This window comes from Sphingomonas rubra (assembly GCF_900115745.1).
Lineage (GTDB): Bacteria > Pseudomonadota > Alphaproteobacteria > Sphingomonadales > Sphingomonadaceae > Sphingomonas > Sphingomonas rubra.
In genome coordinates, this window is sequence record NZ_FOXP01000004.1 from 2501 (window position 1) to 117843 (window position 115343).

Consider the following 115343-nt stretch of genomic DNA (forward strand, 5'->3'; position numbering starts at 1 on the left):
CTTTGACATTGTGAATGGGTTCTTAAAATCGATGCCGTGAGGTATCGGCTTTGAGCGAAGCGGCGGCTCCGGCAACGGGGTTCGCGCAGCGACGAGCAAGGCTGGTTCACTCATTAAATAATCTGGCTGAGATTAATCATCCCGCACCCGCGTCGAGCTAGCGCTCGACACGACCAGTACTGATTCTTGCCGAGTCCGGTGCTGATGTTGGTGGTGTGGGCTCTCAAGCGTGAGGTAAGGGCAATTCGTGGATGCCTTGGCGCATACAGGCGATGAAGGACGTGGCACGCTGCGATAAGCTGCGGTGAGGTGTGAGCAACCTTTGACCCGCAGATTTCCGAATGGGGAAACCCACCTATCCGTTTAACCAGCTGAGCCGTTCGGTGGCACGCGCAAGCGTGTTGCCGAGAGGATCAACTGGTTAGGCGGGAACAGGTATCTTGGGACTGAATACATAGGTTTCGAGAAGCGAACCCGGTGAACTGAAACATCTCAGTAGCTGGAGGAAAAGACATCAACCGAGATTCCGTTAGTAGTGGCGAGCGAACGCGGACCAGGCCAGTGCCTGATGGTGAATTAGCAGAAGCCTCTGGAAAGTGGCGCCATAGCGGGTGACAGCCCCGTATGCGAAAATGAAACATCAGGACTCGAGTAGGGCGGAACACGTGTAATTCTGTCTGAACATGGGGGGACCACCCTCCAAGCCTAAATACTCGTATGCGACCGATAGCGAACTAGTACCGTGAGGGAAAGGTGAAAAGCACCCCGATGAGGGGAGTGAAACAGTACCTGAAACGGATTGCCTACAAGCAGTTGGAGGGTTCTTTGAGGCCTGACAGCGTACCTCTTGCATAATGGGTCTGTGACTTAATGTATCGAGCAAGCTTAAGCCGTTAGGTGTAGGCGCAGCGAAAGCGAGTCTGAATAGGGCGCCCATAGTTCGATGTATTAGACCCGAAACCCGGCGATCTAGGCATGACCAGGATGAAGGTGCGGTAACACGCACTGGAGGTCCGAACCGATTAACGTTGAAAAGTTACCGGATGAGTTGTGTTTAGGGGTGAAAGGCCAATCAAGCCGGGAAATAGCTGGTTCTCCGCGAAAACTATTGAGGTAGTGCCTCGGATGGACACCCTAGGGGGTAGAGCACTGGATGGATGCGGGGGTCGCGAGATCTACCAACTCTAACCAAACTCCGAATACCTAGGAGTGATATCCGGGAGACAGACGGCGGGTGCTAAGGTCCGTCGTCAAAAGGGAAACAGCCCTGACCTACAGCTAAGGTCCCCAAGTCACGTCTAAGTGGGAAAGCATGTGGAAATCCCAAAACAACCAGGAGGTTGGCTTAGAAGCAGCCATCCTTTAAAGAAAGCGTAACAGCTCACTGGTCTAAACAAGGGTTTCTGCGGCGAAGATGTAACGGGGCTCAAGACGTGCACCGAAGCTTAGGGTGTGGATTTATCCACGCGGTAGCGGAGCGTTCCGTAGGCCTGCGAAGCGATCTGGTAATGGGTCGTGGAGGTATCGGAAGTGCGAATGCAGACATGAGTAGCGATAAAGAGGGTGAGATGCCCTCTCGCCGAAAGACCAAGGGTTCCTGCGCAAGGCTAATCCGCGCAGGGTGAGCCGGCCCCTAAGACGAGCCCGAAGGGGGTAGTCGATGGGAACCACGTTAATATTCGTGGGCCTGGTGGTGTGTGACGGATCTCGTGTGTTGTTCAGCCTTATTGGATTGGCTGGGCTTCGAAGAGGTTCCAGGAAATAGCCCCACCGTATAGACCGTACCCGAAACCGACACAGGTGGTCAGGTAGAGTATACCAAGGCGCTTGAGAGAAGTGTCCTGAAGGAACTCGGCAAATTGCCTCCGTACCTTCGGAAGAAGGAGGCCCTCACTAAGCGCAAGCTTTATGAGGGGGCACAGGCCAGGGGGTAGCGACTGTTTAGCAAAAACACAGGGCTCTGCTAAGTCGGCTTCAAGACGACGTATAGGGCCTGACGCCTGCCCGGTGCCTGAAGGTTAAGTGGAGGGGTGCAAGCTCTGAAATGAAGCCCAGGTAAACGGCGGCCGTAACTATAACGGTCCTAAGGTAGCGAAATTCCTTGTCGGGTAAGTTCCGACCTGCACGAATGGCGTAACGACTTCCCCACTGTCTCCAGGACATGCTCAGCGAAATTGAATTCCCCGTGAAGATGCGGGGTACCCGCGGTTAGACGGAAAGACCCCGTGCACCTTTACTGCAGCTTCAGAGTGGCATTAGGAAGGAACTGTGTAGCATAGGTGGGAGGCTTTGAAGCATTGGCGCCAGCTGATGTGGAGCCGTAGGTGAAATACCACCCTGTTGTTTTCTGATGTCTAACTTCGCACCGTGAAACCGGTGCAAGGACCCTCTGTGGCGGGTAGTTTGACTGGGGCGGTCGCCTCCTAAAGAGTAACGGAGGCGCGCGATGGTGGGCTCAGGCCGGTTGGAAACCGGCTGCAAGAGTGCAATGGCATAAGCCCGCCTGACTGCGAGACTGACAAGTCGAGCAGAGACGAAAGTCGGTCATAGTGATCCGGTGGTCCCTCGTGGAAGGGCCATCGCTCAACGGATAAAAGGTACGCCGGGGATAACAGGCTGATAACCCCCAAGAGCTCATATCGACGGGGTTGTTTGGCACCTCGATGTCGGCTCATCACATCCTGGGGCTGGAGCAGGTCCCAAGGGTTTGGCTGTTCGCCAATTAAAGTGGTACGTGAGCTGGGTTCAGAACGTCGCGAGACAGTTTGGTCCCTATCTGCCGTGGGCGTCGAAATTTGAGAGGAGTTGACCCTAGTACGAGAGGACCGGGTTGAACGTACCTCTGGTGTACCTGTCGTCGTGCCAACGGCGCAGCAGGGTAGCTATGTACGGACGGGATAACCGCTGAAAGCATCTAAGCGGGAAGCCTCCCTCGAGATAAGATTTCTCAGAGCGGTCGAAGACCACGACCTTGATAGATCGGATGTGGAAGCGCGGTAACGCGTGAAGCTAACCGATACTAATCGCTCTATTCGCGCTTGAGAGTGCCACACCACCAACATCAGCACCGGACACAAACCGGACTGGGTGGGATGATGACCTCCAACCAGATTATACAACACCGTGCACGGCATCGATTTGAACCAGCCCCCGAGGGAACGCTCCTCGCCACCCGTGGCGACCGGCATCCCCCCTCAGGGCTCTCATGAAGTACCACTTCATGAGAATATCTCACGCGCTCCATTGCCTGGTGGCTATAGCGTCGGTGTCCCACCCGATCCCATCCCGAACTCGGCCGTGAAACCCGACTGCGCCAATGGTACTATCGCTCAAGCGATGGAAGAGTAGGTCGTCGCCAGGCATTGCAGCCCGTGAGAGAACAAGAACCCATTCACATTCCCCCGACAAACCGTCGGGAACTGGGGCAACATGCCCCCGTCGCGGGGTGGAGCAGCCCGGTAGCTCGTCAGGCTCATAACCTGAAGGTCACAGGTTCAAATCCTGTCCCCGCAACCAAATAACACATCAGCTCAGATAGCCCTCTGGCGTCGGCTTCCGGCCTCGTGCTGACGCCGCAATGATCGCCGCATGGCGATCAACTCAACGACCATCTGGGAGTCTCTCTCGCCGTGTCACTCGCGGGGCTCCTGTCGTAGTCGATAGTCCCGCAAAGCTGCTGCGTTAGCTCATCCTCTCGACGATGCGGCCGGCGCAATCGGTGAGAATGATCGAGGCGAGCGGCGCGGCTTTTGTCTTACGGGACACGGGTGCCAGCCTCATGCCGGCCGCGATCGCGTGGGGCGTTGGAGAGGCGCTTCGGACAAGGAGAGGTCCCTCCGTCGAAATCGGCCCGGCGGAGCGGCAGGCCACGAGGCGTCCCCCGGTGGTAGCGAGGGCGGCGAGGGCGGTCGGCTCGTGGAAACAGCGTCTTCTTGGCTCGTTCTGACGCCGGATCAACGGTAGAAGCGACGATGAGCGACGAAGCAGGCGAGAACATCATCGACGCGCGCGATGCGGCGGAGAGCGCGGGGCTGGTCTATATCGACGACCAAGGGGCCGGCATCACCCGTCGCAAGAGCGGCAAGGGCTGGAGCTACCGCGACCCGAGCGGGGCGAGGATCACCGACAAGGCGGTGATCGAGCGCATCAACAAGATCGGCATTCCGCCCGCCTACACCGATGTCTGGATCTGCGCGGACGAGCGCGGCCATATCCAGGCGACCGGCCGCGATGCCAAGGGACGCAAGCAGTACCGCTATCACGAACGTTTCCGGGAGGTGCGCGACAGCACAAAATACGAGCATATGCTGACCTTCGCCGAGGTGTTGCCCGGCATTCGCGAGCGTATCGACGCCGACATGCGCCGTCGTGGCCTGCCGCGCGAGAAGGTGCTGGCGACGGTCGTCCGCCTGCTGGAGACGACGATGATCCGCGTGGGCAATGCCGATTACGCCAAGCAGAACCGGAGCTATGGCTTGACCACCCTCAACGACCGGCACGTCGAGGTGGATGGCGGTGAGTTGAAGTTCCGTTTCAAGGGGAAGAGTGGCAAGCAGTGGAACCTGAAGCTGGCCGATCGCCGGGTGGCGAAGATCGTCAAGCAGAGCCAGGATTTGCCCGGCCAGCACCTGTTCCAGTATCTGGACGACGAGGGCGAGCAGCGCGAGGTCACGTCGAGCGACGTCAACGCCTATCTGCGCGAGATCAGCGGCAGCGCGATCACGGCCAAGGATTTTCGCACCTGGACCGGCACCGTACTCGCCGCCCTGGCGCTGGCCGAGTTCGAGAAGTTCGACAGCGAGGCCGCCGCGAAGAGGAATGTCCGCGCCGCCATCGAGAAGGTGTCGGCCAAGCTCGGCAACACGCCGGCCGTGTGCCGCCGCTGCTACGTGCACCCGGAGGTGATCGACAGCTACATGTCGGAGACGCTGGTGCTGGAGATCGAGCAGGAGGTCGAGCGCGAGCTGCGCGACAATGTGGCAGGACTACGGCCCGAGGAGGCGCTGGTGCTCGCCTTTTTGCAGCGGCGCCTGTCCGACAAGCTGGCCGCTTGATGCGGCTCCACCTCCGCGCCGGCCGACGACGGGGTCCGGCGTGTATGATGTGCCCGGAGCATGTCGATGCGGGGTGACCCGTCGGGGCGCGGAACGGTACGGGTCATCGTCGGCCGGCTGTTCGCGACGGTCGCGTGCGTCCTGGCGGTCGCGACGCTGGTCAGTTTGATCCCGTCCAATTCCTGGTGGATACGCGCGCTCGACTTCCCCCGGCTGCTGATCCTGGTGGCGATCGGGGTGACGGCGATCGGCGTTGCCGTCACGATGATCGGCCGATGGGCCTGGATCGTCATCGCGGTACTGGCATTCGCCGCGGGGCTGCAGGCGTGGCGGATCTATCCTTATTATTGGTTCGCGCCGGTCGAGGTCGCCCGTGCCGACCGGGTTGCTCCGGACGACCGCGCGTCGTGCTTCTCCGTGCTGGGGCTGAACGTCTACCAGCACAATCGCGACTACACGCCCACGCGCCGCCTGATCGACCGGATGAAGCCCGACATCCTGCTGCTGATGGAAACCGACCAACGCTGGGTCAGCGCGCTCGCGCCGTCGCTGGTGCGCTATCGTACACGGGTCGTGCGGCCGCTCGGCAACACCTATGGCTTGGTGTTCGCGACCAACCTGCCCGTCCGCTCGGCAGGAACGCGCAACATCACCGACCGGGATACGCCGACGCTCTACGCGCGGCTGTCGGCCCGCGACGGCAGGCCGTTCGACTATGTCGGCCTGCACCCCCGCCCGCCATTGCCGGGGCAGGATACCGACCTGCGTGATCGCAAGATCGAGCACGCCGCGCTCGCCGTCGCCGATCATGACGTACCCAGGATGGCGATGGGCGACTTCAACGACGTCGCATGGTCGCGCACCACGCAGCTGTTCAAGCAGGTCGGCGGCTTCCTCGATCCGCGCATCGGACGCGGGAGCTTTCCGAGCTTTCCGGCCGACTACGTCTCGCTCGGCTGGCCGCTCGACCAGCTGTTCCTGTCGCCCGGCTTCACCTTCCGGGACCTGCGCATCCTGCCGGACGTGCATTCCGACCACCGGCCGCTCGCCGCGACGGTTTGCCTGGCCGGTGACCGCGCTCGCGCGCGGAATGGCTCGCCCGACGATCTCGATGCGCAGGCCCGTGCCGCGGCACGATCGATGTCGGAACGCTAGGACGGATCGACATTCGGCATTTTTCCACCCCGGTTAAGGCCGGGGTCCAGTCGGGAAGGTCGTGGAAGAGGTGCGACGACCGATCGTTCGCGTCTCCCAGCTGGGCCCCGGCCTTCGCCGGGGTGACGAGCGCTGAATGTCGATCCGCCCTGGGCGATGCTGTTCAACGCGTTCGACGTCGTTCCCACAATGGCACTCGTGTCGCGTTGGACGCCGCCTCCATCATGCCGGGCGAGGTGATCTGCCAGCCGGCGCTGGTGCCGCGGCCCACCACGATCACGTCGACCTCGTCCATCGTCGTTCTCGCTCGGCGGGGGCGACGGCGCGATCAGCGGGGAGAGCGGGTCGCCTGCATCCGGACCCAGTCGGCGGTCTCGTCCGGCCGGGTGACGGGAATCATGTGACCGCCATCGATCAGCGTCAGCGCTGCCGCGGGCAGCGCCTCGGCGAGCCGGCGGCCGTGGAGTTCGGGGTCGAGCACCCGATCCTCGCGACCGTAGAGGATGGCGACGGGCAGCCGCAGCTCGCCGTAGCGCGCAACCATGCCGGGCAGGTCGTCGTTGGCGGCGACCAGATCGGCGGCGGCGGCCTGGAAGTTGCCGGGCCGCGCGACCAGTGCGCCGCCGCCGCGGGTCGCGAAGTCGGCGGGCACCGGCTCGGGCGCGAACGCGGCTTCCGCCCCCTTCTGCCCGGCGAGCATCGCGGCAGGGGTGGCGAGCGTCCAGGCGACCGCCTTGCGGGCCAGCGGCGAGGCGATGGCGAGCCGCTCGAATGCACCGGGCACGGTGTCGACCGGCTGGGTGAGCGGCGCGATCAAGGCGAGGCCGCCGACCGCCGCCGGATGGTCGAGCGCGAGCGCGAGCGCCACCGCGCCGCCGAGCGAATGGCCGACGACGAGCGGCCGCTCCAGCCCCAGTGTCTGGGCGAAGCGCGCGATCTGCGCCGCCTGCGCGCGGACGTTCGCCGCCTCGCCCGCTACCGAATAGCCCGAGCCCGGCCGGTCGATCAGGATGACGCGGTGGTCGGCGGCGAGCCGGTCGAGCAGCGCGTAGCTGAAGTTGCGCATCTGCCCGGCCAGACCGTGGATCATCAGGATGGTCGGTCCTTCGCCGCGCTCCAGATAGTGCATGCGGCGGCCGTCGACGTCGACGAAGCGGCCGTCGACGGGCACCATCCGCTCGATCCGCCGCTCGGTCAGCTTGGCGAACAGCGCCAGACCGGCGACGGTGGCGACCGCCGCCGCCGCGGCGACCGTGCCGATGGGAAGCGACGAGCGGGGGGCCGGCGTGGCGGTGGCCGCGGGGGAGGGGCCGGGGACGGTTCCGTTCCGCTCGGCGAAGTGCATCACGCCGTCCTCCAGCTTGCCGAACTTGAGCGCGGCGAGATCCAGCGCGTAATTCTGGTGGACGCGCCACGGCGCCTTCGACCCCTGATGCGGCAGGATGGCGTTGGCGCGCTGGACGTAGCCGGAGGTGAACCCCAGCATCGGCTCGGGCGTGACCGAGGGATCGTCGCGGCGCGGCGTGCACGACGCGTAGCCGTGCGCGTCCATGTGGCGGATCAGGCGACAGGCGTAGCGCGCCGACAGGTCGCACTTCAGCGTCCAAGATGCGTTGGTATAGCCGAAGGCGAGCGCCAGATTGGGCACGTCGCTCAACATCATGCCCTTGTAGATCAGCCGGTCGGCAGGATTTACGACCGTGCCGTCGACCGTCAGCTCGATACCGCCCATCAGCCGCATGACGAGGCCGGTCGCGGTGACGACGATGTCGGCGGCCAGCTCCCGGCCCGACTCCAGTGCGATGCCGCTTGCCGTGAAGCGGTCGATCCGGTCGGTGACAATCGCCGCCTTGCCGGCGCGCATCGCCCCGAACAGGTCGGCGTCGGGGATGAGGCAGATGCGCTGGTCCCAGGGGGCGTAGCGCGGCTCGAAGTCGCGTTCGATCTCGTAATTGTCGGGCAGTTGCGCGCGCACGCCCTTCAGGATCAGCGCCTTCATCCTGTCCGGCCGCTTGCGCGCATAGGCGTAGGTGGCGATGCCGAGCCCGACGCTCTTCCACTTGGCCGCCGTGCCCGCGAGCTTGCGGGGCAGGACGCGGTGGGCGACGCTGGCGAACCCGTCCCGCGACGGGCGCGAGACGATGTAGGTGGGCGAGCGCTGGAGCATCGTCACGTGCGCGGCCCGGTCGGCGAGGGAGGGCACCAGCGTGACGGCGGTGGCGCCGCTGCCGATCACGACGACGCGCTTGCCCGTCCAGTCGAGCTGCTCGGGCCAGTGCTGCGGGTGGACGATGTCGCCGGCGAAGTCCTCGACACCCTTGAACGCCGGGGTGAAGCCCGCGGCATAGTCGTAATAGCCGCTGGCCATGTAGAGGAAGGCGCAGGTGATCCGGCTCGCGGCCCCGTCGCGCTCGATCTCGACGGTCCAGGTCGCGTCGGCGGAGGACCAGGCGGCGCGGACCACGCGCGTGCCGAAGCGGATGTGCGCGTCGATGCCGAATTCGCGCGCGGTGTCGGCGATATAGTCGCGGATCGCTTCGCCCCCGGCGATCGCCCGGTCGCTCGGCCAGGGGCGGAAAGGGAAGCCCAGCGTGTACATGTCCGAATCCGAGCGGATGCCGGGATAGCGGAACAGGTCCCACGTGCCGCCGATCGCGTCGCGCGCCTCCAGGATCGCGTAGCGCTTGCCCGCGCACTCGGTCTGGAGCCGGTAGGCGGCATCGATGCCCGACAGGCCGGCACCGACGATCAGAACATCGAAATGCTCGGGCGGCGGGGTGTCGGTTGCCATGGCGGACTGCTCCGATAAGGTCGGGATCGACGAGGAATATCTGGAAACAAGGCTTATCACTTGGGCTCGACACCGGCAAGCGGACAGGGGCGGCGCTACGCGGGCGCGTCCGCGGTCGAGCGCCGCGGCGAACGACGCGAGCGGCTGATCCGCGCGGCGATCGCGCTCTACGGGGAGCGTGGCTACCGCCAGACCACGGTGACCGCCGTCTGCCGCGCGGCCGGCCTCACGCCCCGCTACTTCTACGAGGCGTTCGCCGGCAGCGAGGCATTGCTGCTCGCCACGCTCCAGGAAGTGTCAGATTACGTGGCGCAGCACGTCGCCGCCGCGGTCGTCGGCGTCGACGGCACGCCGGACGAGCGGTTACGCGCGCTGCTCGCCGCTTATTATCGCCTGCTGCGCGACGATCCGGCGAGCGCGCGCGTGTTCCTGTCGGAAGTGTCGGGCATCGACGAGGCGGTCGACGCGCTGTTCACCCGCTCGACGGTCGCGTTCGCGGACCTGATCGCGCGCACGTTGGACCCGGCACATGTCGATGGTGCGACCGCGCCGCTCGCGCGCGCCGGCGCGATGCACGGGCTGCTCGCGATCGCGCGCCATTGGGTGGGTGAGGGCTGTGCCGAACCGGTCGATATCCTCATCAAGGCAGCGGTGCCGTTGTGCTGGATGCTCGTCGATACCGACACCGGGTATCGTGTCGCCTCCGGGTCGTCGGGTGGAATCAATGAAGGCGGATCATGATCGCGACGGCGGCACGTTCGGGGCGGGATCCTGCGCGCTGCCGCTCGGCGCGCCGCCCGACTGGCCGGGCATGCCGACGAGATACTGCACGATGGCATCGACGTCCGCCGCGCGAACGGGTGCCTTGTAGACCTCGCGCATCTTGGTGACCGTCGCGCGCCACTGTTCCGCGGACAGCCTGGGCTGGTCTAGGGCCATGCTGGCCGAGTGGCAGGCCGTGCAGTTCGCGTTGACGAGATCGGATCGGGGGCCTTCGGGAAAAATCGCCTCGTCCGCGGGAAGCTCGATCGCCGTCGATGTGAGGCGGACGCCTCTCGCCCCGACGCTGCTGGCGGGAACGCCCGTGGCGGAAGGCGCGCGGGGTGGCGGGGACGGTCGGTCGTGCGGAGCGCCGACGAGCACGAGGACGATCGCCGTCAGCGCGATCACGCCGCCCGCCAGCAGACCGGTCGATGGAGCCCTCACGTCCGATCTCCTCAAGCAGCGACGACGTGCGTCGTCTCGATGTTGCCGCGCATATAGCCGCCCGGGTTCCAGATCGGCGTCGCCGGCTGTGCCACTCCCCGCGTGTTCCAGCACCTGGTCATGATGGCGTTGGTTCCGCGTCTCAGCGGCACGCGGCCGTCCCAGCGGCGGAAGCCGTAGCGCCCTTCGTCCGGACCCAGAGCGGTTCGATACCAAGTTCGGCCGCCGTCGGACGACACGTCGACCTTGGCCATCCCGCAGTCGCCTCCCATCGCGATCCCGCCGACCGGAATGCTCGGTTCCCAGGCGACCACCTGCCCATCGGGCAGGCTGGTCATCCAGCTCCGCGGGATCATGCGGTTGATGGGAATGGTCGGGAAGTCCTTGGAGCCGGGGGCGACGTTCGCGCGCGGCGTCGCCGGGATCTTGTAGGCTTTCGCCATCCAATAGTGATCGTCCGCGTGCGGCAGCACTTGAATCGAGTTCAGCGCCTTGATCCAGTAGGTCGAGTACCAGCCGGGCACGACCAGTCGGATGGGGAAGCCGTTCAGCATGGGCAATTGCTCGCCGTTCATGCCGAACGCGATCATCACCTCGCCGTCGCGCGCGTGATCGATGTCGAGGGACTTGGCGAAGTCCGGCCCGTCCGGCGTCAGCGGTCGATCGAGCGCGCCGAATCGCACCTGGACGGCGCCCGCCTTGACGCCCGCGAGATCGAGGATGTCGCGCAGCCGTACGCCGAGCCACTTGGCGTTGCCCATGGCGCCGTGCCCCCATTGCGCACCCGCGACCCGCGGCTGGAAGAGGCCTCGGCTGTTTCCCGAGCATTGATTGACGGCCGGGATCTCGACGCGCGGCAGCCGGAGCAGCTGCGCCAGGCCGATCGACAGCGGGCGGGTGACGTGGCCGCCCACCCTTAATCGGAAGGTCTCGACATCCACGGCGGTGGGTATGTCGGCCCAGTGCCAGCGCACGAAGAACCGGTCGTTGGGCGTGAAGATGGAGCGGTCGAAGACCTCCATCGGCGTCTCCAGCAGCGGAGGGCGGGTCCGCTGGAGGATCATGCTGCCCTTGCCGGGAAAGGCGCTGGTCAACGTCCGCTCCGCATTGCCGCCGGGCAGATGCAGGTCGACGGTCCGCTGGGCGATCGCGGGAACCGCGGCGCCGACCGCGCCCAGCACGCCTGCGGCCAGCAGCCGCCGGCGACTGGTCTCCGCCGCCATTCGGGCGTCAAGCATATTCATCTGGAGCTCCGATCCATGACAGAGGGAAAGGAGAGGGTTCCCGGTCGGATGGCGAGTGGCCGTTCACCCTCGGAATAGCAGCAGCGCGGCGGCGAGCGAGAGACCCAGCGCGACGAGCGACGCCACGGCGATCACCACCAGCGGCTTGACGCCGGTGCCCAGCAGCGCGGTCATCGGCGCACGAATCCCCGTGGCGGCCACGGCGCATGCGAGGAACGCCGTCGCGACCGTTTGCGCGGAGCGGCCGACCACGGGCGGCACGGGCAGTACCGAGTTGAGCGCGGCGACGACGAAGAACCCGGTGACGAACCAGGGCACCGACAGCTTCGCCCTTTTGCCGCCGTCCGACGGGAAGAACGCGGCGATCAGCGCCAGCACGGGGGCGAGCAGCGCGACGCGCGTCAGCTTGACGATGGTGGCGACCTGCCCCGCATCGTCGGAGAAGGAGTAGCCCGCGCCGATCGCCTGCGCGACGTCGTGGATCGACGCGCCGAGCATGAAGCCGGCCTGCCGGCTGGAGAGGCCGACCCCGTGTGCGATGAGGGGATAGAAGAACATGGCGGTCGCGCTCGCGGCCGAGATCCCTACCAGGACGAGCGCCAGCTGCGCCTGGTTCGCGCGCCGTTCGCCTAGCGTGGTCGCCAGCGCCAGCGCCGCCGACGCGCCGCAGATCGCCACCGCGCCCCCCGCCAACGTGCCGAAGGCGGAGGACAGCCCTGCCGCGCGGGCGACCAGCACGCCGGTGCCGAGCGTCGCCAGCAGGATCAGCACGACCGCCAGCAGCGTCAGCGGACCGAGGCCGACGATCTGCCCGAGCGTGACGCGCGCCCCGACCAGCACGATGCCCCACCGGAGCAGTGTTCTGGAGGCGAAGCCGAGCCCCGCCGCCATCCTGGCGTCGCCGCTCAGGAAATTGAGCGCCAGGCCGATCAGCAGCGCCATCAGGGTCAGCGGTGCGCCGTAATGGTCCGCGACGAAGCCCGCCGCCATGGTGGCGAGCGCCGCGACGATGAGGCCGGGAAGCACGTCCGTCCAGCGCTGCCCGGGCTCCGGCTCGAGGTCGTTGAAGAGGTCGGCGGCGCGAGGGGCCTCCATCGGCCGGTTCATCGCGCCGCCTCCGCCAGCGCCGCGAACAGCGCCGCGTGATCGCTGCCGTCGCGCCAGAACACCGGCGGCTCGCCGAGCGGGGCGGCCACCTCGACCGTGCGACCACCCTCGTGGCGCCCGCCCGACCAGAGATGGACCCAGGTCGCCCCCGCCGGCAGATAGGCCGACCAGCGCTCCGCGTCCGCCTCGATCACCGGCGCGACGATCAGGTCGCGGCCATAGCCGAACTGCGTCTCCACGCCCCAGCAGGCGGGATCGTCCTCCCAGTCGAGCATCAACGGGCGCTGGAGCGGAAGGCCGGTCGCCGCGGCCTCCTCGCACAATTCTTTCACATAGGGCGCCAGTGCGGCGTGGACGCGGGTCATGCGGGCGAAATGGGCGAGCACGACCGGGTCGCCGTCCAGCTGCAGGTTCTCGTCGGGGCGGTTGCCCTCGTGGCTGCGCATCACCGGCGAGAAGGCGCTCAGCTCGCTCCAGCGCATCAGCAGCTCGGGCGTGCGGACGTTTCCGTAGAGGCTCGTATAGCCACCCAGATCGCTGTGATGATAGGCGTTGCCGAGCATGCCGGAGGACAGCGCCGCCCGGATCACCGTGCCGATGCCGTCGTGGCGCGAGAAGTCGACGCACTGGTCGCCCGCCCAGAGCAGCGGGCAGTGACGACCGACGCCGGTGAAGCCCGCGCGCATGAAGAACAGCGCATCGCCCGTGCGGCCCCGCGACTCGATCGCGCGGGCGTTCACCTCCGCCCAGATCGTCGGCCAGGCGTTGTGGGCGAGCATGCCGTCGGTGCCGTCGTGGAGACGCACGTCCGTCGGCAGATACTCGCCGAAATCGGCCATCCAGCCGGACAGGCCGTAGTCGAGCATCTCGCGCCCGATCACCCGGTCGGCGAACCAGTCGGCGGCCTCCGGATTGGTGAAATCGACGATGCCGCAATCGAACTCGCCGAAATCGACCAGATAGGGCCGATCCTCGTCGAGGCGCAACGCGAGGTAGCCGGCATCCGCCGCCTCGACGAACAGAGAGCCGTCGACTGCCAGATAGGGATTCACATAGCCGAGAAAGCGGATACCGCGATCGTCGAGTTCGGCGATGCGCCGCCGCAGACCGGGATAGCGCGCCTCGTTCGCCTTCCAGTCCCAGAACAGCCGCTTGCCGAAGCTGGTGACCCGCAGTCCCACCCAGTCCTCGCACCATAGGCCGGTGATCGCCGCGCCCGCCGCGATCATCGTCTCCAGGCGAGAGAAGCTGTCCGCGCCCTGCTTCAACCCGACGATCGCGCCCTCGTACGCCCAGCCGGGCAGTCGGGGCTGTCGGCCGAACCGCGTGGAAAGCTGCTCCACCAGGCCGGCGAACCGCGCGGCCGCGAAGAGTTCGACCCGCGCAGGGATCTCCCAGCACTCGATCTCGTGGTGCGCCGGATCACGAAAGTCGAAGCAGCTGTAGGCGGTGGTGTCGAGGTGGAGCGCGTAGTGGCGCGACGAGACGTAGGTGGGCTGCGGATAGTTGGTGTTCCAGTAATCGCCGCCGGACCGGCCGTCGCGGTCGCTCTGAAACGTCATCAGCGTCGACTTGTCGCGGCCGACGCCCGGTTCCGAGGTCCACATGGGAAAGCGCCGGCCAGCCATGTCGAAATAGGACATCTGTTCGCCGCCGCCCCACAGCCGCTCGCCGGCCTCGGTGACGCAGCGCAGCCAGAAACGGTTGAGGTCGGGATCGAGCCGTTCCACGGCGAAGCCGGTGTCGTCGACCACGATACGCAGCAGCGCCGGGGTCGACGACGACGCGGCAAGGGTCACGGTCTCGCGGTCGATGCTCGCGTGAACGAGCGGGATCCTCGCGGACAGCCGGTCCGAGAGGAAATAATTGCCCCGGTACATGTCGACGTCGGCGTCGCCCGCGCCGACGAACAGCGCGGGCGCGTCCGAGCGGTGCCGGAGCAGCAGCGTGTCGCCGGCGAGCAGATCGAAGCCGTCGCCGTCCGGAACGAGCCGGACGGCGGTCATGCCGTCGCCTGTTCGCGGTAATCGCGGATCGCCGCGGCGGCGACCTGGCGACCGACCATCGCCAGCTGGTCGGCGACGGCAGGATCGGCGCAGCCGCCCTCCGCGTCGAATTTGCACTGCGCGCTGTTGATCGCCGCGGCGAACGGCGTCGGCCAGCCGCGCAACGAGTGGATGATCGAGCGCAGCGCCGCGACGGTGGACCCGGTCGCCTGCCAGCCATAGGCGGTGGCAATCACGCCGACCGGCACGTCGGTGAGGTAGACGCGGTCGTCACGCGCCGTCTCCTCGAGCAGATCGATGGCGTTCTTGACGAGGCCCGAGATGCTGCCGTGATAGCCGGGACTGGCGATGATGATGCCGGATGCCTGCCGCACCGTGTCCACGAGCGCGGTCTCGCCTTCCATGCGATCGACGCCGGGCGTGTAGAGGGGCAGGGCGGCGAGGTCCTCGCCACCGAACAACTTGGTGTCGACGCCGTGCTCCGCGGCCGAGCGCAGGGCCATTTCGAGCGCGCGTTGCGTGGACGATCCGCCGAGGGTGGTGCCGCCGATGCCGACCACGAGTGGTCGGCGCGCGTTGTTGCCGTTCATGCTGCTCTCCTCTGCCGGTCGCCGCTTCTGTCGTCGGCCACCATGGCGCACGTCAGTCGATGGTCAGCGGCCCGTGCTGTAGCTTGGGCAACACGTGGCGGGCGAACAAATCCGCCTCGACCGCGTGCGGGTATCCGGACAGGATGAAGGCATCGATCCCCATCTCCCGATACATCTCGATCTTGGCCAGCACCTGATCGGGGTCGCCGACGATCGCGGCGCCGCAGCCCGACCTCGCCCGGCCGACGCCCGTCCAGAGGTTCTCCTCGGCATAACCGTCGTCGGTGGCGTTCTCCCGCAACGCCGCCTGGGCGGCGACGCCGGTGGAAGTGGTGTCCAGCGACTTGTTGCGGATCGCCTCGCCCTGGGCCGCGTCGAGCTTGGACAGCAGCCGGTCGGCGGCGGCCCGAGCCTCCGCCTCGGTGTCGCGGACGACGACGTGCGCGCGGTATCCGAACTTCAGCGTGCGGCCGTGCTTCGCGGCGCGCGCGGTCATGTCGTCCATGATCTCGCGCACGACCTCCCTCTTGTCGGGCCACATCAGGTAGACGTCGCACCCTTGGGCGGCCGCCTCCCGCGCGTCCGGCGACAGGCCACCGAAATAGAGCGGCGGGCACTTGCCGGAGACCGTCGTCACGGCGGGCGGGTCGAGCTTCAGCTGCCAGAACTCGCCCTGATGGTCGAGCGGCTGGCCGTTCAGCATCGTCCTCAGGATCTGCATCGCCTCCAGCGTGCGGGCGTAGCGGGGCGCGGAGGCCAGCTTCTCGCCGGGCATGTCGGAGGAGATGATGTTGACGGTGAGCCGGCCGCCCAGGATGCGGTCGATGGTCGCGATCTGGCGTGCCAGCTGCGGTGGCCAGCTCTCGCCGATGCGCACCGCCATCAGCAGCCGGATGCGGCGGACCATGGTCGCGATCGCGGCGGCGAAGGCAGTGGTGTCAATGCCCAGCGCGTAGCCGGAGGGCAGCAGGATATTGTCGAAGCCGCCGGTCTCGGCCTGCAGGACGATGTCGCGGCAATGCTCCCAGCTGGATTTCAGCTTGGGATCGGGGACGCCCAGGAACTCGTAATCGTCGTCGCAGAGCGCGGAGAACCAGCTAATCTCGCAGGCGTCGGTCATGGCAGCTTCTCTCCAAGGCTGGCCTCGAGGACGGCGTACCATTCGGCACGGGTCCAGCGCGGCGTATAGGCGTCCGGTATCTTCGCGACCCTGCACGGATTCTGGGTGCCGACGATCGGGATCGGCCGGGCGGGATGGGCCATGATCCAGCTATAGGCGATGGCGGAGCGGTCGACGCCGGCTTCCTCGGCCTTGGCGTCGAACAGTGCCACCACCGTTCGCGAACGCTCGTCCTGCGGGTCCGCCAGTCGCCCACCGCCGAGCGGCGACCAGGCGAGGACGGCCATCCGGCGCTCCATCGCCTGGTCGAACAGGCCGTCGAACAACGGGGCGGTCGCCAGCGCGGAGAACTCCGGCTGGATGCTGACGATCGGCACGGTCAGGAAGGCCGCGAGCGCGGCGGTCTGCGCGGGCGTGTGGTTCGACACGCCGATCGCGACGATCTTGCCGGCGGCCCGGGCGTCATCCAGCGCACGCGCCACCTCTTGCGGATGGGTGAGCAGGTCGGGCCGGTGGATATGGTAGAGGTCGATGCGCTCGCAGCCGAGGCGACCGAGCGAGGCGTCGATCGCCTCGGCGAGGTAGGTGGCGCTCGAGTCGTAGGGCACGCCCATGCTGATGCCGCCCTTGGTCGCGAGCACCATGCGGTCGCGCAAGGCCGGCGACTCGGCGAACACCCGGCCGAGCAGCGCCTCCGCCGCGCCGAACGGTTCGCCATTGTCCGGCCCATAGATGTCGGCGGTGTCGAGCAGCGTGACGCCGGCATCCAGCGCCGCCTCGACCAACATGCGCGCCGCGGACACGTCCTCGCCCGCGAAGCGCCACATGCCCCAGGCGATGGAGCTGACGGTGAGGCCGGTGTCGCCGAGGGCGACGGAGCGATCGGGTGATTTCAAATAAGACACCGTTGTCTTATGCTGCCGGTTCGGCATAAAGGAAAGAGCGAAAAGACGGCGCCCGATCGTCTGCGAACGCCGCCGGCAGCATGACCAGCCTCGCTGGTCATGGCTCGCGGTGTGAAGAAATCGTCGTGATACAGGGCCTTGGCGGTTCAGGAGAGAAGATGATGAAGGCGAGAACGTTGCGAATCGCGATGCTACTGGGAGCCGCCACATCGGCGCTGTCGATCTGCACGACCGCGTCGGCGCAGAACGCGATCCCACCGCTCAGCCCCGCTCCCCAGACCCAGCCGAACGGTCCGCCCGCACCCGGCGTGGCGGCGGAGCAGCCCGCCAGGGTCGAGCCCGATACCGCCGGCGACGTGGAGCCGGGCGAGATCGTCGTCACCGCGCAGAAGCGCAGTGAGCGGCTGCAGGACGTGCCGATCGCCGTCTCCGTCATCAGCGGCCAGGCGCTGGCCGCCAGCGGCAAGCCCGGTCTCGAAGGCGCGGTCACCCTTGTCCCCGCACTCAACTTCCAGAAGTCGGGTACGACGCTCAACCAGTCGCTGTTCCTGCGCGGCGTCGGCACCACGACTTTCTCGATCGCCGGCGAGCCGTCCGTCTCCACCGTCCTCGACGGCGTCGTCTTCGCGCGCTCGGGCGAGGCGTTCGGCGACCTGGTCGATATCGAGCGCCTGGAGGTGCTGCGCGGACCGCAGGGCACACTGTTCGGCAAGAACGCGTCGGCGGGCGTGGTCAACATCGTCTCCGTCCAGCCGACGGAGGAACTCGGCGGCTATGTCGAGGGTGGCTATTTCACCAACGGCGACGAGAGGCGCATCCGCGGCGCGCTCAACATTCCCGTCAGCGAGAATCTGCTGACCCGCTTCACCGGATTTTACGGTAAGTACGAAGGCAATATCCGCAACGTGGCGACCGGCGGTCGCGTCAACGGCTACGAGCATTACGGCGCGCGCGCTCAGCTGAAGTGGACGCCGAGCGCCAGCACCACGATCGCGCTGATCGGCGACTATCACCGCAACGACGACAATTGCTGCGCGGAGGTGATCGGCACGGGACCGCTGAACGCCGCTGGCGTCGCGATCACCAGCCCCGCCTTCGCCGTGCTGCCGACGCCCCGCGGCGACGAGACGCGGCAGGTCAACCAGAATCTGGTCACCCGCACCAAGGAGGAGGGCTACGGCGTGTCGCTGCAGCTCGACACGGAACTGGGCACGCAGACGGTCACCAGCATCACCGCCTATCGCGACTATCGCAACACCGAGATCCGCGACGGCGACTTCCTGCCGAGCGCCTATGTCGGCTTCAACCAGCTGCACGACACCGGTCCGCAGACCGGCCATACGTTCAGCCAGGAACTGCGCCTGACCTCGCCGGCGCAGCAGTTCCTCGCCTACGTGCTCGGCATCTACTATTCGCGCGCGGAGTCGGAGCGGATCTACTCGCGCGCCGACGTCGTCTGCAACGGGGCGACGACACCGACGACGCTGATCCCCTGCGGCACGGCCGGGGCGCCCGCCACGACGACGCCGTTCGGCCGGGCGGACTTCGGCTCGGTCTTCAAGAACATCGCCGCCTTCGGGCAGGCGACGGCCAACTTCACCGATCGCTTCCGCTTCATCGGTGGCCTGCGCTGGACGGCGGACCAGCTGAACGTTTTCCACAGCCGCACGACCACGCTGGCGGGGCCCGGCATCCAACCGAGCTTTCCGACGACGCCCAGCGGCACCGGCACGCCGGCGACCGTGTTCCGCGGCAAGACGACCAACACCAACGTATCGGGCAAGGCGGCGCTGCAGTTCGACGTCACCCGCAACGTCACCGCCTATGGCGGCTATACGCGCGGGTACAAGGGACCGGCATTCAACGTCTTCTTCAACCTGACCGCGACCGGCACCAACGCGATCGCGCCGGAGACGTCGGACAGCTACGAGATCGGCCTGAAGAACACGCTGTTCGGCGGGCGCCTGGTCATCAACCTGGATGCCTTCTACGCCGAGTACGACAATTTCCAGGCGAACAACCCCGACCTGGTGGCGGGCGTCGTCGTCACCCGCTTCACCAATGCAGGCAAAGTGTCGACGCGCGGCGGCGAAGCGGACATTGTCTTCCAACCGGTGGACGACCTGTCGCTGTCGGGCGGCATCGCCTATACGGACGCGCGCGTTGACCGTTTCAACCAGGCGCCGGGTGCGCCGATCACGGCCGTGATCCCGGCGGGCACCTCGCTGCCGTTCGCGCCCAAGTGGAAGGGGTCGCTCGGCGCCGATTACCGCTGGCGCACGGGCGGCGCGGTCGACCTGTTCCTGGGCGCACAGGGCAATTACCAGTCCAAGCAGCTCGCCCTCTTCTCGCCAGACGCAGTGCAGCGGCGCCTGGGGACGATCGACTCTTACGGGCTGGTCAACGTCTCGGCCGGTGTCGGCGATGCGAACGATCGTTTCCGCCTGACGGCACAGGTTCGCAACCTGTTCGACCAGAGCTTCGCGGCCGCGATCCAGAACGGCGGTCCGTCGGGCTCCTACCGGTACCAGATCCCGCGCGACGCCGACCGCTATTACGGCATCACCGGCCGCATCAACTTCTGAGAGGAACGGACCACGGAAAAGGCGGTCCCGGAGCGATCCGGGGCCGCCTTTTGCTGTTCGGTCACCCTCGTGACATTTCGGTGCGGGTCAGTGGCCAACCGGAACGACGCGAGGGGTGCCCGGCTCGGCGAGGGTCAGGCGCGGGACGAGCAGCTGCACGAGGAGGAGCGCCACGAGGTAGGAGCCGCCGCACAGGAGCAGCAGGGGGGCATAGCCGTAGCCGTTGTCCAGCGAGAAGCCGGCCCCCTCGATCATCGCCATCCCGGTGAGATTGCCGGCAAAGGCGCCGATCCCGATCGCGGTGCCGATCATGCTGGCGGGGAAGATGTCCGCCGTCATCCCGAACACGTTGGTCGAGAAGCCCTGATGCGCGAACAGCCCGAGCCCGAGCAGTGCCGCCGCGACCCACGCATCGCCGGTCAGCAGCACCGTCGGCACCGGCAGGATCAGCAGCGCGTAGACGAGCATCGACCCCTTGCGCGCTCGATCGATGTCCACGCCGCGGGACATCAGCCATGTCGGCAGGATGCCGCCGCTCAGCGAGCCGAGCGCGGCAAGGGCGTAGATGAAGGCGATGGGCAGGCCGAGCTCGCCCTGCGACAGGCCGAACATGCGGTGGAACAGGTCGGGCATGAAGAACAGCAGGAACCACCAGCACTGGTCGCTGAGCGCCTTGGCCGCGACCACCGCCCATTGCCGACGATCGCGGAGCAGGGACGTCCAAGGGACCGCGCCCGCCTCAGCGACGCCGGCGACCTTGTCGACACGGCCCGTCCTGGGCGTGACGATGAGCCATGCGACCACCCAGACGAACCCCAATCCCCCGGTGATGAGGAACGCCGCCCGCCACCCCAGCCACAGCGCGAGGGCAGGGACGGTGAGCGGTGCCACCACGGCGCCGAAGTTCGAGGCCATGTTGCCGATGCCGAGCATCAGCGAGCGCTGTTCGGGGGGGAAGTAGGTGCCCGCGGTCTTCACCTGCGCGGGCGTGCCGATCGACTCGGCCGCGCCCAGCAGCGCGCGAACGCCGATAAAGCCCGCCACCGACGACACGAAGGCGTGCGCCATGCCGGCGATGCTCCACGCAGCCACGCCGATCGCGAAGCCGCGCCGCAGCCCCATGCGGTCGATGAACCAGCCGGTGCCGAGGAACGAGACCGCCGCGCAGAACTGGAACGCCGAGGCCATATGGCTGTAATCGCGATCGCTCCAGCCGTACTCGCCCTGCAGCATCGGCTTGAGCAGCGCGATGACCTGCCGGTCGACGTAGTTGAGCATGATCGCGGTGAATGCCAGCGCAACGATCGCCCAGCGCCTGGCGCCGACATGCTGTTCGATGTCCTCTCTCCCCTTCATATAGGACAACGGTGTCAGCATGCGCGAGCGGCGTCAAGCGGCGGCCGGCACGACGGTCGACTCCCTGACCACGAGTTCATAGGCCAGCTCGCGCTGGCAGGCCGCCTGGCCCGTCAGCAGCAGATCGGCGGCGTCTGCGGCGAGGTCGCGTACGGGCTGACGAACGGTCGTCAGCGGCGGCCATACCACTTCGGCCAAGGGCGTGTCGTCGAACCCGGCGACCGAGAGCTGGTGCGGCACCACGATCCCACGTCGATGCGCGGCGGCCAGCGCCCCCGCGGCCATGTCGTCGCTGGAGGCGAAGATCGCGCTGGGCGGCTCCGCCATGTCGAGCAGCGCCTCCGCCGCTGTTCGGCCGGACACGAAGTCGAACGCGCCCTGGCGGATATAGTCGAGATCGACATCCAGGCCGCCCGCGGCGAGCGCTCGCAAATGTCCGGAGAGCCGCTGCCCGGAGGCCGCGTAGCTCCGCTCGCCGACGATGAAGCCGATGCGCGCGTGACCGAGGCCGATGAGGTGCGTCGTCATGTCGAAGGCGGCCTGCTCGTTGTCGATCGACGTCGACGACACGTTCTCGATCGGTCCGCCGGGTTGCAGCCGCACGAAGGGAATGCGTCGGCGTTCGAGCTCCTCCAGCACCCGCCGGTCGTCGCAGGCCGGTGGCGCCAGCACCAGACCATCGGGATGCGCCTGGTCGACCAGGGCGAGGATGTCTTCGAGCAGCGTGGGTGAGCCGCGGTCGTACGGCTGCGCGATCATGCGCACACCGTCCTGCTCGCACCGCCGGCGGACGCCCGCCTGGACCTCGTACACGTACCACGGATTGGGGTTGTCGCAGATCAGCGCGATCTGGTGCGACCGATGCCCTTTCAGTGCGCGTGCCGCCTGGCTCGGTTGAAAGCCGATCTCGCTCATCACCGCCAGGACGCGGCGGCGCGTATCCTGGCCGACATATTGTTCGTTGTTGATGACGCGCGACACCGTCTTGATCGAGACCGCGGCGAGGCGCGACACGTCGCGGATGGTGGGGCGGCTTCCGGGCGGGGGGGTTCTGGCATCCGACATCGGCCCCGTCCTACGCAGCGCGGCGGGTCGAAGGAATAGCAGCGTCGCCCGACGGGTCCGTCAGCTGCCATCAGCGAAGCGGCGCCCGGTCACATCAGCGGTTGCCGCTCAACGTCCGTCGTACGGCGTCGTGCCAGCCGGCCGCGAGTCGGTCGCGGGTTTCCGCCGCCATCGACGGCTCGAAGCAGCGCTCCCGCGACCAGAGCCGCTCCAGCTCGTCCAGTCCGGACCAGACCCCCGTCGCCAGCCCCGCGTGGAACGCCGCGCCGCGCGCGGTGGTCTCCAGGTCGGCCGGCCGCTCCACCGGCGCGTCGATCATGTCGGCGAGGAAGCGGCACAGCCAGTCGTTCGCCGCCATGCCGCCGTCGACGCGGAGCATCGCCAATCGGCCGCTGCCGTCCTCGGCCATCGCCCGGATCAGGTCCATCGTCTGGAACGCGACGGATTCGAGCGCCGCCCGCGCCAGATGCGCGGCCCCCGCGCCCAGCGTCAGGCCGAAGATCGCGCCGCGCGCCTCGGCATCCCAGTGCGGTGCGCCCAGCCCCGCGAACGCCGGCACCATATAGACGCCGTGGCTGTCGGGCACGCGCGTCGCGAGATCGTCGGTCTGGCTCGCATGGGTGATGACGCCGATGCCGTCGCGAAGCCACTTCACCGCGGCGCCCGCGACGAAGATCGATCCTTCCAGCGCGTAGGTCGTCCGTCCGTCAATGCGGTAGGCGGGTGTGGTCAGCAGGCGATTGGCCGAGGTCGCGGCCTGGTCGCCGGTGTTGAGCAGGATGAAGCAGCCCGTGCCGTAGGTCGATTTCGCGGTTCCCGGCGCGAAGCAGGCTTGGCCGAACAGCGCCGCCTGCTGGTCGCCCGCCATGCCGGCGACCGGGATCGCCGCGCCGAACAGATCCGCCGCGGTCGTGCCGTAGACGTGGGCGTTGTCGTGGACCGACGGCAGCATCGCTTCCGGCACGCGCAGCAATCGGCACAATTCGGCATCCCAGCAGTGGCGGTGGATGTCGAACAGCATCGTGCGCGACGCGTTGGTCACGTCGGTGGCGTGGACCGCGCCCCCCGTCAGCCGCCAGAGCAGAAAGCTGTCGATGGTGCCGAACGCCAGTTCGCCACGCTCCGCCCGCGCCCGTGCGCCTGAGACGTTGTCCAACATCCACGCGATCTTGGTGGCGGAGAAATACGGGTCGACCAGCAGTCCGGTGCGTTCCCGGACCAGATCCTCGACACCGTCCGTGCGCAGCTCGTGGCAGCGGTCGGCGGTGCGGCGGTCCTGCCACACGATCGCGCGATGGATCGGCAGCCCGGACGCCCGGTCCCACACCACCGCCGTCTCGCGCTGGTTGGTGATGCCGATCCCGGCCACGTCGGCGGCGGCGATCCCGCTCGCTTCCAGGGCCTCCCTCGCGGTCGCGAGCACGTCGCGCCAGATGTCCTCCGGGTCGTGCTCCACGCGACCCGGTTCGGGATAGTGCTGCTGGAACTCCCTTTGCGCGATCGCGACGCGGCGCGCCTCGCCGTCAAAGACGATGCTGCGCGTCGACGTGGTGCCCTGGTCGATCACCAGGATGTGCGTCCGCGCCAAAGAACCTCTCCATCATTCTATGTTCGAACGAATGCTCATTGAGTTTCGCCCGAAGGTCAAGCATTTCGTTTATCCGCCGGGCATGGTATGTCGGCCCCCGGACCGACGGAGGCGTGTGCGATGGATCATTGGCCGGATGGGACGATCGACATGCTCGTCGTCGGCGGCGGTATCAACGGCGCCGGGATCGCGCGCGATGCGGCCGGTCGCGGCCTGTCGGTGCTGCTGGTCGAGCAGGACGATCTCGCCAGCCATACCTCGTCGGCCTCCACCAAGCTGATCCACGGTGGCCTGCGCTACCTGGAATATGGCGAGTTCCGGCTGGTGCGCGAGGCGCTGATCGAGCGCGAGCGGCTGTGGGGCATGGCGCCGCACATCATCTGGCCGCTCCGCTTTGTGTTGCCGCAAACGCAGTCGCCGCGCCCCGCCTGGATGGTCCGCCTGGGCCTGTTCCTCTACGACCACCTGGGCGGACGAGAGCGGTTGCCGGGCACCGAGACGGTCTCGCTCGCCGGTACGCCGTGGGGAAACGGCCTGAAGGCGGATGGGGGCAGGGCATTCGTATACTCGGACTGCTGGGTCGAGGACAGCCGGCTGGTCGCGCTCAACGCCGTCGACGCCGCCGAGCGCGGCGCGATCATCAAGACGCGCACCCGGCTCGTCGCGGCGGACCGTGACGCCGATGGCTGGAGAGCGACGCTCGAGACGGGCGACGGACGTCGCGAGGTGAGGGCGCGGGCGGTGGTCAACGCGGCGGGACCATGGGTCGCCGACGTGCTCGGCCGAGCCGGCGGCGGGCGGACCGACCGCGGCGTGCGGCTGGTCAAGGGCAGCCACATCGTCGTGCCGCGGCTCTACGACGGCGATCACGCCCTCATGCTTCAGAACCCCGACCGGCGAATCGTCTTCGCCATCCCGTACGAGGGTGACTATACGCTGGTCGGCACCACCGACGAGGCGTGGGACGACGCGCCGGGCCGCGCCACGATCGGCGAGGCGGAGACCGACTACATCCTCGCCACGATCGCGCGCTACTTCGAGCGGACGGTGACGCGCGCCGACGTAGCCTGGAGCTTCTCGGGCATCCGACCGCTCTACGACGACAAGGCGGCCAGCGCCTCGGCGGTGACGCGCGACTATGTGCTCGACCTCGACGCCGGGGAGGGCCGCGCGCCGATGCTGAGCGTGTTCGGTGGCAAGATCACCACCTACCGCAAGCTCGCCGAGCACGCGCTGCGCGACCTGGCGCCGCTCTTGCTCAGCGCCGGGCCCGCATGGACCGCGGGCGCGCCGCTGCCCGGCGGAGACATGCCGGATGCCGATTTCGAGCGCTTCCTCGCCGACCTGACGGTGCGCTACCCCCGCTTGCCAGAACCGCTGCTCCGGCGACTGGCGCGGGCATATGGCACGCGCGTGACGATGATTCTGGGGACGGCATCGACGACCGGCGATCTCGGCGAGGACCTCGGCGGTGGGCTGCACGTGGCCGAGGTAGACCATCTCGTCCGCCACGAGTTCGCGCGCAGTGCTGAGGACGTGCTCTGGCGGCGGAGCAAGCTCGGCCTCCACGTGCCGCCGGGCACCGCGGCGCGGGTGGACGAACATGTGGCCAAGCGCTTGGCCCGCGCCGCGTGAGCGGCAACGCGACCGACGTCGCCGCTGCGCGGCACGCGCGGATCGTGGAACTCGCGCGGGCGGGCGGCACCGTCTCCGTGGAGGCGCTCGCGCAGGCACTCGACGTCACCCCGCAAACGATCCGCAAGGACCTGACGTTGCTGGAACGCCGCTCGCTTCTCGCGCGTGTCCACGGCGGAGCGGTGGCGACTTCTGGCACCGCGAACCTCGCTTATGCCGAGCGGCGCGACCTGGCCGTTGCAGCGAAGCAGGAGATTGGCGCCGCAGCCGCCGATCTCGTGCCGGACGGGGCCAGCCTGTTCATCAACATCGGCACCACCGCCGAAGCGATCGCGCGCCATCTGGTTGAGCGGCGCAGGCTGATGGTCATCACCAACAACCTCAACGTGGTGGACATCCTGGCGGAACGGCCCGGCATCGAGGTCATCGCCGCCGGCGGGCGCGTCCGCCCGGACGATCGGGCAGTGGTGGGATCGATCGCCATGGACTTCATCAGGGGCTTCAAAGTCGATTTCGCCCTGATCGGCGCGTCGGCGATCGAGCCGGATGGCGACTTTCTCGACTTCGACGTCGACGAGGTCCACGTCTCCCGCACCATCATCCGCAACGCCCGCAATGTCATCCTGGCGATGGACTCGTCGAAGGCGGAGCGCGCGGCACCGGTGCGCATCGGCTCGCTCGCTGATATCGACTGGCTGGTTACCGATCGCGCCTCGAGTAGGTTGCAGGAGGCCTGCCGTTTCTCGCAGGTTGAACTTATTGTAACACGTAAGATCGCGTCTTGATGTTTATCGTTGTGCGAGCACTATTTTCCCAGAAATTAATAGCGTGTGGGGGCAGTTGTTTAGCGACAGCGGCATATGACGCCGGCACGCGACCACTGCCGCCTCCTACTTAATCGACGACAAGGTTGGTCTTGGGCCCTCCGGAGCCGTGGGCAGACCGAACGTTGCGCGGCGCTTCCTCCACTTGGCTACCTTCTTCTGGTTGCCGCCCGTAGCGCTTTATTAGCGCCCTCTGGTTATCTTGCTGTGCTGTATCGCTCGGCGGACTGCTTCGGTCTTTCAGGCGCTTTCATGGCTACCTGATCCATGGCGATCCTTCTATTCGTTCCGGGAACTGATGCACCATCAGGGCCCGGATCAAACATCTACAACGGCACTCCAGAATGTCTTGTTGTCTCACAATTGCCTCGGATTGATCCCTGCGGGGCGGGGGAGCCGGGCTACCAGTTCATGAGGAGTACCACGGTGCGGGTTGATCCCCGCGGGTGCGGGGGAGCCTTGAGCGGGACGGCGCCGGCCGAGCGACCGGTGGGTTGATCCCCGCGGGTGCGGGGAAGCCAGACGGGCGCGAGGTCGATCGAGGCGCATATCGGGTTGATCCCCGCGGGTGCGGGGGAGCCGCGCGCGACCGAGCGGACGGCATCACGATCGAGGGTTGATCCCCGCGGGTGCGGGGGAGCCATCCGCTGGCAGCGGTTCGCCATGTCGGTGAAGGGTTGATCCCCGCGGGTGCGGGGGAGCCAAACCCAGGGAAATACGGGCACCTCAAGCGTGCGGTTGATCCCCGCGGGTGCGGGGGAGCCCGAGGTGCGCGATCCCTGCCCCGATCTGATCAGGGTTGATCCCCGCGGGTGCGGGGGAGCCGCGTCTTCAACCAGCTCATGCTGGACGAGGTCGGGTTGATCCCCGCGGGTGCGGGGGAGCCGGTCACCGACGCCAACCCGTTGCCGAAACAGGGGGTTGATCCCCGCGGGTGCGGGGGAGCCTCGGGCCCGAACGGGCTTTTCGGGTCGGCGCTGGGTTGATCCCCGCGGGTGCGGGGGAGCCTAGAGGCGCTCGTCTTCCGCGGTGACAACGCCGGGTTGATCCCCGCGGGTGCGGGGGAGCCTCTGGTGCGATCGGCAGCCATAGGTCCGCCTGGGGTTGATCCCCGCGGGTGCGGGGGAGCCAATCCGGTGAAGGCCCCGCCCCCGCCGGCGAAGGGTTGATCCCCGCGGGTGCGGGGGAGCCCCGATGCTGTGGCTGATCGCGACGGTGAACGGGGGTTGATCCCCGCGGGTGCGGGGGAGCCCTTGGCGTCTTGACGAACGGCGAAGCGCCGAAGGGTTGATCCCCGCGGGTGCGGGGGAGCCGGCTCGTTGTCGTTGACCACCTCGCCGGTGTCGGGTTGATCCCCGCGGGTGCGGGGGAGCCACGTTAGGCCCAGTCCGCCGAGAACCTGGCCCGGGTTGATCCCCGCGGGTGCGGGGGAGCCCCACGCTGGCGGGCACCGGGCAGCGCATCCGCGGGTTGATCCCCGCGGGTGCGGGGGAGCCCCCGGCAGCGGATGGTAGCGCTTCTGGACGGCGGGTTGATCCCCGCGGGTGCGGGGGAGCCGCGAAGGACCGCACCGACCAAGTCACCGCGCAGGGTTGATCCCCGCGGGTGCGGGGGAGCCGAGAAGTCAGACACTTGGATGCCTTTCGGGAGGGGTTGATCCCTGCGGGTGCGGGGGAGCCTCTGCCGTTTAGAGTCCTGATTATACTAACAATGTCAAAGAACGTCGTGCAACCCCGAAGTCAGCCTCGCTGCTCCGGCGAATGCCGGGCGGGCAGGGCCCGGCGGACGAGTAGGACGCTCTCGTGCGCGATCACGTCCTTGGGCGGCTCGCCCAGCACCGACAGGCCGAGGCCCCCGGCGGAGGCGGGTTCGGCCCAGCACATCACGATGCTGCCCCGGCGTAATCGGCCGTGCCATTCCTCCACCACCGTCCAGATCCGGCCGCGCACGCCCGCGCTCATGCGGGGTTGCGCGGGCGTCGCGACCGTTGGTATAGGCGCGGACGCGTTTGACGGCGGTGCCTTCCGTCTTGTCGCCCTTGCGCCCCAGGCGATTGGGGCTGGCATCGGAGCCGACCCACAGCCCGATCTCGATCGGCCAGTCGCCGAGCAGCGGGCGGCCGGTGTCGCCACGATAGGCATCGCCGGTGCGCAGCAGCTCGAGCGCGCAGACCAGCCCGGCCGCGCGCCCGAGCTGGTCGAGGGTCAGCAGCCGCAACGTGTAGCGCATGACCACCGCGACGCCGGCGCCCAGCAACCCGTCCGCGCCCAGCCGGCGAAGCGCGATGGTGAAGGCGGCGAGACCCAGATACGCCTCCGTCTTGCCGCCGCCGGTCGGGAAGAACAGCAGGTCGGCGACCTCGCGATCAGGATGCTGCCGGTCGGCCATGCCGGACAGGTTGAGCAGGATGAAGGCGAGCTGGAAGGGCCGCCAGCTGGGCGCGGCGGCGCCGGGGCGGCGCGCGCGGATCGCGTCGGCGACGGCGCGGTTGGCGATGTCGAACGCCATCTGCACCCGCGCATCGGCGAGCAGCGCGATGCCCGCCGCGATCCGCGCGCGCGCGTCGTCCTGCGCCGCGATCAGCGTCGCCGCCGTCCGCCCGCGCTGCGCCGCACCGGCGATGTCGGGGGCGGCCGCGGCGGTGCGCTGCCCGGCCGACCAGTCGCCATAGGCGACAACCAGCGGCGCCAGCGCGCCCTGCAATGCCGCCCCGTCGCCGCGGGCGAGATCGGCCAGCGCGTCCATGCCGAAGGTCACGCCCGCCACGTCGGCGGCGACGGTTCGCTCGACGGCGGCGCGCGGCAGGTGGGTGGTGTGCACCCGCCGGACCACGCCGTCGTCGCCCACGACACCTGTCCCGCCAGCCGCGACGACACGTCGGCCTGCGCCGCGCGGCTCTCGGCGAGCAGCGACGGCAGGCGGTGCGACGGCGGCCCGGTGAACAGCGCATGCGCGTCGAGCAGCAGTTTCAGCCCAGCGAGCATCCCGCGTCCGCCGACCTCCGCCAAGGGGCCGAGCGGCCAGCTCATATGGCCCGACACCTCGCCGCGCGGCGCCACCACCAGCCGCAGCACGGCTTCGGTCTCGCCGCCCAGCCGCCCGGTCTCACGCGTGCCGACGATCACGCCCGCCATTACCCCGGTCTCGCGCAACAGCCGTTCGAAGCGTTGCTGCGCGGTCGCCTCCCACCCGTCGAGCGCGCCCCGCCGGTCGAGCACCAAATCCCCCTCGATCCGCACCAGCAACTGCGTCGTGCCGTCGGGCGCCGACACCGCCCAATGCGGCTCCAGCAGCGTGTCCTGTTCGCGGAAGGCGACGCGCAGCGCCTCGGGCAGCGTCGGCCCGCCCGGCGCCCCCGCCACCCGCCCGGCCGGCCAGCCCAGCACGTCGCGGAAGAACGGCCAGGCATCGTCGGCGAACCCGGCCAGCGCCCGTGCCACCGCCTCGCCATCGGCGGCCCGTTGCGGCGTGGGCCACGCGCCGATCCGCGCCAGTGCGGCGGGCGCGACAACCAGCCCGACCGGCTGGAGATAGCCGATCCAGTCGCTCGGCCGGTCATCGTCCCCGCGGCTCACGCGACCGGCCACAGATAGACGAGGCCGATCGGCTCCAGCCGCGTCGCCTGCACCCGCGCGGCGGCACGCAGCCGCTCGGGCTCGCGGATCAGTTCGTCGTCCAGCCGGGTCGCGGCGCGCTGCCACGACCGACGGTCGGCTGCGCGCTGCCGTGCCTCGGCGGGATCGAGCAGCAGCGCGAGCTGCCCGTCGTCGCTGCCGCGTTCGCGCGCGATGCGGGCGATGCGCTGTTCGAGCAGCACCTCCAGGCTGCGCGCCTCCGCCGCCGCCCGGCGCGCCAGTTCGGCCGCGACCCGTTCGGCGCGGACGGCGGCGCGCGCCTCCAGCGCCGGGCGCAAGTCGGCGACGTCGCGGCCCGCGTGCGCGGTGGCGAGGCGCGCGGTATCGGGATCGGCATCTGCGGCGGTGCGCAATGCGTCGATCAGCTCCTCCAGCACCCGCGCCTCCGCCTCACGCCCCTCGGCCAGCGGGCGGAGCGGCGGCAGGTCGCGCCAGTCGGCGGCGACGCTCAGCACCTCCTCGTGCAGCCGCGCCGCCTTCTCGCCGTACAGCGCCAGCCGGCCGAGCAGGATCACGCGAGGGGAGGGTGTCGCCGGGGTGCGGATGACGCAGGCGCGCTCCAGTCCCTGCCGGAACCCCGCCGACAGGAACCGCCCGAGCAGCCGCCGCACCAGCCGATGCTCCAGATGCAGCTGCACCACGTCGCCGGCATCGCGCCCGTCAGGCAGGATCGCCGGCGCGAAGCTGACCCGCCGCACCCCGGCATCGGCGCTGGCGCGCCATTCGCCCGGACGCTCGCCGGGACGCAGTGGGCGCGCGCGCAGTTCGTCAAGCAGCGGCTGCCAGCTCGGATCGCCGGCCAGCGCCGCCTGGTCGAGCGCGAACACCGGCGTGTCGCCGACCGCGGCGGCGCCGTCCCACCCGCCGCCGGTCCGCGTCAGCGCCAGCCCGACCACCGATTGCAGGTCATGCGGATCGACGCCGACCCGCGCCCGCGCCCTCTCCAGCGTCGCGGCCAGGTCCGCCTGCTCGCGCCGCAGCCGTGCCAGCCGCGCCTCCGCCCCGTCGTCCAGATCGCGGACGGCTGCGCGGACCCGCTCGTCGGCGCGTTCGTCGCGGATGCGGTCGGCGAGGTCGCGCACCGCCGCCCGGTCGATGCCGCCGCCGCCGAGCCGGTCGGCGATCCGGGCGCCCAGCACCTCGCCCGCCGATCCCAATTGCCGGCGGATCGCCTCCGTCTTGCGCACCAGCGCGTCGAGCACGACGTCCTCGGGCCGCTGCGCGTAGACGAAGTAGCGGCAGGTGACGGTGGGGCTGGGTTGCAGCTTGCGGTCGATCCGCCCGTTGCGCTGTTCCAGCCGCGATGGGTTCCACGGCAGGTCGACATGGATCAGGTCGTGGCATTGCGCCTGAAGGTTGATGCCCTCGCGCGCGGCGTCGGTGCACAGCAGGATGCGCAAGGGATCGGCGGGATCGTTGAACGCGCGCTTGATGGCGTCGCGCCGCTCGGTCGAGGTGACGCCCGTGAAACTGTCGATCCGCCGGTCCTCATGGGTGTCGGCGGGATCGAGCAGCACCTGCAACTGCCGCTGAAGCCAGCGGCGCGTATCCTCATACTCGGTGAACAGGATCAGCCGCCGGTCGCGCCAGCGCCCGTCCGCATCGAGCAGATGCGCCCGCGCCCAATCCACTATCCAGCGCACCCGCGCGTCCGGCGCGCTGCGGCCCGCGTCCGCCACCGCCAGCATCGCCGCGGCATGCGCGCGTTCCGCCGCCAGCAGCGTCGCCGGCGTTCCCGCCGCCCCGATCAGCGCCGCCGCCTCGTCCGCCGCGCCCTCGGCCCGGTCGAGCCGGTCGAGTGCCGCCGCTTCGTCCTCGGCCCGCTCCGGTGCATCGGACTCGGCCGGTTCGACGATCGCCGCCGCCTCGCCCGCGATCGCGCGGTCGAGGCCCGCCAGATGGACGCGCAACGTTCGCGCGAACGCCGGGATCGACGACAGCAGGCGTTGCTGCAAGCCGACGAAACCCAGCCGCGCCCGCGCCGCCTGCGCCCCCGACAGCCCGGCGATGCGGCGTTCGCGCCGGGCGCGATACTCCGCGAGCATCGCCGCCAGCACCAGCTCGGGCGCGTCCGCCGCCAGGCCGTCGATCACCACCGGCTCGACCACCCGTTCCGGAAACGCCTCGCCGAGCGCGCGCAGGTCGCTCTTCAGCCGCCGCACCATCACCGGTTCCAAGTCGGCGGGCCGCACCGGCACGCCCCGCGTGAAGCGCTGCGGGTCGAGCAGTTCCAGCAGGGTCGCGAAGCTGTTCGGGTGGCCATTATGCGGCGTCGCCGACAGGAACAGGCGGTGCTCGAACCGTTCGGACAGGTCGCGCAGGGATCGCGTGAACTGGCTCTCGATCGCGTAGCGCCCGCCGCCGGCCGGGGCGGCATGATGCGCCTCGTCCAGGATCAGCAGCGACCGGGCGCGGAAATCCTCCAGCACGTCGCGCAGCCCCGCGACATAGGCTTCCTCGCCGAGCAGCCGGTGCGACAGGATGAAGCGCGATCCCGCCGCCCAGGGGTTGGCGCCGTAGCCGCGCCGCCGTCGCAATTCCTCCAGATGGCGCGCGTCGACGATCTCGAAGGCGAGGCCGAACTTGCTCTGCAACTCGTCGCGCCACTGGCCGGTCATCGCCGCGGGGGCCAGCACCACCGTGTAATCGACGCGCCGCCGCAGCAGCAGCTCGCGCAGCACCAGCCCGGCCTCCACCGTCTTGCCCAGGCCGACATCGTCGGCGATCAGCAGGTTGACGCGCGGCAGCCGCAACGCCTTGCGAAGCGGCAGCAGCTGGTACGGGTCCAGCCGGATGCCGGCGCGGAACGGCGCCTGGAACAGGTCGCGCTCGGCGGCAGTGGCGGTGCGCCAGCGCACAGTACGCAGATAGGCGGAGAAGGTCGCCGCGTCGCCGCCGCCGCGTCCGCCTTCCCGACCCAGCGACGCCCATGCCTCCTCGTCGTGCAGCCGCGCGTCGACTTCGGCGCTCCACAGCACCCGCGCGTCCTCGCCATTGGCGTCGTCGTCGATACAGGCGATGCGATGCCCGTCGAGCGGCCCGTCCGGCTGCGCCTCGACCATCCACAACCGCCCACGCAGCGACACGAACTGCCCGACCATCGGCGCGGGCGCGCGCTGCTGTGTCTCGGCCATGCTGAACCCCTTCCGGCGGGGCAGTGCAGGCGAGGGGGTGCGGGGCCAAGCAAGGGTGGGTCCATCGCGGATGCAACAACATGGTTCTTCGAGGTAAAAGTAGCTTCATTCCGGATGTTTCGGGTTCGCCCGAAAGCGGCGTTCGCTACAGGATGCGGCGTCATCGGAAGGAGATCGTCGCTGATCTCTTTCACCTTCCCCGGCGAAGGCCGGGGGCCAGGTGGGAAGAGGATCGTAAGTAGCTCAAGCCGTCACCCAACTGGACCCCGGCCTGCGCCGGGGAGGCAGAAGATGGCGGAGGTTCGGCGATATTTTCGGGAGGGTAGGGGATGACCGAGACCGTGCAGACACCGTGGGCAAAGCTGGACCGTGACGAGGACGATCGGGTGACGGCGGCGCTGCCGCTGGTCGACCATTGCCTGGACGTCGGCACGGTGTTCGAGATCGTACTTGCCGCGTGGCGGCGACCGCTGGAGGTCGCCGCCGGCCGGCCGCTGACCCCGCTCGACATCGCCCGGCTGACCGTGCTGGTGGCGCTGCACGACCTGGGCAAGGCCAATCGCGGCTTTCAGGCGCGGATCGATCCGAAGCAGCCGAGGATCGGCCATACCGGCCAAGTCGTGGCGTTGTTGGAGGGGCCGATCCGGCGCACCCCGGCCGGCCGAATGCTCAACGGCCTGATCGACGACTGGGGCGCCTATCCGCATTTCGCGGCGGTGATGGCGCACCATGGCAGGCCGCTGGAGGAGTTCAGCGAGGACGCGATGGCGCCGGAGGACCCGTGGCGGCGCCACGTCGATCACTGGAAGGCCGGTGCCGATGGCGATCCGACCGCGCATGTGCTGACGCTGATCGACGCCGTGCGCGCGCGCTGGCCGCTGGCGTGGGAGGAGGGGCCGCCGCTGCCCGAGGCGCATCGCTTCGTCGCGCTGTTCGCCGGGCTGGTGACGCTCGCCGATTGGCTCGGCTCCGACACGCGGCGCTTCCCGGTCGAGGGGCCGCACGGTGCGGCGCGCGACGCGATGCGGCTGGCGGAGGCGCAACAGGCGGCTGCCGCGCGCGGTTTCCTGCCGCTTCCCACCCCGTTCGGCGACTTCGCGGCGGCGTTGGAGTACCCGCCGCACGGCTTCCAGACGGACGCTGCCGCCGATCTCGGCCCGGTCGCGCTGATCGAGGCGGAGACCGGATCGGGCAAGACGGAGGCGGCGCTGTGGCGCTGGCTGGAGCTGCGCCGCCGCGGCGAGGTCGACGGCCTGTTCTTCGCCCTGCCGACCCGGTCGGCGGCGGTGCAGTTGCACAAGCGCGTCAACGACATGCTGAGACGCGTCTGGGGCGAGGACGCGCCCGAGGCGGTGCTGGCGGTGCCCGGTTACCTTCGGTCGGGCGACGCGACCGGGCAGGCGCTGCCGGGCTACGCCGTCCGCTGGGACCGGGGCGAGCCGGGCGAGGAGGATGCGCGCTGGGCGGCGGAGCGGGCCAACCGCTTCCTCGCGGCGCGGGTCGCCGTCGGCACGATCGACCAGGCGCTGCTCGGCACGCTGCCGGTCAAGCACGCGCTGTTCCGCGCGGGCGTCCTGTCACGCAGCCTGCTGGTGGTGGACGAGGTCCACGCGTCCGACGCGTACATGATCGGGCTGCTCGAACGCCTGCTCGACCATCATGTCGCGGTCGGCGGACGGGCGCTGCTGCTGTCGGCGACGCTGGGGGCTGCGGCGCGGGCGCGGTTGCTCAAGACGCCGGCTCCGTCGCTCGAGGCCGCGACCGGGCTGCCCTATCCGGCGCTGTCGGGGCGGGGGCACGATCTGCGCCCGGCCGCGGGCGCGGCGCGTGCCGGCAAACGGGTGCGGATCGAGATCGCCGGGATCATCGACGACGCCGATGCGGTCGCCGCGCGCGCCGTCGCTGCGGCAAGGAACGGTGCCAAGGTCCTCGTCGTCCGCAACAGCGTGGCCGGTGCGATCGCCGTCGCGCAGGCGGTGGCGGCGCGGGCGCCCGATCTCGCCTTCGCGGTGAACGGCGTGGCGACCCTCCATCACGGCCGCTTCGCCCCCGACGACCGCAAGCTGCTCGACGCGGCGGTGGAGGAGGCGTTCGGCAAGGAGCGCGCGCCCGGCGGGCAGGTGCTGGTCGGCACGCAGACGCTGGAACAGTCGCTCGACATCGATGCGGACCTGCTCCTCACCGACCTCGCGCCGATGGACGTGCTGTTGCAGCGCATCGGCCGGTTGCATCGGCACGGACGCGACGATCGCGGCGCCTTCGCCGACGCGCGCGTGGTCGTCCTGCGCCCCGCCGAGCGCGACCTGCGGCCGCTCCTCGACCGGACGCGGGGTCGTCACGGCCTCGGCCCGGTCTATCGCGACTTCCGCCAGCTCGAAGCGACGCTGCGCCTGCTCGAAGAAACCCCCGACCTCGTCATCCCGCGCGACAATCGCCGCCTGGTCGAAGGGGCGACGCACGACGAGGCGCTCGCCGTGGTGACGCGCGATTGGGGCACCGCCGGGCAGAACCACACGGCCAGCCGATCGAGCGCGGTCGCGTCCGACCGCAACACGGCGGAGGTCGTCGCCCTGGACCTGTCGAAGCGCTTCACCGAACTGCGGTGGAATCCCGGCGGGGAAGAGGCGATGACCCGGCTCGGCGCGCGCGACGTGCTGGTCGATCTCGATCCGCCGCTGCGCGGCCCATTCGGTCTGCCGGTCGACCGGATCGCGATCCCCGGCTGGATGCGGATCGCGCCCGGCGCCGAGGTGGAGCGGATCGACGATCGCCGGTTCCGCATCGACGGCCGCCGCTTCGCCTACGGTCCCTGGGGATTGCAGGCGGGAAGTTAGCGCGTGCCACGCAATCCACCGGGTAGCGTTGCCGTCAGGCTGGTGTAAGGGACCGGCGCCAGAAACCCGATCGGACGACGGCTCCGCTTCTCCAACTTGTCACGCGAACCATGCCCGACCAGGATTTCCCGACTTCCGCCACACCACCAACGCGAACGTCGCCGGGGAGGTTGTTGGCTGACCGAACGGCCGTGCTCGTGGTCGGCCTGGTCGCCGGCTTCGCGGTCGGGCGATCCTTCGTGCCGCAGCCGGACGTCCCGCCGCCGATCATCGCCGCCCCGGCGGACGTTCCGGGCAGCGGCGTCGCTACTCCGGCCGCGGTCGCTGCCCCCGCTGCGCCTGCCGTGTCGCCGCCGGCGGGCGTGGAGCGCGCGGTGGTGGAGCGGGTGGCGCGGACGGGGGTCGTCCGGGTCGGGGTGTTCGGCGATAGTTTCGGCGTCGGCGTGTGGGACGCGCTGTACCGACTACTGCCCGAGAGCGAGGGGTATGAGGTGCTGCGCTTCAGTCGCGAGGCGACGGGGTTCACCCGCTACCGCGTCGACGATTTAGAGAAGCGCGCGCGCGAGCAGCTGGCCGCCAACCCGGTGGATGCCGCGGTCATCAGCCTGGGCGTCAACGACGCGCAGGACATGTGGGACGGCAAGCTCTACCCGTTCATGAGCGACGGCTGGAAGCAGGTCGTCGGCGATCGGGTCGACCGGTTCGTCGCGGTGGCGCGGTCGACGGGCGCGCGCGTCTACTGGGTCGGCCTGCCGGCGATGCGCGATCCGGCGCTGGATGCCAAGGTGCAGGCGCTCAACGGCTTCTTCGCCGCCCATATGGCACGGCTGGGCGTCACCTTCATCGACACGCGGCGGTTGTCCGTCGATCCGCAAGGCCGCTATGCGAGCCACCTTCCCGATCCCCGATCCGGCACGCCCCGACTGGTCCGGACCGGCGACGGCATCCACATGATCGGCATCGGCTATCAGCGCATCGTCGCCGAAGCGGTGGCCGCCATCCGCCGCTACGCCGCGCAGGTCCGGGAAGCGGCCCACCGCCCTGTGCCCGCCGCGCCGCCGGAGGGGGCACGATGATCCCGCTGCTGCTCGCCGCTGCCGCGGCGCAGACGGGGGCGCAGGTCGCGGCGCCGGTGCCCTGCGCGACCGTGCTGTGCGATGCGGATCGCCTGCAATCCTTCTTCGCCCGGCTCGCCGCGACGCGCGGGCGGGGCGAGCCGGTGCGCATCGTCCAGATCGGCGACAGCCATACGGCGGGCGACCAGATCACCGGCGCGTGGCGTAACGCGTTGCAGGCGCGCTACGGCGTCGGCGGGCGGGGCATGCTGGCGCCGGGGCGGCCGTACCAGGGCTATCTGACCCGCGGCGTCACCGCCGCACAGTCCGGCGGATGGTCGGTGCGCGGCATCTTCGGCCCCAGCTACGCCGCGGCGTCGACCGCGCGGCTGGGCTTGTCGGGCTATGCCCTATCCGCATCCGCACCGGGCGCCTGGCTGTCGCTGACCGCCGACACGGCCGCCCAGGCGTTCGACCGATTCACCGTGTGCGGCTGGGCCATGCCGGGCGGCGGCGCGGTGCAGCTGACCGCGGGCACGACGAGCGTGCAATGGTTGCTCGACGCCCCCGTGGCGGGGCCGCAATGCCGGACGATCGATACGCCCGCGGCGGCGACGAGCGCGCAGGTGAGCGTGCTCGCCGGGCCGGTGACGCTGACGTCGTGGACGGTGGAGCGGCGCGGGCGCGGCGGCGTGTCGCTGTCCAATTTGGGCGTGGTCGGGTCGCAGTTCCTCCATCTGGAGCGCGAGGACGAAGCGCTGGTCGCGGCCGAGCTGGCGGTGGCGCGGCCCGACCTGATCGTGATAGCCTTCGGCACCAACGAGGCGTTCAAGCCGAGCTTCTCCGCCGCCGACTATGACGCAGGCCTCCGGCGCGGGCTGCGGCGGGTGCAGCGACTGGCGCCGGGCGTGCCGATCCTGCTGCTCGGCGCGCCGGACAGCGCGACGGCGATCCCCTCGCTCCGCAACAGCGGCAGCGGCGAGGCGTCGGTCTGTCCGGGGCAGGCGAGGTGGGCGCCGCCCGCGGCGCTGCCCGTGGTGCAGGCGATCCAGCGGCAGCGCGCCAGCGAGGCCGGCGTCGCCTATTGGGACTGGGCGGCGCGGATGGGTGGCCGCTGCACCGCCGACGGCTGGGCGCAGGCGGTGCCGGCGCGGATGCGGGGCGATCGCGTGCACTTCACCAAGCCCGGCGCCGACGTGATCGCGGCGCTGCTGCAAGGGGATCTCGACGCTGCCGCGGCGGCGACGTCGACGCCGACGAGCGTGCCGGTCGGGCGGACACTGCGCTGAGATGCTGTTCCCGACGCTCGGCTTCGGCCTATTCTTTCTGCTGGTCTACGCGCTCGCCTGGGCGCTGAAAGCCTCCAACGAGTGGCGCAAGATCGCGCTGCTGATGGCCAGCTGGTTCTTCTACGGCGCGTGGGACGGCCGCTTCGTCGCGCTGCTGTTCGGCTCCGCCGTCGTCAACTGGGCGCTGGCGCGGGGTATCGCGGCCAGCCGCTCGCCGCGCGGGGCGCGCCTGCTGCTCACGGGGGGCGTGGTCGCGAACCTGGCCGTGCTCGGCTATTTCAAATATGTCGGCTTCTTCTTCGAGCAGTTGGCGCTGCTGCTGCACGGGCTGGGCTTCGCGCGCGACCTGCCGCTGATGCAGGTGCTGTTGCCGGTCGGCGTCTCCTTCTTCACCTTCCAGGCGATCTCCTACCTGGTCGACGTCCACAAGCGGCGGGTGGAAGCGGCGGGGCTGCTGGACCTGATGCTGCTGATGTCCTTCTTCCCGCATCTGGTCGCCGGGCCGATCGTGCGCGCGTCCGACCTGTTGCCGCAGTTCCGAGCGACCCCTCGGCTGGAACGGGGAGCGGTGGCGGCGGCGCTGCTGCTGATCGTCTGGGGCCTGTTCAAGAAGGCGGTGATCGCGTCCGAGCTGGCGGGCAGCCTGGTCGATCCGGCGTTCTTCGACCCCGCCAGCCGCTCCGGCCTGGACCTGCTCGTCGGCGCCTACGGCTATGCGGTGCAGATCTACTGCGACTTCTCCGCCTATTCGGACATGGCGATCGGCATCGCGCTGCTGCTCGGGTATCGTTTCCCGCGCAATTTCGACCAGCCGTACCGCGCCCGCTCGCTTCAGGATTTCTGGCGGCGCTGGCATATCAGCCTGTCGAGCTGGCTGCGCGATTACCTGTACATCCCGCTCGGCGGCAGCCGGCGCGGCGCGGCGCACACCTACGTCAACCTGTTCCTCACCATGTTCCTGGGCGGGCTGTGGCACGGGGCGAGCTGGAATTTCGTGATCTGGGGGTCGCTGCACGGCCTGTGGCTGGGCGCGGAGCGGTTCTGGGATCGTCATCGCCCTGCCGGCATCGCGCGGGCGCCGGGCTGGGCGGCGTGGCTGGTCACCTTCCACATCGTGGTGCTCGGCTGGGTCTTCTTCCGCGCGCCGGACCTCGACGCGGCACTCGGCTATCTCGGCGCGCTCGGCAGCGGTGGGTGGCGGAACACGCTGGTGACGCCGCTGTCGCTGGGGCTGGTGTTGCTGGGCATGGCGATCCATTTCGTGCCCCCCCGGTTGTTGCCGATCGCGGCCGTGCGGCTGCGGGGCTGGCCGGCACCGGCCCTGGGGCTGGCGCTGGGTGCGCTGGTGCTGGTGGTCGACGCCATGCGGCCCGAGGGCGTTGCGCCCTTCATCTATTACCAGTTCTGAGGTGGCGTGATGACGGTCGGTGCGGAGCGGGGCGAGATCGCGGAGGTGGGATCGCCGGTGGTGGTCCCGCCCGACGAGGCGGTCGACGCGCGCCGGCCGCTCGGCTGGACCACGGGGGTGATCCTGGTCGCGACGCTGTTCCTGGCGATCTTCAACGCGGGCAGCGCCACCGAGTGGCTGGACGAGCAGACCCCGACCGCGACGATCGAGCGACTGCGCGCACCGGTGGAGGGTTGGAGCCGCGCGACCGCCGCGCTGCACGCCGACGCCGCGCGCACGCACCTGCGCCGCTGGTGGCAGGCGCTGCGCGCTGCGCGGTTCGGCGACGAACGCCCCGGTGAGCCCGGGACGATGTAGGGCCGATCAGCGGTAGAAGATGTGGTCGGCGATGCGGGCGACGCGCGTGCGGCCCGGCATCGGGGCGCCGGCGGAGTGGAAGAACAAAGCCCCGTCCGCGGCGGAGTCGCCGTCGCCGCCCAGCGCCTCGGTGGCGACGCGGTGCGCCACTGCCCAGCGCGTGTCGTTGCGCGGCGGATCATAGGAGTCGACGTTGAAGAACTGGCCGCGCTGATTCACCACGCCGCAGGCGGTGGTCGGGAAGCGACCGTCGGTCATCCGCTCCAGGATCACCTGCGCGACTGCGACCTGACCGGCGATCGGCTGGTTGGCGGCCTCGTGCCGGATGACCTTGGCGATGCACTCGATTTCGCGTGGATCGAGGCGCGGCTCCTCTTCGGGAGCGGCGGCGGTGGTCGGTGAGAGAGGAGTCTGAACGTCGGTGGTGACGAGAACGGCGGGGGTCGGGCCGGTAATCTGTTCGGCCGGTGGCGCGGTGGGCGTTGCGGCCCAGGCCATGTGTGCGCAGATCGAACAGGCGCCTGCCGCCACGATCTGCAATACCCGCTTAGTCTCGAACTTCGACATTCATGATCGTCACCCGTGCGCGAGAGATCGTCGACAAGCGTTGCCAAAACACCTGCGTAAACCGGGCTTGCCGAGTTTCCCCCGCGTCTCGTCCGGCGACCGACCGCCATGGGGCGGCGTCTGCCAGGACTGAACTGCCCGGCCCCGGTAGCAGCGAACCGTTCACCGGCCAGCGCAACACGACGGAACGTTACGCTGGCGGGTCGAACGACGTGAAAAAGGTTCCCTGCCGACGCAAAAAAGCTCCGGCGAGGGGGCGCATCACCGGCGACTCGAACGATTCTGCGTCGCCGCGCGCATCGATGTCGGGGAGCGAGTCGTCAGTCGCGGGGGCGGTATCGCAGGCCGATCCACAGCGTGCGCGGGGTCGCGCGCTCGACGATGTCGGCGCCGCTGATACCGGCCTCCACCCGCTCGTCGAACAGGTTCTCGGCGCGGCCCTCGATGCTGAGCGCGGCGGTGACGGGGATCGCCAGATAGGCGTCGGCGGTGGTCGCGGGGGCAAGGCTGCGGCTGTTCTGGTCGTCCTCGAACTGGCGCGCGACGTGGCGGACCGTGAAGGAAGCGACGAACCCGCGGTGGCGGCCGTCGATCGTCGCGGAGACTTGGTCGCGCGGCGTCTGCGCGGGTCGCAACCCGTCGAGCGCGACGGCGGCACCGCTCGCCCGCACCCGCGGGTCGACATGGCTCCACGAGGCGCGGACGCCCACCGGGCCGGGGCGCCAGGCGGCATCCAATTCGAAGCCCTGCGAGCGGACGGCGTCCAGGTTCCGGCGCACGCGGTAGCTGCCGTTCGCCGCGACGAAGCCGACCAGCGGAAAGGTGCCGGGTCCGCGCCCCGCGGTGACGTTGGCGACCGCGTCGTCCAGCTGGTTGAGGAACCAGGTGGCGGCGATGCTGGTGGTCGGCGTGAGCGACAGCGTGGCGCCGCCCTCCACCCCGCGCAGCCGCTCGGGCGACAGTGCCGCGTTGGCGGCGGTCGCGTCCGCCCCGACGCGGAACGGGCGGTAGAGTTCGTTGAGCGTCGGCAGGCGCCAGCCGGTATAGGCGGCGGTGCGCAGCGTCAGCGGGCGCGCGACCTGCCAGGCCAGGCCGGCGCGGCCCGTCGCCTCCGTGCCCTCGCGGTCGGGAAAGGCGAGGTCGGTGAGCGCGGTGCCGGGCGCCAGCGGCCGTTCGCGCAGGAAACCGTCCGCGATGCGCCAGCGGTCGACCCGGCCGCCGAGCGACAGGGTGATCGCGCCCAGCTGGACGCTGCCATCGGCGAAGATGCCGGCCGTCAGGTTCTCGCCGCCCGCCACGCGGCGGCGGGTGGGGGCGGCGGCGACGAAGGTGTAGCGTTCCTGCGTGCGGCCGGTGACATCGCGCAGGTCGGCGCCGAGGCGCAGTTGCACGCGCTCGCCGAGCGGCGGCTCCACCTCCAGCCGCGCGCCGATGCCGGTGGCGGGCGTGTTGTACTGGTCCAGCGTCTGCGTGGCGGCGGTGCGCGCGGCGTTCACCGCGGCGAAGCTCGACGCGAAGGCGCGAGTCTGGACATAGGCGAGCGCCGACCAGCCCCAGCGGCCGCGCCCGACCAGGCGCAGGCTGGCATCGGCGCCCTCGGAACGGTTGTCGGTGAACGGCGTGCCGCGCTCGCGCGTGTCGGTGAAGGCGGCGACGCTTGTTTGAAGCTCGATGTCCGGCGCGACCGCGAGGACGCCGCGGATCGCGCCGGACGCCTGCCGGTACGGCGCCGGTCGGTCGATCGGCCCGCGGCTCTCCGCCACCGTCGGCACGAAGCCGTCGCCGCGCGCAAAGGCGGCGGAGAGGGTGGCGAAGCCGCTCGGGCGGACCAGCGCCGCCGACCCCCGTGCGTCGACCGCGTCGTGGCTGCCATAGGCGACGCCGCCGACGAACGGCGCGAGCCCGTCGGGCGCGGCGCTCTCCAGTTCCACCGTGCCGGCAAGCGCGCCGGGGCCGTAGAAGCCGCTGCCGCCGCCGCGGGTCACGCGGATGCGGCCCAGCCGGTCGGTGGCATAGGCGGGGAAGGCGACCCAGCCGCCGAACGGATCGACCTGCGGCACCCCGTCGAGGACGAGCAGCGCGCGGCTCGACGCGTTGCCGCCGATGCCGCGCAAGGTGATGCCCTGGCTGGTCGGGTTGGCGGTGCGGCTATCCGATCGGCGGAACTGCTGCAACCCGGCGACGTCGGCGAGGACGCTTTCCAGCCGGTCCGACGCGTTCGCCCGGATGCGGGCGCGATCGATCTCGACCACGTCGAACGCGCGGTCGCCGGGCTGGTCGCGCAGGCCGCGGCCGGTGACGACGATGTCGGGCGCGGCGTCGACCGGCGGTGGCGCGCCCTGCGCCAGGCCGGCGCTCGAGCAGCCCGCGAGGAGGAGCGCGGCGAAACGTGACGTGAACATGGTGGAAGGAGGGTCCTGGCGATGGTGCGGCACGGCCGGCTGTAGCGCGTGTCCGGGATCGCGCCAGCCATCGGTCGCGGGAACAATCATGCGGGCGGCGACTTCCCCTTGAAAGACGCCGGTGGCGCCGGCGACGGGGGGCGAATGGACCATCTCGCGATCGTGATCGCATGTGTCGGGCTGATCGGCATCGGGGCGCAGTGGATCGCCTGGCGGACCGGGCTGCCCGCGATCGCGCTGATGCTGGTGGCGGGGCTCGTCGCCGGGCCGATCACCGGCATGATCCGGCCGGCGGAGGATTTCGGCCATCTGCTGGAGCCGGCGGTGTCGTTGGCGGTCGCGGTGATCCTGTTCGAGGGCGGGTTGAGCCTCAACCTGCGCGAACTGCGCCACGCGGAGGGCGCGGTGCACCGGCTGGTGCTGATCGGCGTGCCGGTCGGCTGGGTGCTGGGGGCACTCGCCTGCTATTATGTCGCCGGGCTGGTATGGCCGGTGGCGATCCTGTTCGCCGGCATCCTGGTCGTCACCGGGCCGACGGTGGTGCTGCCGCTGCTGCGCCAGTCCAGCATCGCCGCCCGGCCGCGCGCGATCCTGAAATGGGAAGCGATCGTCAACGACCCGATCGGGGCGCTGTGCGCGGTCGTTACCTACGAGATCCTGCGCCAGGCGGGTAGCGGCGCCACCGTGTGGCAGGGTACGGTGAGCCTGCTGATCGCGGCGGCGGTCGCCGGATTGATCGGCTACGGCGTGGCGCGCGCGCTCGGCTGGGCGTTGCCGCGCGGCCACGTGCCCGAATATCTCAAGGCACCGGTGATGCTGGTGGCGGTGATCGGCACCTTTGTCGGTTCCAACGCGATCCAGCAGGAAACGGGGCTGCTCGCGGTCACGGTGATGGGCATCGCGCTGGCCAACATGAACCTCGCCTCGCTGCGCGACTTCCTGGCGTTCAAGGAGAACATGACGATCATCCTGGTGTCGGGTGTGTTCGTGCTGCTCTCCGCCTCGCTCGACCTGGCGGTGCTGCGCCAGTTCGAATGGCGTTTCGGCCTGTTCCTGGCGGCGCTGCTCTTCGTCGTCCGCCCCGCCACCGTGTTCGTCAGCCTGGCGTTCAGCCGCATCCCCTGGCGCGAACGGCTGTTCATCGGCTGGATCGCGCCGCGCGGCATCGTCGCGGTGGCGATCTCCGGCCTGTTCGCGCTCCGCCTGGACGAGCTCGGCTACGGAGACGGAGGAACGCTGGTGGCGCTGTCGTTCGCGGTGGTCGCGGCGACCATCGTCGCGCACGGCTTCTCGATCGGTACGGCGGCACGGTTGCTGGGCATCACCGCGCCGGGCGGCAACGGGCTGCTGGTGGTCGGTGCCACCCGGTGGAGCCTGGGGCTCGCCCGGGCGCTGCGCAGCCTGGGGGTCGGCGTCACCGTCGCCGACACCAGCTGGCAGCGGCTGGCGCCCGCGCGTGAGGAAGCGATCCCCAGCTATCACGGCGAAATCCTGGCGGAGGCGACGGAGGAGGGGCTCGATCTCCAGCAATTCGGCGTGCTCGCCGCGACCACGGAGAACGAGGCGTACAACGCCCTGGTCTGCAACGAGTTCGCGCCCGAGCTGGGTCGCGACAACGTCTACCAGCTCGGCGATGCGGCGGGCGATGATCCCCGGCGCCTGCCGGCCGCGCTACGCGGTCGCACCATGTTCCGGTCGGGGCTGGGCGTGGAGGACGTCGCCGCGCGCGAGGAGGCGGGCTGGACATTCGCCGCCCTGGCGGTCGACGACCCCGCCACCTACGCCGCGACGGTGGACGCGCTGCCGGACGACGGTGGGCCGCTGCTGTTGCTGCGTCGCAACGGATCGCTGCGCTTCTTCTCGCATGCCTCCGACCCGACGCCGGTCGCGGGCGAGACGGTGCTGGTCTACGCCCCGCGCGATCGGCTGAACGGACCATCGTGGCAGGTGATCGAGCCGGCCGAAATCCCGCGATCCCATCAGGAGGTTTCCGCATGATCCGAGTGGCTTCGGCGTCGTTGTTCGCGCTCGTTCTCGTCGGTTGCGACCGACCCGCCCCGGCGCCGCGCCCGACCGACAAGGCCACGGCCGAGGGGTTCGACAACAGCGCCGCATCGCAGTCGATCATGCAGCCGAAGGTGATCGCCGAGAGCGAGCCCGTGCCAACGCCTACGCCCACCCCGTCGATCCCGACCGGCACCACCGTGCCGTTCGCGCGCGGCGTCGCGCTGGACGCCGTCGGGCGCGAGACGCTGGACCGGCTGCTCGCCGCCCCCGGCCTGCCGGCGGACGCGCGCTGGGTGTTGCGCGGCCATAGCGACTCGTCGGGCGACGACCGCGCCAACCTGGATGCGTCGCGTCGCCGGGCGGCGGCGGTGCGGACCTACCTCGCCGCGCAAGGGATCGACGCCGATCGCATCACCGTGATCGCGCTCGGCGAGCGGCGGCCGGTGGCGCCCAACGCGCAACTCGACGGCAGCGACGATCCCGCCGGGCGCGCGCGCAATCGCCGGGTCGAGGTGGAGATCCTGCCGCCCGAGGCGCCCGAGCCGCTCCCGGTGCCGACCGAGACCGGCAACACCGCAGGCTGACCACCCGGCAGCTTGTCGATCGTGTCGCCCGGCTTTGGTGCTGGCGTAAGTTAACCCCTTGATATAAGCGTATTTGCTGCTGAAGGGGAAGCGCGGCGTTGTCGAGAATTCTGAACCTGCCGGATAGGGCGCCGCGCCTGATTGCGCCCACGACCACCAAGAAGATCGCCCAGCGAATGCTCAGCGCCTCCGCGCAGGTGGCAGACGCCATGCCGCGCGGTTTCCACGTGCCCGCCGCGCTCGACATCATGCTGGCGCTGTACGTGGCGGAGGACGACGCGCGCTATCTGACGGTGGAGGACCTGCCGGTGCCCGGTGCGCCGTCGCTGGAACTGACGCGGCGCTGGGTGGACGCGCTGATCGCGCAGGGGCTGGTCGATCGACGCGGCGGTCTGCACGCGCTCAGCACGGCCGGCCACACGCTGGTCGATACCATCATCGAGCGCCTCTACGTCGCGCAGCGCGCACTGGACTGACCGGCGATGGACGTGGATGACGGCGGAGGGCGATCAGCCTTCCTGCTCCGCCTGGGCGACGTGCTGCGTCCGCTCGACGAGGTGGCGGCGATTCGGACGGCGACCGTGCGCCTGCTTGCCGAGGAGTTCGAGGCGGACCGGGTCGAGTTCGTCGAGGACGATGCGGATCGCATCGGGCCGGAGGTCGTCGTGCACCCCGACATTGCCGCCGACCCCGCCCTCACCGAGGAGGAGAGAAAGGAATACGCATCGGCGGGCGTCGGCGCGATGATCGGCGTGCCCCTGCGCCGCGGCGACGCGGTGCGCGGCATGCTATTCGTCCATTATCGACGCGCGCGGACCTTCGCCGACCGGGATGTCGCGCTGATCCGGGACGCGGCGGAGCGCGGGTGGCTGTCGATGGAGAACGTCCGCGCACGCGCGGCGCTCCGTCGAAGCGAGACGTGGCTCGCCGCCGCGCTGGACAGCGTGCCGGTCGGGGTCGCGGTGCTGAACGGCGACGGACGCATCGTCAGCGCCAACGCCGCCTATCGTCAGTTCCTGCCGGGGGGCATCATGCCTTCGCGCGATCCGGCCTGTGTCGACCGGTGGCGCGCCTGGGGAGAGGATGGCGAGGCGCTGACGAGCCGCGATTTTCCCGGCGCCCGCGCGATGCGCGGAGACCGCGTCGTGCCCGGTCAGGAAATGCTGTACACCGACGATGGTGGCCGCGAGGTGTGGACGCGGGTCGCGAGCATTCCGATCTACGACGAGGCGGCGAACATCGCCGGGCTGGCGAGCACCATTACCGACATCGACGCGCTGAAACGCGGAACGGAGGCGTTGCGGGAGAGCGAGGCACGCGCGCGGCTGCTGGTCGACGGCATCAGCCAGGCGGTCTGGGAGGCGATGCCCGACGGCGCCATCGAGGCCGACAGTCCCAGCTGGCGGAACTATACCGGTCAGAGCTACGCCGAGTGGCGCGATTATGGCTGGCTGAACGCCATTCACCCCGACGACCGCGCGCCGACGCTGGACAAGTGGCGGAACACCGTTCGGCAGCGGACCGCGATCGATGCCGATTATCGTCTGCTCGGGCGCGACGGCCGATATCGCTGGATGAACGTGCGGGCTGTGCCCCTCGTCGACGACAAGGGCCGCATCGAGAAGTGGCTCGGCATGAATATCGACATCGACGAGCGACGGCGCCTGCAACAATCGGTGCAGAACAGCGAACGGCGCGTGCGCGCGCTGATGGACAGCGTGCCCCAGCTGCTCTGGCGGGCGGACGGAGTGATGCGGTGGAGCTGGGCGAGCGCGCAATGGTGTGCCTATACCGGCTGGTCGGAGGAGGACAGCCGGGGCCTGGGCTGGCTCGCGGTGGTGCACGCCGACGATCGTGATGCCGTGCTGGCGGCGTGGGCCGTTGCCGGGCGGGGCGGCGATGTGGAGGTGGAGTGTCGCCTGCACCGTCGCGACGGGCATGTCCGCTGGTTCAGCATCCGCGCGACCCCGATCCGCGACGAGCATGGCGAGATCGTCGAGTGGCTGGGCACGGCGAGTGACGTCGACGCGCTGCGCCAGGCGCAGGAGCGGCAGACAATCCTGGTCGCGGAACTCCAGCATCGCACGCGCAACCTGATCGCGGTGGTGCAATCGCTGGCGGAGAAGACGCTGCTGAGCGCATCGTCGCTCGACGATTTCGAGCATCGTTTTCACGATCGCCTGTCGGCGCTGGCCCGCGTCCAGGGGCTGCTGTCCCACGCCACCGCGGGCAGGAAGGTGAGTTTCTGCGAAGTGCTCCGCTCTGAATTGTTGGCGTTGGGAGCGGTGGATCGGGATGGTTGGGGCGAGCGGGTCACCCTGTCCGGGCCGGCAACGGTGGCGTTGCACACCAAGCTGGTCCAGACGCTCGCTCTGGGCCTCCACGAACTGGCGACCAACGCGGTCAAATACGGCGCGCTGAAGGCGCCGGCCGGGCATCTCGCGATCACGTGGCGAGTCGACGAGACGGCTATGGGCGGCCGCACTCTTGTGGTAGATTGGCAGGAAAGCGGAGTGCCGATGCTCGACGTCGCGGTCGTTTCCCAGATCCGGGGATACGGGCGGGAACTGATCGAGCGGGCGTTGCCGTATCAGCTGGGCGCGGAGACGAGCTACGCGTTCGGAAAGGACGGGCTGCACTGCGTACTGACAGTGCCGATCGCGTCACCGGGAATGGATGAGGAAGGCGACTGATGGCCGACGCGCTGCTGCGGGACCAACGAGTCCTGGTCGTGGAGGACGAGTATCTGATCGCGGAGGCGATGGAGCGTGGCCTGCGCCGGGCGGGCGCGATCGTGCTCGGCCCGGTATCCAACGTCGCGGCGGCCCTGGCGCTGCTGGAGAGGGAGGGCAGCGTCGACGGCGCGGTGCTCGACATCAACCTGGGCGATCAGAAGGTCTATCCCGTGGTCGACGCGCTGCTGGCGCAGGGCGCGCGGTGCGTGTTCGCGACCGGCAACGATCCGTCGGACGTGCCGTCCGCCTACGCTGCGATCGCGCGGTGCGATAAGCCGGTCGACGCGCGCTGCATCGCCTACGCCCTGACCGATGAGGCAGCGGGGGCGAGGATGGTCGAGGACGAGCCGCGGCGCCGGGCGCTGTCGTCGATCCGCGACCAGCTGCGCCGGCAGGTCGACCTGGCCGACGATGCCGGTCTGACGTTGCTCGCCGTCAGGATACAGGAGGCGCTGGACGTGGCCGAGGGGGACCTGAAGGGCTGACCCGGTCGGCGCCCTAAGGGGATGACGGAAGTAGCGCGGCAGGGATCATCGGCGGGGCGACGCGCGTCGGCCGGGCGCGATGCCGCGTCCGAGCGTTGGTTGCTGCTGATCGGCATCGTCGCGCTGATCGCGGTCGCGCTCGGCGCGATCGGTCCGGGGCCGGCGGACCTGCCCAAGGCCACCCGATCGCTGACCATGGCGGAGGCGCGCGCCGCCAACGCGGCGCTGCCGATCGATCGGGCGCGGCGGATCAGGGCCTTGCGCTACCGTTTCCGCGGCGGACCCGCGGCGCGGGCGCAGGCGGTCGAGTGCCTGGCAACGGCCGCGCTGTACGAGGCGGGCGACGACCCCCGCGGGCAGCGGGCGGTGATCCAGGTGGTGCTCAACCGGGTTCGCGCGCCGGGCTTTCCCAAGACGGTGTGCGGGGTCGTGTACCAGGGATATGCGCGTCGCACCGGCTGTCAGTTCTCCTTTACCTGCGACGGATCGATCGCCCGGCGGACCGTGCATGTCGGCTGGGCGGCGGCGCGGCGCAGGGCGCGGCGGGCGCTGGACGGAGCGGTCTTCGCCGAGGTGGGCGGCGCCACGCATTACCATACCGACTGGATGGTGCCCTATTGGCGCGACTCGCTGACCAAGGTCGCGCAAGTGGGCACCCACCTGTTCTACGTACCCAAACGGCGCGGCGGGGAGCGATGAGCGGCGCGGGTCGTTGCCCCCGCGAACCCCGGACGAACAGGAGCCCCCCGCATGACCGATCCCCGCACCAGCCAGCCGACCCGCTTCCCCGACGAGCCGCAGCAGCCGCGTCCCGGCACCGAGGCCAAGATGCGGACCAAGCCCGATCACGGCGAGGAGAGCTATCGCGGCAAGGGATTGCTCGACGGGCGGGTGGCGCTGGTCACCGGCGGCGATTCCGGGATCGGCAAGGCGGTGGCGATCGCCTATGCCCGCGAGGGCGCCGACGTCGCGATCTCCTACCTCGCCGACGAGCAGGTCGATGCCGAGGATACCCGGGCCTGGGTGGAGAAGGGGGGGCGCCGCTGCCTGCTGCTGCCTGGCGACATCCGCGACCGCGATCATTGCGCGGCCATCGTCGAGCGGACGGTGGCGGAGTTCGGCGGGCTCCACGTCCTCGTCAACAACGCCGCGGCGCAGACGATGAACGAGGATCTGGCCGACATCGACGACGACGAGATGCAGGGCGCCTTTGCCGCCAACGTCTTCGCGATGATCCGCCTCGCCAAGGCGGCGGTGCCGCACATGGCGCCGGGCGCGTCGATCGTGAACACGACCAGCATCCAGGCGAAGGTCGCGACCGAGAACATGATCGTCTATGCCACCACCAAGGGTGCGATCTCCAGCCTGACGATCGGCCTGTCCAACCTGCTCGCGCCCAAGGGCATCCGCGTCAACGCGGTGGCGCCCGGCCCGGTATGGACGCCGATCCAGCCCATCGCCAAGGAAACGGACGAGCTGGAGACGCTCGGGCAGAACACGCCGCTCGGGCGCGCGGGGCAGCCCGGTGAGCTTGCTCCGCCCTTCGTGATGCTGGCGAGCGACGAGGGCAGCTACATCACCGGGGCGGTGATCCCGGTGACGGGCGGTATGCCGATGTACTGACGGGGACGTACCGATGGGCCGCCCGCACGCGGCGTTCGACCCGGCCGTGCGGGCGCTCTATGAAGCGTCCGCATGACCATCCTCGTCACCGGCGCGGCCGGCTTCATCGGTTATCACGTGTCGCGCGCGCTGCTGGCGCGGGGCGAGGCGGTTCTGGGGCTCGACAATCTCAACGCCTATTACGACTCGGCGCTGAAGGAGCGGCGGCTGGCCGAGCTGGTGGCCGCGGGCAGCGACGGGTTTGAGATGCTGCGCTGCGATTTCGCCGACGAGGACGCGCTGCGCCGTGCGCTGGACGGGCGGACGTTCGACCGCATCGTCCATCTCGGCGCGCAGCCCGGCGTGCGCTACTCGATCGAGCGGCCGATGGCCTACGTTTCCGCCAATCTGGTCGGCCACGTCGCCATGCTGGAGGTCGCGCGTGCGCGCGGCGTACGCCACATGGTCTACGCCTCGTCATCCTCCGTCTACGGCAGCAACCGCAAGCAACCGTTCGCGGAGAGCGACCGGGTGGACCATCCGATCTCGCTCTACGCCGCCACCAAGAAGGCCGACGAGCTGATGAGCGAGACCTACGCCCATCTCTACCGCATCCCGCTGACGGGATTGCGCTTCTTCACCGTCTACGGTCCCTGGGGGCGACCGGACATGGCGCCGTGGATCTTCACGCAGAAGATCCTGGCCGGTGAGCCGATCCAGGTGTTCAACCAGGGCCGGATGCGGCGCGACTTCACCTTCATCGACGATATCGTCGACGGGGTGCTCGGCTGCCTCGATCGGCCGCCGGTCGACGATGGCGCGGTGAAGGCGGGCGGCGGCGTCGCGCCGCACGCGATCTACAATATCGGCAACCATCGTGCCGAGGAACTGATGGACTTCATCCGCCTGATCGAGGCCGCTTGCGGGCGCGAGGCGCGGATCGACCTGCAACCATTACAGGACGGCGACGTGCTGGAGACCTTCGCCGACATCGACGCGCTCCGCCGGGCCACCGGGTACGAGCCGCGCACGACGATCGCCGAGGGGGTGCCCCACTTCGTCCGGTGGTACATCGATTATCACGGCATCGCCTGCTGAGCGATGCCGTGATAATCCGCTCCAAGGATCAGGCGGGCTGCCCGTTGCCGCCCGTCGAGCCGAAGATCTGCCCCGTCGAGTAGCTGAGCGCCGGATCGGCCGCCGCGACGTAGAGCGCGGCGATCTCCGCCGGCTGGCCCGGCCGACCCATCGGCGAACTCTCGCCGAACACGCGCTGCTTCTCCGGCGTGGCGCCGCCCGACACCTGGAGCGGCGTCCAGAACGGTCCCGGCGCCACCGCGTTGACGCGGATGCCGCGCGGCGCGAGCTGCTTGGCCATCCCCTTGGTGAAGTTGAGCACCGCGGCGCGCGTCATGGCATAGTCGACGATGTCCTTGGACGGATCGCCCGCCTGCTCGGACGAGGTGTTGACGATCACCGCGCCCGCACCCATCCGCTCCAGCGCCGCCTTGGTCAGCCAGAAGGGGGCGTAGACGTTGGTCTTCATCGTGTCGTCGAAATCCTGAGAGGAGATGTCGGCGATGGTGGGCCGGGTCTGCTGGCGCGCGGCGTTGTTGACCAGGATGTCGAGCCCGCCGAGCTGCTCGGCCGCCTGCGCCACCAGCTTGCGGCAGAACCGCTCGTCGCGCAGGTCGCCGGGGATCGCGACCGCCTTGCGCCCCTCCGCGCGGATCAGCGCGATCACCTCGCGCGCGTCCGGCTCCTCGGCGGGCAGGTAGTTGATCGCCACGTCGGCGCCCTCGCGGGCATAGGCGATCGCCGCGGCGCGGCCGATGCCGCTGTCGCCGCCGGTGATGAGCGCGCGCTTGCCGGCGAGCTTGCCCGAGCCCTTGTAGCTCGTTTCGCCATGGTCGGGCCGCGGGTTCATCTTGGACGCGAGGCCGGGCCAGGGCTGGCGCTGCACGGGGAAGGGCGGCTTGGGATAGGCGGCCGCGGCGGGCGTCGTCGCCGCCTTGGCGCCGCCCGATCCTTGCGCGGCGGCGGGAGCGGCGACGACGGCACCGGCGGCCAGCGCGGCACCGGTGACGAAGGCGCGGCGATCGGGTTCGGTCATGGATGTATCCTTCGAAAAAAAAAAGAGACTTGCCGCATAAGCGCCGCACCGGGCGCATCCGTTCCGACCGCAACGGATCGTTTCGGCGCCCTCGAACGCTGACGCTGCTCCACTGACGGGAGCCTGCTCTTGCCCTCTTCCATCCGCGCGGTGCTCTTCGACATCGACGGCACGCTGATCGACAGCAACGACCTGCACGTCCAGGCATGGGCGCAGGCCTTTGCCGAGAGGGGCCATGCGGTGGACCGCGACGCGATCGCCGGGCAGATCGGCAAGGGCGGCGACAATCTCGTGCCCGCGCTGCTGCCCGACGTGCCGCCGGTCGAACAGAAGGGGCTGTCAAAGGCGCAGGGGCGGCTGTTCAAGCAGGTGTTTCTCGACCGGGCCAAGCCTTTCCCGCAGGCGCGCGCGCTGGTCGAGCGGGTCGCCGCCGCCGGCGCGCGGGTGGTGCTCGCCTCCTCGGCCAGCCAGGAGGAGCTGGACCATTATGTCGCGCTGATGGGGATCGGTGATCTCGTCGCCGCGAGCACCAGCATCGACGACGTCGAGACCTCCAAGCCTGCACCGGACATCTTCGCCGTGGCACTGGAGAAGAGCGACTTTCCCGCGGCACAGGTCATCGCGGTCGGCGACACGCCGTACGATGTCGAGGCCGCGGCGAAGGCGGGCGTCGCCACCGTCGCGCTGCTGTCGGGCGGGTTCGACCGCGACGTGCTCACCGCCGCGGGAGCGGTGGCGATCTACGACGACGTGGCCGCGCTGCTCGCGAATTACGAGGCGTCGCCCTTGGCGTGCTGAGGCATTGGTGCACCGCGCCGGGAGCGAGTAAGGGCGGGGACATGATCCGTGTCACCGACCTGCGCCTGCCGCTCCACCATCCCGACGAGGCACTGCCGGCGGCAATCCGCAAGCGGCTGCGGATCGAGCCGCGCGACCTGATCCGCCACACGGTCGCGCGGCGCGCCCATGACGCGCGCGACCGGACCAGCATCGCGCTCGTCTACTCGGTCGACGTCGCCGTCCGCAACGAGGCGGCGGTGCTGGCGCGGTTCCGGCGCGACCGGCAGGTGCAGCTCACCCCCGATACCCGTTACCGCCCGGTGGCGACCGCGCCCGCCGGCGTCGCCCGGCCGGTGGTGATCGGCGCAGGTCCCTGCGGCCTGTTCGCGGGGCTGATCCTGGCGCAGATGGGATATCGCCCGATCATCCTTGATCGCGGCAAGGTGGTGCGCGAGCGGACCAAGGACACCTGGGGCCTGTGGCGCAAGAGCGTCCTTAATCCGGAATCCAACGTGCAGTTCGGCGAGGGCGGGGCGGGGACCTTCTCCGACGGCAAGCTCTACAGCCGCATCAAGGACGACCGCTTCCTCGATCGCAAGGTGCTGACCGAATTCGTCCGCGCGGGTGCGCCGCCCGAGATCCTGACCGAGGCGCACCCGCATATCGGCACGTTCCGCCTGGTGAAGATGGTGGAGAACATGCGCGAGACGATCGAGGCGCTGGGCGGCGAGTACCGCTTCTCGACGCGAGTCGACGGGATCGACGTGGTCGACGACGCGGGCGGCGGGCGGCGCGTCCGCGGCCTCCACCTGCACGACAGCGGCTATCTGGAGGCGGACCGGGTGGTGCTGGCGATCGGCCACAGCGCGCGCGATACCTTCGCGATGCTGTACGAGGCGGGGGTCCATGTCGAGGCAAAGCCCTTCTCGATCGGCGTGCGGATCGAGCATCCGCAGTCGTGGATCGACCAGGCCCGCTTCGGTGCCGACGCGGGCAACCCGATCCTGGGTGCGGCGGAATATCATATCTCGCACCACTGCTCGAACGGGCGCACCGTCTACAGCTTCTGCATGTGTCCGGGCGGCACGGTCGTCGCCGCCACCTCGGAGGAGGGACGCGTCGCCACCAACGGCATGAGCCAGTATTCGCGCAATGAGCGCAACGCCAATTCGGGCTTCGTCGTCGCGATCGATCCAGTGCGCGACTTTCCCGGCGATCCGCTCGCCGGGCTGGCGCTGCAACGCCACTGGGAGGAGCGCGCCTTCGTCGCCGGCGGGTCGTCGTACAAGGCGCCGGCGCAGCGGCTGGGCGACTTCCTGGCGGGGCGGCCATCGACGACGCTCGGCTCGGTGGTGCCGTCGTATCGGCCCGGCGTGACGCCGACCGACCTGGCGGAGTGCCTGCCCGACTTCGCCGTCGCCGCGATGCGCGAGGCGCTGCCCGTGTTCGGGCGGCAGATCCGCGGCTACGACCACCCCGACGTGGTGATGACGGGGGTGGAGACGCGCACCTCCTCGCCGGTCCGCTTCACGCGCGGCGCCGATTTCCAGAGCCTGAACACCGCCGGCCTGTTCCCGGCGGGCGAGGGGGCGGGCTATGCCGGCGGCATTCTGTCGGCCGCGGTGGATGGGATCAAGGTGGCGGAGGCGGTGGCGCTCAGCATCGGCGGCAGCGTGGTGGACGCGCGCGCGGCGTGACGCTGGTCCTGTTCAACAAGCCTTACGGCGTGCTGAGCCAGTTCACCGATCGCGGCTCGCCGACCGCGCGGGCGACGCTGTCGGACCATATCCACCTGCCCGGCATCTATCCTGCCGGGCGGCTCGACCGCGACAGCGAGGGACTGCTGCTGCTCACCGACGACGGCTGGCAGCAGGCGCGCATCGCCGATCCGCGCTTCAAACTCCCCAAGACCTATTGGGTGCAAGTGGAGGGAATACCAGGCGAACCCGACCTCGACCGCCTGCGTACCGGGGTGACCCTGACCGACGGACCGACCCGGCCGGCGGACGCCGCGCGGATCGACGAGCCGGCACTGTGGCCGCGCGACCCGCCGATCCGGGTGCGGCAGAGCGTGCCCGATTGCTGGCTGCGATTGACGATCCGGGAGGGACGCAACCGGCAGGTGCGGCGGATGACGGCGGCGATTGGCTTTCCCACGCTGCGATTGGTGCGGGTGGCGATCGGCGACTGGTCGCTGGGCGACCTCGCACCCGGAGCCTGGCGGCGGGCGTGAAGCTGTTCTTCGACGGCGGCTGGCGTCCGGCCACGGGGATGGAGACCGCGGTGGTGATCGGCGGCCGCCACCATGTCGAGCAGGCGGGGCCGGGCAACGCGATGGACGCGGAGTGGCTGGCGCTGATCCGGGCGGCGACGATCGCCCGCGATCTCGGGATCGCCGACCCCGTGCTGATCGGCGACGCGGCCGCGGTGATCGCGCAGGCGGCGGGAACGGTTCGCTGCCCACCGTCGTGCATCAACCATCATCGACGCTTTCACGCGGTGGCAGCATCGCTGCCCAAGTGGCGGTTGAGGCACGTAAAACGCTCGCACAATCTGGCCGGAATCGCGTTGGCACGGCTGCATCCGCGATGACAGGCCGTAAGCAAAAACCGCCGGCTTATCGATATTGCTAGTGACTCGCAGGATTGGCATCGTTAGAGGCCTCCCCGCGTAAAGGGGAACGATCTTGACGTATTGGAGTGTATTGCTGGCGAGCGGCGCGGTGGTGAACGGCGCAGCGCCGGCGACCGATCCCGTCGTGATCGAGGCCACGGTCGCCAACGACGAGGCGCAGCGCGGCGACGACGTGGTGGTGGTCGGCAAGAGCTACGGCGAGCGGGGGATCGGCAAGACGGTGGCGCCGCTGAAGGATACCACCAACACCGTAACGGTGGTGGAGCGCGATCAGATCGAGGCGCAGAACCTGTTCACGCTGGAGGACGCGCTGACCGCGACCAACGGCATCACCGTGACGGGCATCGGCAGCGAGGACCCCTCGTTCATCTCGCGCGGCTTCGCGATCGACAATTACCTGATCGACGGTGTGCCGACGCGGTCGTTCGGCTTCCCCGGCGTCGTCCCGGACCTGTTCTTCTACGACCGGCTGGAGGTGCTGCGCGGCCCGGCGGGGCTGTTTACCGGATCGGGCAACCCGGCCGGCAGCATCAACCTGGTCCGCAAGCGGCCGCTCGACGCGGCGCGCGTGCAGGCGTCGGCGGGCTACGGCAGCTACGATAATCTGCGTCTGGAAGTCGACGTGTCGACGCCGATCGGCGACGTCGCCGGCCTGCGCGCCGGCGCGATGGCGCAGGACCAGGATCAGTTCTTCGACACCGCGCACCGCAACCGCTGGGGCGCCTACGCGGTCGGCGACCTGAAGATCGGCGGTCGCACCACGCTGACCGGCGGCGTCTATTACGACCGCTTCAAGCCGGCGATCCAGTCCGGCCTGCCCGGCTATGCCGGCGGGTTGGACGGCAGCGAGGGGCGGCTGCTTGACGTCCGCCGCTCGACTTACCTCGGTGCCGACTGGAATCGCTTCGACGCGGAGACGTGGACGGGCTTCGTCGAACTGGCCCACCGGATCAGCGACCGCTGGACGCTGCGCGCGACGGGGCTGATCGCCAATGTCGACCGGCTCGACATCTACAGCTATGTCGGCAACGCCGCGGTGACGCTGACGCCGCGCGGGCAGGTGCCGGCCAATCTGGGGCGCACCAGCCACATCGCGTTCCTGGGCGACAATGCGCAGCGGACCCGGTCGTTCGACTTCAACGGCGTCGGCAGCTTTCGGGCGTTCGGACGCGAGCAATCGCTGATCCTGGGCGCCGATTACCAGGCGCAGGATTATACGTCGTACTTCGCCCGGTACAGCGGCTACGCCTTCATCAACGTGTTCGACCCCGTCTACCCGGCAGAGCCGCCGCTCGACCCGCGCGCGGAGTTGCCGCGCTATCCGGTGCAGGGGACGCGGGGGCGTTGCGCGACGGTGCCGACCGAATGCGTCAGCCAGTCCGCGGGCGCGACGCGCACCTATGTCGAGCAGTACGGCCTCTACGGTCAGCTGCGGCTATCGCCGGTCGAGGGACTGACGCTGGTCGGCGGTGGGCGTTCGACCTGGTGGTCGAGTGATCTCGACACGCTCAACCGGCTGACTGGCGACGCCACCGGGCGCAGCCAGTACGGCTACGACGCGCGCTTCACGCCTTACGGCGCGGTGCTGTTCGACGCGACCGACAACCTCAACTTCTACGCCAGCTACGCGGACAGTTTCACGCCACAGGCGCCGCCCGCCAACCGTTCGCGCCCCGACGGGCGCCAGATCGAGCCATTGATCGGCGACCAGATCGAGGCGGGCAGCAAATTGTCTCTAATGAACGATCGCCTGCTGCTGTCGGTCGCCGCCTATCAGATCAAGCAGACCAATCGGCTGGTCAATCCGCCCGAGGCGGACACGATCGTGCTCCAGGCCGGTCGCGTCCGCGCCCGCGGCATTGAGGCCGAGGCGACCGGCCAGATCCTGCCCGGGTGGCGCGTCAACGGCGGCTACAGCTATACCCGCACCAAATATCTGGAGGATACCGAGCCGCAGTTCGAGGGCATTGCGCTGACCCCGATCATCCCCCGCCACATGGCCAAGCTGTTCACCAACTACGCGCCGGAAGGAGGCGCGCTGGCGGGGGCGAGCGTCGGCGGCGCGGTGACGTATTTCTCCTCCACCTACGGCGGCAATCCGGCGCTGTTCGCCGCCGACGGCACGCTGCGCACTGCCTCCACGATCGTTCGGCAAGGCAGCTACGCGCTGGTCGACCTGCGCGCCGGGTACAAATTGTCGGAACAGCTGTCGCTGTCGGTCAACGTCAACAACGTGTTCGACAAGAGCTATTATTCGCGCATCTCGTCCACTGGCCGCGGCAATTTCTACGGCACGCCGCGCACCGTGTTCGGGACGATCCGGTATACCTTCCAGTGACCGCGGGCGAACATCACGCCCGCGCGCGCTGGGACCGCCGCGGCGACATCGGGTTGCGCGTCGTCGCGGCGGTGCCGCTCGCCTACGCCGCCGCCAGCCTGTGGGCGATGGCACTCGCCCGGCTGCTGCCGCTGCCGCCGGTGGAGGCGAGCGTCGCCGGTGCGCTGGTCGCGCTGGGGCTGTGCGCGGTGCTGGCGATGTGGGCCTTCGCCGCGCGCAGCGGCTGGCGCGCGACGTGGACGATCGTCGCCGCGGGCGCGGTGGGCGGTGGTATCGCCTGGGCATCGATCGGGGCGACGGGACGGTTGTGAGCAAGGGATTCCGCCAGAGCCAGGCATGGCTCCACACCTGGTCGGGGCTGCTGCTCGGCTGGATCCTGTTCCTGGTGTTCGTCGCCGGCACCATCGCCTTCTGGCGCGAGGGCCTGAACCGCTGGGCACGGCCCGAGCTCGCCCGCGTCGAGCAGCCGATGCGCGTGCTCGCCGGCGCGCAGCGGTTCCTCGCGCGCAAGGCGCCCGATGCCAGCAGCTGGTTCATCACCGTCGCCAGCGAGCGGTCGCCCGGCGCCTCGCTGTTCTGGGTGCCGCAACCCAAGCCCGGCGAGGATCGAGGACCGCGCCGCGGCCGCGGGCGGCGCGACAACCAGGCGCTGATCGGTGCCGACGGTCAGCAGGCGCACGCCCGCGACACGCGCGGCGGCGACTTCTTCTACCGGTTCCACTTCGACCTCCACTACATGCCCGTGATCTGGGCGCGCTGGCTAGTCGGGTTCGCCACGATGATGATGCTGGTCGCGATCCTGTCCGGCATCGTCACGCACAAGAAAATCTTCCGCGACTTCTTCACGCTGCGCCGCGGCAGAGGGCAGCGATCCTGGCTCGACGGCCACAACGCCACCGCGGTGCTGGCGCTGCCGTTCCACCTGATGATTACCTATACCGGGCTGGTCACGCTGATGGCGATGCTGATGCCGTGGGCGGTGGTCGCCAACTACACGGACGAGCGCAAGGTGAGCGAGGCGCTGTTCCCCACCGTGGAGAAGGTGGAGCGTACCGGCCGTCCCGCGCCGCTCGCCGACCTGACGGCGATCGCGCGCGATGCCGAGCGGCGGATGGGCGCGCCCGCGGGCTTCATCACCGTCACCGAGCCGGGCGACACCGCGGCGCGCGTCACCGTCAGCCGCAGCCCCGCCTCCATGCTGTCGTCGCGCACGCCCTCGCTGGCCTACGACGGCGTGTCGGGGCGCCTGATCTGGGCGTCGCCGGTGCCCGGCGGCGCGGCGCAGACGGCGGGGGCGATGATCGGCCTCCACGCCGGCCGCTTCGCCGATGACGGCCTGCGCTGGCTCTATTTCCTGTGCGGCGTCGGCGGCACGGTGATGGTGGCGAGCGGGCTGGTGCTGTGGACGGTGAAGCGGCGCGAGCGGCTGCCCGATCCGGCGCGCCCGCATCTGGGTTTCTGGATGGTCGAGCGGCTCAACGTCGCGGTGATCGGTGGCTTTTTGCTGGGCGTCGCGGCGTGGTTCTGGGCGAACCGGCTGTTGCCGATCGCGGAGCACGGCCGCGCGGAGGGGGAGGTGCATGTAATGTTCCTGGCCTGGGCCGCGGCCGCGCTGCTCGCCTTCGTGCAGCGGCCCGCGATCGTCTGGCCCGCGCTGTTCGGCGCCACCGGCGTGGCGCTGATCGGCTTGCCGCTCTACGACGTGGTGGCGACCGAGCGCGGGCTGTTCGCCTCGCTGGCGAGCGGCGACGGCGTGCTGGCGGGGATCGACGCGGCGCTGCTGGTGTTCGGCGCCGGCTTCCTGCTGATCGCCTGCCGCGTCGCCCGGCATCGGCCGGCGGTGCGCGAAGCGCGTGCACCGCGCCCTGCCGTGCCGCTGGCCCTGGAGCCGGCCGAATGAGCGCCGTGCTGCTCGCGGCCCTGGCGTTCCTGCTACTCGGCCTGGCGACCGACGCGCATCACCGGCGCCGGTTCGGCACGCTGCCGGGCGCGGACCGGCGGCGATGGCTGCGGATCGCCAGCTGGGTCGCGATGGTGGCGAGCGCGGTGCCGGCCATCGCCGCGCAGGGCGCCGTCTTCGGCCCGGTCCTGTGGAGCGGCGCGGTGATGGCGGGGGCGGCCATCGCCTTTCTGGCGCTCAACCTGCTGCCCGCGCGCCGCTGAGCGGGGATCAGGCCGGGCGCGCCATCATCAGCGCCTGGCGCAGCGTGCGCAATACCACCTCGTCGCGCTGGTTGAGGCCGAGATGCTCGAAGGTGACGATCCCCTGGCCGGGCCGCGAGGCGGAGGGGCGGAGCGCCGTTACCCGCGTCTCCGCGCGGATGGTGTCGCCGGCGAAGACGGGCTTGGGGAAGCTCGTCTCCGTCATGCCGAGATTGGCGACCGTGGTGCCCAGCGTCGTGTCCTGCACCGACAGGCCGATCACCAGCCCCAGCGTGAACAGCGAATTCATCAGCGGCCGCCCGAACTCGGTGGTCGCGGCATAGGCGTGGTCGATGTGGAGCGGCGCCGGATTGTAGGTGAGGGACGAGAACAGCATGTTGTCCGCCTCGATGACGGTGCGGCGGATCTCGTGGATGAAGACGTCGCCCACCGCGAAGCCGTCGAAATAGCGTCCTGCCATGATCGCGTTCCTTCCTGTGGCGACCGGCTATCGACAGGGGGGCGCGTTGTAAATCGGTTCTCGTCCCGTTTCCGGGCAAGGGAACATGCGCGCGCGATCGATGTTGCCACCGTAACGATATGGAAGGTCAGGCGGCATGAGCGACGAGCGAGGCGACCGGCCTTACCTGAAGCGGTTCCTGCGCGGTCGCCGCGGCGGGAACATCGCCCCTGACGATCTCGCCGCGCTGGAGGCCGCGGCACAAGGCGAACAGACCTATCGCAGCCGCGCCATCGTGGTGCGCGCCGGCAGTCCGGTGACGAACAGCACGCTGCTGCTGGAAGGATTCATGTGCCGTTACATGGACGACCGCGCCGGGCATCGCCAGCTCGTCGCGATCCACGTGCCGGGGGATTTCGTCGACCTGCACGGTTTCCCCATGGGGTGGCTGGACCACGACATCGGCACCATCGGGTCGGTACGGGTCGCCAACTGGGCGCACAGCGCACTGGAGGAGGTGCTGGAACACCGCCCGCGGTTGACGCGGATGATGTGGTTTTCCACGCTGCTGGACGCGGCGATGCACCGCGAATGGGTGTTCCGGCTCGGCCGGCTCGACGCGATCGGGCGCGTCGCGCACCTGCTCTGCGAGCTGGAGGTGCGGCTGGATATGGTCGGCCTAGCGGAGAACGGCCGTTATCACCTGCCGCTGACCCAGGCCGATTTGGCCGAGGCGTGCGGGCTGACCGGTGTTCACGTCAACCGGGTGCTGCGGTCGCTGCGCGAGCGCGAGCTGCTGCTGTTCCGCAACAACGAGGTCACGATCCTCGACAAGGCCGCGCTGCGTGCGCTCGCCGAGTTCGATCCCATGTACCTGTACGGCGATCCGCCCGACCGCTGACCGGCGGGGTGTCGCGGGCGGCATCCACCGGCTATGCGACTGGCGACGCACTGCCGGGAGTTCATCGATGTACCATTTCTTCCTCGCCGCCGCCGGCGCCTCGCTGCTCGCCGGCACCGCCCTCGCGCAGACGCCCGGCAAGGCCGCGGTGAGCCCTGCGGCCAACCCGCTGCTCGCCGACTGGTCCGGCCCGTACGGCGGCGTGCCGCCCTGGGACAAGGTGCGGCCGGAGCTGTTCCCGCAGGCGTTCGAGGTGGCGATGGCGGAGCGGGCGGCCGACTATGCCCGCATCGCCAACGATCCGGCGGCGCCCACGTTCGAGAATACCTTCATCCCCATGCAGCTCGCCGGCCAGCGGTTCGGCCGGGTGATGACGCTGTTCGGCGTGTTGACCGGAAACATGAACTCGCCCGCCTATCAGAAGCTCGACCGCGAATGGTCGCCGCGCTTCGCCGCCGCGCAGGATGCGATCACCTTCGATCCCAAGCTGTTCGCGCGGATCGAGACGATCTATCGCCAGCGCATCGCCCGCGATCCGCAGCAGCAGCGGCTGGTGCAGCGCACCTATGACAGTTTCGTGCGGCAGGGCGCCAAGCTGGACGCGGCGCAGAAGGCGCAGCTGTCGCAGTACAACCAGCAACTCGCCACCGCCTTCTCGCAATTCTCCGAGAAGCTGCTCGCCGACGAGGGCACGGCCATCGCGGTGACCGACGAGGCGAAGCTGGCGGGGGTGCCCGACAGCGTCAAGGCGGTCGCCGCCGCCGCAGCCAAGGAGCGCGGGCAGCAGGGCTGGGCGATCGTCAACACCCGCTCGGCCGTCGACCCGGTACTGACCTTCGCTACCGACCGGGATTTGCGCGAGCAGGTGTGGCGCGCCTTCGTGAACCGCGGCGATAACGGGGGCGGCAACGACACCAACGCGACGATCGCACGGATCGTGAAGCTGCGAGCTGACCGCGCGCATCTGCTCGGCTTCAAGACGCACGCGGACTGGCGGATGCAGGACACGATGGCCAAGACGCCCGCCGCGGCCGAGGCGCTGATGATGCGCGTCTGGCCCTATGCCAAGGCGCGCGTCGCCGAGGAGGTGCGCGACATGCAGGCGATCGCGGCCAAGGAGGGCGCAAAGCTCACCATCGAGCCGTGGGACTATCGCTTCTATCAGGAGAAGGTGCGGAAAAGCCGCTACGACCTCGATCAGGCCGAGCTGAAGCCGTATTTCGAACTGAACAACATCATCCAGGGCTCGCTCTACGCCGCCAACCGGCTCTACGGGCTGGAGTTCAAGGAGATCACCGGCACGGTGCCGGTGTTCGAGCCCAACATGCGCGTCTGGCACGTGACCAGGAACGGCAAGGAAGTCGGCCTGTTCTACCGCGACGATTTCGCGCGCACCGGCAAGCGGTCGGGCGCCTGGGCGAACGTCTATCGCGGGCAGCGCAACCTGCCGCCGGCACAGACGGTGCTGTCGTCGAACAACAACAATTTCGCCAAGCCCGCCGCCGGGCAGCCGGTGCTGATCTCGCTCGACGACGCGCAGACGCTGTTCCACGAGTTCGGCCACGCGATCCACGCGATGCTGCAGAACGTCTATTACCCCGGCCTGGCCGGCACGCCGCGCGATTTCGTGGAATATCCCAGCCAGGTCAACGAGCACTGGCTGCTGACCCGCGACGTGCTCGACAAATATGCGCGCCATTATCAGACCAAGGCGGCGATGCCGCAGGCGCTGCTCGACAAGATCGAGGCGTCGAAGACCTTCAACCAGGGCTTCGCGACGACCGAATATCTGTCCTCCGCCATCGTCGACATGAAGCTGCACACGCTGCCGGACGGCGTGGTCGACCCGGACGCGTTCGAGCGGGAGACGCTGCAATCGATCGGCATGCCGCGCGAGCTGGTGATGCGGCACCGCCTGCCGCAGTTCAATCACCTGTTCTCGTCGGACAGCTACTCGGCCGGCTATTACAGCTATCTCTGGTCGGAGACGATGGACGCCGACACCTTCGCTGCCTTCGAGGAGGCGGGCAGCCCGTGGGACAAGGCCACCGCCGACCGTTTCGCGCGGGTGCTGCTATCGACGGGGAACGAGACGGATCGGGCGGAGGCGTATCGCGCGTTCCGCGGGCGCGATCCGGACATCCAGGCGCTGCTGAAGAAGCGTGGGTTCGTGGCGGAGAAGACGGCGAAGTAGGGCCGTCTTCGCAACCCTCCAACGTCACCCCGGACTTGATCCGGGGTCCGTCCATCGGCGAGCGCGCGATCAGCCTTGGGCCACCGCGCTTGCGGAGCCATGGACCCCGGGTCAAGCCCGGGGTGACGGAGTGGGTGGGGGGCGTCCTGCCAAAACCCCGGATGCCGGGACGGGCCCGGCATGACGGAAGATGGTGCTTACCGGGCCCGGAAGCGGATTGCCTGGCCGCCGCCGGGGGCAAGGGCGAGGGTCAGCCGGTCGCCCTTTCGGACCCGCTTCTGCTCGATCGCGATCGAGTGCCGCGCGTCCGTCTTGTAGTCGGCGTTCGGCCCGTCGCGGTACACCTCCGCGACGTAGCTGCGCCCGGCGTCGAGGAAGTCGAGGTCGACCGTCAGCGTGCGGGCGTTCTCGTCCGTCACGCTGCCCAGGAACCAGTCGCGCCCGCCCCGGACTTTCCGCGCGATCGTCACGTAATCGCCGACCTCGCCGTTCAGCACGCGCGTGTCCTCCCAGTCGGTCGGCACGTCGCGGATGAACTTCATCGGTCCGGGATATTTGGCGTAGTTCTCCGGCGTATCGGCCGCCATCACGACGGGCGAGTATAGCACGACGTACAGCGCCAGCTGCTTGGCGATCGTCGACTCGATCGGGCTGTCGTTCTGGCCGGTCAGGCTGAGCACGCCCGGCGTGAAGTCCATCGGCCCCTCCAGCATGCGCGTGAAGACCAGGTTCGCCTCGTGCTCCGGCGGGTTCTTGCCCGGCCAGCTGTTATATTCCATGCCGCGCGACCCCTCCCGCGCGACCCAGTTGGGATAGGTGCGCTGGAGGCCGGTGCCCTTGATCGGCTCGTGCGTGTCGATCGACACGTGGTACTTTGCGGCGGCCTTCAGCACGTTCAGGTAATGGTTCGACATCCACTGGCCCTCGTGCCACTCGCGGTGCTTGGACCCGTCGGCGTCGACCCGCTCGATCTGCCCCGCATCGGTGACGTAGCCGGTCTTGACGGTCGGGATGCCGTGATCGGCGGCGTATTTGAACGCGCTGTCGAACTGGTTCTCGTAATGGCTGGCCGATCCGCCGGTCTCGTGGTGACCGATGATGTAGACCTTCTTGGACTTGGCGTAGCGTTGCAGCTCGGCCGCGTCGAAGTCGGCGGTGGGCTGCGAGAAGTTCATGTCGTTGCCGTTGCCGAACCAGTCGCCGTCCCAGCCGACGTTCCATCCCTCCACCAGCACGCCCTGGATGTTGTTGACGGCGGCGAAGTCGATATATTGTTTGACATGGGCGGTGGTGGCGCCGTGTTGCGGCCCGCGTGCCCAGCTCCACTGGCCCTTTATCATGTTCCACCAGACGCCGTTGAACTTGCCCGGCTTCACCCAGGACACGTCGCCGAGCTTGTTGGGCTCGTTCAGGTTGAGCATCAGGTGGCTCATGTAGAGGCCGGGTGCGTCGTCGGCGACGATGATCGTCCGCCACGGCGTCGTCCACGGGCCCGTCTTCACCACCCTCGGCGCGCCCGATCCGGGGGTCAGCGTCGCCTGGAAGCCGTTGGCGGTCGTGTGGCGCAGCGCCATGCCCGCGTAATCGACCAGCGCCGCCTCGTGCACGACGACGTGCGTGCCGCCGTCCAGCTTTACCGTCATCGGCGATGCGGCGGTGCCCACCGCGGACAGCGGCGTGCGATTGTAGAGATATTCCTCCCGGTTCCACAGGAAAGCGGGCTTCCACCAGGCGGTGCCGTTCGAACCGAAGTTGAATTCGGTCAGCTCGTCGGCGACGTTGGTGACGGTGCCCGCCGCCACCTGCGGGAACTCGTAACGGAAGCCGACCCCGTCGTCCTGCACCCGGAACACCACGTCGTAGGAACGGGCAAGCGCGCTCGTCTCCATCAGGCGGACGCGCATTTCCTTGTGATTGTCGCGGATCGTCCGCCACTCACCCCAGGGCTGGGTCCAGCTCGTGTCCGATTTGGCATGGGTAACGGCGGCGATACGGGTGTTGCGGTCGAGTTTGCGCTGGTCGGTGAAGAGGAAGCCGAGCCGCGACGGCGCGACGATCACCTGGCCCCGGCGCGTGACCGAGTAGCTGACCCGGCCGTCGCCATCGGTCTCCACCCGCACCGCGATGCTGCCGTCGGGCGAGGTCTCGATCGCCTCCGGCGCGGGGCTGGCGACGGGGGCGGGCTTGACGATCTCGGCATTGCCGGCGGCGGGGGCGGGGTCTTGCGCGGCGGCGCCGGAGGCGACCAGCCCCGCGGCGAGGGGGATCAGGTATTTCATGTGTTCACTCCCGAGAACATAGGTGTCGTGTGCGTCGTCCTCACCCTTGGCCGGCTGCGGGATTCCATCAAAGTAATACTCTGATGGGATCCCTTCGCCGTCTCTTCCCTCTCCCGACGGGAGAGGGAGGGAGGCGCGGAGCGCCGGAAGGGCGGGGGCGATCGAGGGCTATCGCGCCGCGCAGACGGCGTAGCCGAAGGCGGGCAGGGTGAGGACGACGCTGCCCGGAGCGGCGGCGCGGGCGGCGCACCGGCCGGCGAGTTGCTGGAAGGCGGTGGAGGCGACCTCCACCTGCACCGCTTGCGTCACCGACTTGTTGGACGTGTTGAAGGCGAGCAGCACCTCCTTGCCCGTCGCCGGGTCGAAGCGCGACGCGGCGAAGATGCCCGGCCCGTCGCCCTGCGCGCGGACGATTTGGCGGCCGCGGGTGAGGGCGGGGGTAGCGGTGCGGAGTGTCGCCAGCTCGGCGATCTGGCGGTAGAGCGGGTGGCGCCGGTCGAAGTTCGCGACCGCGGTGGTCGCGCGCGTGCCGATCAGCCGATTGTCGTTGTAGACCGCGACCTTGCTGGCGAACATGTCCTCGCGCGCGTCCTGGTCGTTGCCGTCGCCGGCGAAGCCCTGCTCGTCGCCCGAGTAGATCGTCGGCACGCCACGCAGCGTCAGCAGCATCGCGTTGGCGAGTTCGATCCGCGCGAGCACCTCGCCGTCGTCCGCGGCCGGGTTGGCGACGCGGACGTAATGGCCGAGACGCCCCCAATCGTGATTGCCGGTGAAGGTCGGCAGGATCGCCGCCGTCTCCTCGCCCTGCGCGTAGAGCACGTCGCCCGCGAACAGGTCGGCCATGACGCTGGTCGGCTTGTTCTCGCCGACCACCTGCAGGATCGCGTTCTGGAACGCGAAGTCGAGCACGGCCGGATAGTCGGCGATCTTGGTCCAGCGCGCCAGATATCCCGGGTCCATGCCCGCGGTGACCTCGCCGAAGATGTGGAAGTTGGGAATGCCGTTCGCGCGCGCGCGCGCCTGCATCGCGGGCACGAAGCTGCGCCAGAATTCGGGATTGACGTGCTTGGCGGTGTCGACGCGGAAGCCGTCGACCTTGTAGCGGTCGATCCACTGCCCGAAGATGTCGATCATGCCCGCGATCACGCGCGGGTTCTCGGTCATCAGGTCGTCCAGGCCGGAGAAGTCGCCGGTGGTCGAACTCTCCGTCCGGAACAGCGTGTTGCCGCGATTATGGTAGAGGCGCACGTCGTTGAGCCAGGCGGGCGTCTTCGCGCTCGCCTCCGCCGCCGGCACGTAGGGCGTGTAGGCGTAGGTCGGGTCGGTCAGCCGCGCGAAATTCTCCGGCGTCTGCACGTCGTCGCCGAGGAAACCGGGATTGATGGCGATGCCCTCCACCCCGCCGCGGCGTTGATAGGGATAGGCCGCCCGGTCGCGATAGGCGCAGTCGCCGCCGGGCGGGCACTCGCGATACTGGATCACGTCGGCGGTGTGATTGACGATGATGTCCATATAGACCTTCATCCCCCGCGCGTGCGCGGCGTCGACGAAGGCCTTCATGTCCGCCTCGGTGCCCAGATGCGGGTCGACGCGGGTGAAATCGGTGATCCAGTAGCCGTGATAGCCCGCGGATTCCTGGCCGGGCGCACCCTGCACCGGCTTGTTCTTGAACACCGGCCCGAGCCAGATCGCGGTGGCCCCGAGCCCCTGGACATAGTCCAGCCGCCGGGTCAGTCCCTTCAGGTCGCCGCCGTGATAGAAGCCCTTGTGCGCCGGATCGTACCCGGTCCGCAGCCGATCGCCGACGATCCCGCCGCGATCGTTCGCCTTGTCGCCATTCTCGAACCGGTCGGGCAGGACGAAGTAGATCACCTCGTCCTGCGGCAGCCGCTGGCGGTAATCGGCAGTGGGGGTGGTTTGCGCCGAGGTCGGCGTGGTGGGGAGCGTGGTGACGGCGCTCGCGAGGATCAGGGCAAGAAGCTTCATCGAGGAACCTCTAAGGGGGAACGACCTACGAAAAAACCCGCCGCGGCCGGGACCGCGACGGGCTTCGCGAGTAACGGCCGCTCCGCGGGAGGCGGAGCGGACGGCGCATCAGAACTTGAACGTCGCGCCGGCGAGATAGCGGCGACCGTACTTCTGATATTCCGAGACTTGCAGCTCGTTGCGGTTCTCCTCGGTGGCGAACGGCTCGTCCGTCAGGTTCTGACCCTGGACGTAGACCGACAGGCCCTTCAGGAAACCGGCGTTGAAGTCGTAACCGATCTGGCCGTCGACGATCAGCTCGTCGCGCGCGCGGCGGAAATCGCGGTTGGCGCCGAAGCCGACCAGTTCGCCCAGGAAAGTCGAGCGGTAACGCACCGATCCGCGCAGGTTGATGCCGTACTTCTCGAAATAAGCCGTACCGTTGGCCACCCAGCGCGAATAGCCCGGCAGGTCGGTGACCGGCGCTGTCGGCGACTGGCGGATCTCGGTCTTGGTGTACGATCCACCGCCGGTCAGACCGAAGCCGTCGAGCGCGCCGACCAGACGGCCGATCGGCAAGGTTCCCGCGAGTTCGACGCCGTAGAGCTTGCCGCCGCCGACATTGACCGGTTGCCTGATCGTGCCGATCGACGTGGTCAGCAGGCCCGCGTTGATCGGCGCGGGCAATCCGCCATAATCGAACACCCGTTCCTGATCGCGGTAGATGAAGCTCGTCAGGTCCTTGTAATAGCCCTGAACGGCGATGTAGCCGCTGTTGCCGAAATACTTCTCGATCGTCGCGTCGACCGCCGTGGCGCGGTAAGGGCGCAAATTGGCGTTGCCCGCGCTGCCGCGGATGATCGGCGGCGTCGAGCTGGTATCCACCCCGTAGCTGAGCGCGATGCGTAGATCGTCGAGGCGGGGACGTGCGATCTCGCGCGCCACGCCAGCGCGGAACACGAAATCATTGGCGAGGCGCAGCGACAGGTTGGCGCTGGGCAACACGTCGAGATAGTCGGTGCCCTGCGTCTGCGAGAACGTCCCGGTCGGGCCGAAGATCAGACCGGTCGACTTCTGTTCGGTCGCGACGAACTGGACGCCGAAATTGCCGGTCAGCTCCGCGCTGCCGATCGGCTGGCGGATATTGCCCTGGACGTAGGAGGTCATCACGTCCTCCTTCACGCTGAACGCCTTCGCCAGCACGTCATTGGCGTTGGTGCGTGGAAGCAGCGTCAGCACACCGGCGTTGAGCAGATCGAACGGATTGTAGGCGAGCGCGCGGCCGATGCCGTTGAACGCGTAGCCGATATCGAACGTACCGAGCAGGAACTGCGACGGGATCGGCGTTTCCTGCGCGCCGTTCGGCAGTGTCACGAACGCTTCGTTCGGAGTCAGCGTCTTCTCGCGCCGGGTGTAGTTCATGCCGACGCGGACGCCCGACAGGAAGAAGTCTTCGATGACCTTCTCGACCTCGGTGCGCACCTGGTAGATCTCGTCGGTGAGACGACGATCGTTGAAGTACCCCGCCTGGACGATGTCGCCGCCGTAGCCGGCCGGATCGGTCAGCACGAAGAGGTTGGGATTGGTGTAGTCGAGCTGCGGCGTGAAGATCGAGCCGGTGTTGTTGGTGGTGAAGCTGATCGTCTCGTTGACGCCCCGTGTGCGTCCGCGACCGGTGCCCGCGTAGCTCTCGAACGAGAATTCGGACCGGTTGGTGCGCGAATAGCTGAGGTCGAGCAGCGCGTTCCAGCCGTCGTCGCCCTTGTAGGCGTTGTTCCAGCCGAACGAGTACAGCTTGGCCGTGTTGCGCTGCGCATCGTTGCGGACCAGCGCCTGGACGCCGCCGAAGCTGCCCGCGGTGACCACGCCGTCGGTCACGGTGGCGGTCGCCGGATTGAAGGTGGTGCCGAAGAAGTCGCCCACGCCGAAGCCGAGCGGCAACTCGACGCCGCGCCGGCTCTGCAGATCCTTGAAGTCCGAGTAGAAGGCGTCGATCGTGCTGGTGAACTCGGGAACCGGCCGGAACTCCACCGTACCGGCGCCACCGAAGCGCTTCAGCCGGGTCGAGGTGCCGCGCGCGGTCGGAAAGCCGACCAGGAAGGCGCCGTTCGGCCCGTTGGTGCTGTACCCGCCCGAGCGATACTCGCGGAACTGGTACGGCTCGTCGATGTAGCTGGCGGCCAGCGAGACCCCGAGCCGGTCATCGAGGAATTGGTCGACATAGGTGCCGTTGACCCGGTAGCCCCAGCGCTTGGAATCGGGATTGAACTTGTCCACGTCGGTATAGGTGCCGCGGCCGCCGATCGAGATCACCCGCCGGCCGAATTCGATCGGGCGAATGGTGCGCAGGTCCACGGTACCGGCGAGACCCTGGCCGACGATCGACGCCTGCGGCGTCTTGTAGACCAGGACCTGGTTGACGACCTCGGACGGATATTGATCGAATTCGACTTGGCGATTGTCGCTGGTCGACGTCTGCTCGCGACCGTTCAGCAGCGTGGTCGAGAAGTCGGGCGCGAAGCCGCGGATCGAGATCGTCTGCGACCGCCCGGACACGCGTTGCGAGGTGAGGCCGGGAAGACGCGCGATCGACTCGGCGATCGACGCGTCGGGCAGTTTGCCGATATCCTCGGCCGAGATCGATTCGACGATCTGATCGCGCGTCTTCTTCTCGACGACGGCGTTTTCCAGGCTGCGGCGGAAGCCGGTGACGACGATGTCGCCCTCCGCAGGGTCTCCCGTCGCCGCCTCTGCGGCGGCGCCCGCCGCCTGGGCGTTGGTCTCGTTCTGGGCGGCGGTGACGTCACCGGTCACGGCGGCGTTGTCCGAGCGGCGATCCGCGGCGCCCACGCCTTCGTTCGGGTTGGCCGCCGTGGACGAGCTGCCGGCGGGATCGGGAACCTTGACCCCGGCCGAGGTCTGCGCGGCCCCGTCCTGCGACTGCGCGGACGCGGGGGTGGCGAGCATCAGCGTCGCGGCGAGCGTGCCCAGGCTGGTGCCGATCGTCAGCGTGCGCGTCGCGGATGCCTTGCGGCGGAATACCGTCATCGTGTGTTTCCCCTCCTGATCCGGCGGCGTCTCGCGCACCCCGGTCCATCGATGAACCTCCAATGAATTCAGCCCCATGTTCTGCCAATCCGGCCGCATACGTATTCTGAATGGTTGCCATTCAGCTGTCACATCGTTGCAACAACCCTCGTCTGGTCGCCGCGACGCGGCACAAGGATCGCGTTGACGGCGCGGTCGATCTGGGCTGTGGTCCCGTCAGCCAGTGTCCGCCGGCCGAGCGGAGCGGCAGGAGGGTGCCCACGACGTGTCCGGCCAGCGTAGAGCCACCTCGTTCGACATCGCCCACCTGGCGGGCGTGTCGCAGCCGACCGTGTCGCGCGCGCTGCGCGGCAGCCCGACGGTCAGCGCCGCGACGCGCGCACGGATCGAGGCGATCGCCAAGCAGCTCAACTACTCGGTCGATCGCTCGGCCTCTAACCTGCGCTCGGGATCGACCAGGACGCTGGCGCTGCTGCTGTTCCGCGACCCCTCGCCGGACGAGACGCTCATCAACCCATTCTTCCTGGCGATGCTCGGCTCGATCATGGGGGCGTGTGCCGATCGCGGCTACGACCTGTTGATCTCCTTCCAGCAGCTCGCCAGCGACTGGCACACCGATTACGAGGATAGCCACCGCGCCGACGGACTGATCCTGCTCGGCTACGGCGATTATGCCGACTACCACCAGCGGCTGGTCGACATGGTGGCGCAGCGCACCCACTTCGTCCGTTGGGGCCATGTCCAGCCAGATCAGCCGGGACTGACGATCGGCTGCGACAATCTGGCCGGCGCGCGGACGGCGACCGAGCATCTGATCGCGCAAGGGGCCAAGCGGATCGCCTTCATCGGCGATGCGACCGACCATTATCCGGAGATGAAGGAGCGCTGGCGCGGCTATGCCGAGGCGCTGGCGGCGGCGGGGCTCGATCGCCACGATGCGCTTCAGGTCGACGCCATCTCCACGGAGGAGGACGGGACGCGCGCGGCGCGCGAGTTGCTGGCCCGCGGCAAGGCGTTCGACGGGCTGGTCGCGGCGAGCGACCTGATCGCGCTGGCGGCGATGCGGGTGCTGTCCGCCGCCGGCCTGCGCGTGCCCGAGCACGTCAAGGTGGTCGGGTTCGACGACATTCCGGCCGCCGCCTTCGCCAGCCCGCCGCTGACCACGGTCGCGCAGGATGCAGCGGCGGCGGGGCGACGGCTGGTCGACGTGCTGCTCGCGCAGATCAAGGGAGAGGCGGCGCAGAGCCAGGTGCTGCCGACGCGGCTGATTGTCAGGCGATCATCGGGCGCCCCGCTGGCGACGCAGGGGATTTGAGGATGGACAAGCCGCGCCAGGGCTTCGCCGGTCTGTGGAACATCTCGTTCGGGTTCTTCGGCATCCAGATCGGCTTCGCGCTCCAGAACGCGAACATGAGCCGCATCTTCCAGTCGCTGGGCGAGAGCCTGGACGATCTGGCCGTGCTGTGGATCGCCGCGCCGCTGACCGGGCTGCTCGTCCAGCCGCTGATCGGCCATTATTCCGACCGGACCTGGGGTCGATGGGGCCGGCGGCGGCCTTATTTCTTCGCGGGGGCGCTGTTCGCCGCGTTGGCGCTGTTCGGCATGCCCAACGCACCCGGCCTGCTCGCCGCGGCGATGCTGTTGTGGATGCTCGACGCGTCGATCAACGTATCGATGGAGCCGTTCCGCGCCTTCGTCGGCGACATGCTGCGCAAGGACCAGCAGACGGCGGGCTACGCCTTCCAAACCGCGTTCATCGGCGCGGGCGCCGTGATCGGCTCGGCGACGCCGTTCATCCTCGACCATCTCGGCGTCGGCAACGCCGCGCCAGGCGGCGGCATCCCCGATACGGTGCGCTGCTCCTTCTATCTCGGCGGGGCGGTGCTGTTCCTGGCGGTGCTGTGGACGGTGCTGACGACGCGCGAATATTCGCCCGCCGAACTCACCGCGTTCGAGGGGCATGAGGTCGGCGAGCACGATGTGCCGCCCGTGCCGCCCGCGTCCACGATCGGCGGGCTCGCCTGGGTCCTGGCGGGCGTCGTCATCGCGCTGGTGGTGGCGCTGCTCGGCGCGGAGAAGGAGCTGTACCTGCTCGGCGGGCTGGTCGGCTTCTACGGCGTCGCCCGGCTGGTCGCGGGCGCGCTCTATCAGCGGGGCAGCACCGACAATGTGCTGACCAACATCGTCGGCGATTTCAGCGGCATGCCACCGATCATGAAGAAGCTGGCGCTGACGCAGTTCTTCACCTGGTCCGCGCTGTTCATCATGTGGATCTACACCACGCCGGTGGTGGCGCAGTACGCCTTCGGGTCGGCCGATCCGGCGAGCGAGGCGTACAACCAGGGTGGCAACTGGGTCGGCATCCTGTTCGCCGGATACAATCTGGTCGCGGCGATCGTCGCGGCGTTCGTGCTGCAACCGGTCGCGCGGGCGATCGGCAAGGTGTGGACGCACGTCGCGGCGCTGCTGTGCGGCGCGGCCGGGTTCCTGGCGTTCATGGTGGTGCGCGACCCCTACGCGCTGCTGGTCCCGGAGATCGGCATCGGCATCGCCTGGGCCTCGATCCTGGCCATGCCCTACGCGATCCTGGCCTCCAGCCTGCCGCAGAAGAAGCTCGGCATCTATATGGGGTTGTTCAACGTCTTCATCGTCGTGCCGCAGCTGCTCGTCGCGACCGTGATGGGCACGATCGTCCGCCACTTCTTCCCGACCGAGCCCGTCTGGACGATGGCGTTCGCGGCGGCGGTGATGGTGTTGGCGGCGCTGTCGATGCTGCGCGTGAAGGAAGAGGCGGTAGACGTGGGAGCCTGACTGCGAGCCGCGCGAGCTGCTCCCTCATTGCGGCAAGACGCGAAGAGAAGAAGGTTGGTTCAGAGGAGGCGCGGAGGCGCGGAGATGTTGCTCCTGGCCGCGCGAGCAGCCCTTCGTCACATCGGAGGATCGGGGATGCGCTCACGCGCGTAAAGGACCTTATACCTTCTTCTCCGCGCCTCCGCGGAACCTACCGAGGCAGCGTGATCGTCGCCGCCAGCCCGCCCTCCGGTCGGTTGGTCAGCGTCACGTCGCCGCCCGCGTCGCGCACGATCGCCTGGGCCAGCGCGAGGCCGAGCCCGATGCCGCCGGTGTCGCGGTTGCGCGAGGTTTCCAACCGGGTGAACGGGTCGAACACGTCGGCCAGGCGATCGGGCGGGATGCCGGGGCCGCGATCGGCGACCTCGATCGCGACACAGGTCGCCGCGGGGATCAGACGGACCTGCGCCTCCTCGCCGTATTTCACCGCGTTCTCGATCAGGTTGCGGATGGCGCGACGGAGCAGGGCGGGGCGTAGCCGGATGCGCAAGCGGTCGCTCTCCTCGAAGCGGACGGGCGCGCCCAGATCACGGAAATCTTCCACCACCGCGTCGACCAGCGCGGCGAGATCGACCTCGGTCGGCGGTTCGGACGGGCGGCCGAGCCGCGCGAGCGACAGGATGTCGTCGAGCGTCCGGTTCATGTCGGCGATCGTCTCGACCATGCGCGTGCGATCGGTGTCGTCCTCCACGGACTCGACGCGGACGCGCAGCGCGGCGAGCGGCGTGCGCAGGTCATGGCCGATCGCGCCCAGCATCCGGTCCTTCTCGTCGAGCATTGCGACGACCCGGCGGCGCAGTTCGTTGAACGCGGCGATCAGCGCGGCGACGTCGTCGGGGCCGCGAGGGGCCAGCGGTTCGCCCCGATCGGCGGGGCCGAACCGCTCGGCCGCCTGGCGCAGCTCGCGCAAGGGGGCCGACTGGCGGCGGACGATCCACAAGACGGGCAGCAGGACGACCACGTAGAGGATGCCGGTCTGCGCGAGCAGCGCCCACAGCAGCCGCGCGCTCGCCTGCGGCCAGGGCGCGACGACCGACAGCCAGCCGCGCCCCGGCTGTTCGACGGCGATCAGCAGCGTGTCGATCGGCCGCGGCGGGCGGTGTTCGCCGCGGCGTAACCGGGGGGCGTCGTCGTCGCGCGCCGGCGTCAGCCCCGTCTCGATCCGGCCGACGACGAGACCCTGTTCGGCGAGTTGTCGGCGGAGCTCGGCCACCACCTCGGGATGATGCTCGGCCGCGGCGGGGACGGGGTTGGCGGCGGTGCGACGAACCCGCCCGCGATCGGCGGCGATCGGGCGTCCGCCGCGCGCCTCGCGCTCCAGCGCGTCGGCGAGCCGCGTCGCGACGGGGCGCGTCGCCTGGGCGAGACGGAACTCGGCCCGGTCGCGCAGGATCAGCGCGAAGTTGATCGCCTGCGCGGCGAACAGGGCGAGGGCGATCAGCAGCGCCATCTGCCCCGCCAGGCTGCGCGGCCAAACGCGCCTCACAGGCGGGTGACTTCGGCGGCGAGCGTGTAGCCGCCGCCCCACACCGTCTTGATGATCTCCGGATTCTTGGGATCGGGCTCGATCTTGCGGCGCAGTCGGCTAACCTGGTTGTCGACCGCGCGGTCGAAGGCGGCGGCCTCGCGCCCCTGCGTCAGGTCGAGCAGCTGGTCGCGGGTCAGCACCTGGCGCGGGCGGGTGACGAGGGCGAGCAGCAGGTTGAACTCGCCCGTCGACAGCGCCACCGATACGCCCTCGCGGTCGACCAGCGCGCGCTCGCCCGATTTCAGCACCCAGCCGGCAAAGGCGTAGGAGCCGCTCTCCGGCGCGTGCTGGCGCGTGCCGCTCCCTTGCGTCCGGCGCAGGATCACCTTGGCACGCGTGGCGAGCTCGCGCGGCGAGAAGGGTTTCACCACGTAATCGTCGGCGCCCATCTCCAGCCCGACGATACGGTCGGTCTCCTCCGCCTTGGCGGTCAGCAGGATGACGGGGATCGCGCTGGTCGCGGCGATGTGGCGGCACAGCGACAGCCCGTCCTCGCCCGGCATCATGATGTCGACGACCGCGAGGTCGATCGCGTAGGCGGCGAGCCGCGCGCGCGCGCCCTCCGCGTCGCCCGCCTGGGTGACGCGGAACCCCTGTTTGGTCAGGTATTGCGCGAGCGGCTCGCGGATCGAGCGCTCGTCGTCGACGAGCAGCAGGTGCGGTACGTCTCCCATCGCGGGCGTTTCTACCATGTGCGGCTCTCGGGGGAAGCATCCCCATCGTCATGCCGGGCTGGTCCCGGCACCCAGGATGACGGGCGTTCTGCTGCTTGGCCCTGGACCCCGGAACGAGCCCCGGGGTGACGGAGGGGAGCGGTTTAGTTCGCCGGGCGCGGGGAGGGCGGGGGAGCATCGCCCGGACGCGGCGGTGGGCCGCGGCGGCCACGATCGGCGGCGCGCTCGGCCTGGTCGATGCGGCCGTCACGGTTGGTGTCGACCCGGTCGAACCGCTCCAGCGCGCGGGCGCGGTGCTCGGCAGCGGTTTCCGCCTTCGGCTCGGGCGGACGTGGCCCGTCGGGGCCGCGCATGCCGGGGCCGCGCGGACCCTTGTGGCCGCGATGGCCGGCACGGCGCTCGTCGCCGGTCAGCTTGCCGTCGTCATTGGCGCCGAGCCGCTCAAATCGCTTCTCGGCGCGGTCCTTGAACTGCTCCTCTGTGACGACGCGATCGCGACGCTCGGCACGCATCCGCTGCCGCTCGGCGCGGCGCTCCTCCGGCGTGACGGTGCCGTCGCGGTTGGCGTCCATCGCGGCGAAGCGGCGATCCGCCTCGGCGGTCTCCTCCGCGCGGGTGACGATGCCGTCGCCGTTCGCGTCGGGGCCGGGGCGCGGCCCTTGCGCGAGAGCGGGGCCGGCCATCAGCGCGGCGAGCGGCAACAGGAACAGGCTTTTCTTCATGCGGGCGATCCTCCATCGGGCGGGTCGTTCCCGCCATGGGGGTGCTTATGCCCCCCGCTTGTCGCACGCTGATGGCATCTCGTCGCCCAAGTGTCGCAACCTGTATCCGTCAGGCGAAGATCGCGACGCTCTGCATCTGCTCGGCGACCGCCGCGCCGTCCGCGTTCCAGATCGCCATCCGCTGGCTCGACGCGCCGTCCCGCGCATGGTCGGCGGCGGCGTGGAGCAGCCACCAGCCGTCGCTCGTCTCGGGTGGGCGCAGCAGATTGACCAGCCACGTCATCGACGACAGCGGCACGTGACCGCCGACCAGCTTGATCGCGGCGGGCGGCAGGCAGTCGGCGACGGCGATGAACGCCACCGCCGGGTCGATCCCGTCGCGCTCGCGCAGCCGCACCCAGCGCAACCACTCCGCCGCGCCCAGCCCGTCGCGCTGGTCGACCAGCTCGAAATTCTGCGTGAACGGCACCGCGGCCATGCCGTGATAGGTCTGCGTGTCGGCGCCAGGCCGCGGAAAGGGCGGGGCGCTGCCTCCGTCCAGCGACAGCCTGGACGCGATCGGTGCCATGAACACGAAGGTCGCACGCAGGCCCAGCCCCGCCTCCCCGGTCACGTCGGCCTGGATAAAGGCGGCGTTGCGGCCGCGCCGCAGCCGGGTCGCGCGGATCGTCACCGCGCCCGACAGCGGCCCGATGAACGACACCTGCGCCGAACGCAGCGGCGGCAGGTCCGGCTCGACCCGCATCGCCGCGTGGAGCGCGAGCGCGGCGGACAGCCCGCCATAAGCGGTGCGCCCCTGCTGCCACGTCGCCGGCACCGTGCCGCGCCAGCCGTCGCCCTCGGCGCGCAGCCCACCCACGATCTCGGCGAGCGAGGTCACGCCACCGTTCCCAGCAGGCGTTCGCGCAGTTCGCGCTTCAGCACCTTGCCGATCGCGCTCCGCGGCAGTTCGTCCGCCCGGTGGAGCGCCGACAGCCGCTGTGTCCGGCCGAGCCGCTCGTTCGCCCATTGGCGGATCGTCTCTGCCTCGTCGGTCGCGCCGCCTTTCGCGACGTACACCCCGACCGGCGTCTCGCCCCAGTCGGCGGAGGGGACGCCGATCACCGTGCAGTCCGCCACTGCCGGGTGCTGCGCCAGCACCGCCTCCAGGTCGGACGGGTAGATGTTGAAGCCCCCTGAGATGATGAGATCCTTCTTCCTGTCCATTAGGATCAGGAAGCCGTCCGCGTCGAACCGGCCGACGTCGCCGTGACGGATGAAGCGGCGACCCTCGGCATCGTGCCACTCCGCTTCGCGCGTGGCGCCGTCGCGACCGTGATAGCCGTTCATCATCGCCGGGCTGCGGCCGACCACCTCTCCCATTTCACCCGCCGCGACCTCGTTCCCGTCATCGTCGATCAGCCGCACCTCGTGGCCGGGCAGCGGCTGGCCGACGGTGTGGAGCTTGTCGGGATGGGCCGTGCAGTTCAGCGCGCAGCTCGCACCCCCCTCGGTCATGCCGTAATATTCCACCAGGAACCCCGGCCAGCGGGCGAGCACGTCCGCCTTCAGATCGGCGTGGAAGGGCGCGCTGGTCGATGTCTTGAAGCGGAAGCTCGACAAGTCGTGGTCGTCGAAGCCGGGATAGGCCATCAGCCGCTGATACTGCACCGGCACCAGCATGGTGTGCGTGGCCCGGTGCCGCTCGGCGAGCGCGAGATAGCCGCCCACGTCGAACTTGCCCATCAGCACCGCCGTGCCGCCCCAGCCGAGCGTCGGCAGGAAGCTGACCAGGGTGGTGTTGGAATAAAGCGGCGTGGCGATCATCGTCACCGCCTCGTCGAACCCCGCGGCGCTGTTCCGCGACAGATGCTGCCAGCGCATGGCGTGGCTCTGTACGATGCCCTTCGGCTTGCCGGTGGTGCCCGACGAGTAGATGATGTTGAACGCGTCCTCGGGCGCGATCGACACGGGCGTCGGGCGGGCGTCCTCGGGCGCCAGCCAAGCGTCGAACGAGGCGCCGAACACCACCCTCGTCGGCAGCGTCTCGCCCGACAGCGCGGCGGCGTTGACCGCGTCGGCGAAGACGATCCTCGCGCCGCTGTCCGCGATCATCCCCGCGATCGCCGCGGGCGTCGCGGAGGGCGAGATCGGCGTCGCCGCCGCGCCCGCGTACAGGATGCCCATGAACACCGCGGCGTAGTCGGTGGAGGGCGCCGCGACGATCGCCACCGCCTCGCCGGCGCGCACGCCCTCCCGCTGCAGCGACGCCGCGATTCGCGCCGCCAGCCGGTCGAGCGCGGCGTAGCTCAGCGTGCCCCGCTCGTCGGCCAGCGCCACCTTGTCGGGCCGCTCGCGCGCGTGCGCGGCGAGGAGGTCGGGCAGCGTGGCGAAGTCGCCCGCGAGAAGGTCGGCGGCGGTCATGCCGCCACGGCTAGGCGATCGGGCGCCGCGATGCCATACCCGTTGTTCGAGGAGGGCGTATGACGGACGAGATGAACGGCGCCGTGGCGGTGGTGACGGGCGGCGGCACCGGGATCGGGGCGGCCGTCGTCCGCCGGTTGGCGGCACGCGGGGTGCGCTGCGTCGTCAACTACGCGCACAGCCGGGACGAGGCGGAGGCGCTGGCGGCCGAGGTGGACGGCATCGCGGTGCGCGCCGACATCGCCGAGGATACTGAGTGCCGCACGCTCGCCGCCGCGGCGATGGCGGCGTTCGGGCGCGTCGATCTCCTCGTCAACAACGCCGGCCGAACCAAATTCGCCGCGCATGAGGATCTGGAGGCGCTCTCCGCCGACGACTTCGTCGACCTGTACCGGCTCAACGCCATTGCTCCCTTTCAGATGATCCGCGCCTGCGCGCCCGCGATGCGCGCCAACGGCATCGGCGCGGTCGTCAACGTCGCTTCGGTCGCCGGCGTGTTCGGCAACGGGTCGTCGGTCGCCTACGCCGCGTCGAAGGGCGCGCTCGTCACCATGACCAAGAGCCTCGCCCGCGTCCTCGCCCCCGCGATCCGGGTGAACGCGGTCGCGCCCGGCTATGTCGGCACCGGCTGGTTCGAGAAGCGATTGGGAGAGGAGGGCTTCGCCGCGCTCAACGCCAAGATGGCGGCGGCGACGCCGATGCGGATGGCCGCCGTCGCGGAAGATATCGCCGGCCCGATCGTCTCGCTGCTCGATCCCGCGACGCGCGCGGTGACGGGCGAGGTGATGCTGGTCGACGCGGGCGCGCACCTCGACGTCGGCTTGTCGCGGCGACCGGGACGCGATCTGTAAGTCATACCGACGTCCGACCTTCCAGCTTCCGCGGCGAAGGCCGGGGCCCAGGTGGCAAGGTCGGCGTGACGACGCGCCACGAAGGCCATGAGCGTCCCCCGCCTGGGCCCCGGCCTTCGCCGGGGTGCAGGATCGGCGGCGAATGCGAGATGGATCGTGAAGATCCAATCCTGCCGCGTCGCTCGGTTCGTCGCCGCTTGGCGGCGCTTCGCCGCAAACCGTACCGCAGCTTCGAAAAGTGCGTCACGGTACGGCATGGCCACTTTGACCACCGCCCCCGAGATCGCCGACGCGCTGGCCCTGCGCCGCCGCACGATGACGCTGGCGCTGCTCACCACCACCTATTTCTTCAGCTACATGGACCGGCAGATCCTCGCCATCCTGCTGGAGGACATCAAGGCGGACCTGCTGCTGTCGGATACGCAGCTGGGACTGTTGTCGGGGCTGGTCTTCGCGATCTTCTACGCCACGCTCGGCATTCCGGTGGCGCGCCTCGCCGATCGGACCAGCCGGCGCGACATCATCGCCGCCAGCCTCGCCATCTGGAGCGCGATGACGGCGCTGTGCGGTCTGGCGCAGAACTTCACCCAGCTGATGCTCGCGCGTATCGGCGTAGGCATCGGCGAGGCGGGGTCGAGCCCGCCCAGCCACTCGATCATCGCCGACCTTTACCCGCCCGACAAGCGGGCGAGCGCGATGGCGGTCTACTCGCTGGGCGTCGTGCTCGGCGCCGGTTTCGGCACGCTGATCGGCGGCTTCGTGGCGACGCATTATGGCTGGCGGGTGGCGATGTTCACCGTCGGCCTGCCGGGCATCGCGCTCGCCGTGCTGGTGAAGATGTTCGTGGTCGAGCCGCGCCGCGGCCTGTCCGATGCCGGCCGCGTCGCGGAACAGGGCGACGCGCCCAGTGTCATGGCCGGCTTCGCCGCGATCTGGCGGAGCGCGCCGGCGCTGCACCTGGTCGTGGGCGTCACGCTCACCTCCATGATCGGTTACGCCATCACCGGCTGGGGGCCGAGCTACATGCAGCGCTCGCTCGGCCTGTCGAAGCTCGACATCTCCTATTACATCGCGCTGCCGGGCGCGCTGTTCGGATCGATCTCGGCGATCGCCGGCGGGCGCATCGCCGATCGCTGGGCCAAGGCGCGCGGCCTGCACGTGCAGAGCTGGGTGGTGCTGGTGATGAAGGGGCTGTCGCTGCCGCTCGTGCTCGCCTTCTACCTGATCGACGTGCCCGCGATCGCGATCGGCTGCTACTTCGGGTCGCTGCTGTTCGCCAACAGCTATCTGGGGCCGAGCTTCGCCTTGATCCAGCATCTCGCACCCTTGCGGCTGCGCGCGATGTGGGCGGCGATCACGCTGCTCGTCATCAACTTGGTCGGGCTGGGGCTGGGGCCGCTGCTGGTCGGCCGGCTGAGCGATTGGCTGGCGCCCAGCCTAGGCGAGGCATCGCTGCGCTGGTCGCTGGTCGCGATAGTGTCGCTGACCCCTTGGGCGCTGTTCCATTACTGGCGCGCCGGCGTGCTGCTGAGACGCGCGGGCGACTAGAGCCGCGTCCGCACCGTCAGCAACTCGGGAAAGAACGGCGTCTCCAGCACCTTGGCGAGGTAGCCCACGCCCGCCGTGCCGCCCGTGCCCGTCTTGAACCCGATCACCCGCTCCACCGTCTTCAGGTGACCGAACCGCCAGAGCTGGACGCGGTAGTCGAGGTCGACCAGCTTCTCCGCCAGCTCGTACAGATCCCAGTGCGCCGCCGTATCGGCATAGACCGCCGCCCATGCCCGCTCCACATCGCCGTGCGCGGCGTAAGGCTGCGACCAGTCGCGCGTCCGATGCTCCGGCGCGATGGCGAAGCCGCGCCGTGCCAGCAGCCGGATCGCCTCGTCGTACAGGCTGGGGGCGGCGAGGTCGGCGGCGAGCGTCGCGTGCACCTCCGGCTCGCCCTCGTGCGGGCGCAGCATCGCGGCGTTCTTGTTGCCGAGCAGGAATTCGACGCGGCGATACTGGTCCGACTGGAAGCCCGAACTCGTGCCCAGCTTGCCGCGCATCGCCGCGTAATCGGCGGGCGTCATCGTCGCCAGCACCTCCCACGATCCGATCAGCTGCGCCATGATCCGGCCAACCCGCGCCATCATCTTGAACGCGGGCGGAAGATCGTCGGCGACGATCCGGTCGCGCGCGGCGTGCAGTTCGTGCAGCGCCAGCTTCAGCCAGATCTCCGACGCCTGGTGGATCGAGATGAACAGCAGTTCGTCGTGCGCGTCGCTGAGCGGCGTCTGGCAGGCGAGCAGGTCCGGCAGGCGCAGATAGCTGCGATAGGTGAGGTCGGTCATGACCCTCGTCTATACCGACGCCATCCGGTCGTCGAACATGCCGAACAGCAGCGTCGAGGCGTACATGGCGATCGCCCGCTCGCGCGGCATCGTCGCCGCCCATTTCCGCATGTCGAACGCCGCGTTCTGGAGCGAGGTGAGCGCCTGCGCCGCGACCAGCGCGTCGACCGGGCGGCACGATCCTTCCGCGATGCCGTCCATCATCGTGCCCGCCGTGCGCCGCGCGATCCGGTTCGATCGATCGACCATCGCCTGCCGCTCCCCGAACGGCAGGCCCGACAATGCGGTGGTGCGGAGCAGCGGCGCGGCCTCGGCGAACTGTACGTCGAGCAGCGTCGCGACCACGCTCGACAATCGCTGCCACTGGTCGCCGCCGCCCGCGTCGGCGCGTTCTTGCGCGTCGGCGATCGTATCGAAGCTGCGGCGGTAGCAGGCCAGCACCAGCTCGTCCTTGGCATCGAGATGGTGGTAGAAGCTGCCCTTGGTCACGTTCAGCTCCGACGCGATCCGCTGCACGCTGGCGCCGCGATAACCCAGCTCGTTAATGAGCCGCGTCGCCGCCAGCAGGAACGCCGCGCGCCCCGGCTCCGCCCCGTCATGGTCGAGGTCGAGCATCGTCGGCGCCCAGATCGCGCCCGGCGCCGCGATGCCGCGCGCGAACACGTCCATCAGCCGCTCCTCGATCCGGCCATACTGGTCGGGGTCGTAGCGGGTGATCCACACCGGCAACCAGAAGCTGTTCTCCAGCAGCACGTGCGCGCGCGCGCCGAACAGATCCTTGTGCGCGCGGCTGGGCGGTGCGCCCCACAGGGCGCGGGTGTCGCGGAACACGCGCTGCCAGCCGGCGAGCAGGCGCCCCTTGATCGGCTCCTCCGTCGCCCGCAGGTCGGACAGGACGGCGAAGGCATGGTCCTCGCCCCGCTCGATCCGCGCCACCCGCTTGAACGTCAGGCGCAGGAAATGCGCCACCCGCTCCTGCGGCGTCGGCCGCGTCATCGCCTCGACCAGCATCGCGTCCAGCCGCTCCAGCGTGTTCTCGAACGCGGCGGCGGCCAGGTCCTCCTTGCGCTTGAAGTAATAGGTGACGCTGGTGGTGTTGAGCCCCACCCGGCGCGCCACGTCGGCGAAGGTCATGCCCTTGGCCGACTGTTCGTTGATCGCGGCGGCGGCGGCGGCGAGGATCGCATCGCGCTTGGCGCGGAACCGCTTGGTGCCCCTGATATCCTGGTCGATCTCCCCCATGCCGCTACCTGTACCAGCTTCGTTTCGAAGGAACAGTCCCTTTCGCGGCCCCCGTACGACCTACCTTTACCGAACATCCGGTACGGTCTAGGTGACGGGCGACATCGGATTGGGAGAGGCCTCGTGGACTTCACGCTGAGCGATCGCGAAACCTATCACCGGGACCGCGTGAAGGCGTTCATCGACGCCGAGATCCGCCCGCGCGACCACGAATACCACGCGCAACAGCGTGAGGGCGAGCGGTGGAAGGTCCTCCCCGTGATCGAGGAGGTGAAGGCGAGAGCCAAGGCCGCCGGCCTGTGGAATTTCTTCATGCCGCCGCGCTCCGGCCGCGCCCATGTCGACGACAGTTTCACGTTCGAGGGCACGCAGCTCTCCAACCTCGAATATGCGCTCTGCGCCGAGGAGATGGGACGGATCGGCTGGGCCAGCGAGTGTTTCAACTGCTCGGCGCCCGACACCGGCAACATGGAGGTGTTCTTCCGCTACGGCACCGCCGCGCAGAAGGAGCGCTGGCTGCGTCCGCTGATGAACGGCGAGATCCGCTCCGCCTTTCTGATGACCGAACCGCAGGTCGCCTCGTCCGACGCGACCAACATCGAGACGTCCATGGTGCGCGACGGCGACGATTACGTCGTCAACGGCCGCAAATGGTGGTCGTCCGGCGTCGGCGATCCGCGCTGCAAGGTCGCGATTCTGATGGGCAAGACCAGCTTCGAGGGCTCGCGCCACAGCCAGCAATCGATGATGATCCTCGACATGGAGGCAGAGGGCGTCACCATCGAGCGGATGCTGTCGGTCTACGGCTACGACCACGCGCCCCACGGCCATGGCGAGGTGGTGCTGGAGAACGTCCGCGTGCCGGCCGAGAATGTGCTGCTCGGCGAGGGCCGCGGCTTCGAGATCGCGCAGGGGCGCCTCGGCCCGGGGCGCATCCACCATTGCATGCGGACGATCGGCGTCGCCGAGGAGGCGATCGAGGCGATGGCCAAGCGGCTCCTCAGCCGTGTCGCCTTCGGCAAGCGCGTCGCCGACCACAGCGTGTGGGAGGAGCGGATCGCCCGCGCGCGCATCGACATCGAGATGACGCGCCTCCTCTGCCTCAAGGCCGCCGACATGATGGACAAGGCCGGCAACAAGGCAGCCCAGCTCGAGATCGCGATGATAAAGGTCCAGGCACCCAACATGGCGCTCCAGATCATCGACGATGCGGTGCAGGCGCACGGCGGCGGCGGCGTATCGGGTGACTTCCACCTCGCGCACGATTGGGCGTCGATGCGTACCCTGCGCTTCGCCGACGGGCCGGACGAGGTCCACAACCGCGCGATCGCCCGCAACGAGTTCGGCAAATGGGGCGACTGGAAAGCCGACCTGCCGACCCGCGACCCGCAGATGCAGCGGTGATCTGCCACCCCGGCGCAGGCCGGGGTCCAGTATCGAACCGGCTCGTAGCTGGACCCCGGCCTGCGCCGGGGTGGTTCAGGAGTGAATACGTGAAAGCCGCCGTCCTCTTCGAAGCCAAGACCCCCCTCCAGATCGAGGACGTGGCCGTCGACAAGCCCGCTGCGCATGAGGTGCTGATCCGCACCGCCGCGGTCGGCGTCTGCCGTTCCGACCTCCATTTCGTCGACGGCACCTATCCGCACGCCATGCCCACCATACCCGGCCACGAGGCCGCCGGCGTGGTCGAGGCGGTCGGCAGCGAGGTACGCGCGCTGAAGCCCGGCGACCACGTTGTCACCTGCCTCAGCACCTATTGCGGCGAGTGCGAATTCTGCGTCACCGGCCGCCTGTCGCTCTGCATCTCCTCCGCGGTGAAGCGGCCCAAGGGCGCGACCCCGCGGCTGATGCTCGGGGATCGGCCGGTCGCGCAGATGCTCAACCTGTCCGCCTATGCCGAGCAGATGCTGGTCCACGAGCACGCCTGCGTCCGCATCGATCCGGAGATGCCGCTCGATCGCGCCGCCATCCTGGGTTGCGCGGTGACCACCGGCGCCGGCGCGATCTTCAACGCCGCGCGCGTCGTGCCGGGCGAGACGGTGTGCGTCGTCGGTTGCGGCGGCGTTGGTCTCGCCGCGATCAACGCCGCGAAGATCGCCGGCGCGGGCAAGGTCATCGCTGTCGACCCGGTCGCCGACAAGCGCGACCTCGCCATGAAGCTCGGCGCTACCCACGCGATCGACGCGTCGAGCGACACTGCGGCCGACGAGGTGGTGGAAATCACCCGCGGCGGCGTTCACCACGCGATCGAGGCGGTCGGCCGCCCGCAATCGGCGGCGACCGCGGTCAAGGTGCTGCGCCGCGGCGGCATCGCGACGATCCTCGGCATGATGCCGCTCAGCGAGAAGGTCGGCCTGTCGGCGCTCGACCTGCTCGCCGACAAGACCGTGCAGGGCGCGCTGATGGGGCGCAACCACTTCCCCGTCGACTTGCCGCGCCTCGTCGACTTCTACCAGCGCGGCCTGCTCGACCTCGACACGATCATCGCCGCGCGGCTGCCGCTGGATCGCATCAACGACGCCTTCGACGAACTTCGCAAGGGCGACACCACCCGCACCGTCATCACCTTCGAGGCGGCATAGCGCCGCACCTTCCTTCGCGTGCACCCCGGCGGAGGCCGGGGCCCAGTTGGGAAACGACCATGACGCAGCGTATCGCTCCACCAAGTCCGCCCTCCCACCTGGGCTCCGGCCTTCGCCGGGGTGCCGGGAAGGGGTGCGACGTATGACCGACGGCATGCTCGGCACCGTCGCCGTCGAGCTGAAGGACCAGCTCGACACGACCCGTCTCGGCGCGTGGCTCGGCGACCACGTCCCCGGCTTCACCCCGCCGTGGAATTATTCCAAGTTCGCCGGCGGCCAGTCGAACCCCACCTACCGCATCGATTGGCAGGGCGGCGCCGCCGTCCTCCGCCGCAAGCCGTTCGGTCCGATCCTCCCCTCCGCCCACGCGGTCGAGCGCGAGTATCGCGTCATCGCCGGCCTCCATCCCACCGGCTTCCCCGTGCCCGCCCCCTACGGCCTGTGCGAGGACGCGGCCGTCATCGGCACCTCCTTCTACGTCATGGAGATGGTCGAGGGCCGCACCCTCTGGGACGGCGCCATGCCCGGCATGACCGCGCCCGAGCGCCGCGCCCACTACGACGCGATGGTCGACACGCTCGCCGCGCTCCACACCACCGATCATGTCGCCGCGGGTCTCGGCGATTACGGCAAGCCGGGCAATTATTTCGAGCGCCAGGTCGGCCGCTGGACCAAGCAGTACCGTGCTGCCGAGACCGAGCGGATGGAGTCGGTCGAGCGCCTGATCGACTGGCTGCCCCGCACGCTGCCCGAACAGACCGCGACCTCGATCGTCCACGGCGATTACCGCGTCGACAACATGATCTTCGCGAACGACGGCCCGCGGGTGCTGGCGGTGCTCGACTGGGAGTTGTCCACGCTCGGCGACCCGCTCGCCGATTTCTCCTATTTCCTGATGAACTGGGTCACCGAGCCCGAGGGCCGCTCGGGCGTCATGGGCCTGACCGGCCCCGACACGGGCATCCCGACGATCGAGGAGGTCGTCGCCCGCTACTGCGCCGCCACCGGCCGTGACGGCTTGCCGCAGCTCGACTGGTATTTCGCCTACAACCTCTTCCGCCTCACCGGCATCGTCCAGGGCATCAAGCGCCGCATCATCGACGGCAACGCGTCCAGCGCCAAGGCGGCGCAGACCGCCGCCCGGGTCTACGGCCTCGCCGACGCCGCCTGGGCCTTTGCCCAGCGGGCGGGCGCGTGATCGCGCTGTCCTACAAGCCGCGCTTCATGGCATGGTGCACCGATGATCGAACGAGAGGAAGATCGATCATGTTGAATTCTGAAACGATCGAATGCGCAAGTTTCGTTCTAGGGGTCAATCGAGTCAAGCAATCGTGAACTTCGTGGATAAACCCGCTCTGTTCGACCTGACCGGCAAGGTCGCGATCGTCACCGGCTCATCGCGTGGTATCGGCCGTGCGTCGGCGGAGGAGCTCGCGAGGGCAGGGGCCAAGGTGGTCATCTCCAGCCGCAAACAGGACGCCTGCGACGCCGTCGCTGCCGCGATCAACGCCGAGATGGGGGAAGGCAGCGCCATCGCCGTCGCCGCCTCGATCAGCGACAAGGCCGCGCTCCAGCGGCTGGTCGACGAGACGGTTGCCGCCTTCGGACAGGTCGACGTCCTCGTCTGCAACGCCGCGTCGAACCCCTATTACGGGCCGCAAGAGGGAATCGCGGACGATCAGTTCCGCAAGGTGCTCGACAACAATATCATCTCCAACCACTGGCTGATCTCCATGGTCGCGCCCGCCATGCGCGAGCGCGGGGAAGGATCGATCGTCATCGTCTCCTCGATCGGCGGCCTGCGCGGGTCGCCGGTGATCGGTGCCTACTGCATCTCCAAGGCTGCCGACATGCAGCTCGCCCGCAATCTGGCGGTCGAGTACGGCCCTCACGGCGTCCGCGTGAACTGCATCGCCCCCGGCCTCATCAAGACCGACTTCGCCCGCGCCCTGTGGGAAGATCCGGAGCGTATCCGTGCGGCGAACGAGACCGTCCCGCTCCGCCGCATTGGCGAACCCGACGAGGTCGCCGGCGCGGTCGTCTTCCTGGCGAGCCGCGCGAGCGCCTTCATGACCGGCCAGACGATGGTGATCGACGGCGGCGTGACCGCCTGAGGTCCGCCATGCCGGGCTTGTCCCGGCATCCAGGGCCCGGAACGCTCGGCTGCTTGGCTCTGGACACCGGGACGAGCCCGTTGTGACGCTTGGATTGAGGAGAGGGAAATGCGCTTCGACAACAAATCGGTGATCGTCACGGGCGCAGGCTCCGGCATCGGCCGCGCCGCCGCCATCGCCTTCGCGCGCGAAGGCGCCCGCGTCGTCTGCGCCGACATCACCGACGCCGTCGAGCAGACCGCCGCGACGATCGGCGACGCCGCCCGCGCCATCCGCATGGATGCCGGCAACGAGGATGACGTGATCCGCACGGTTGCCCTCGCGGTTGAGGCCCATGGCGGCCTCGACGTGATGTTCGCCAACGCCGGCATCTCCGGCGGCATGGCCAACCTCTTCGACACCGACGTGGCGCTCATCACCGAGGTGCTGCGCGTGAACCTGATCGGCCCCTTCCTCGCGATCAAGCACGCCGCGCCCGAAATCGCCAAGCGAGGGCGCGGCGCGATCGTGCTGACCGCCAGCGTCGCCGGTATCCGCTCGGGCGCGGGCTCGCCGGCCTATTCGGCGTCGAAGGCGGGCGTCATCAATCTGGCGCAGGTCTCCGCCCAGCAGCTGTCGGGCTCCAACGTCCGCGTCAACGCGATCTGCCCCGGCCTGACCGAGACCGGCATGACCAAGCCCGTCTTCGACAACGCCCGCGATGCCGGCAAGATCGACCGCGTCGGTCGCCTCAATCCCTTGCGCCGCGGTGCGCAGCCGGAGGAGCTGGCGGAGGCGGCGCTGTTCCTCGCCTCCGACGCGGCGAGCTACGTCAACGGCCAGGCGCTGGCGGTCGATGGCGGTCTATCGTCGAGCCATCCGGTTACCCGACAGGAATACGGCCTCACCGCCGCCTGATGAGCCCTTCCTGCGCGGCGCTCGCGACCAGCCGGCCGTCCTGCGTGAACACGCGACCGCGGTTGAACCCGCGCGCGTGCCCCGCCCACGGACTGTCCATGCTGTAGAGCAGCCACTCGTCCGCGCGGAACGGCTCGTGCAGCCATAGCGCATGGTCCAGGCTCGCGGTCTGCATGTCGGGGCTCATCCAGCCTACGCCGTGCGGCAGCATCGACGTGCCGAGCAGGCCCATGTCGGACGCGTAGGCGAGCACCGCCCGGTGCAGCGCCGGATCGTCGCCGATCGGCGCGGCCAGCCTGAACCACACATGCTGCACCGGCTCGCCCACCTCGGGCTTGACCCAGTTTCGAGGGGCGACCGGGCGGATGTCGATCGGCCGCGGGCGCAGCAGTACGCGGTGGTATCTCTCCGGAATGTCCGCGGCCATCGCCCGGCGCAGCTCGCGCTCGCTGGTCAGCTCCTCCGGCCCGGGTACGTCGGGCATCGTATCCTGATGCGCGAGGCCGTCCTCGGGCAGCTGGAACGAGCATGCCATGTTGAGGATCGGCTTGCCCCGCTGCATCGCGATCACCCGCCGCGTCGCGAAGCTGCGCCCCTCGAAATCGCGGACGACGCGGTAGACGATCGGGAAGTTCTCGTCGCCAGGCCGCATGAAATAGGCGTGGAGCGAATGGGCGACCTTGGGCGCTTCGGTCGACCGCTGCGCCGCCTGCAACGCCTGCGCGATCACCTGCCCGCCGAACACGCGGCCCTCGCCACCGGGCTGGCGCGCGCCCCGGAACAGGTCGCAATCGATCTCTTCGACGTCGAGCAGCGTGGCGAGGCCGGCGACGAGTTGCTCGGGCGTCGTGTCGTGGGGCGTGTTCAGGTCCATGCGGCTCCCTCGTCGCGCAAGCGGCAGACCGTCAATAGCCTGCGGCGCGTGCGAGCCTGTCCGCGTGGAAGTTGGCGTCGCCCCACAGCTCGGACAGGACGCGCGCGCGCTTCATGTAGAAGCCGATGTCGTACTCGTCGGTCATGCCAATGCCGCCGTGCATCTGGACGCCTTCGTTGACCGACAGCGTCGTGGCCATCGCGGTCATCGCCTTGGCGACCGACACCGCCTCCTCCGCCTTGTCGCTGCCCGCGTCGAGTAGCTGCTGCGCCTTCAGGACGGCGGCGCGCGCGACCTCCATCTCGCTGTAGAGATGCGCCGCACGGTGCTGGAGCGCCTGATATTCGCCGATCAGCCGGCCGAACTGCTTACGTTCCTTGAGGTAGCCGACCGTCATCGCCATCGCACCGCCGCCGACGCCGAGCAGCTCGGCCGAGGCACCGGTGCGGCCGGCGCGCAGCAGCCGGTCGAGCGGATCGCGACCGGCATCGACCTCGCCGATCACCGCGTCCGCGTCGACTTCGACCCCGTCAAAGTCGAGATGGGCGGCGATGCTCGAGTCGGCGAGCCGCTCGGCGCGCTTGTCGAGCCTGGCGGCGTCCGTCGGCACCGCGAACAAGGTGATGCCCTCGGCATCCTCGGCTGCGCCGGCGGTACGGGCGGCGACGATCAGCAGGTCGGCGACATGGGCGTGCGTGACAAAACGCTTGGCGCCGGTCAGCCGAAAGCCGTTGCCGGCGCGCTCCGCCTTCAACGCCACGCGATCGCGGTGCTTGGGCGTCTCGTCGATCGCGAGTGCGGCGACGGTCTCACCCGCGACGATGCCGGGGTACCAGCGCTCGGCGTGCGGCGTGCCCTTCAGCGCCTCGACTGCGGCGACGGCGGTGGTGAGAAAGGGGGAGGGGGAGAGGTTGCGACCGATCTCCTCCAGCACGACGCCGGCCTCGACGTGCCCCAGGCCGAGACCGCCCTGATCCTCGCCGACGAGGATGCCGGTGAAGCCCATCTCAGCGAACTGCTTCCACAGGTCGCGGCTGAACCCGGTTCGGTCGTCGACGTCGCGCAAGGACCGGAGATGCGACACCGGTGCGTTCTCGCCGACGAAGTCGCGGATCGTGTCCTGCAGGGTAGTCTGGTCGTCGTCGAGGTAGAGGGGCATGATGAACTCCGAAAAAAGCCGTTCGTGGTGAGGAGAGGCTGAGCCTGTCGAAGCCTCGTCTCGAACCACCCTTTCCTTCGAGAGGCCGCTTCGACTTCGCTCAGCGACTCCTCAGGACGAACGGAAGGGCAGGGGCACGCGAGCTGCTACGCTCCCGGCAGTTCGAGGATGCGCTTGGCGATGATGTTGAGCTGTACCTCCGACGTGCCGCCTTCGATCGAGTTGGCCTTGGTGCGCAGCCAGGCGCGCGCCGGGGCGCCGCCGCGGGTCGCCTCGCTGTCCCATTCGAGCGCGTCGGAACCGCCCCCCGCCATCTGCAGCTCGTGGCGGTCCTTGTTCAGCTCGGTGCCGTAGTACTTCATCATCGATGGCTGCGCGGGGTGGGCGCGGCCGGCCTTGAGTTCGTCGATGAAGCGCTCCGACATCGCCGCGAACGCCTTTGCACGAACCTGGAACAGCGCCATCTGCGACCGCAGGATCGGGTCGTCGAGGCGGCCCGCATCGTCGAGGCCGATCGCGGCCACTGCGCCGGGTACCAGCGTGTCACGGCCGCCTTCGCCCAGCCCCATGCCCGAGATCATCTCGCGCTCGTGGCCAAGCAGGTATTTGGCGACGTCCCAGCCCTTGTTCTCGTCGTGGACGCGGTTCTTCTTGGGAACCTTCACGTCGTCGAAGAAGGTTTCGCAGAAGGGCGAGTAGCCCGAGATCAGGAGGATCGGCTTGGTCGATACGCCCTCCAATTCCATGTCGAACAGCACGAAGCTGATCCCGCCCTGCTTGGTCGTCTTGTCCGTGCGGACGAGGCAGAAGATCCAGTCGGCCTGGTCGGCATAGCTGGTCCACACCTTCTGTCCGTTGACGACGTAATGGTCGCCCGCGTCGTCGGCGGAGGTCGCAAGGCTGGCGAGGTCGGAGCCGGCATTGGGCTCCGAATAGCCCTGGCACCAGCGGATCTCCCCGCGCACGATCTTGGGCAGATGCTCGCGCTTCTGCTCCTCGTTGCCATATTTGAGCAGCGCCGGCCCGAGCATCGAGATGCCGAAGCTGTAGAGCGGCGAGCGCGCATTGATCGCGCGCATCTCCTCGCGCAGGATCTTGGTCTCTGCGGGCGATAGGCCGCCGCCGCCATATTCCCTAGGCCAGTCGGGGACGGTCCAGCCGCGCTGGCCCATGACGTCGAGCCACTGCTTCTGCTCCGGGCTGGAGGGCGTGAAGCGGCGGCCGCCCCAGCAGACGTCCTTGTCGGACTTCACCGGCTTGCGCATCTCTGGCGGGCAGTTCTCCTCCAGCCAGGCGCGGGTGTCGGAGCGGAAGGTATCGAGGTCGGTCATTCTGTGTCTCCGCCGACGTTCTTCTTTTTTCGTCACCCCGGATTTGATCCGGGGTCCCGCTTCTTGGCCGGCGAAAGGAAGCGGGACCCCGGCTCGAGGCCGGGGCGACGGATGGATGGTTACTTGATCCGGCCGCCGGAAGCGGCCGCGTCCTTCAGGCTCTTCGCCGGCGTGAAGCCGTATTTCTCCAGCCCTTCGACGACCTTCGGCAGTCCTTCGGACTGCGCCCAGAACATCGGGCCGCCGCGATAGACGGGCCAGCCATAGCCGTAGATCCACACCACATCGACGTCCGACGCGCGCTGCGCCTTGCCCTCTTCGAGGATCAGCGCGCCCTCGTTGACCATCGTGTAGAGCGTGCGCGCGACGATCTCCTCGTCCGGGATCTCGCGCGGCGTCACGCCCGACTTGGCGCGGAAATCCTCGATGATCTCGGCGACGCGCGGGGAGTTCGAGGGCGTGCGCTTCTCGTCATAGTCGTAGAAGCCCGCCTTGGTCTTCTGGCCCCAGCGGTTCTCGGCGGCGAGCGCGTCGCGGATGTTCTCGATCCGGCTCGGATCGCGGTGCCAGCCGATATCGACGCCGGCGAGGTCGCTCATCTGGAACGGCCCCATCGGCATGCCGAAGGCGACGTGGACACGGTCGATCTGCTCCGGCGTCGCGCCTTCCAGCAGCAGCTTGGTCGCCTCGACCTGGCGGGGCATCAGCATGCGGTTGCCGATGAAGCCGTAGGTGACGCCTGCGACGACGGCGACCTTCTTGATGCGCTTGGCCAACGCCATGACAGTCGCCAGCACGTCGGGCGCGGTTTTGGCGCCGCGGACGACTTCCAGCAGCTTCATGACGTTGGCGGGGGAGAAGAAGTGCATGCCGACCACGTCGCCGGGGCGGGACGTGACCGCGGCGATCTCGTCGATGTCGAGGTACGACGTATTCGAGGCGAGGATCGCGCCCGGCTTGGCGATCTTGTCGAGGCGCGTGAAGATCTCCTTCTTCACGTCCATGTTCTCGTAGACGGCCTCGATGATGAGGTCGCATTCGGCGAGATCGTCGAAGTTCAGCGTCGGCGTCAGCGCGCCCATCGCGGCTTCGACCTGTTCGGGCTTCATTCGCCCCTTGGCGGCAGTCGCTTCGTAGTTCTTGCGCACCGTGCCGGTGCCGCGATCGAGCGCTTCCTGCTGCATCTCGACGATCGTCACCGGGATGCCTGCCGACAGGAAGTTCATCGAGATGCCACCGCCCATCGTGCCCGCGCCGATCACGCCGACGCGCTTGATCTCGCGCAGCTGGGTGTCGGCGGGGACGTCGTCGATCTTGGAGGCCTGACGCTCGGCGAAGAAGATGTGGCGCTGGGCGGCGGACTGCACGCCCATCATCAGTTTCATGAACTCCTGCCGCTCGAATGCCGACCCTTCCGCGTAGGACGAACCGTCGGTCGCCTTCTCGACGCAGGCGATATTGGCGAGCGGCGCCTCGAAGCCACGGAAGCGGCGGGCATTGTCCTTCTTGAACGCGGCGACCGCATCTGGATCGGCGGCGGCGACCTTCTCGCTGGCGCGCGGGATCGGGCGCGCCGCCTTGATCTCGCGCGCGAAGGCGATGGCGTCCGCCTCCAGCGAGTCCTCACCGGCGAGGCGATCGACCAGTCCGGCCTCGTGCGCTTTCTTCGCCGGGATCTGATCGCCCTTGGCGGTCAGTTCCAGTGCCAGCTTGACGCCGGCGATGCGCGGCAGCCGCTGCGTGCCGCCCGCGCCGGGGAGCAGGCCGAGCTTGACCTCGGGCGTGCCGAGCTTGGCCGAGGGAACAGCGATGCGATAATGGCTGGCGAGCGCGACCTCGCAGCCCCCGCCGAGTGCGGTGCCGTGGATCGCGGCGAGGACCGGCTTGTCCGACGCCTCGATCATGTCGACTAGCGTCGGCAGCAGCGGATCGACTGGCGGCTTGGTGAATTCGGTGATGTCGGCGCCCGCGAAGAAGGTGCGGCCGTCGCAGCGGATCACCATCGCCTCCACGCTCGCGTCGGCGACGCCCTCCTTGATCGCGGCCTCCAGGCCCTGGCGGACGGCGGCGGAGAGCGCGTTGACCGGCTGGTTGTCGGAGATGATGACGAGGATCTCGTCGTGGCGCTCGGTGCGGATCGGGGAGGTCATGTGGTTCTCCTAGGCAAGCTGGCCGTCGTGCCGGACTTGTCCCGGCATCCAGAGCCGAGCAGCGTACCGCCCATGACCCTGGATCCCGGGACAAGCCCGGGACAACGAAAGGGAAAGTATCAGACGAGGCCGGCGTAGATCATGGTCTTGATCTCGCGACGGATGGGATAGGCGGAGGACGGCGACAGCTGCGTCATGAACACCATGTGCAGCCGCTCGACCGGATCGCAGAAGAAGGCGGTCGAGAAGATGCCGCCCCAGTAATATTCGCCGACCGACCCCGGCAGCATCGCGCGCGCCGGATCGATCGTCACCGCGAAGCCCAGGCCAAAGCCCGCGCCCGCGTTGGTCGTCTCGCTGAACATCGATCGTGACAGCGACGCGAGGTCCGCCCCGCCCGGCAGGTGGTTGGCGGTCATCAATTCGATCGTCTTGCGGCCGAGCAGCCCCTCTCCGCCGTTCAGCAGGAACGAGCAGAAGCGATGATAGTCGAGACTGGTCGACACCAACCCGCCGCCGCCGGACAGCAGCTTCGGCGCGCGGCGCCACGCGCTCGATGCGCCGGCATCGTAGAGGACGCGATTACCCGGCGGGTCGAGCGCCCAGCAGTCGACCAGCCGGTCGATCTCGGTCTCGGGCACCTGGAAGAAAGTATCGTCCATGCCGAGCGGGAGAAAAATCCGCTCGCGGAAGAAGGTGTCGAGCGCCTGTCCCGACACCCGCTCGACCACGGCGCCCAGCACGTCGGTCGCCACCGAGTAATTCCATCCCGTGCCCGGCGCGAACTCCAGCGGGATCTCGGCGAGCGCGGCAACGAAGCTCTGGAGGTCGTGCGCGCCGTGCCAGCTTTCCAGCTTGCCGGCGCGATAGGCGGCGTCGATGTTGGAGCGGTTCTGAAAGCCGTATGTGAAGCCTGCCGTGTGGCGCAGCAGGTCAACCATCCGCATTGGCTCGCCCACCGGCGTCGTCGCGAATGGCGCCGCCCCGCCGCCGCCTGCCCATACGCCGGTCTTCGACAGTTCGGGCAGAACGTGGTGGACAGGCGTGTCGAGCGCGACCTTCGCCTGCTCGACCAGCATCATGAACGCGACCGAGGTGACCGGCTTGGTCATCGATGCGATGCGGAACAGCGACCGGTCGTTCACCGGCGAAGACTCGCCGTCGCGGGCGGCGCCCTGGTGCGAGAAGTGGACGATCTCGCCATCCCGGGCGACCAGCAGCTGCGCGTGCGGCAGCAGGCCGGTGTCCAGATATTTGGCGGCGAGGTGCCGGTCGATCGCGGCGAGCCGACCGGGTGCGAAGCCCTTCGTTGCCGCGTCGTCGATCATGCCCTGGTCCATACCCTCGCTTCGAAACACCGGATCGCCCTATCGCCTTGAAGCGGGTGCGGATCAACTATAAACCGCCGAAACGTTGCCCGCCAGCGGCAAACCCGACCTTCTAGGAGCAGCCCCATCGTGACCAGCGGCCCCGTCATCGCGCTTTCTCCTGCCTGGCCTGCCACCACGCTCGCGGAGGCGACCGCTCGGTTGACGGCGCCGGGTATGAAATTCGAGATGGAGGAGGTCGCGGTCCGCGGCGTGCCGACGCGCGTGTGGAAGAACACGCCGCCTTCGCTGCCCTGGCTTCTCACCGCGGCGCGCGCCCATGGCGAGCGACTGCTGACGATCTACGAGGATGAGCGCGTCACCTACGAGGCGAATTTTCGCGCCACGGCGGCGCTGTCGGCGCACCTCGCCAGGGCGGGGATCGGACGGGGCGACCGGGTGGCGATCGCGATGCGCAACCTGCCCGAATGGATCGCGGCGTTCTTCGCGATCACCGCGCTCGGCGCGGTCGCGGTGCCGCTCAACGCCTGGTGGACGGGTGGCGAGCTCGCCTACGGCTTGTCCGATTCGGGCGCCAAGCTGTTGATCGCCGACGGCGAGCGGCACGAGCGGCTGCTGGCGCACTATGCCGATCTCCCCTCGGTGGAAGCGGTGCTGGTGGCGCGCGCGACGACCCCGCTCGACGGTCACGCGACCCGGCTGGAGGAGGTGATCGGCACACCGCACGACTGGTCGGCGCTGCCCGACGCCGCGCTACCCCTGGTCGACATCGCATCGGACGACGACGCGACGATCTTCTACACCAGCGGCACCACGGGCGCGCCCAAGGGGGCGGTGGGAACGCACCGATCCATCCTCACCAACATCCTGTCGTCCGGTTTCTCCGCGGCGCGCTCCTACATCCGCCGGGGCGAGGTGCCGCCCGAGGCGGCGCCCCGCGTCGCACTGACGGTGATCCCGATGTTCCACGTCACCGCCTGTTCGGCGCACATGATGGCATCGATCGCGACCGGCAGCACGACGATCTTCATGCGCCGCTGGGACACGGTGCGCGCGATGGAGATCATCGAGCGTGAGCGGGTAACGCTGACCGGCGGCGTGCCGACGATCGCGTGGCAGCTGCTCGAACACCCCGATCGCGATCGCTACGACCTGTCGAGCCTGGAGGCGATCGCCTATGGCGGCGCACCGTCCGCGCCCGAGCTGGTCCGCCGCATTTACGAGGAGTTCGGCGCGCTGCCCGGCAACGGCTGGGGGATGACCGAGACCACGGCGACGGTGACGCATCATGTCGCCGAGGATTATCTCAACCGCCCCGACAGCGCCGGGCCGCCGGTCGCGGTCGCCGACCTGAAGATCATGGATGCCGACGGAACCACCGAACTGCCGGTCGGCGAGGTCGGCGAATTGTGGTCGAAGGGACCGATGAACGCGCGCGCCTATTGGAACAAGCCGGAGGCGTCGGCGACCACCTTCGTCGACGGCTGGGTGCGGACGGGCGATCTCGCGCGGCTCGACGAGGAGGGATTCCTGTTCGTCGTCGATCGCGCGAAGGACATGGTGATCCGCGGTGGCGAGAACATCTACTCGATCGAGGTCGAGAACGTCCTCTACGCGCACCCGGCGGTCACCGACGCGGCGTTGGTCGGCATCCCGCACCGCACGCTCGGCGAGGAGCCGGCGGCGGTGGTCCACCTCGCCCCCGGCGAGCGCGCGAGCGAGGCGGAGTTGCAGCAGTGGGTTCGCGACCGGCTGGCTGCCTTCAAGGTGCCGGTGGCGATCCGCTTCTCGGAGGCGACCTTGCCGCGGAACGCCAACGGCAAGGTGCTCAAGACCGAGCTGCGGCAATTGTTCGCCGACTAGCGGCAGCGCACGTTGCTGTCCTGGTCCACCGCGCGGCCGGCGAGCGCGCCGGCCGCGCCGCCGAGCAGCGTGCCGAGGATGCGGCTGCGGCCGCCGTCGATGACGTTGCCGAGAATGCCACCCGCCGCGCCGCCGACGATCAGGCCGGTGGTGCCGTCGTTGCGGCGGCAATAATAGCGGCCGTCATAGCCGGCATAGACGCGCTCGTTGGGCTGCACGATCCGCTCGCGATACTGGGTGCCGCCACGATAGTCGCGGGCGGGATCGTAGACGGCCTCGTCCTCTTCCGAGTAGCCGTAGGCGTCGGGCGCGCGGCGATAGCCGTTGTCGTAAGCGGGAGGTGGAGCGTAGGCGGCGCGGCCGCCGCGGGCGGCCTGATAGCGATCCGCCTCCTGGCGGTAGATCTGGTACTCGCGATCGAAGCGGTCCTGCGCGGCCTGGAAGCGCGCGTCGGCGGCACTCGACTGCGCCTGGGCGGCGGGCGCCAGCGCGGTGATCGCGAGTGATGCGGCGAGGATGCGGGAAAGCATGAACAACGGTCCTCCGGCCCGCGAATCGGGCATGGTGGCGAGTTTACGGGTAACGGACGAACTGGTTCCTGAACGGGACGGCCGGCCGCTCGCGAAGCCGATTGGATCATTCAGCGCGGACGTATATGGAGGCGTCGCGGGCCGGTCTTCGGCGCATCGCCAAGGTACGCGTAAGAGGGTCACGACCATCGGCTTCCCAGCCTATATCGCAGCCGCGATGGCGACGATGCCGTCGGTGCAGGCCGGCGAGGCGATCGTCGCCCCGCCGCCGGCCACCGTCGCCGCGCCGCCCGCGATTGTCCCGGTGTCGCCCACGCAGGACCCCGCCGCGCCGGTCCCCGTGCTGCCGTCGCAGGGCCCGGCGGCGCCCCTCCCGCAGGACCTCGGCACGTCGCTCCCGACGTCCTCCGCCGCGCCCGCCCAGGACGTTCCCGTGCAGGACGGCCCCGCGCGGGACGGCCGTTCCCAGAACGGCGACGTGGTGGTGGTCGGTCGCGACGGACGGGGCGATCCGTTGAACGGTGTCAACCGCGACAGTTACGAAGCGACCGAGGCGGTGGACAAGGCCGTGTTCGGCCCGGCGGCGCTGGCCTATCGCAAGCAGATCCCGCGCCCCTTGCGATCGGGCATCCGCAACTTCGTCGCCAACCTGCGCGAGCCGATCAACGCGGCCAATTTCCTGCTCCAGCACAAGATCGGCAAGGCGGTCGAGACGGTCGGCCGGTTCGCGATCAACACCACGCTGGGCGTTGCCGGGCTGTTCGACGCGGCCAAGAAGAAGCCGTTCAACCTGCCGCGACGGCGTAACAGCTTCGCCAACACGCTCGGCTTCTACGGCGTCAAGCCGGGGCCGTACCTGTTCCTGCCGCTGATCGGGTCCACCACGGTGCGCGACCTGTTCGGGACGGTCGCGGACCAAGTGCTGCTGCCGGTCGGTCCCTTCCGGCCGCTGCGCCAGCCGGCGGTGGGGATCCCGCTCGGCGTGCTGAACGCGCTCGATTTCCGCGCCGAGTTCGACGACGAGCTGGAGGCGCTCCGCACGCAGAAGCGCCCCTATGTCGCGATGCGCGAATTCTACCTGCAGCGGCGCCAGGCCGAGATCGACGCGCTGCGCGGCAAGCGGCCCTACCCGCCGGCCAAGACCAAGAGCCTCCAGATGATCCTCGACCCCGACGCGGCAGCGCGGGCGGGGCAGGTGAGAGAGGGTGCGGCCACGCCGACGCCGATGCCGACACCGACGGAGCAGCCATCGCCCGCGCCCGAGCCGGGGGTGTCCGCGGACCGACCCGTCGACCCTGCACTGGTCGATCCAGGGCCGCAAAGGTAACGAAGGTACGGCCCTGTCAGCGCGAACGTCGACGAACCGTTCACCTGCCGTCCTTCAGCGACGGCGCTGGGCGCATCGGCTCACCCCGCCGTCACGAAACTGTCCATCACCCGCTTGCGGCCCGCCTGTTCGAAATCGATCTCCAGCTTGTTGCCCTCGATCGCGGCGATGGTGCCGTAGCCGAACTTCTGGTGGAAGACGCGCTGGCCCTGGGCGAGGTCGTCGCGGCCCTTGTTGCCGAGGCTGACGGAGGGGGCGCGGCTCTCGACGACGCGGGCGGGTTCGCGTGAGAAGGTGCGCGACTGCCAGTCGCCGCCGGGCTTGGCGGGGTTGAGGGTGCCGGCGGCGCGCTGCCAGCCGGGGCCGCGGCCGGTGCCTCGCGCCACGTCGGCGAAGGGGTCGGCGCGCTCGGACCAGTTGGCTCGCCAGAGCGACTCGCCGCCGGTCATGCTGGTCTCGCTGTCGATATGCTCGGCGGGGAGTTCGCCGACGAAACGGCTGGGGATGGACGAGGTCCACTGGCCGTAGATGCGGCGGTTGGCGGCGTGGAGGATGAAGGCGCGACGGCGCGCGCGCGTGATCGCGACATAGGCGAGGCGGCGTTCCTCCTCCAGCGACTTGGTGCCGCCCTCGTCGATCGCGCGCTGCGAGGGGAACAGGCCCTCCTCCCAGCCCGCCAGGAAGACGGTGTCGAATTCCAGCCCCTTGGCGGCGTGGATGGTCATGATCGTGATCTGCGGGTCGTTGCGGCCGCCCTCGTTGTCCATCACCAACGACACGTGTTCGAGGAAGGCGCCGAGCGAGTCGTACTCCTCCATCGCGCGGACCAGTTCGGTCAGGTTCTCGAGACGCCCGGCGGCCTCGGCCGATTTCTCCGCCTGGTACATGGCGGTGTAGCCGCTCTCGTCGAGCAGCTGGCGGGCGAGTTCGGCATGGGGCAACTGCGTCGCCATGTCGCGCCAGCGGGCGATGTCGCCGATCAGGCGTCCGAGCGATTTGCGCGCGGCGCCCGTGAGTTCGTCGGTGTCGAGGATGCGCGCCGACGCGGTGGTGAGCGGGAGCTGTTCGGCGCGGGCGAGCTGGTGGATCTTCGCGACCGCCTTGTCGCCGAGGCCGCGCTTGGGGACATTGATGATGCGTTCGAAGGCGAGGTCGTCGGCGGGCTGGTTGACGACGCGGAGATAGGCGAGCGCGTCGCGAATCTCGGCGCGCTCGTAGAAGCGAAAGCCGCCGACGATCTTGTACGGCATGCCGGTGGCGATGAAGCGGTCCTCGAACTCGCGCGTCTGGTGCGAGGCGCGCACCAGGATGGCGATGTCGTCGAGCGAGGTGCCGGATCGGCGTGCGGCCTCGATCTCGTCGCCGACCCGGCGTGCCTCCTCGGGGCCGTCCCATATGCCGAGCACGCGGACCTTCTCGCCCGCATCCAGCTCGGTCCAGAGCTGCTTGCCGAGGCGGCCGCTGTTGTTGGCGATGACGCCGCCTGCGGCGCCCAGGATGTGCGGGGTGGAGCGGTAATTCTGCTCCAGGCGGATCACCGCGGCACCGGGGAAGTCCTTCTCGAACCGCAGGATGTTCTCCACCTGCGCGCCGCGCCACGAGTAGATCGACTGGTCGTCGTCGCCGACGCAGGCGATGTTCTTGCGCTCCTGCGCCAGCAGGCGGAGCCAGAGGTACTGGACGCTGTTGGTGTCCTGATACTCGTCGACCATGATGTAGCTGAAACGCTGCTGATAGAGCTCCAGCACGTCGCGATGCCGACGCAGGATAACGAGCATGTGGAGAAGGAGGTCGCCGAAGTCGCAGGCGTTCACCGCCTTCAACCGATCCTGATATTGCCGGTACAGCTCGCCGCCGCGGCCGTTGGCGTAGCGTTCGGCCTCGCCGGCGTCGATATCGCCGGGGGTCAGGCCCTTGTTCTTCCACTCGTCGATCAGGCCGGCGAGCGCGCGGGCGGGAAAGCGCTTCTCGTCCAGGTCGGCGGCGACGATCAGCTGCTTCAGCAGGCGGAGCTGGTCGTCGGTGTCGAGGATGGTGAAGTTGGATTGCAGCCCGACCAGCTCGGCGTGGCGGCGGAGCATCTTGGCGCCGATCGCGTGAAAGGTGCCGAGCCAAGGCATGCCCTCCACCGCCTCGCCAACGAGGCGGCCGACCCGCTCGCGCATCTCGCGCGCGGCACGGTTGGTGAAGGTCACCGCGAGGATCTCCGACGGCCAGGCTTTCCGCGTGTAGAGCAGGTGGGCGAGGCGCGCGGTGAGTGCCGCGGTCTTGCCGGTGCCGGCGCCCGCCAGCATCAGCACGGGGCCCTCGGTGGTCAACACCGCCTCGCGTTGCGGCGGGTTGAGGCCCTTGAGATAGGGTGGGTCGGCGAGCTGCGTATCGGTCACATTCGTGCAGGTAGGCGGGCTTGTACTCCGGCGCAATCCGTGAGAACAAAGGCGAAACGACCGGGAGCGAGTCGATGCCGGATGCGGGAACGGTGACGGGACGGTGCCGGTGCGGCGCGGTCAGCTACGTGGCGACGGGTGAGGCGGAGCACAGCAGCCTGTGCCACTGCGCCGACTGCGCGCGCTCGGCAGGGGCACCGGTGGTCGGCTGGGCGATGTTTCCGGAGGCGGCGGTGACGGTAACGGGGAAGCCGGTGACGTTCGAATCGTCGCCCGGCGTTCTGCGCCAGTTCTGCGGGACGTGCGGCAGCGGACTGTTCTACCGCGCCGAGGCGGTATTCCCGGGCAAGGTCGACATCCAGAGTGCGACGTTCGACGATCCGGAGGCACTGCCGCCGACCGCGCGTATCCAGGTGGCGGATGCCGCGCGCTGGTGGCGCGGCTTCGGCGACTTGCCGGCTTTCGAGCGGTTTCCCGGATGAGCGAAGACCCGGTCGCGGGCTGGCACGCCTTTGTCGCCCGCCGCGATCCGGCGCTGCTCGACGCGCTGCTGGCGGACGACGTCGTGTTCCGCTCGCCCGCGGTGCACCGGTCGCAGGAGGGAAGGGCGGTCACCGCCCGCTACCTGACGGCGGCGATGCAGGTCTTGGGCACGGCGGACTTCCGCTACACGGGCGAGTGGCGGACGGAGCGGTCGGTGGTGCTCGAGTTCCGGACCGAGCTCGACGGGCTGGAGGTGCACGGGATCGACATGATCGACTGGGACGAGGATGGGCGGATCGCCGCGTTCACGGTGATGGTGCGGCCGCTCAAGGCGCTGAACGCGGTGGTGGCGCACATGGCGGCGGCACTGGCCTGATCGTCACGCCGACAGGCTTGCATGCGTCCACCCGCCACGCGACAACCCGCCGTATGAGCGCTCCCTCGCACCGCCGCGTCCTCGCCGCCTCGTTCGTCGGCACGACCATCGAGTTCTACGACTTCTACGTCTACGCGACCGCGGCGGCGCTGGTGTTCGGGGAATTATTCTTTCCCAACGGGGCGCCGGGGACGCAGCAGCTGGCGGCGTTCGCGACGCTGGCGGTGGCGTTCTTCGCGCGGCCGGTGGGCAGCCTGGTGTTCGGGCATTTCGGCGACCGGGTGGGGCGCAAGTCGACGCTGGTCGCGAGCTTGCTGACGATGGGCGTGTCGACGACCTTGGTCGCGTTCCTGCCGACCTACGCGACCGCCGGCTGGATCGCGCCGGTGCTGCTGTGCGTACTGCGCTTCGGCCAAGGGTTCGGCCTGGGCGGCGAGTGGGGCGGGGCAGCGCTGCTGGCGGTGGAGCACGCGCCGCCGGGCTGGCGGGCACGCTACGGATCGGCGCCGCAGCTCGGTGCGCCGGCCGGGTTCATCGCGGCCAACGGCTTGTTCCTGCTGCTCGGCCTGTGGCTGTCGCCGGCCGAGTTCCGGGAGTGGGGATGGCGCATCCCCTTCGCGATCTCGGCATTGCTCGTCGCGGTGGGATTGTGGATCAGGCTGAAGCTGACCGAGACGCCCGAGTTCGCGCGGGCGCTGGAGGAGGCGCCGCCGCCGGCGGTGCCGCTGGCCGAGCTGGCGCGGTTCCACTGGAGCGAGACGCTGACCGGCACAGTGGGCGCGATCGCGTGCTTCGCGGCCTATTACGTCGGGACCGCCTTCCTGCTCGGATACGGCACCAAGACTTTAGGCTTCTCCATGCAGGGTTTCCTGCTGATGCAGCTCGGCGCGATCCTGTTCATGGCGGCTGGCATTTGGGCGGCGGCGTGGCTGGCCGACAATCGTTTCGACGAGCGGCGGGTGCTGGCGGGCGGATGCGTGGCGACGATCGCGATTGGCTTCGTCATTGCGCCGCTGATGAGCGCGGGGACGGGCGGCGCGTTCGCGTTCCTGAGCCTGGCGCTGCTGGCGATGGGCTTTGTCTACGGCCCGCTCGGCGCATGGCTGCCGGGGCTGTTCCCCCCGCGAGTGCGCTACACCGGCGCGTCGATCGCGTTCAACGTCGCCGGCGTGATCGGCGGCGGATTGACCCCGCTGATCGCGCAAGGGCTGGCGAACGAACACGGGCTGGCGCCGGTTGGATGGTATCTGTCGGCGGCGGCGGGGGTGAGCCTAGTGGCGCTGCTGGCGATGCGAACGCGGAAGGGGGCGACGGCCGAGCTGGTGGGGTGAAATGACGCTCTATGCCTAATAGCGGACGAACTCGCGATAGGTTGTCCGTGTCGATGGTTATCGTATGATTGAGCGATGAAGAGATCCGTTTCGGCAAGGGTCGCGAGGACATTCCAGCGCTGGCTTAATGACGAGAGCCCGCGGCGCAGCTTGGCGTTGACTCGCCACCTTGCCCTTCGCGGTGATCCCGATGCGGCAACTGAGTTAGAAAGAGTAGCTTTCGAACCGCGGCCGGGGGCGATCGCCCTTTCTCCGGCTGCAATGGTTCGCCATGCCGCAACCCGGGATCGTTGGCCTACAGCGGCGATGAACATTGCCATGCAACGATTTAACCTGCGCGACTTGCAGGGCTACCGCTATTGGCTTCGCCGCGCGGCACGGAATGGCGATCCTGAAGCGAAGACCCAGCTTGCTCGCTTCGAGACCCGATTACCGCACGGCGTGCGCACGATATCGGGCGAGGTCGTCCCTACAGGGCGTATTACTAGTCGGTATCGTCCGCTCTCCACCACCTCCGGCCATGTCAGTGGCTAAGCTTTCCTGAGCAGCGTCAGCCGCGCCTTGCCGTGGACGCGGGTGGCGTCGACGTCGAAGCCGTCGGGGGCGATCTCCTCCGGCTTGGCGGTTTCGATGCTGATCCAGGTGGCGGGGCCGATCCAGCCCAGGCGGGCGAGCTTGTCGAGCGCGACCAGACCGGCGCCGGAGCCGTAGGGCGGGTCCATCATCATCAGGTCGAGCGGCGCGGGGGCGGGGCCGAGCGCGAGAACGGAGGTGGCGCGTACGTCCGCGCCTCGACCGACAGGCGCGCCGAGTTTCGCCAGATTGGCCTTGAGCGCGTCGAGGGCGGCGCGGTCCTGCTCGACGAACAGGCAGGTGGCGGCGCCGCGCGACAGCGCCTCGATGCCGAGCGCGCCCGAGCCGGCGAACAGGTCGGCCACGGCGAGTTCCTCGAAACTGCCGAGGCGGCTGGCGAGCATCGAGAACAAAGCCTCACGCGTGCGATCGGCGGTGGGGCGGGTGGCGTCGCCCTTGGGCGCCACCAGCGGGCGACCGCGCCATTGGCCGGCGATGACGCGCATCAGCGGGCGCCCCTTGGCCCACCGCGGGGCGGGCCTTTGCGCGGCCGGTCGGTCGGTCGTGCCGGGCGGCCGCGACCGCCAGCGGGGCCCTTGCCGGGCTTCGCGGACGAGCCGGGGGCAGCAGGGCCCGACGGCGCGGCGCGGGGTCGATCCTGACGGAGACCGGCTGCGCGTGGGCGATCCTCCGCGTCGCGGGCGGCTCGGGCGGAGCGGGGATCGCTCGCGGTGCGGCCGGTGCGCTGCTCGCCGTTGGGGGCACGCGGCGCCGTGCGCGGGGACTCGCCGCCGCGAGCAGAGCGTTTGCTCTTGCCGGCGGCGCGGGGCTGGTTGTCGGCGGTGCGGAACGAGGGGCGTGCCGGGCGAAGTTCCGTCGGTTCGCTCGGGCGGCTCGGGCGCGTGCGACTGCCCCAGCCGGCGCCGGGCTTCGCCGCGGGCGTAGCGCGCGCGGGGGACTTGGCGGCGGTCGGGATGGGGCGTTCGGCCACGCGCGTGGGTGCCGGGTCAGGCGTGGGCGCGGCCTTCGCCTTGCGTACCTCGACCTCGACCAGCGCGCCGAGATCAGCCCCCTTGGCGCGGCGTGTTCCGCCCAAGGTCTTGGCGAAGGCGACCAGGTCGTGCTGCTTCACCTCGCCGATCGCGCCCACGGCCAAGTCGCCGAGGATGAAGGGGCCATAGCGGGTGCGGATCAGCCGGCCGACCTGGAGACCGAGATGTTCCAGGACGTGGCGCACCTCGCGATTCTTACCCTCGGTCAGCGTCAACTCGATCCAGACGTTGGCGCCGGTGCGCCGTTCGAGATTGGCGTCGATCGAGCCGTAGCGGACACCCTCGATCTCGATCCCCTCGATCAAGTCCTCCAGTTGCGCTTGGCTGACCTCGCCATAGGCGCGCGCGCGATAGGTGCGCTCGACGCCGGTGGCGGGGAGTTCGAGCTGGCGTTTGAGGCCGCCGTCGGTGGTGAGGAGCAGCAGCCCTTCCGTGTTGAGGTCGAGCCGGCCGACCGGCATCGTCCGCGGGAGGTCGCGCGGCAGCCGGTCGTAGATGGTCGGGCGGCCGCCCGGATCGCGCTCGGTGACGAGCAGGCCGTTCGGCTTGTGGTAGACGAACAGCCGCGCCGCCTCGGGCGCGGCGACCGGATGCCCGTCGACGGTGACGCCGCGCAGCGAGGTGAGGATGGTCGCGGGGGTGGTCAGCACGGCGCCGTCTAGCGCGACCCGCCCCTCGTCGATCATCCGCTCGATTTCGCGGCGCGAGGCGATGCCGGCGCGGGCGAGCAGCTTGGCGATGCGGTCGCCTTTGGATGGGGGCTTGATGCCGTTTGCGACGGTCGGTTCGGTCATCGCGGCCGGATACAGGCATTTGTCGCCGCCCGCCAATTTCTTTGCACCCGTAACCCGTTACGCGCGTTAGAAACCGGACGCGTAACGAAGGGGGCGCGGCGCCCATGTTGTTCGGCAAGAAGAAGCGGCAGATCACCCGGCTCCTCGTGGTGGAGGACGAACCCCTCGTCGCGTTCGACGCGGAGCATCTGCTGACCGACGCCAAGTACGAGATCGTCGCCACCGTGGACCGTGTCGCCGACGCACTGGCGGTGCTGGCCGACGGGCAGGCGATCGATTTGGTGCTCGCCGATATCAGCCTGGCGGACGGGTCGGGCCTGGACGTGGCACGGGCGGCGCGCGAGCGCGGCGTACCGGTGATGTTCGTCACCGGATCGTGCCCGGTGGAGGCGACCGAGCTGTCGGTCGGCTGCCTCGCCAAGCCCTATGCCCAGCGCGACCTGCTCGGTGCGATCGAAGCGATCGAGGCGGGGCTGCAGGGCAAGACGACCAAGCGGTTGCCGACCGGTTTCCGCCTGTTCGCACCGGCGGCCGCCGCCTGACGCTTTCCTAACGCCGCCGGTCCGTTATGGTCGGGTGATGACGGACACGGCACGGCGCGACGAGGGCAATTGGCGGGCGGGCATCGCCCCCTATCTGGAGAAGGCGCCGCTCGCCGCGTTGGCGCTCGGCATCTCGTCGGGCTTTCCCTACGCGATGATCGGGGCGACGCTGACCACGCGGCTGGCCGAGAGCGGGATAGACAAGAAGACGGTGACGGCATTCAGCCTCGCCTTCCTCGTCTACAATCTCAAATGGTTGTGGGCGTGGGTGGTCGATGGCGTGCACCTGCCGGTCATCGGGCGGCTCGGGCAGCGCGTGTCCTGGCTGGTGGTGGCCGGCGCACTGGTGATCGCCGCCGTCGTCAACCTCGCACTGTTCGACCTGACGGCGAGCATCGGTGCCACCGCCACCGCGGCGATGCTGGTCGGCGCGGCCGGCGCGACCTTCGACATCGTCATCGATGCTTACCGGATCGAAATACTGGAGCCGCGCCAGCTGGGCGTCGGATCGGGGATGAGCCAATATGGCTGGCGGATCGGATCGGCAGCGGCGGGCGCGCTGGCGCTGGTGGTGGCGGAGCGCGCCGGCTGGAGCGCCGGCTATCTGGCCTGCACGATGTTCGCGCTGCCGGCGATGCTGGCAGGGCTGCTGTTGGGTGAGCCCGTTCGCCATCGCGATCCGGCTGCACGGCGCGGCGCGGCTGAGGCGCTGGCGGCGGTGTGGCGGCCGTTCGTGCAGTTTTTCGCACGTCCGGGGGCAGTGATCGTGCTGCTGTTCATCCTGATCCACAAGATCGGCGACACGCTGGCCAATCTGACGCTGCGGTTGTTGTTCGACGACCTGGGCTTCACCGGTGACGAGATCGCCTTCTACGACGTGGGGGTGGGCTTCTTGGCGCTACTGATCGGCGTGTTCGTCGGCGGCGTGCTGTACGCCAGAATGGGGATGAAGCGGTCGGTATTGCTGTCGCTCGTCTTGATGGCGGTGTCGAACCTGTCGTTCGCGGCGCTGGCAGCGGCCGGGCACAGCAATCTCGGCATGGCGGCGGCGATCGGCTTCGAGAATTTCGCCAGCGGCTACGGCGGCGTCGTCGTGATCGCCTATTTCTCGGCGCTGTGCGACCTGCGCTTCACCGCCGCGCAGTTCGCGCTGATCTCCGCGGCGGCGAGCATCGTCGGACGGATCGTCACCGGCACCACCGCGGGCGCGCTGATCGAACGGTTCGGCTACGTCGATTTCTACCTGCTGACGACCGCGATCGCGCTGCCGGGGGTGGCGCTGTTCTGGTGGATGAGCCGCAGTGGGCTCGTCGATCGCTCGATCGGCAGCGCCGGAGTGGAGGGCCAAGGGGACGTGCGGGCCGATTAACCGAACGGCCGCCCCTCGTCGGCGAAGGCGGCGGAGAGGGCGGCGGCGGCCATCAGCGTCGACTCGACGCGGCGGACGCCGAGCAGATCGGCCATCAGCAGTTGGACGACGTCGGGCGCGGTCTCGATCCGGGTGAGGACGGCGAGCAGCACCGACTCGGCGGGCGTCATTCGCGCGCAGCAGCACGGGGCGATCGCGATCGTGCCCGCCGCCGTCGCGGCGAGTTCGGCCATCAGCGTGCGCATCAGGACGAGCGGTCGGCGGAAGCCCTGGCCGAAAGCGGTGAACATCGCGTGGCTCGCCCGCGCGTCGGCGAGGCCGTGGGCACCCATCCGCCGCATCGCGAACAGCGCGAGCCGGGCGTTGGCGCAGGTCGGCAGCGCGTGCGGGAGAAGGGCGATCGTCTCGGTCATGGGGCGGCTCCGCTCGTGTCACGCGCAGCCTCGCCGGTTGGTTATTGCAAGTCAATAGCAACTAAGCGGGTGGTTCCTCATTCGCGGCGAGCGCCTCGCCGGCGAGGTAGAGCGAACCCGCGATTAGCACCACGCCGACGTCCGCGATGCGGGAGAGTGCGTCGGGCAGCGTCGCCGCGGTGCTGGCCTCGATGCCAAGGTCGTGCGCGAGCATCGCGAGATCGGCAGGGTTGTGGTGCGCGTGGCCGGGCACCGGCACCGCGATCACCCGCGACAGCGTGGGGGCGAGCAGGCGCAACACGCCGGCCGCGTCCTTGTTGGCGAGCATGCCCAGGACCAGCGTCACCGGCCGCCCCCTGGCGATCGAGCGCAACGCGCGGGCGACCGGTGCCGCGGCGGACGGATTATGGGCGCCGTCGAGCCACAGCTCCGCGTCCTCCGGCAGCAGCGCGGTGAGCGGGCCGGGGGAGAGGCGCTGCATGCGCGCGGGCCAAGTGGCCCAGTCGGCGGCGGCGCGATAGGCTGCCTCGGGAATCTCGAGCGTGCCCTGGTGGCGGAGCATCGCGATCGCCAGCGCCAAGTTGCGCGACTGATGCGCGCCGACCAGGTGCGGGCGGCGGGTGAAGACGGAGAAACCTTGGTCGGTGTAGCGCAGGGTAGTGCGTGCGGTTTCGCTGTGCCAGTCGCGGCCGCGGGCGAGGACGGAGGCGCCTGCCTCCGCCGCGACGGCGGCGATGCGCGCTGCCAGCGGCCGGGCATAGTCCATCGTCACCAGCGGTACGCCGGGCTTGGCGATGCCCGCCTTCTCACCGGCGATGGTGACGGCACCGCGGCCGAGAAACGCCTCGTGATCGATGCCGAGCGCGGCGATGCCGGTGACGAGCGGCGCGTCGATGACGTTGGTGGCGTCGAGCCGGCCGCCCAGGCCGACCTCGACGATCGTCGCCGCCGCGGGCGCACGCGCGAAGGCCAGAAAGGCGGCGGCGGTGGTGACCTCGAAGAAGCTGGGGGCGATGCCGTCCGCCGCGTCGAGCACCTCGGAGAGGAGCGCGGCGAGCGCGTCGTCGTCGACCAGCCGGCCGGCGAGGCGAATACGCTCGTTGAAGCGGACGAGGTGGGGACTGGAATAGACGTGGACGCCGTGCCCGCTCGCCTCGATCGCGGCGCGCAGAAAGGCGCAGGTCGAGCCCTTGCCGTTGGTGCCGGCGACGTGGAGCACCGGCGGAAGGGCGGTTTGGGGGTCGCCGAGGCGGCGGAGGAGGGCGGTGATCCGCTCCAGCCCGAGGATGTCCGCACCGGGGGAGAGGGCGGCGAGGCGGTCGAGTTGGGCCTGAACGGCGGGGGAGGTGGAGGTGGCGTGGTCGGGCATGACTATTTCCGGCGATCCTCGTCACCCCGGATTCGATCCGGGGTCCATGGCTCCGCGAGCGCGACGATAAGCCTCCGGCCGGTGCCCGGGGTGCTCGATGGACCCGGATCAAGTCCGGGGGGACGACATTTGTCTACGCCGCCCGCCGCTCACCGCACAGATAGCCGATCACCTGTGCGAGCCGCGCGCGCAGTTCCTTGCGGTGGACGACCATGTCGAGCATGCCGTGATCAAGCAGATATTCCGCACGCTGGAACCCCTCGGGCAGCTTCTCGCGGATGGTGCTCTCAATCACCCGCTGGCCGGCGAAGCCGATCAGGGCGCCGGGCTCGGCGATCTGGATGTCGCCCAGCATCGCGTAGCTGGCGGTGACGCCGCCCGTGGTCGGGTCGGTCAGGACGACGATATAGGGCAGGCCGGCATCGTGCAGCATCTGGATCGCCACGGTGGAGCGCGGCATCTGCATCAGGCTGAGAATGCCTTCCTGCATCCGTGCGCCGCCGGCCGCAGTGAAGATCAGATAGGGGCAGCGATCGGCGATCGCCGCCTCGACGCCGGCGACGAACGCCTCGCCCACCGCCAGGCCCATCGAGCCGCCCATGAAGGCGAAGTCCTGCACGCCCATGACGACGCGGCGTCCCTCGATCGTGCCGCGGGCGTTGAGCAGCGCGTCGGGCTCGTGCGTGCTGCCGCGCGCGGCCTTGATCCGGTCGGCGTATTTCTTCGAGTCGCGGAACTTGAGCGGGTCCTCGGGCACCTTGGGCGCGGGCAGGTCGGCGCGGCTGCCCGGATCGAGGATCTGGTCGAACCGCGCCTTGGGGCCGATCCGCTCGTGATGGTCGCAGCGCGGGCAGACCGACAGGTTCTCCTCCAGTTCCTTGGTGAAGACCATCTGCCCGCAACCCTTGCACTTGTGCCAGAGATTCTCCTCCGGCTGCTGCTTGCGCGCGGTGAAGGGCAGGGCGTTGCGGACGTTGTTGAGCCAGCTCATTGCCGGGGTTCCTTGGGCGAGTCTTTCCGGGCGGACGCGACGGCGTCGGCGAGGGTTCTGATATAGGCGGTGACGGGCGCGGGTGCATCGGCACCGTGCTGCGCGACGATCTCGACGATGGCGGAGCCGACGACGACGCCGTCGGCGACCCGCGCGATGGCGGCGGCCTGGTCGGGCGTGCGGACGCCGAAGCCGACCGCGACGGGCAGATCGGTGGCGGCCTTGAGGCGCGCGACGGCGTCGTCGATCGAGCCTTGCGCGGCCTGTTGCAGGCCGGTGATGCCGGCGACCGAGACGTAGTAGAGGAAACCGCCCGCCCCCTCCAGCACGGCCGGCAGGCGGCGTTCGTCGGTGGTGGGAGTGGCGAGGCGGATGGGGGCGACGCCGGCGGCGCGGAGCGCTTCGCCGAGCGAATCGTCCTCCTCGGGCGGCACGTCGACGCAGATGACGCCGTCGACGCCGGCCTTCGCGCACGCGGCGGCGAACCACTCGGGTCCGCGGCGGAGCATGGGATTGGCATAGCCCATCAGGACCAGCGGCACGTGCCGGTGGCGGCTGCGGAAGTCGGCGGCGATGCGAAGGATGTCGGCGGTCTTCGTTGCCGCGGCGAGGCTGCGGATGTTGGCGGCCTGGATCGCGGGGCCATCTGCCATCGGATCGGTGAACGGCATGCCGAGCTCGATCACGTCCGCCCCGCCTGCGACGAGCGCGTCGAGGATCGCGGGGGTCGCGGCGGGGGTGGGATCGCCAGCGGTGACGAAGCAGACGAGCGCGGCTCGATCGGCCGGGAAGGCGGCGGCAAGGCGGGTCACTGCCCTTCCTCCCGCCAAGGGGAGGAGGGAAGAAGGGAGGTCATATCGCCACCCCCAATGCGGTCGCGACGGTGAAGATGTCCTTGTCGCCGCGCCCGCATAAATTGGCCAGGATCACCTGGTCGGCGCGCATGGTGCGCGCGCGCTTGGCGACGGCGGCGATGGCGTGGGCGGGTTCGAGCGCGGGGATGATGCCCTCGGTGCGGCAGAGCAGCTGAAAGGCGTCGAGCGCCTCGACGTCGGTGGCGCTGGTATACTCGACGCGACCGATATCGCGCAGCCAGCTATGCTCCGGGCCGATGCCGGGATAGTCGAGGCCGGCGGAGATCGAGTGGCCCTCGGCGATCTGGCCGTCGTCGTCCTGCAACAGATAGGTCTTGTTGCCGTGGAGCACGCCGGGCGCGCCGCCGGCGAGGCTGGCCGCGTGCTCATTCCCTTCCAGGCCGTGGCCCGCCGCCTCGACGCCGAGCATCGCCACCGACGGATCGTCGAGAAAGGGATGGAACAGACCGATCGCGTTTGATCCGCCGCCGATCGCGGCGACGAGGAGATCGGGCAGCTTGCCGGTGCGTGCCAGCATCTGCTCGCGCGCCTCGCGTCCGATCACGCTCTGGAAGTCGCGGACGAGTTCCGGATAGGGGTGCGGGCCGGCGGCGGTGCCGATGATGTAGAAGGTGTCGTGAACGTTCGCGACCCAGTCGCGCAGCCCCTCGTTCATCGCGTCCGACAGGGTGGCGGCGCCGCTCGTCACCGGCCGTACCTCGGCACCGAGCAGCTTCATCCGGAACACGTTGGGCTGCTGCCGCTCGACGTCCTTGGCGCCCATGTAGATGACACAGGGCAGGCCGAAGCGCGCGCAGACCGCGGCGGTGGCGACGCCGTGCTGGCCCGCCCCCGTCTCCGCGATGATCCGCGTCTTGCCCATGCGAATGGCGAGCAGGATCTGGCCGATGCAATTGTTGATCTTGTGCGCGCCGGTATGGTTCAGCTCGTCCCGCTTGAACCAGACCTGCGCACCCATCCCCTCGTCCGCGCCGGTGCGCAGCGCATCGGACAGTCGCTCGGCATGGTAGAGCGGGCTGGGGCGGCCGACATAATGTTCCAGCAGGTCGTCGAACTCGGCCTGGAACGCCGGATCGGCCCTGGCGGCGCGATAGGCGGCGTCGAGGTCGAGGATCAGCGGCATCAGCGTCTCGGCGACGAAGCGGCCGCCGAATGCACCGAAATGGCCGCGCTCGTCGGGCTGGGTACGGAAGGAATTGGGGGCGTTCATGACGCCGCCGCCTGAAGGAAGGCGGCGATCTTGTCCACATCCTTGGCGCCCGGCGCCGACTCTACCCCCGACGACACGTCGACCAGCGGCGCCCCCGTGCGCGCGATCGCCTCGGCGACGTTGGCCGGGTCGAGTCCGCCCGACAGGCCCCAGGGGAGCGGGTGGCGGAAGCCGGTGAGCAGCGTCCAGTCGAAGCGCAGGCCCATGCCGCCGGGAAGCGCGGCGCCGGCCGGGGTCTTCGCGTCGTAGAGGAGGCGGTCGGCGGCGCCGAGGTAGGTGCGCGCGGCATCGAGGTCGGCGCGGGTCTTGATCGCGACGGCGGCCCAGGTTTCGCGGGCGTAGCTGCGCCTCAGGTGCGCGACCCGGTCGGGTGCGGTGCGGTGCAGCTGGATCGCGTCGAGCCGTGCCGCGGCGATCGCCTGCTCCAGCGTGCGGTCGTCGGGATCGACGAAGACGCCGACCGTGCGCACGTGCGACGGCACCCGCGCGGCGAGCCCGGCGGCCGTGTCCGGGGACAGGTGGCGCGGGGAGGGTGGGAAGAAGACGAAGCCGACATCGCTGGCGCCGTGGGCGATCGCCGCATCAAGCGTGTCGGGGGTGGAGAGGCCGCAGATCTTGGCAAGGGGCATGGGGCCGCTTTGCGTCGCCTGTTTCCCCGATTCAACCCGCGTCGACGCAGGGCGTGTAGCGCAGGGTGCCCGCAATCGCACCGGCCCCGGTATCGCTGGGATGGCGGATGCCGTCGTTCACGGGAATTTCCGTGAAATCAAACGGGCTGATGCCCTCCAGGCAGGCTGCGTTGACTCCGTACTCGTTGGCATTGGAGCGGCGGCGATGATGCGTGTAGATGCCGCACAGGGTGCAGAAGTGATGTTCTGCCACGCCCGTGTTGAAGCGATATGTCGCGAGCTTTTCTGTCCCTTGCGTCACGATCAGATCGCCGATGCGGGCGGTGAGAGCCACCGCGCCGCGCATCCGGCAGTAGCTACAGTCGCATCGCCGTGCCGCTGCCAGCCCACCGGTGGGCCTGACGGCGAAGCGGACCGCGCTGCAATGGCACGCACCGATACGTTCCTCCTCAATCACAGCGTACCCGCGATCGCCCGGGCGGCGGCGTCGGGGTCGTCCGCCTGCGTGATCGGGCGGCCGACGATGAGGATCGAGGCGCCGCGATCGATCGCGGCGCGCGGGGTGACGACGCGTTTCTGGTCGCCGATCGCACCGCCCGCGGGGCGGACGCCGGGGACCACCAGGAAGCCGCCGGGCCATGCCTGCCGCGCGGCGGCGACCTCGTCGCCCGAGCAGACGATGCCGTCGACCCCCGCCTGCCTCGCGAGGTCGGCGAGGCGCGACACCTGGTCGTGCGCGCTGCCCGCCACGCCCGTCGCCGCCAGGTCCTGCGCGTCAAGGCTGGTCAGCATCGTCACGGCCACCACCTTGGTGCCGCTCGGCGCGGCGGCCTTGGCATCCTCCAGCATCGCGCGGCCGCCGGCGGCGTGGACGGTGAGGATCGCGGGGGCGAGCGACCCGAGCGCCTGCACCGCCTTGGCAACGGTGTTGGGGATGTCGTGCAGCTTCAGGTCGAGAAAGATCGGCAGGTCGAGCGTCGCCATCTCGCGCACCCCCGCCTGGCCGTGCGCG

At 69.4% G+C, this 115343-nt stretch carries 92 protein-coding genes, 1 tRNA gene, 2 rRNA genes and 1 CRISPR repeat array (1 of these 96 cut by a window edge); of the genes, 49 read left to right on the forward strand and 46 right to left on the reverse strand.

Annotated features, from left to right (window positions below; all coding sequences use genetic code 11):
- Positions 1 to 224 precede the first annotated feature (224 nt).
- The 5 genes from BM145_RS05755 (at position 225) to BM145_RS05775 (ending at position 6209) form a co-directional block, all read left to right on the forward strand.
- A 23S ribosomal RNA gene (locus BM145_RS05755) occupies positions 225 to 3043 on the forward strand.
- Between the two features lie 203 nt (positions 3044 to 3246).
- Positions 3247 to 3361 (forward strand): 5S ribosomal RNA (gene rrf / locus BM145_RS05760).
- Positions 3362 to 3439: 78 nt separating this feature from the next.
- Positions 3440 to 3516: transfer RNA gene (locus BM145_RS05765), tRNA-Met, on the forward strand.
- A gap of 455 nt (positions 3517 to 3971) precedes the next feature.
- On the forward strand, positions 3972 to 5054 hold the full coding sequence (locus BM145_RS05770; protein ID WP_093332454.1) for a DNA topoisomerase IB: 1083 nt from the start codon (positions 3972 to 3974) through the stop codon (positions 5052 to 5054).
- 66 nt (positions 5055 to 5120) lie between these two features.
- Entirely contained in the window at positions 5121 to 6209 is a 1089-nt protein-coding gene (locus BM145_RS05775) for an endonuclease/exonuclease/phosphatase family protein (protein WP_143090110.1), read from the forward strand.
- Between the two features lie 163 nt (positions 6210 to 6372).
- On the opposite strand, the gene BM145_RS16510 is transcribed toward BM145_RS05775, so the two are convergent.
- Both BM145_RS16510 and BM145_RS16570 read right to left on the reverse strand, forming a co-directional pair.
- A complete protein-coding gene (locus BM145_RS16510) occupies positions 6373 to 6504 on the reverse strand; it encodes a hypothetical protein (protein WP_281244348.1) in 132 nt (43 codons plus the stop codon).
- A 33-nt stretch (positions 6505 to 6537) separates the two neighbouring features.
- Positions 6538 to 9000, reverse strand: a complete 2463-nt coding sequence (locus tag BM145_RS16570) for an alpha/beta fold hydrolase (protein WP_093332458.1) — start codon at positions 8998 to 9000, stop codon at positions 6538 to 6540.
- Between the two features lie 60 nt (positions 9001 to 9060).
- Here BM145_RS16570 and BM145_RS05785 point away from each other — a divergent pair, with 60 nt between their 5' ends.
- Entirely contained in the window at positions 9061 to 9741 is a 681-nt protein-coding gene (locus tag BM145_RS05785; protein ID WP_177200100.1) for a TetR/AcrR family transcriptional regulator, read from the forward strand.
- Here the strand turns inward: BM145_RS05785 and BM145_RS05790 are convergent.
- The 7 genes from BM145_RS05790 to BM145_RS05820 form a co-directional block, all read right to left on the reverse strand.
- Positions 9736 to 10206, reverse strand: a complete 471-nt coding sequence (locus BM145_RS05790; RefSeq protein ID WP_093332461.1) for a hypothetical protein — start codon at positions 10204 to 10206, stop codon at positions 9736 to 9738. The genes BM145_RS05785 and BM145_RS05790 overlap by 6 nt on opposite strands.
- Before the next feature lie 11 nt (positions 10207 to 10217).
- On the reverse strand, positions 10218 to 11450 hold the full coding sequence (locus BM145_RS05795; protein ID WP_093332462.1) for a molybdopterin-dependent oxidoreductase: 1233 nt from the start codon (positions 11448 to 11450) through the stop codon (positions 10218 to 10220).
- Positions 11451 to 11513: 63 nt separating this feature from the next.
- Positions 11514 to 12557 (reverse strand): YeiH family protein, encoded by a 1044-nt coding sequence (locus BM145_RS05800; RefSeq protein ID WP_093332463.1) that lies wholly within the window; start codon positions 12555 to 12557, stop codon positions 11514 to 11516.
- Positions 12554 to 14563: an alpha-glucosidase gene (locus BM145_RS05805; protein WP_093332465.1), complete on the reverse strand. Its 2010-nt coding sequence runs from the start codon at positions 14561 to 14563 to the stop codon at positions 12554 to 12556. Before BM145_RS05805 ends, BM145_RS05800 begins: the two co-directional genes overlap by 4 nt.
- Entirely contained in the window at positions 14560 to 15153 is a 594-nt protein-coding gene (locus tag BM145_RS05810; protein ID WP_093332467.1) for an NADPH-dependent FMN reductase, read from the reverse strand. The genes BM145_RS05805 and BM145_RS05810 overlap by 4 nt, the downstream gene beginning before the upstream one ends.
- Before the next feature lie 52 nt (positions 15154 to 15205).
- On the reverse strand, positions 15206 to 16273 hold the full coding sequence (locus BM145_RS05815; protein ID WP_093332468.1) for an LLM class flavin-dependent oxidoreductase: 1068 nt from the start codon (positions 16271 to 16273) through the stop codon (positions 15206 to 15208).
- Positions 16270 to 17100 (reverse strand): aldo/keto reductase, encoded by an 831-nt coding sequence (locus BM145_RS05820; protein ID WP_093332818.1) that lies wholly within the window; start codon positions 17098 to 17100, stop codon positions 16270 to 16272. The genes BM145_RS05815 and BM145_RS05820 overlap by 4 nt, the downstream gene beginning before the upstream one ends.
- 236 nt (positions 17101 to 17336) lie before the next feature.
- Here BM145_RS05820 and BM145_RS05825 point away from each other — a divergent pair, with 236 nt between their 5' ends.
- Positions 17337 to 19763, forward strand: a complete 2427-nt coding sequence (locus tag BM145_RS05825) for a TonB-dependent receptor (RefSeq protein WP_245739110.1) — start codon at positions 17337 to 17339, stop codon at positions 19761 to 19763.
- A gap of 87 nt (positions 19764 to 19850) precedes the next feature.
- Here the strand turns inward: BM145_RS05825 and BM145_RS05830 are convergent, their stop codons facing one another.
- From BM145_RS05830 to glpK, 3 genes are all read right to left on the reverse strand, one after another.
- Complete coding sequence (locus BM145_RS05830) at positions 19851 to 21140, reverse strand: MFS transporter (RefSeq protein WP_245739111.1); 1290 nt, start codon at positions 21138 to 21140, stop codon at positions 19851 to 19853.
- Between the two features lie 12 nt (positions 21141 to 21152).
- On the reverse strand, positions 21153 to 22184 hold the full coding sequence (locus BM145_RS05835) for a LacI family DNA-binding transcriptional regulator (protein WP_093332472.1): 1032 nt from the start codon (positions 22182 to 22184) through the stop codon (positions 21153 to 21155).
- A gap of 94 nt (positions 22185 to 22278) precedes the next feature.
- Complete coding sequence (gene glpK / locus BM145_RS05840; RefSeq protein WP_093332473.1) at positions 22279 to 23772, reverse strand: glycerol kinase GlpK; 1494 nt, start codon at positions 23770 to 23772, stop codon at positions 22279 to 22281.
- Between the two features lie 120 nt (positions 23773 to 23892).
- On the opposite strand from glpK, the gene BM145_RS05845 reads away from it, so the two are divergent.
- Together BM145_RS05845 and BM145_RS05850 are read left to right on the forward strand one after the other, a co-directional pair.
- On the forward strand, positions 23893 to 25407 hold the full coding sequence (locus BM145_RS05845) for a glycerol-3-phosphate dehydrogenase (protein ID WP_245739112.1): 1515 nt from the start codon (positions 23893 to 23895) through the stop codon (positions 25405 to 25407).
- Positions 25404 to 26192: a DeoR/GlpR family DNA-binding transcription regulator gene (locus BM145_RS05850; RefSeq protein ID WP_093332476.1), complete on the forward strand. Its 789-nt coding sequence runs from the start codon at positions 25404 to 25406 to the stop codon at positions 26190 to 26192. The genes BM145_RS05845 and BM145_RS05850 overlap by 4 nt, the downstream gene beginning before the upstream one ends.
- Before the next feature lie 469 nt (positions 26193 to 26661).
- Positions 26662 to 27910: a CRISPR direct-repeat array (repeat unit 29 nt; unit sequence GGGTTGATCCCCGCGGGTGCGGGGGAGCC).
- A gap of 60 nt (positions 27911 to 27970) precedes the next feature.
- Here BM145_RS05850 and cas2e read toward each other — a convergent pair.
- The 3 genes from cas2e to drmD form a co-directional block, all read right to left on the reverse strand.
- Complete coding sequence (gene cas2e, locus BM145_RS16600; protein ID WP_425441085.1) at positions 27971 to 28372, reverse strand: type I-E CRISPR-associated endoribonuclease Cas2e; 402 nt, start codon at positions 28370 to 28372, stop codon at positions 27971 to 27973.
- Between the two features lie 612 nt (positions 28373 to 28984).
- Positions 28985 to 29806 carry a hypothetical protein gene (locus BM145_RS05865; protein WP_143090111.1) on the reverse strand — a complete coding sequence of 274 codons (822 nt, stop codon included), beginning with the start codon at positions 29804 to 29806 and terminating at the stop codon, positions 28985 to 28987.
- Positions 29803 to 33000: a DISARM system SNF2-like helicase DrmD gene (drmD, locus tag BM145_RS05870; RefSeq protein WP_245739114.1), complete on the reverse strand. Its 3198-nt coding sequence runs from the start codon at positions 32998 to 33000 to the stop codon at positions 29803 to 29805. The genes BM145_RS05865 and drmD overlap by 4 nt, the downstream gene beginning before the upstream one ends.
- 329 nt (positions 33001 to 33329) lie before the next feature.
- Between drmD and BM145_RS05875 the strand changes: the two genes are divergently transcribed.
- From BM145_RS05875 to BM145_RS05895, 5 genes are all read left to right on the forward strand, one after another.
- Positions 33330 to 35834 carry a CRISPR-associated helicase/endonuclease Cas3 gene (locus BM145_RS05875; protein ID WP_093332482.1) on the forward strand — a complete coding sequence of 835 codons (2505 nt, stop codon included), beginning with the start codon at positions 33330 to 33332 and terminating at the stop codon, positions 35832 to 35834.
- 173 nt (positions 35835 to 36007) lie between these two features.
- Entirely contained in the window at positions 36008 to 36910 is a 903-nt protein-coding gene (locus BM145_RS05880) for an SGNH/GDSL hydrolase family protein (RefSeq protein ID WP_177200101.1), read from the forward strand.
- The gene (locus BM145_RS05885) at positions 36907 to 38178 is read left to right on the forward strand and encodes a GDSL-type esterase/lipase family protein (RefSeq protein ID WP_093332484.1); all 1272 of its coding nucleotides are present in this window, start codon (positions 36907 to 36909) and stop codon (positions 38176 to 38178) included. The genes BM145_RS05880 and BM145_RS05885 overlap by 4 nt, the downstream gene beginning before the upstream one ends.
- 1 nt (position 38179) lies before the next feature.
- A complete protein-coding gene (locus BM145_RS05890; RefSeq protein ID WP_093332486.1) occupies positions 38180 to 39586 on the forward strand; it encodes an MBOAT family O-acyltransferase in 1407 nt (468 codons plus the stop codon).
- A 9-nt stretch (positions 39587 to 39595) separates the two neighbouring features.
- Positions 39596 to 39943: a hypothetical protein gene (locus tag BM145_RS05895; protein WP_093332488.1), complete on the forward strand. Its 348-nt coding sequence runs from the start codon at positions 39596 to 39598 to the stop codon at positions 39941 to 39943.
- Positions 39944 to 39949: 6 nt separating this feature from the next.
- Here the strand turns inward: BM145_RS05895 and BM145_RS05900 are convergent, their stop codons facing one another.
- Both BM145_RS05900 and BM145_RS05905 read right to left on the reverse strand, forming a co-directional pair.
- The gene (locus BM145_RS05900; RefSeq protein WP_177200102.1) at positions 39950 to 40441 is read right to left on the reverse strand and encodes a cell wall hydrolase; all 492 of its coding nucleotides are present in this window, start codon (positions 40439 to 40441) and stop codon (positions 39950 to 39952) included.
- Between the two features lie 389 nt (positions 40442 to 40830).
- Complete coding sequence (locus tag BM145_RS05905; protein ID WP_093332821.1) at positions 40831 to 42912, reverse strand: TonB-dependent receptor; 2082 nt, start codon at positions 42910 to 42912, stop codon at positions 40831 to 40833.
- Positions 42913 to 43056: 144 nt separating this feature from the next.
- Here BM145_RS05905 and BM145_RS05910 point away from each other — a divergent pair, with 144 nt between their 5' ends.
- The 8 genes from BM145_RS05910 to BM145_RS05945 all read left to right on the forward strand — a co-directional run bounded on the left by BM145_RS05910 (position 43057) and on the right by BM145_RS05945 (position 51423).
- Entirely contained in the window at positions 43057 to 44910 is a 1854-nt protein-coding gene (locus BM145_RS05910) for a cation:proton antiporter (RefSeq protein WP_093332493.1), read from the forward strand.
- Positions 44907 to 45503 (forward strand): OmpA family protein, encoded by a 597-nt coding sequence (locus tag BM145_RS05915; protein ID WP_245739116.1) that lies wholly within the window; start codon positions 44907 to 44909, stop codon positions 45501 to 45503. The genes BM145_RS05910 and BM145_RS05915 overlap by 4 nt, the downstream gene beginning before the upstream one ends.
- Positions 45504 to 45601: 98 nt before the next feature.
- Positions 45602 to 45979 (forward strand): hypothetical protein, encoded by a 378-nt coding sequence (locus BM145_RS05920; protein ID WP_143090112.1) that lies wholly within the window; start codon positions 45602 to 45604, stop codon positions 45977 to 45979.
- Between the two features lie 6 nt (positions 45980 to 45985).
- Complete coding sequence (locus BM145_RS05925; RefSeq protein ID WP_093332496.1) at positions 45986 to 48196, forward strand: PAS domain S-box protein; 2211 nt, start codon at positions 45986 to 45988, stop codon at positions 48194 to 48196.
- Positions 48196 to 48723, forward strand: a complete 528-nt coding sequence (locus BM145_RS05930) for a response regulator (protein WP_093332505.1) — start codon at positions 48196 to 48198, stop codon at positions 48721 to 48723. Before BM145_RS05925 ends, BM145_RS05930 begins: the two co-directional genes overlap by 1 nt.
- A gap of 21 nt (positions 48724 to 48744) precedes the next feature.
- On the forward strand, positions 48745 to 49422 hold the full coding sequence (locus BM145_RS16605) for a cell wall hydrolase (protein WP_093332508.1): 678 nt from the start codon (positions 48745 to 48747) through the stop codon (positions 49420 to 49422).
- 51 nt (positions 49423 to 49473) lie between these two features.
- Positions 49474 to 50346 carry an SDR family oxidoreductase gene (locus BM145_RS05940; RefSeq protein WP_093332509.1) on the forward strand — a complete coding sequence of 291 codons (873 nt, stop codon included), beginning with the start codon at positions 49474 to 49476 and terminating at the stop codon, positions 50344 to 50346.
- Between the two features lie 72 nt (positions 50347 to 50418).
- A complete protein-coding gene (locus BM145_RS05945) occupies positions 50419 to 51423 on the forward strand; it encodes an NAD-dependent epimerase/dehydratase family protein (RefSeq protein ID WP_093332510.1) in 1005 nt (334 codons plus the stop codon).
- A 28-nt stretch (positions 51424 to 51451) separates the two neighbouring features.
- Here BM145_RS05945 and BM145_RS05950 read toward each other — a convergent pair whose 3' ends face one another.
- Positions 51452 to 52438, reverse strand: a complete 987-nt coding sequence (locus BM145_RS05950) for an SDR family oxidoreductase (RefSeq protein ID WP_218149627.1) — start codon at positions 52436 to 52438, stop codon at positions 51452 to 51454.
- 129 nt (positions 52439 to 52567) lie between these two features.
- Between BM145_RS05950 and BM145_RS05955 the strand changes: the two genes are divergently transcribed.
- The 8 genes from BM145_RS05955 (at position 52568) to BM145_RS05990 (ending at position 60353) form a co-directional block, all read left to right on the forward strand.
- Positions 52568 to 53236: an HAD family hydrolase gene (locus BM145_RS05955; RefSeq protein ID WP_245739117.1), complete on the forward strand. Its 669-nt coding sequence runs from the start codon at positions 52568 to 52570 to the stop codon at positions 53234 to 53236.
- Between the two features lie 41 nt (positions 53237 to 53277).
- Positions 53278 to 54915: an NAD(P)/FAD-dependent oxidoreductase gene (locus BM145_RS05960; protein WP_093332512.1), complete on the forward strand. Its 1638-nt coding sequence runs from the start codon at positions 53278 to 53280 to the stop codon at positions 54913 to 54915.
- On the forward strand, positions 54912 to 55451 hold the full coding sequence (locus BM145_RS05965; RefSeq protein ID WP_093332513.1) for a pseudouridine synthase: 540 nt from the start codon (positions 54912 to 54914) through the stop codon (positions 55449 to 55451). The genes BM145_RS05960 and BM145_RS05965 overlap by 4 nt, the downstream gene beginning before the upstream one ends.
- Complete coding sequence (locus tag BM145_RS05970) at positions 55448 to 55810, forward strand: reverse transcriptase-like protein (protein ID WP_093332514.1); 363 nt, start codon at positions 55448 to 55450, stop codon at positions 55808 to 55810. Before BM145_RS05965 ends, BM145_RS05970 begins: the two co-directional genes overlap by 4 nt.
- A gap of 94 nt (positions 55811 to 55904) precedes the next feature.
- Complete coding sequence (locus BM145_RS05975; protein WP_093332515.1) at positions 55905 to 58190, forward strand: TonB-dependent siderophore receptor; 2286 nt, start codon at positions 55905 to 55907, stop codon at positions 58188 to 58190.
- Positions 58187 to 58501, forward strand: coding sequence for a hypothetical protein (locus BM145_RS05980; RefSeq protein WP_093332516.1), 315 nt, complete (start codon positions 58187 to 58189; stop codon positions 58499 to 58501). Before BM145_RS05975 ends, BM145_RS05980 begins: the two co-directional genes overlap by 4 nt.
- Entirely contained in the window at positions 58498 to 60090 is a 1593-nt protein-coding gene (locus tag BM145_RS05985) for a PepSY-associated TM helix domain-containing protein (protein WP_093332518.1), read from the forward strand. The genes BM145_RS05980 and BM145_RS05985 overlap by 4 nt, the downstream gene beginning before the upstream one ends.
- Entirely contained in the window at positions 60087 to 60353 is a 267-nt protein-coding gene (locus tag BM145_RS05990; RefSeq protein ID WP_093332520.1) for a DUF3325 domain-containing protein, read from the forward strand. Before BM145_RS05985 ends, BM145_RS05990 begins: the two co-directional genes overlap by 4 nt.
- Before the next feature lie 7 nt (positions 60354 to 60360).
- Here the strand turns inward: BM145_RS05990 and BM145_RS05995 are convergent, their stop codons facing one another.
- A complete protein-coding gene (locus tag BM145_RS05995; RefSeq protein WP_093332521.1) occupies positions 60361 to 60813 on the reverse strand; it encodes a MaoC family dehydratase in 453 nt (150 codons plus the stop codon).
- A gap of 136 nt (positions 60814 to 60949) precedes the next feature.
- On the opposite strand from BM145_RS05995, the gene BM145_RS06000 reads away from it, so the two are divergent.
- Both BM145_RS06000 and BM145_RS06005 read left to right on the forward strand, forming a co-directional pair.
- Complete coding sequence (locus BM145_RS06000; RefSeq protein WP_093332522.1) at positions 60950 to 61693, forward strand: Crp/Fnr family transcriptional regulator; 744 nt, start codon at positions 60950 to 60952, stop codon at positions 61691 to 61693.
- Positions 61694 to 61760: 67 nt separating this feature from the next.
- A complete protein-coding gene (locus BM145_RS06005; protein WP_093332524.1) occupies positions 61761 to 63887 on the forward strand; it encodes a M3 family metallopeptidase in 2127 nt (708 codons plus the stop codon).
- Positions 63888 to 64084: 197 nt separating this feature from the next.
- Here BM145_RS06005 and BM145_RS06010 read toward each other — a convergent pair whose 3' ends face one another.
- The 3 genes from BM145_RS06010 to BM145_RS06020 form a co-directional block, all read right to left on the reverse strand.
- On the reverse strand, positions 64085 to 66166 hold the full coding sequence (locus BM145_RS06010; protein ID WP_093332525.1) for a glycoside hydrolase family 97 protein: 2082 nt from the start codon (positions 66164 to 66166) through the stop codon (positions 64085 to 64087).
- Positions 66167 to 66334: 168 nt separating this feature from the next.
- Positions 66335 to 68152 (reverse strand): alpha-amylase family glycosyl hydrolase, encoded by a 1818-nt coding sequence (locus BM145_RS06015; protein WP_093332529.1) that lies wholly within the window; start codon positions 68150 to 68152, stop codon positions 66335 to 66337.
- A 108-nt stretch (positions 68153 to 68260) separates the two neighbouring features.
- Complete coding sequence (locus BM145_RS06020) at positions 68261 to 71179, reverse strand: TonB-dependent receptor (protein WP_245739118.1); 2919 nt, start codon at positions 71177 to 71179, stop codon at positions 68261 to 68263.
- A 265-nt stretch (positions 71180 to 71444) separates the two neighbouring features.
- On the opposite strand from BM145_RS06020, the gene BM145_RS06025 reads away from it, so the two are divergent.
- Positions 71445 to 72494, forward strand: coding sequence for a LacI family DNA-binding transcriptional regulator (locus BM145_RS06025; RefSeq protein WP_093332831.1), 1050 nt, complete (start codon positions 71445 to 71447; stop codon positions 72492 to 72494).
- 2 nt (positions 72495 to 72496) lie between these two features.
- Positions 72497 to 73990 (forward strand): MFS transporter, encoded by a 1494-nt coding sequence (locus tag BM145_RS06030; protein WP_093332533.1) that lies wholly within the window; start codon positions 72497 to 72499, stop codon positions 73988 to 73990.
- A gap of 190 nt (positions 73991 to 74180) precedes the next feature.
- Here the strand turns inward: BM145_RS06030 and BM145_RS06035 are convergent, their stop codons facing one another.
- The 5 genes from BM145_RS06035 to BM145_RS06055 form a co-directional block, all read right to left on the reverse strand.
- A complete protein-coding gene (locus tag BM145_RS06035) occupies positions 74181 to 75479 on the reverse strand; it encodes a HAMP domain-containing sensor histidine kinase (RefSeq protein ID WP_093332535.1) in 1299 nt (432 codons plus the stop codon).
- Positions 75480 to 75511: 32 nt separating this feature from the next.
- Positions 75512 to 76231 (reverse strand): response regulator, encoded by a 720-nt coding sequence (locus tag BM145_RS06040; protein WP_093332537.1) that lies wholly within the window; start codon positions 76229 to 76231, stop codon positions 75512 to 75514.
- A gap of 143 nt (positions 76232 to 76374) precedes the next feature.
- Entirely contained in the window at positions 76375 to 76953 is a 579-nt protein-coding gene (locus BM145_RS06045) for an EF-hand domain-containing protein (protein ID WP_093332538.1), read from the reverse strand.
- 109 nt (positions 76954 to 77062) lie between these two features.
- Positions 77063 to 77833 (reverse strand): thioesterase family protein, encoded by a 771-nt coding sequence (locus BM145_RS06050; RefSeq protein ID WP_245739119.1) that lies wholly within the window; start codon positions 77831 to 77833, stop codon positions 77063 to 77065.
- Positions 77830 to 79356: a class I adenylate-forming enzyme family protein gene (locus BM145_RS06055; RefSeq protein ID WP_093332540.1), complete on the reverse strand. Its 1527-nt coding sequence runs from the start codon at positions 79354 to 79356 to the stop codon at positions 77830 to 77832. Before BM145_RS06055 ends, BM145_RS06050 begins: the two co-directional genes overlap by 4 nt.
- A 59-nt stretch (positions 79357 to 79415) precedes the next feature.
- On the opposite strand from BM145_RS06055, the gene BM145_RS06060 reads away from it, so the two are divergent.
- Both BM145_RS06060 and BM145_RS06065 read left to right on the forward strand, forming a co-directional pair.
- A complete protein-coding gene (locus tag BM145_RS06060; protein WP_218149628.1) occupies positions 79416 to 80207 on the forward strand; it encodes an SDR family NAD(P)-dependent oxidoreductase in 792 nt (263 codons plus the stop codon).
- Positions 80208 to 80462: 255 nt separating this feature from the next.
- Positions 80463 to 81755 carry a spinster family MFS transporter gene (locus BM145_RS06065; RefSeq protein WP_093332541.1) on the forward strand — a complete coding sequence of 431 codons (1293 nt, stop codon included), beginning with the start codon at positions 80463 to 80465 and terminating at the stop codon, positions 81753 to 81755.
- Here the strand turns inward: BM145_RS06065 and BM145_RS06070 are convergent.
- The gene (locus BM145_RS06070) at positions 81752 to 82540 is read right to left on the reverse strand and encodes a tryptophan 2,3-dioxygenase (RefSeq protein ID WP_093332542.1); all 789 of its coding nucleotides are present in this window, start codon (positions 82538 to 82540) and stop codon (positions 81752 to 81754) included. The genes BM145_RS06065 and BM145_RS06070 overlap by 4 nt on opposite strands.
- Before the next feature lie 9 nt (positions 82541 to 82549).
- A complete protein-coding gene (locus BM145_RS06075) occupies positions 82550 to 83782 on the reverse strand; it encodes a TetR/AcrR family transcriptional regulator (RefSeq protein ID WP_093332543.1) in 1233 nt (410 codons plus the stop codon).
- Positions 83783 to 83905: 123 nt separating this feature from the next.
- On the opposite strand from BM145_RS06075, the gene BM145_RS06080 reads away from it, so the two are divergent.
- The 5 genes from BM145_RS06080 (at position 83906) to BM145_RS06100 (ending at position 89375) form a co-directional block, all read left to right on the forward strand.
- Positions 83906 to 85186, forward strand: a complete 1281-nt coding sequence (locus tag BM145_RS06080) for an acyl-CoA dehydrogenase family protein (RefSeq protein WP_093332544.1) — start codon at positions 83906 to 83908, stop codon at positions 85184 to 85186.
- An 89-nt stretch (positions 85187 to 85275) separates the two neighbouring features.
- Entirely contained in the window at positions 85276 to 86364 is a 1089-nt protein-coding gene (locus BM145_RS06085) for a Zn-dependent alcohol dehydrogenase (RefSeq protein ID WP_245739120.1), read from the forward strand.
- 142 nt (positions 86365 to 86506) lie between these two features.
- On the forward strand, positions 86507 to 87562 hold the full coding sequence (locus tag BM145_RS06090) for a phosphotransferase family protein (protein WP_093332547.1): 1056 nt from the start codon (positions 86507 to 86509) through the stop codon (positions 87560 to 87562).
- 142 nt (positions 87563 to 87704) lie between these two features.
- On the forward strand, positions 87705 to 88478 hold the full coding sequence (locus tag BM145_RS06095; protein ID WP_245739122.1) for an SDR family NAD(P)-dependent oxidoreductase: 774 nt from the start codon (positions 87705 to 87707) through the stop codon (positions 88476 to 88478).
- A gap of 108 nt (positions 88479 to 88586) precedes the next feature.
- On the forward strand, positions 88587 to 89375 hold the full coding sequence (locus BM145_RS06100; protein WP_093332550.1) for an SDR family NAD(P)-dependent oxidoreductase: 789 nt from the start codon (positions 88587 to 88589) through the stop codon (positions 89373 to 89375).
- Here BM145_RS06100 and BM145_RS06105 read toward each other — a convergent pair.
- The 5 genes from BM145_RS06105 to BM145_RS06125 form a co-directional block, all read right to left on the reverse strand.
- The gene (locus tag BM145_RS06105; protein WP_093332551.1) at positions 89362 to 90249 is read right to left on the reverse strand and encodes an acyl-CoA thioesterase; all 888 of its coding nucleotides are present in this window, start codon (positions 90247 to 90249) and stop codon (positions 89362 to 89364) included. The two genes, BM145_RS06100 and BM145_RS06105, sit on opposite strands and share 14 nt — an antisense overlap.
- Before the next feature lie 31 nt (positions 90250 to 90280).
- Positions 90281 to 91408 carry an acyl-CoA dehydrogenase family protein gene (locus BM145_RS06110; RefSeq protein WP_093332552.1) on the reverse strand — a complete coding sequence of 376 codons (1128 nt, stop codon included), beginning with the start codon at positions 91406 to 91408 and terminating at the stop codon, positions 90281 to 90283.
- Between the two features lie 146 nt (positions 91409 to 91554).
- Entirely contained in the window at positions 91555 to 92739 is a 1185-nt protein-coding gene (locus BM145_RS06115; protein ID WP_093332553.1) for an acyl-CoA dehydrogenase family protein, read from the reverse strand.
- A gap of 119 nt (positions 92740 to 92858) precedes the next feature.
- Positions 92859 to 94889: a 3-hydroxyacyl-CoA dehydrogenase NAD-binding domain-containing protein gene (locus tag BM145_RS06120; protein WP_093332555.1), complete on the reverse strand. Its 2031-nt coding sequence runs from the start codon at positions 94887 to 94889 to the stop codon at positions 92859 to 92861.
- A gap of 119 nt (positions 94890 to 95008) precedes the next feature.
- The gene (locus BM145_RS06125) at positions 95009 to 96217 is read right to left on the reverse strand and encodes a serine hydrolase domain-containing protein (protein ID WP_093332836.1); all 1209 of its coding nucleotides are present in this window, start codon (positions 96215 to 96217) and stop codon (positions 95009 to 95011) included.
- Between the two features lie 129 nt (positions 96218 to 96346).
- Between BM145_RS06125 and BM145_RS06130 the strand changes: the two genes are divergently transcribed.
- Positions 96347 to 98080: a class I adenylate-forming enzyme family protein gene (locus BM145_RS06130; protein WP_245739124.1), complete on the forward strand. Its 1734-nt coding sequence runs from the start codon at positions 96347 to 96349 to the stop codon at positions 98078 to 98080.
- On the opposite strand, the gene BM145_RS06135 is transcribed toward BM145_RS06130, so the two are convergent.
- Positions 98077 to 98610 (reverse strand): glycine zipper 2TM domain-containing protein, encoded by a 534-nt coding sequence (locus BM145_RS06135; protein ID WP_093332558.1) that lies wholly within the window; start codon positions 98608 to 98610, stop codon positions 98077 to 98079. The genes BM145_RS06130 and BM145_RS06135 overlap by 4 nt on opposite strands.
- Positions 98611 to 98827: 217 nt before the next feature.
- Between BM145_RS06135 and BM145_RS06140 the strand changes: the two genes are divergently transcribed.
- Positions 98828 to 99937: an MlaA family lipoprotein gene (locus tag BM145_RS06140; protein ID WP_093332559.1), complete on the forward strand. Its 1110-nt coding sequence runs from the start codon at positions 98828 to 98830 to the stop codon at positions 99935 to 99937.
- A gap of 80 nt (positions 99938 to 100017) precedes the next feature.
- Here the strand turns inward: BM145_RS06140 and BM145_RS06145 are convergent, their stop codons facing one another.
- Positions 100018 to 102324: an ATP-dependent helicase gene (locus tag BM145_RS06145; RefSeq protein WP_093332561.1), complete on the reverse strand. Its 2307-nt coding sequence runs from the start codon at positions 102322 to 102324 to the stop codon at positions 100018 to 100020.
- Between the two features lie 74 nt (positions 102325 to 102398).
- Between BM145_RS06145 and BM145_RS06150 the strand changes: the two genes are divergently transcribed.
- From BM145_RS06150 to BM145_RS15605, 4 genes are all read left to right on the forward strand, one after another.
- The gene (locus BM145_RS06150; RefSeq protein WP_093332838.1) at positions 102399 to 102806 is read left to right on the forward strand and encodes a GFA family protein; all 408 of its coding nucleotides are present in this window, start codon (positions 102399 to 102401) and stop codon (positions 102804 to 102806) included.
- Positions 102803 to 103183, forward strand: coding sequence for a nuclear transport factor 2 family protein (locus tag BM145_RS06155; RefSeq protein WP_093332562.1), 381 nt, complete (start codon positions 102803 to 102805; stop codon positions 103181 to 103183). The genes BM145_RS06150 and BM145_RS06155 overlap by 4 nt, the downstream gene beginning before the upstream one ends.
- Positions 103184 to 103236: 53 nt before the next feature.
- Complete coding sequence (locus tag BM145_RS06160) at positions 103237 to 104514, forward strand: MFS transporter (RefSeq protein WP_093332563.1); 1278 nt, start codon at positions 103237 to 103239, stop codon at positions 104512 to 104514.
- Positions 104515 to 104589: 75 nt separating this feature from the next.
- On the forward strand, positions 104590 to 105048 hold the full coding sequence (locus BM145_RS15605) for a hypothetical protein (protein WP_143090113.1): 459 nt from the start codon (positions 104590 to 104592) through the stop codon (positions 105046 to 105048).
- Here BM145_RS15605 and rsmD read toward each other — a convergent pair.
- Both rsmD and BM145_RS06170 read right to left on the reverse strand, forming a co-directional pair.
- Positions 105045 to 105593: a 16S rRNA (guanine(966)-N(2))-methyltransferase RsmD gene (rsmD, locus tag BM145_RS06165; RefSeq protein WP_093332564.1), complete on the reverse strand. Its 549-nt coding sequence runs from the start codon at positions 105591 to 105593 to the stop codon at positions 105045 to 105047. The two genes, BM145_RS15605 and rsmD, sit on opposite strands and share 4 nt — an antisense overlap.
- Positions 105593 to 106933, reverse strand: a complete 1341-nt coding sequence (locus BM145_RS06170) for a pseudouridine synthase (RefSeq protein WP_093332840.1) — start codon at positions 106931 to 106933, stop codon at positions 105593 to 105595. The genes rsmD and BM145_RS06170 overlap by 1 nt, the downstream gene beginning before the upstream one ends.
- A gap of 104 nt (positions 106934 to 107037) precedes the next feature.
- On the opposite strand from BM145_RS06170, the gene BM145_RS06175 reads away from it, so the two are divergent.
- Both BM145_RS06175 and BM145_RS06180 read left to right on the forward strand, forming a co-directional pair.
- Positions 107038 to 107475, forward strand: a complete 438-nt coding sequence (locus tag BM145_RS06175; protein WP_093332566.1) for a response regulator — start codon at positions 107038 to 107040, stop codon at positions 107473 to 107475.
- A gap of 37 nt (positions 107476 to 107512) precedes the next feature.
- Positions 107513 to 108844: an MFS transporter gene (locus tag BM145_RS06180; protein WP_093332567.1), complete on the forward strand. Its 1332-nt coding sequence runs from the start codon at positions 107513 to 107515 to the stop codon at positions 108842 to 108844.
- Here BM145_RS06180 and BM145_RS06185 read toward each other — a convergent pair.
- From BM145_RS06185 to pyrF, 8 genes are all read right to left on the reverse strand, one after another.
- Positions 108841 to 109257 carry a DUF6628 family protein gene (locus BM145_RS06185; RefSeq protein WP_093332569.1) on the reverse strand — a complete coding sequence of 139 codons (417 nt, stop codon included), beginning with the start codon at positions 109255 to 109257 and terminating at the stop codon, positions 108841 to 108843. The genes BM145_RS06180 and BM145_RS06185 overlap by 4 nt on opposite strands.
- 61 nt (positions 109258 to 109318) lie before the next feature.
- A complete protein-coding gene (locus BM145_RS06190; RefSeq protein WP_093332570.1) occupies positions 109319 to 110626 on the reverse strand; it encodes a bifunctional folylpolyglutamate synthase/dihydrofolate synthase in 1308 nt (435 codons plus the stop codon).
- Between the two features lie 133 nt (positions 110627 to 110759).
- A complete protein-coding gene (gene accD / locus BM145_RS06195) occupies positions 110760 to 111617 on the reverse strand; it encodes an acetyl-CoA carboxylase, carboxyltransferase subunit beta (protein WP_093332572.1) in 858 nt (285 codons plus the stop codon).
- Positions 111614 to 112429 carry a tryptophan synthase subunit alpha gene (gene trpA, locus BM145_RS06200; RefSeq protein WP_093332573.1) on the reverse strand — a complete coding sequence of 272 codons (816 nt, stop codon included), beginning with the start codon at positions 112427 to 112429 and terminating at the stop codon, positions 111614 to 111616. Before trpA ends, accD begins: the two co-directional genes overlap by 4 nt.
- Positions 112430 to 112469: 40 nt before the next feature.
- Positions 112470 to 113702, reverse strand: a complete 1233-nt coding sequence (trpB, locus tag BM145_RS06205) for a tryptophan synthase subunit beta (protein WP_093332575.1) — start codon at positions 113700 to 113702, stop codon at positions 112470 to 112472.
- On the reverse strand, positions 113699 to 114331 hold the full coding sequence (locus tag BM145_RS06210) for a phosphoribosylanthranilate isomerase (RefSeq protein WP_093332576.1): 633 nt from the start codon (positions 114329 to 114331) through the stop codon (positions 113699 to 113701). Before BM145_RS06210 ends, trpB begins: the two co-directional genes overlap by 4 nt.
- Positions 114332 to 114362: 31 nt before the next feature.
- The gene (locus BM145_RS06215; protein ID WP_218149629.1) at positions 114363 to 114788 is read right to left on the reverse strand and encodes a GFA family protein; all 426 of its coding nucleotides are present in this window, start codon (positions 114786 to 114788) and stop codon (positions 114363 to 114365) included.
- On the reverse strand, positions 114785 to 115343 hold the 3' portion of the coding sequence (gene pyrF / locus BM145_RS06220) for an orotidine-5'-phosphate decarboxylase (protein ID WP_093332578.1). 116 nt of this gene lie beyond the right edge of the window; 559 of the gene's 675 nt are visible here — the last part of the coding sequence; its start codon lies off the right edge, out of view; it ends in the stop codon at positions 114785 to 114787. Before pyrF ends, BM145_RS06215 begins: the two co-directional genes overlap by 4 nt.

Bases quoted from the DNA above. Each gene is read 5' to 3' on its own strand.
- BM145_RS05770 (WP_093332454.1), top strand. From the start codon at position 3,972: ATGAGCGACGAAGCAGGCGAGAACATCATCGACGCGCGCGATGCGGCG.
- BM145_RS05775 (WP_143090110.1), top strand. From the start codon at position 5,121: ATGCGGGGTGACCCGTCGGGGCGCGGAACGGTACGGGTCATCGTCGGC.
- BM145_RS16510 (WP_281244348.1), bottom strand. From the start codon at position 6,504: ATGGACGAGGTCGACGTGATCGTGGTGGGCCGCGGCACCAGCGCCGGC.
- BM145_RS16570 (WP_093332458.1), bottom strand. From the start codon at position 9,000: ATGGCAACCGACACCCCGCCGCCCGAGCATTTCGATGTTCTGATCGTC.
- BM145_RS05795 (WP_093332462.1), bottom strand. From the start codon at position 11,450: ATGAATATGCTTGACGCCCGAATGGCGGCGGAGACCAGTCGCCGGCGG.
- BM145_RS05800 (WP_093332463.1), bottom strand. From the start codon at position 12,557: ATGAACCGGCCGATGGAGGCCCCTCGCGCCGCCGACCTCTTCAACGAC.
- BM145_RS05805 (WP_093332465.1), bottom strand. From the start codon at position 14,563: ATGACCGCCGTCCGGCTCGTTCCGGACGGCGACGGCTTCGATCTGCTC.
- BM145_RS05810 (WP_093332467.1), bottom strand. From the start codon at position 15,153: ATGAACGGCAACAACGCGCGCCGACCACTCGTGGTCGGCATCGGCGGC.
- BM145_RS05815 (WP_093332468.1), bottom strand. From the start codon at position 16,273: ATGACCGACGCCTGCGAGATTAGCTGGTTCTCCGCGCTCTGCGACGAC.
- BM145_RS05820 (WP_093332818.1), bottom strand. From the start codon at position 17,100: ATGTGGCGCTTCGCGGGCGAGGACGTGTCCGCGGCGCGCATGTTGGTC.
- BM145_RS05825 (WP_245739110.1), top strand. From the start codon at position 17,337: ATGATGAAGGCGAGAACGTTGCGAATCGCGATGCTACTGGGAGCCGCC.
- BM145_RS05830 (WP_245739111.1), bottom strand. From the start codon at position 21,140: ATGCTGACACCGTTGTCCTATATGAAGGGGAGAGAGGACATCGAACAG.
- BM145_RS05835 (WP_093332472.1), bottom strand. From the start codon at position 22,184: ATGTCGGATGCCAGAACCCCCCCGCCCGGAAGCCGCCCCACCATCCGC.
- BM145_RS05845 (WP_245739112.1), top strand. From the start codon at position 23,893: ATGGATCATTGGCCGGATGGGACGATCGACATGCTCGTCGTCGGCGGC.
- cas2e (WP_425441085.1), bottom strand. From the start codon at position 28,372: ATGCCTATCGTGGCGACACCGGCCGCCCGCTGCTCGGCGACTGGCCGA.
- drmD (WP_245739114.1), bottom strand. From the start codon at position 33,000: ATGGCCGAGACACAGCAGCGCGCGCCCGCGCCGATGGTCGGGCAGTTC.
- BM145_RS05875 (WP_093332482.1), top strand. From the start codon at position 33,330: ATGACCGAGACCGTGCAGACACCGTGGGCAAAGCTGGACCGTGACGAG.
- BM145_RS05885 (WP_093332484.1), top strand. From the start codon at position 36,907: ATGATCCCGCTGCTGCTCGCCGCTGCCGCGGCGCAGACGGGGGCGCAG.
- BM145_RS05890 (WP_093332486.1), top strand. From the start codon at position 38,180: ATGCTGTTCCCGACGCTCGGCTTCGGCCTATTCTTTCTGCTGGTCTAC.
- BM145_RS05895 (WP_093332488.1), top strand. From the start codon at position 39,596: ATGACGGTCGGTGCGGAGCGGGGCGAGATCGCGGAGGTGGGATCGCCG.
- BM145_RS05900 (WP_177200102.1), bottom strand. From the start codon at position 40,441: ATGGCCTGGGCCGCAACGCCCACCGCGCCACCGGCCGAACAGATTACC.
- BM145_RS05905 (WP_093332821.1), bottom strand. From the start codon at position 42,912: ATGTTCACGTCACGTTTCGCCGCGCTCCTCCTCGCGGGCTGCTCGAGC.
- BM145_RS05910 (WP_093332493.1), top strand. From the start codon at position 43,057: ATGGACCATCTCGCGATCGTGATCGCATGTGTCGGGCTGATCGGCATC.
- BM145_RS05915 (WP_245739116.1), top strand. From the start codon at position 44,907: ATGATCCGAGTGGCTTCGGCGTCGTTGTTCGCGCTCGTTCTCGTCGGT.
- BM145_RS05925 (WP_093332496.1), top strand. From the start codon at position 45,986: ATGGACGTGGATGACGGCGGAGGGCGATCAGCCTTCCTGCTCCGCCTG.
- BM145_RS05930 (WP_093332505.1), top strand. From the start codon at position 48,196: ATGGCCGACGCGCTGCTGCGGGACCAACGAGTCCTGGTCGTGGAGGAC.
- BM145_RS16605 (WP_093332508.1), top strand. From the start codon at position 48,745: ATGACGGAAGTAGCGCGGCAGGGATCATCGGCGGGGCGACGCGCGTCG.
- BM145_RS05940 (WP_093332509.1), top strand. From the start codon at position 49,474: ATGACCGATCCCCGCACCAGCCAGCCGACCCGCTTCCCCGACGAGCCG.
- BM145_RS05945 (WP_093332510.1), top strand. From the start codon at position 50,419: ATGACCATCCTCGTCACCGGCGCGGCCGGCTTCATCGGTTATCACGTG.
- BM145_RS05950 (WP_218149627.1), bottom strand. From the start codon at position 52,438: ATGACCGAACCCGATCGCCGCGCCTTCGTCACCGGTGCCGCGCTGGCC.
- BM145_RS05960 (WP_093332512.1), top strand. From the start codon at position 53,278: ATGATCCGTGTCACCGACCTGCGCCTGCCGCTCCACCATCCCGACGAG.
- BM145_RS05990 (WP_093332520.1), top strand. From the start codon at position 60,087: ATGAGCGCCGTGCTGCTCGCGGCCCTGGCGTTCCTGCTACTCGGCCTG.
- BM145_RS05995 (WP_093332521.1), bottom strand. From the start codon at position 60,813: ATGGCAGGACGCTATTTCGACGGCTTCGCGGTGGGCGACGTCTTCATC.
- BM145_RS06000 (WP_093332522.1), top strand. From the start codon at position 60,950: ATGAGCGACGAGCGAGGCGACCGGCCTTACCTGAAGCGGTTCCTGCGC.
- BM145_RS06005 (WP_093332524.1), top strand. From the start codon at position 61,761: ATGTACCATTTCTTCCTCGCCGCCGCCGGCGCCTCGCTGCTCGCCGGC.
- BM145_RS06010 (WP_093332525.1), bottom strand. From the start codon at position 66,166: ATGAAATACCTGATCCCCCTCGCCGCGGGGCTGGTCGCCTCCGGCGCC.
- BM145_RS06015 (WP_093332529.1), bottom strand. From the start codon at position 68,152: ATGAAGCTTCTTGCCCTGATCCTCGCGAGCGCCGTCACCACGCTCCCC.
- BM145_RS06020 (WP_245739118.1), bottom strand. From the start codon at position 71,179: ATGACGGTATTCCGCCGCAAGGCATCCGCGACGCGCACGCTGACGATC.
- BM145_RS06030 (WP_093332533.1), top strand. From the start codon at position 72,497: ATGGACAAGCCGCGCCAGGGCTTCGCCGGTCTGTGGAACATCTCGTTC.
- BM145_RS06035 (WP_093332535.1), bottom strand. From the start codon at position 75,479: ATGGCGCTGCTGATCGCCCTCGCCCTGTTCGCCGCGCAGGCGATCAAC.
- BM145_RS06040 (WP_093332537.1), bottom strand. From the start codon at position 76,231: ATGGGAGACGTACCGCACCTGCTGCTCGTCGACGACGAGCGCTCGATC.
- BM145_RS06045 (WP_093332538.1), bottom strand. From the start codon at position 76,953: ATGAAGAAAAGCCTGTTCCTGTTGCCGCTCGCCGCGCTGATGGCCGGC.
- BM145_RS06055 (WP_093332540.1), bottom strand. From the start codon at position 79,356: ATGACCGCCGCCGACCTTCTCGCGGGCGACTTCGCCACGCTGCCCGAC.
- BM145_RS06060 (WP_218149628.1), top strand. From the start codon at position 79,416: ATGACGGACGAGATGAACGGCGCCGTGGCGGTGGTGACGGGCGGCGGC.
- BM145_RS06065 (WP_093332541.1), top strand. From the start codon at position 80,463: ATGGCCACTTTGACCACCGCCCCCGAGATCGCCGACGCGCTGGCCCTG.
- BM145_RS06070 (WP_093332542.1), bottom strand. From the start codon at position 82,540: ATGACCGACCTCACCTATCGCAGCTATCTGCGCCTGCCGGACCTGCTC.
- BM145_RS06075 (WP_093332543.1), bottom strand. From the start codon at position 83,782: ATGGGGGAGATCGACCAGGATATCAGGGGCACCAAGCGGTTCCGCGCC.
- BM145_RS06090 (WP_093332547.1), top strand. From the start codon at position 86,507: ATGACCGACGGCATGCTCGGCACCGTCGCCGTCGAGCTGAAGGACCAG.
- BM145_RS06100 (WP_093332550.1), top strand. From the start codon at position 88,587: ATGCGCTTCGACAACAAATCGGTGATCGTCACGGGCGCAGGCTCCGGC.
- BM145_RS06105 (WP_093332551.1), bottom strand. From the start codon at position 90,249: ATGGACCTGAACACGCCCCACGACACGACGCCCGAGCAACTCGTCGCC.
- BM145_RS06110 (WP_093332552.1), bottom strand. From the start codon at position 91,408: ATGCCCCTCTACCTCGACGACGACCAGACTACCCTGCAGGACACGATC.
- BM145_RS06115 (WP_093332553.1), bottom strand. From the start codon at position 92,739: ATGACCGACCTCGATACCTTCCGCTCCGACACCCGCGCCTGGCTGGAG.
- BM145_RS06120 (WP_093332555.1), bottom strand. From the start codon at position 94,889: ATGACCTCCCCGATCCGCACCGAGCGCCACGACGAGATCCTCGTCATC.
- BM145_RS06125 (WP_093332836.1), bottom strand. From the start codon at position 96,217: ATGATCGACGACGCGGCAACGAAGGGCTTCGCACCCGGTCGGCTCGCC.
- BM145_RS06135 (WP_093332558.1), bottom strand. From the start codon at position 98,610: ATGCTTTCCCGCATCCTCGCCGCATCACTCGCGATCACCGCGCTGGCG.
- BM145_RS06140 (WP_093332559.1), top strand. From the start codon at position 98,828: ATGGCGACGATGCCGTCGGTGCAGGCCGGCGAGGCGATCGTCGCCCCG.
- BM145_RS06150 (WP_093332838.1), top strand. From the start codon at position 102,399: ATGCCGGATGCGGGAACGGTGACGGGACGGTGCCGGTGCGGCGCGGTC.
- BM145_RS06155 (WP_093332562.1), top strand. From the start codon at position 102,803: ATGAGCGAAGACCCGGTCGCGGGCTGGCACGCCTTTGTCGCCCGCCGC.
- BM145_RS06160 (WP_093332563.1), top strand. From the start codon at position 103,237: ATGAGCGCTCCCTCGCACCGCCGCGTCCTCGCCGCCTCGTTCGTCGGC.
- BM145_RS15605 (WP_143090113.1), top strand. From the start codon at position 104,590: ATGAAGAGATCCGTTTCGGCAAGGGTCGCGAGGACATTCCAGCGCTGG.
- rsmD (WP_093332564.1), bottom strand. From the start codon at position 105,593: ATGCGCGTCATCGCCGGCCAATGGCGCGGTCGCCCGCTGGTGGCGCCC.
- BM145_RS06170 (WP_093332840.1), bottom strand. From the start codon at position 106,933: ATGACCGAACCGACCGTCGCAAACGGCATCAAGCCCCCATCCAAAGGC.
- BM145_RS06175 (WP_093332566.1), top strand. From the start codon at position 107,038: ATGTTGTTCGGCAAGAAGAAGCGGCAGATCACCCGGCTCCTCGTGGTG.
- BM145_RS06180 (WP_093332567.1), top strand. From the start codon at position 107,513: ATGACGGACACGGCACGGCGCGACGAGGGCAATTGGCGGGCGGGCATC.
- BM145_RS06185 (WP_093332569.1), bottom strand. From the start codon at position 109,257: ATGACCGAGACGATCGCCCTTCTCCCGCACGCGCTGCCGACCTGCGCC.
- BM145_RS06190 (WP_093332570.1), bottom strand. From the start codon at position 110,626: ATGCCCGACCACGCCACCTCCACCTCCCCCGCCGTTCAGGCCCAACTC.
- accD (WP_093332572.1), bottom strand. From the start codon at position 111,617: ATGAGCTGGCTCAACAACGTCCGCAACGCCCTGCCCTTCACCGCGCGC.
- trpB (WP_093332575.1), bottom strand. From the start codon at position 113,702: ATGAACGCCCCCAATTCCTTCCGTACCCAGCCCGACGAGCGCGGCCAT.
- BM145_RS06210 (WP_093332576.1), bottom strand. From the start codon at position 114,331: ATGCCCCTTGCCAAGATCTGCGGCCTCTCCACCCCCGACACGCTTGAT.